Annotated in this window: 110 protein-coding genes and 1 tRNA gene (2 of these 111 only partly in view); 54 read left to right on the top strand and 57 right to left on the bottom strand. The window is 67.3% G+C overall.

Translation table 11 applies throughout. The annotated features are described in order from the left end of the window. Window positions 1–83 carry the beginning of a HAMP domain-containing sensor histidine kinase gene (locus tag KW843_RS14625; RefSeq protein ID WP_218295887.1) on the bottom strand. Its footprint begins 1,378 nt before the window's first position, so only the first 83 of its 1,461 coding nucleotides appear in the window; its start codon is at window positions 81–83; its stop codon lies off the left edge, out of view. Next, window positions 80–739, bottom strand: coding sequence for a response regulator (locus tag KW843_RS14630; RefSeq protein ID WP_218295888.1), 660 nt, complete (start codon window positions 737–739; stop codon window positions 80–82). The genes KW843_RS14625 and KW843_RS14630 overlap by 4 nt, the downstream gene beginning before the upstream one ends. A 217-nt stretch (window positions 740–956) precedes the next feature. Between KW843_RS14630 and KW843_RS14635 the strand changes: the two genes are divergently transcribed. Beyond that, window positions 957–1,751, top strand: a complete 795-nt coding sequence (locus KW843_RS14635) for a MipA/OmpV family protein (protein WP_218295889.1) — start codon at window positions 957–959, stop codon at window positions 1,749–1,751. Window positions 1,752–1,760: 9 nt separating this feature from the next. Here KW843_RS14635 and KW843_RS14640 read toward each other — a convergent pair whose 3' ends face one another. Next, a complete protein-coding gene (locus KW843_RS14640; RefSeq protein WP_218295890.1) occupies window positions 1,761–2,414 on the bottom strand; it encodes a YitT family protein in 654 nt (217 codons plus the stop codon). Window positions 2,415–2,820: 406 nt separating this feature from the next. Here KW843_RS14640 and KW843_RS14645 point away from each other — a divergent pair, with 406 nt between their 5' ends. After that, on the top strand, window positions 2,821–4,488 hold the full coding sequence (locus KW843_RS14645; RefSeq protein ID WP_218295891.1) for a SulP family inorganic anion transporter: 1,668 nt from the start codon (window positions 2,821–2,823) through the stop codon (window positions 4,486–4,488). Window positions 4,489–4,500: 12 nt separating this feature from the next. Here the strand turns inward: KW843_RS14645 and KW843_RS14650 are convergent, their stop codons facing one another. Next, entirely contained in the window at window positions 4,501–5,013 is a 513-nt protein-coding gene (locus KW843_RS14650; protein WP_218295892.1) for an outer membrane protein assembly factor BamE, read from the bottom strand. A 43-nt stretch (window positions 5,014–5,056) separates the two neighbouring features. Here KW843_RS14650 and KW843_RS14655 point away from each other — a divergent pair, with 43 nt between their 5' ends. From KW843_RS14655 to bioF, 9 genes are all read left to right on the top strand, one after another. Next, complete coding sequence (locus tag KW843_RS14655) at window positions 5,057–5,263, top strand: DUF3460 family protein (protein ID WP_218295893.1); 207 nt, start codon at window positions 5,057–5,059, stop codon at window positions 5,261–5,263. A 77-nt stretch (window positions 5,264–5,340) separates the two neighbouring features. Next, window positions 5,341–6,207 (top strand): ScpA family protein, encoded by an 867-nt coding sequence (locus KW843_RS14660; RefSeq protein ID WP_218295894.1) that lies wholly within the window; start codon window positions 5,341–5,343, stop codon window positions 6,205–6,207. Window positions 6,208–6,343: 136 nt separating this feature from the next. Then, window positions 6,344–7,933, top strand: coding sequence for an L-aspartate oxidase (nadB, locus tag KW843_RS14665; protein ID WP_218295895.1), 1,590 nt, complete (start codon window positions 6,344–6,346; stop codon window positions 7,931–7,933). Continuing rightward, entirely contained in the window at window positions 7,930–8,565 is a 636-nt protein-coding gene (queE, locus tag KW843_RS14670; protein WP_218295896.1) for a 7-carboxy-7-deazaguanine synthase, read from the top strand. The genes nadB and queE overlap by 4 nt, the downstream gene beginning before the upstream one ends. 27 nt (window positions 8,566–8,592) lie before the next feature. Continuing rightward, window positions 8,593–8,967: a 6-carboxytetrahydropterin synthase gene (locus KW843_RS14675; protein WP_218295897.1), complete on the top strand. Its 375-nt coding sequence runs from the start codon at window positions 8,593–8,595 to the stop codon at window positions 8,965–8,967. 64 nt (window positions 8,968–9,031) lie between these two features. Further along, the gene (gene panD, locus KW843_RS14680) at window positions 9,032–9,412 is read left to right on the top strand and encodes an aspartate 1-decarboxylase (protein WP_218295898.1); all 381 of its coding nucleotides are present in this window, start codon (window positions 9,032–9,034) and stop codon (window positions 9,410–9,412) included. Between the two features lie 5 nt (window positions 9,413–9,417). Next, window positions 9,418–10,746 (top strand): adenosylmethionine--8-amino-7-oxononanoate transaminase, encoded by a 1,329-nt coding sequence (gene bioA / locus KW843_RS14685; protein WP_218296304.1) that lies wholly within the window; start codon window positions 9,418–9,420, stop codon window positions 10,744–10,746. Beyond that, window positions 10,743–11,414 carry a dethiobiotin synthase gene (gene bioD / locus KW843_RS14690; protein WP_218295899.1) on the top strand — a complete coding sequence of 224 codons (672 nt, stop codon included), beginning with the start codon at window positions 10,743–10,745 and terminating at the stop codon, window positions 11,412–11,414. The genes bioA and bioD overlap by 4 nt, the downstream gene beginning before the upstream one ends. Beyond that, window positions 11,411–12,697, top strand: coding sequence for an 8-amino-7-oxononanoate synthase (bioF, locus tag KW843_RS14695; RefSeq protein ID WP_255591027.1), 1,287 nt, complete (start codon window positions 11,411–11,413; stop codon window positions 12,695–12,697). Before bioD ends, bioF begins: the two co-directional genes overlap by 4 nt. A 59-nt stretch (window positions 12,698–12,756) precedes the next feature. Here bioF and KW843_RS14700 read toward each other — a convergent pair whose 3' ends face one another. Beyond that, window positions 12,757–13,497 (bottom strand): carbonic anhydrase, encoded by a 741-nt coding sequence (locus tag KW843_RS14700; RefSeq protein ID WP_255591028.1) that lies wholly within the window; start codon window positions 13,495–13,497, stop codon window positions 12,757–12,759. 449 nt (window positions 13,498–13,946) lie between these two features. Here KW843_RS14700 and KW843_RS14705 point away from each other — a divergent pair, with 449 nt between their 5' ends. Then, entirely contained in the window at window positions 13,947–14,306 is a 360-nt protein-coding gene (locus tag KW843_RS14705) for a 5-carboxymethyl-2-hydroxymuconate Delta-isomerase (protein WP_218295901.1), read from the top strand. 60 nt (window positions 14,307–14,366) lie between these two features. Here KW843_RS14705 and KW843_RS14710 read toward each other — a convergent pair whose 3' ends face one another. The 3 genes from KW843_RS14710 to nadC form a co-directional block, all read right to left on the bottom strand. Then, the gene (locus tag KW843_RS14710) at window positions 14,367–16,190 is read right to left on the bottom strand and encodes a chorismate-binding protein (RefSeq protein WP_218295902.1); all 1,824 of its coding nucleotides are present in this window, start codon (window positions 16,188–16,190) and stop codon (window positions 14,367–14,369) included. Window positions 16,191–16,267: 77 nt separating this feature from the next. Next, window positions 16,268–17,404, bottom strand: coding sequence for a quinolinate synthase NadA (gene nadA, locus KW843_RS14715; protein ID WP_218295903.1), 1,137 nt, complete (start codon window positions 17,402–17,404; stop codon window positions 16,268–16,270). Continuing rightward, a complete protein-coding gene (nadC, locus tag KW843_RS14720) occupies window positions 17,401–18,270 on the bottom strand; it encodes a carboxylating nicotinate-nucleotide diphosphorylase (protein WP_255594762.1) in 870 nt (289 codons plus the stop codon). The genes nadA and nadC overlap by 4 nt, the downstream gene beginning before the upstream one ends. Before the next feature lie 131 nt (window positions 18,271–18,401). On the opposite strand from nadC, the gene panB reads away from it, so the two are divergent. Next, window positions 18,402–19,283: a 3-methyl-2-oxobutanoate hydroxymethyltransferase gene (gene panB, locus KW843_RS14725; protein WP_218295904.1), complete on the top strand. Its 882-nt coding sequence runs from the start codon at window positions 18,402–18,404 to the stop codon at window positions 19,281–19,283. Between the two features lie 38 nt (window positions 19,284–19,321). Continuing rightward, entirely contained in the window at window positions 19,322–20,167 is an 846-nt protein-coding gene (panC, locus tag KW843_RS14730; RefSeq protein WP_218295905.1) for a pantoate--beta-alanine ligase, read from the top strand. Window positions 20,168–20,233: 66 nt separating this feature from the next. On the opposite strand, the gene KW843_RS14735 is transcribed toward panC, so the two are convergent. From KW843_RS14735 to KW843_RS14760, 6 genes are all read right to left on the bottom strand, one after another. Beyond that, window positions 20,234–20,980, bottom strand: a complete 747-nt coding sequence (locus KW843_RS14735) for an alpha/beta fold hydrolase (protein ID WP_218295906.1) — start codon at window positions 20,978–20,980, stop codon at window positions 20,234–20,236. Window positions 20,981–21,071: 91 nt separating this feature from the next. After that, entirely contained in the window at window positions 21,072–22,187 is a 1,116-nt protein-coding gene (locus tag KW843_RS14740) for a putative zinc-binding metallopeptidase (RefSeq protein ID WP_218295907.1), read from the bottom strand. Between the two features lie 202 nt (window positions 22,188–22,389). Continuing rightward, window positions 22,390–22,707: a BON domain-containing protein gene (locus KW843_RS14745; protein ID WP_218295908.1), complete on the bottom strand. Its 318-nt coding sequence runs from the start codon at window positions 22,705–22,707 to the stop codon at window positions 22,390–22,392. Window positions 22,708–22,902: 195 nt separating this feature from the next. Beyond that, a complete protein-coding gene (locus KW843_RS14750; RefSeq protein WP_218295909.1) occupies window positions 22,903–23,298 on the bottom strand; it encodes a hypothetical protein in 396 nt (131 codons plus the stop codon). Window positions 23,299–23,353: 55 nt separating this feature from the next. Further along, window positions 23,354–23,518, bottom strand: coding sequence for a DUF1328 domain-containing protein (locus KW843_RS14755; RefSeq protein WP_010463174.1), 165 nt, complete (start codon window positions 23,516–23,518; stop codon window positions 23,354–23,356). Window positions 23,519–23,887: 369 nt separating this feature from the next. Continuing rightward, complete coding sequence (locus tag KW843_RS14760; protein WP_218295910.1) at window positions 23,888–25,291, bottom strand: CHASE3 domain-containing protein; 1,404 nt, start codon at window positions 25,289–25,291, stop codon at window positions 23,888–23,890. A gap of 128 nt (window positions 25,292–25,419) precedes the next feature. Between KW843_RS14760 and KW843_RS14765 the strand changes: the two genes are divergently transcribed. After that, window positions 25,420–26,052, top strand: coding sequence for a response regulator transcription factor (locus KW843_RS14765; protein WP_100409415.1), 633 nt, complete (start codon window positions 25,420–25,422; stop codon window positions 26,050–26,052). A gap of 103 nt (window positions 26,053–26,155) precedes the next feature. Here the strand turns inward: KW843_RS14765 and KW843_RS14770 are convergent, their stop codons facing one another. The 4 genes from KW843_RS14770 to gpmA all read right to left on the bottom strand — a co-directional run bounded on the left by KW843_RS14770 (window position 26,156) and on the right by gpmA (window position 29,864). Then, complete coding sequence (locus KW843_RS14770; RefSeq protein WP_218295911.1) at window positions 26,156–26,578, bottom strand: response regulator; 423 nt, start codon at window positions 26,576–26,578, stop codon at window positions 26,156–26,158. 114 nt (window positions 26,579–26,692) lie between these two features. Continuing rightward, window positions 26,693–27,442: a HesA/MoeB/ThiF family protein gene (locus KW843_RS14775; protein WP_218295912.1), complete on the bottom strand. Its 750-nt coding sequence runs from the start codon at window positions 27,440–27,442 to the stop codon at window positions 26,693–26,695. Window positions 27,443–27,561: 119 nt separating this feature from the next. Continuing rightward, window positions 27,562–28,998, bottom strand: a complete 1,437-nt coding sequence (locus KW843_RS14780) for a S41 family peptidase (RefSeq protein WP_218295913.1) — start codon at window positions 28,996–28,998, stop codon at window positions 27,562–27,564. A 122-nt stretch (window positions 28,999–29,120) separates the two neighbouring features. Next, window positions 29,121–29,864, bottom strand: coding sequence for a 2,3-diphosphoglycerate-dependent phosphoglycerate mutase (gpmA, locus tag KW843_RS14785; protein WP_218295914.1), 744 nt, complete (start codon window positions 29,862–29,864; stop codon window positions 29,121–29,123). An 87-nt stretch (window positions 29,865–29,951) separates the two neighbouring features. Between gpmA and KW843_RS14790 the strand changes: the two genes are divergently transcribed. The 4 genes from KW843_RS14790 (at window position 29,952) to KW843_RS14805 (ending at window position 32,494) form a co-directional block, all read left to right on the top strand. Further along, window positions 29,952–30,359, top strand: coding sequence for a rhodanese-like domain-containing protein (locus KW843_RS14790; RefSeq protein ID WP_218295915.1), 408 nt, complete (start codon window positions 29,952–29,954; stop codon window positions 30,357–30,359). A gap of 77 nt (window positions 30,360–30,436) precedes the next feature. Next, entirely contained in the window at window positions 30,437–30,697 is a 261-nt protein-coding gene (grxC, locus tag KW843_RS14795; protein WP_218295916.1) for a glutaredoxin 3, read from the top strand. A gap of 108 nt (window positions 30,698–30,805) precedes the next feature. Beyond that, on the top strand, window positions 30,806–31,264 hold the full coding sequence (gene secB / locus KW843_RS14800) for a protein-export chaperone SecB (protein ID WP_218295917.1): 459 nt from the start codon (window positions 30,806–30,808) through the stop codon (window positions 31,262–31,264). Between the two features lie 213 nt (window positions 31,265–31,477). Next, the gene (locus KW843_RS14805) at window positions 31,478–32,494 is read left to right on the top strand and encodes an NAD(P)H-dependent glycerol-3-phosphate dehydrogenase (protein ID WP_218295918.1); all 1,017 of its coding nucleotides are present in this window, start codon (window positions 31,478–31,480) and stop codon (window positions 32,492–32,494) included. Window positions 32,495–32,911: 417 nt separating this feature from the next. Here the strand turns inward: KW843_RS14805 and lysA are convergent, their stop codons facing one another. Beyond that, window positions 32,912–34,156 (bottom strand): diaminopimelate decarboxylase, encoded by a 1,245-nt coding sequence (gene lysA / locus KW843_RS14810; protein ID WP_218295919.1) that lies wholly within the window; start codon window positions 34,154–34,156, stop codon window positions 32,912–32,914. A 110-nt stretch (window positions 34,157–34,266) separates the two neighbouring features. On the opposite strand from lysA, the gene KW843_RS14815 reads away from it, so the two are divergent. Next, a complete protein-coding gene (locus tag KW843_RS14815) occupies window positions 34,267–35,217 on the top strand; it encodes a LysR family transcriptional regulator (protein ID WP_218295920.1) in 951 nt (316 codons plus the stop codon). 90 nt (window positions 35,218–35,307) lie between these two features. Here the strand turns inward: KW843_RS14815 and coaD are convergent, their stop codons facing one another. The 4 genes from coaD to KW843_RS14835 all read right to left on the bottom strand — a co-directional run bounded on the left by coaD (window position 35,308) and on the right by KW843_RS14835 (window position 39,505). Then, window positions 35,308–35,808 carry a pantetheine-phosphate adenylyltransferase gene (gene coaD / locus KW843_RS14820; RefSeq protein ID WP_218295921.1) on the bottom strand — a complete coding sequence of 167 codons (501 nt, stop codon included), beginning with the start codon at window positions 35,806–35,808 and terminating at the stop codon, window positions 35,308–35,310. Window positions 35,809–35,998: 190 nt separating this feature from the next. After that, on the bottom strand, window positions 35,999–36,694 hold the full coding sequence (rsmD, locus tag KW843_RS14825) for a 16S rRNA (guanine(966)-N(2))-methyltransferase RsmD (protein ID WP_218295922.1): 696 nt from the start codon (window positions 36,692–36,694) through the stop codon (window positions 35,999–36,001). Continuing rightward, complete coding sequence (locus KW843_RS14830; RefSeq protein ID WP_218295923.1) at window positions 36,691–38,037, bottom strand: pitrilysin family protein; 1,347 nt, start codon at window positions 38,035–38,037, stop codon at window positions 36,691–36,693. The genes rsmD and KW843_RS14830 overlap by 4 nt, the downstream gene beginning before the upstream one ends. Before the next feature lie 22 nt (window positions 38,038–38,059). Then, window positions 38,060–39,505, bottom strand: coding sequence for a pitrilysin family protein (locus KW843_RS14835; protein ID WP_218295924.1), 1,446 nt, complete (start codon window positions 39,503–39,505; stop codon window positions 38,060–38,062). A 27-nt stretch (window positions 39,506–39,532) separates the two neighbouring features. On the opposite strand from KW843_RS14835, the gene ftsY reads away from it, so the two are divergent. From ftsY to KW843_RS14850, 3 genes are all read left to right on the top strand, one after another. Beyond that, window positions 39,533–40,870 (top strand): signal recognition particle-docking protein FtsY, encoded by a 1,338-nt coding sequence (ftsY, locus tag KW843_RS14840; protein ID WP_218295925.1) that lies wholly within the window; start codon window positions 39,533–39,535, stop codon window positions 40,868–40,870. 108 nt (window positions 40,871–40,978) lie between these two features. Continuing rightward, window positions 40,979–43,648: an EAL domain-containing protein gene (locus KW843_RS14845; protein WP_218295926.1), complete on the top strand. Its 2,670-nt coding sequence runs from the start codon at window positions 40,979–40,981 to the stop codon at window positions 43,646–43,648. 117 nt (window positions 43,649–43,765) lie between these two features. Continuing rightward, window positions 43,766–44,824: a hypothetical protein gene (locus tag KW843_RS14850; RefSeq protein WP_218295927.1), complete on the top strand. Its 1,059-nt coding sequence runs from the start codon at window positions 43,766–43,768 to the stop codon at window positions 44,822–44,824. A gap of 78 nt (window positions 44,825–44,902) precedes the next feature. Here KW843_RS14850 and cutA read toward each other — a convergent pair whose 3' ends face one another. Beyond that, window positions 44,903–45,250, bottom strand: coding sequence for a divalent-cation tolerance protein CutA (gene cutA / locus KW843_RS14855; RefSeq protein ID WP_218295928.1), 348 nt, complete (start codon window positions 45,248–45,250; stop codon window positions 44,903–44,905). 271 nt (window positions 45,251–45,521) lie between these two features. Here cutA and KW843_RS14860 point away from each other — a divergent pair, with 271 nt between their 5' ends. Together KW843_RS14860 and KW843_RS14865 are read left to right on the top strand one after the other, a co-directional pair. After that, a complete protein-coding gene (locus KW843_RS14860; protein ID WP_218295929.1) occupies window positions 45,522–47,903 on the top strand; it encodes a glycosyltransferase in 2,382 nt (793 codons plus the stop codon). Window positions 47,904–47,979: 76 nt separating this feature from the next. After that, the gene (locus KW843_RS14865) at window positions 47,980–48,408 is read left to right on the top strand and encodes a hypothetical protein (RefSeq protein WP_218295930.1); all 429 of its coding nucleotides are present in this window, start codon (window positions 47,980–47,982) and stop codon (window positions 48,406–48,408) included. On the opposite strand, the gene KW843_RS14870 is transcribed toward KW843_RS14865, so the two are convergent. Together KW843_RS14870 and KW843_RS14875 are read right to left on the bottom strand one after the other, a co-directional pair. After that, window positions 48,391–49,266 (bottom strand): UbiA family prenyltransferase, encoded by an 876-nt coding sequence (locus KW843_RS14870; RefSeq protein ID WP_218295931.1) that lies wholly within the window; start codon window positions 49,264–49,266, stop codon window positions 48,391–48,393. The genes KW843_RS14865 and KW843_RS14870 overlap by 18 nt on opposite strands. 53 nt (window positions 49,267–49,319) lie before the next feature. Further along, window positions 49,320–52,394 (bottom strand): hypothetical protein, encoded by a 3,075-nt coding sequence (locus tag KW843_RS14875; RefSeq protein ID WP_218295932.1) that lies wholly within the window; start codon window positions 52,392–52,394, stop codon window positions 49,320–49,322. 408 nt (window positions 52,395–52,802) lie between these two features. On the opposite strand from KW843_RS14875, the gene KW843_RS14880 reads away from it, so the two are divergent. The 6 genes from KW843_RS14880 (at window position 52,803) to KW843_RS14905 (ending at window position 58,446) form a co-directional block, all read left to right on the top strand. Then, complete coding sequence (locus KW843_RS14880; protein ID WP_218295933.1) at window positions 52,803–53,825, top strand: glycosyltransferase; 1,023 nt, start codon at window positions 52,803–52,805, stop codon at window positions 53,823–53,825. Beyond that, the gene (locus KW843_RS14885; RefSeq protein WP_218295934.1) at window positions 53,825–54,430 is read left to right on the top strand and encodes a hypothetical protein; all 606 of its coding nucleotides are present in this window, start codon (window positions 53,825–53,827) and stop codon (window positions 54,428–54,430) included. The genes KW843_RS14880 and KW843_RS14885 overlap by 1 nt, the downstream gene beginning before the upstream one ends. A gap of 88 nt (window positions 54,431–54,518) precedes the next feature. Beyond that, window positions 54,519–55,211, top strand: a complete 693-nt coding sequence (locus KW843_RS14890) for a bifunctional 2-polyprenyl-6-hydroxyphenol methylase/3-demethylubiquinol 3-O-methyltransferase UbiG (protein WP_218295935.1) — start codon at window positions 54,519–54,521, stop codon at window positions 55,209–55,211. A 302-nt stretch (window positions 55,212–55,513) separates the two neighbouring features. Further along, window positions 55,514–56,455, top strand: a complete 942-nt coding sequence (gene rpoH / locus KW843_RS14895; RefSeq protein WP_218295936.1) for an RNA polymerase sigma factor RpoH — start codon at window positions 55,514–55,516, stop codon at window positions 56,453–56,455. Window positions 56,456–56,569: 114 nt separating this feature from the next. Continuing rightward, window positions 56,570–57,592, top strand: coding sequence for a tripartite tricarboxylate transporter substrate binding protein (locus tag KW843_RS14900; protein WP_218295937.1), 1,023 nt, complete (start codon window positions 56,570–56,572; stop codon window positions 57,590–57,592). Between the two features lie 125 nt (window positions 57,593–57,717). Further along, window positions 57,718–58,446, top strand: a complete 729-nt coding sequence (locus KW843_RS14905) for a Crp/Fnr family transcriptional regulator (RefSeq protein WP_218295938.1) — start codon at window positions 57,718–57,720, stop codon at window positions 58,444–58,446. Between the two features lie 18 nt (window positions 58,447–58,464). Here the strand turns inward: KW843_RS14905 and KW843_RS14910 are convergent, their stop codons facing one another. From KW843_RS14910 to KW843_RS14935, 6 genes are all read right to left on the bottom strand, one after another. Further along, window positions 58,465–60,183: a bifunctional diguanylate cyclase/phosphodiesterase gene (locus tag KW843_RS14910; RefSeq protein WP_255591030.1), complete on the bottom strand. Its 1,719-nt coding sequence runs from the start codon at window positions 60,181–60,183 to the stop codon at window positions 58,465–58,467. Window positions 60,184–60,565: 382 nt separating this feature from the next. Continuing rightward, entirely contained in the window at window positions 60,566–61,183 is a 618-nt protein-coding gene (locus KW843_RS14915) for an SCO family protein (RefSeq protein WP_218295940.1), read from the bottom strand. A gap of 8 nt (window positions 61,184–61,191) precedes the next feature. Then, entirely contained in the window at window positions 61,192–62,094 is a 903-nt protein-coding gene (cyoE, locus tag KW843_RS14920; RefSeq protein WP_218295941.1) for a heme o synthase, read from the bottom strand. Continuing rightward, window positions 62,091–63,269 carry a heme A synthase gene (locus KW843_RS14925; RefSeq protein ID WP_218295942.1) on the bottom strand — a complete coding sequence of 393 codons (1,179 nt, stop codon included), beginning with the start codon at window positions 63,267–63,269 and terminating at the stop codon, window positions 62,091–62,093. The genes cyoE and KW843_RS14925 overlap by 4 nt, the downstream gene beginning before the upstream one ends. After that, complete coding sequence (locus KW843_RS14930; protein ID WP_218295943.1) at window positions 63,269–64,012, bottom strand: hypothetical protein; 744 nt, start codon at window positions 64,010–64,012, stop codon at window positions 63,269–63,271. The genes KW843_RS14925 and KW843_RS14930 overlap by 1 nt, the downstream gene beginning before the upstream one ends. Further along, window positions 63,954–64,727, bottom strand: a complete 774-nt coding sequence (locus tag KW843_RS14935; RefSeq protein WP_218295944.1) for an SURF1 family protein — start codon at window positions 64,725–64,727, stop codon at window positions 63,954–63,956. Before KW843_RS14935 ends, KW843_RS14930 begins: the two co-directional genes overlap by 59 nt. Before the next feature lie 15 nt (window positions 64,728–64,742). On the opposite strand from KW843_RS14935, the gene KW843_RS14940 reads away from it, so the two are divergent. Further along, window positions 64,743–64,964: a twin transmembrane helix small protein gene (locus KW843_RS14940; RefSeq protein ID WP_218295945.1), complete on the top strand. Its 222-nt coding sequence runs from the start codon at window positions 64,743–64,745 to the stop codon at window positions 64,962–64,964. Between the two features lie 115 nt (window positions 64,965–65,079). Here KW843_RS14940 and KW843_RS14945 read toward each other — a convergent pair whose 3' ends face one another. The 8 genes from KW843_RS14945 to KW843_RS14980 form a co-directional block, all read right to left on the bottom strand. Further along, complete coding sequence (locus KW843_RS14945) at window positions 65,080–65,961, bottom strand: cytochrome c oxidase subunit 3 (RefSeq protein ID WP_218295946.1); 882 nt, start codon at window positions 65,959–65,961, stop codon at window positions 65,080–65,082. Window positions 65,962–66,029: 68 nt separating this feature from the next. Beyond that, window positions 66,030–66,254, bottom strand: a complete 225-nt coding sequence (locus KW843_RS14950) for a DUF2970 domain-containing protein (RefSeq protein WP_218295947.1) — start codon at window positions 66,252–66,254, stop codon at window positions 66,030–66,032. Beyond that, window positions 66,251–66,886 carry a cytochrome c oxidase assembly protein gene (locus KW843_RS14955; RefSeq protein ID WP_218295948.1) on the bottom strand — a complete coding sequence of 212 codons (636 nt, stop codon included), beginning with the start codon at window positions 66,884–66,886 and terminating at the stop codon, window positions 66,251–66,253. Before KW843_RS14955 ends, KW843_RS14950 begins: the two co-directional genes overlap by 4 nt. Window positions 66,887–66,899: 13 nt before the next feature. Beyond that, window positions 66,900–67,010, bottom strand: coding sequence for a cytochrome oxidase small assembly protein (locus KW843_RS14960; RefSeq protein ID WP_218296306.1), 111 nt, complete (start codon window positions 67,008–67,010; stop codon window positions 66,900–66,902). A gap of 11 nt (window positions 67,011–67,021) precedes the next feature. Continuing rightward, entirely contained in the window at window positions 67,022–68,656 is a 1,635-nt protein-coding gene (gene ctaD, locus KW843_RS14965) for a cytochrome c oxidase subunit I (protein ID WP_218295949.1), read from the bottom strand. A 30-nt stretch (window positions 68,657–68,686) separates the two neighbouring features. Next, window positions 68,687–69,856 (bottom strand): cytochrome c oxidase subunit II, encoded by a 1,170-nt coding sequence (coxB, locus tag KW843_RS14970; RefSeq protein WP_218295950.1) that lies wholly within the window; start codon window positions 69,854–69,856, stop codon window positions 68,687–68,689. Between the two features lie 59 nt (window positions 69,857–69,915). Beyond that, window positions 69,916–70,392 (bottom strand): DUF2244 domain-containing protein, encoded by a 477-nt coding sequence (locus KW843_RS14975; protein WP_218295951.1) that lies wholly within the window; start codon window positions 70,390–70,392, stop codon window positions 69,916–69,918. Between the two features lie 153 nt (window positions 70,393–70,545). Further along, complete coding sequence (locus KW843_RS14980; protein WP_218295952.1) at window positions 70,546–71,448, bottom strand: class I SAM-dependent methyltransferase; 903 nt, start codon at window positions 71,446–71,448, stop codon at window positions 70,546–70,548. Between the two features lie 26 nt (window positions 71,449–71,474). Between KW843_RS14980 and KW843_RS14985 the strand changes: the two genes are divergently transcribed. Together KW843_RS14985 and KW843_RS14990 are read left to right on the top strand one after the other, a co-directional pair. Next, window positions 71,475–72,197, top strand: coding sequence for a ComF family protein (locus KW843_RS14985; RefSeq protein WP_218295953.1), 723 nt, complete (start codon window positions 71,475–71,477; stop codon window positions 72,195–72,197). A 62-nt stretch (window positions 72,198–72,259) separates the two neighbouring features. Beyond that, window positions 72,260–72,787 carry a tRNA (cytidine(34)-2'-O)-methyltransferase gene (locus tag KW843_RS14990; protein ID WP_218295954.1) on the top strand — a complete coding sequence of 176 codons (528 nt, stop codon included), beginning with the start codon at window positions 72,260–72,262 and terminating at the stop codon, window positions 72,785–72,787. Window positions 72,788–72,871: 84 nt separating this feature from the next. On the opposite strand, the gene KW843_RS14995 is transcribed toward KW843_RS14990, so the two are convergent. From KW843_RS14995 to KW843_RS15010, 4 genes are all read right to left on the bottom strand, one after another. Further along, the gene (locus KW843_RS14995) at window positions 72,872–73,813 is read right to left on the bottom strand and encodes a LysR family transcriptional regulator (protein WP_218295955.1); all 942 of its coding nucleotides are present in this window, start codon (window positions 73,811–73,813) and stop codon (window positions 72,872–72,874) included. A gap of 32 nt (window positions 73,814–73,845) precedes the next feature. Further along, window positions 73,846–74,310 carry a MaoC family dehydratase gene (locus KW843_RS15000; RefSeq protein ID WP_094291360.1) on the bottom strand — a complete coding sequence of 155 codons (465 nt, stop codon included), beginning with the start codon at window positions 74,308–74,310 and terminating at the stop codon, window positions 73,846–73,848. A gap of 177 nt (window positions 74,311–74,487) precedes the next feature. Further along, the gene (locus tag KW843_RS15005; RefSeq protein WP_218295956.1) at window positions 74,488–75,108 is read right to left on the bottom strand and encodes a ParA family protein; all 621 of its coding nucleotides are present in this window, start codon (window positions 75,106–75,108) and stop codon (window positions 74,488–74,490) included. A 119-nt stretch (window positions 75,109–75,227) separates the two neighbouring features. Then, complete coding sequence (locus tag KW843_RS15010) at window positions 75,228–75,866, bottom strand: LysE family translocator (RefSeq protein WP_218295957.1); 639 nt, start codon at window positions 75,864–75,866, stop codon at window positions 75,228–75,230. A gap of 248 nt (window positions 75,867–76,114) precedes the next feature. On the opposite strand from KW843_RS15010, the gene kefC reads away from it, so the two are divergent. From kefC to KW843_RS15050, 8 genes are all read left to right on the top strand, one after another. Next, on the top strand, window positions 76,115–78,022 hold the full coding sequence (kefC, locus tag KW843_RS15015) for a glutathione-regulated potassium-efflux system protein KefC (protein WP_218295958.1): 1,908 nt from the start codon (window positions 76,115–76,117) through the stop codon (window positions 78,020–78,022). 292 nt (window positions 78,023–78,314) lie between these two features. Further along, window positions 78,315–80,507 carry a TonB-dependent siderophore receptor gene (locus tag KW843_RS15020; RefSeq protein WP_255594763.1) on the top strand — a complete coding sequence of 731 codons (2,193 nt, stop codon included), beginning with the start codon at window positions 78,315–78,317 and terminating at the stop codon, window positions 80,505–80,507. A gap of 34 nt (window positions 80,508–80,541) precedes the next feature. After that, the gene (locus tag KW843_RS15025; protein WP_218295959.1) at window positions 80,542–81,699 is read left to right on the top strand and encodes a PepSY domain-containing protein; all 1,158 of its coding nucleotides are present in this window, start codon (window positions 80,542–80,544) and stop codon (window positions 81,697–81,699) included. A 47-nt stretch (window positions 81,700–81,746) separates the two neighbouring features. Continuing rightward, window positions 81,747–82,601 carry a hypothetical protein gene (locus tag KW843_RS15030; RefSeq protein ID WP_218295960.1) on the top strand — a complete coding sequence of 285 codons (855 nt, stop codon included), beginning with the start codon at window positions 81,747–81,749 and terminating at the stop codon, window positions 82,599–82,601. Next, complete coding sequence (locus tag KW843_RS15035) at window positions 82,598–82,969, top strand: hypothetical protein (RefSeq protein ID WP_218295961.1); 372 nt, start codon at window positions 82,598–82,600, stop codon at window positions 82,967–82,969. The genes KW843_RS15030 and KW843_RS15035 overlap by 4 nt, the downstream gene beginning before the upstream one ends. 172 nt (window positions 82,970–83,141) lie before the next feature. After that, window positions 83,142–83,786, top strand: coding sequence for a trimeric intracellular cation channel family protein (locus KW843_RS15040; protein WP_218295962.1), 645 nt, complete (start codon window positions 83,142–83,144; stop codon window positions 83,784–83,786). A gap of 118 nt (window positions 83,787–83,904) precedes the next feature. Continuing rightward, window positions 83,905–84,594: a transglutaminase family protein gene (locus tag KW843_RS15045; RefSeq protein WP_218295963.1), complete on the top strand. Its 690-nt coding sequence runs from the start codon at window positions 83,905–83,907 to the stop codon at window positions 84,592–84,594. Further along, window positions 84,591–85,046 carry a PaaI family thioesterase gene (locus tag KW843_RS15050; RefSeq protein WP_218295964.1) on the top strand — a complete coding sequence of 152 codons (456 nt, stop codon included), beginning with the start codon at window positions 84,591–84,593 and terminating at the stop codon, window positions 85,044–85,046. The genes KW843_RS15045 and KW843_RS15050 overlap by 4 nt, the downstream gene beginning before the upstream one ends. A gap of 152 nt (window positions 85,047–85,198) precedes the next feature. Here the strand turns inward: KW843_RS15050 and KW843_RS15055 are convergent, their stop codons facing one another. Continuing rightward, on the bottom strand, window positions 85,199–86,110 hold the full coding sequence (locus KW843_RS15055; protein WP_218295965.1) for a LysR family transcriptional regulator: 912 nt from the start codon (window positions 86,108–86,110) through the stop codon (window positions 85,199–85,201). 127 nt (window positions 86,111–86,237) lie between these two features. On the opposite strand from KW843_RS15055, the gene KW843_RS15060 reads away from it, so the two are divergent. Then, window positions 86,238–86,840 (top strand): short chain dehydrogenase, encoded by a 603-nt coding sequence (locus tag KW843_RS15060; protein WP_218295966.1) that lies wholly within the window; start codon window positions 86,238–86,240, stop codon window positions 86,838–86,840. A gap of 114 nt (window positions 86,841–86,954) precedes the next feature. Here KW843_RS15060 and KW843_RS15065 read toward each other — a convergent pair whose 3' ends face one another. The 5 genes from KW843_RS15065 to KW843_RS15085 form a co-directional block, all read right to left on the bottom strand. Beyond that, on the bottom strand, window positions 86,955–87,968 hold the full coding sequence (locus tag KW843_RS15065) for a tripartite tricarboxylate transporter substrate binding protein (RefSeq protein ID WP_218295967.1): 1,014 nt from the start codon (window positions 87,966–87,968) through the stop codon (window positions 86,955–86,957). A 145-nt stretch (window positions 87,969–88,113) separates the two neighbouring features. Continuing rightward, window positions 88,114–88,845, bottom strand: a complete 732-nt coding sequence (locus KW843_RS15070; protein WP_218295968.1) for an SDR family oxidoreductase — start codon at window positions 88,843–88,845, stop codon at window positions 88,114–88,116. 14 nt (window positions 88,846–88,859) lie between these two features. Next, a complete protein-coding gene (pcaF, locus tag KW843_RS15075; RefSeq protein WP_218295969.1) occupies window positions 88,860–90,065 on the bottom strand; it encodes a 3-oxoadipyl-CoA thiolase in 1,206 nt (401 codons plus the stop codon). A 72-nt stretch (window positions 90,066–90,137) separates the two neighbouring features. Continuing rightward, a complete protein-coding gene (locus KW843_RS15080; RefSeq protein ID WP_218295970.1) occupies window positions 90,138–90,788 on the bottom strand; it encodes a 3-oxoacid CoA-transferase subunit B in 651 nt (216 codons plus the stop codon). A 29-nt stretch (window positions 90,789–90,817) separates the two neighbouring features. Continuing rightward, a complete protein-coding gene (locus KW843_RS15085; RefSeq protein WP_218295971.1) occupies window positions 90,818–91,519 on the bottom strand; it encodes a 3-oxoacid CoA-transferase subunit A in 702 nt (233 codons plus the stop codon). A 91-nt stretch (window positions 91,520–91,610) separates the two neighbouring features. On the opposite strand from KW843_RS15085, the gene KW843_RS15090 reads away from it, so the two are divergent. Next, a complete protein-coding gene (locus KW843_RS15090; protein WP_218295972.1) occupies window positions 91,611–92,420 on the top strand; it encodes an IclR family transcriptional regulator C-terminal domain-containing protein in 810 nt (269 codons plus the stop codon). Window positions 92,421–92,522: 102 nt separating this feature from the next. Here the strand turns inward: KW843_RS15090 and KW843_RS15095 are convergent, their stop codons facing one another. Continuing rightward, window positions 92,523–92,744: a hypothetical protein gene (locus KW843_RS15095; protein ID WP_029413244.1), complete on the bottom strand. Its 222-nt coding sequence runs from the start codon at window positions 92,742–92,744 to the stop codon at window positions 92,523–92,525. A 219-nt stretch (window positions 92,745–92,963) separates the two neighbouring features. On the opposite strand from KW843_RS15095, the gene KW843_RS15100 reads away from it, so the two are divergent. Then, window positions 92,964–93,398, top strand: a complete 435-nt coding sequence (locus KW843_RS15100) for a DUF1841 family protein (protein ID WP_218295973.1) — start codon at window positions 92,964–92,966, stop codon at window positions 93,396–93,398. Window positions 93,399–93,523: 125 nt separating this feature from the next. Here KW843_RS15100 and KW843_RS15105 read toward each other — a convergent pair whose 3' ends face one another. The 3 genes from KW843_RS15105 to KW843_RS15115 form a co-directional block, all read right to left on the bottom strand. Next, window positions 93,524–96,292: an Ig-like domain repeat protein gene (locus tag KW843_RS15105; protein ID WP_218295974.1), complete on the bottom strand. Its 2,769-nt coding sequence runs from the start codon at window positions 96,290–96,292 to the stop codon at window positions 93,524–93,526. 27 nt (window positions 96,293–96,319) lie between these two features. Beyond that, window positions 96,320–97,045: a helix-turn-helix transcriptional regulator gene (locus KW843_RS15110; protein WP_218295975.1), complete on the bottom strand. Its 726-nt coding sequence runs from the start codon at window positions 97,043–97,045 to the stop codon at window positions 96,320–96,322. 144 nt (window positions 97,046–97,189) lie between these two features. Then, window positions 97,190–97,852, bottom strand: a complete 663-nt coding sequence (locus tag KW843_RS15115) for a cytochrome c (protein WP_218295976.1) — start codon at window positions 97,850–97,852, stop codon at window positions 97,190–97,192. A gap of 106 nt (window positions 97,853–97,958) precedes the next feature. Here KW843_RS15115 and KW843_RS15120 point away from each other — a divergent pair, with 106 nt between their 5' ends. The 8 genes from KW843_RS15120 (at window position 97,959) to KW843_RS15155 (ending at window position 108,207) form a co-directional block, all read left to right on the top strand. Beyond that, complete coding sequence (locus KW843_RS15120) at window positions 97,959–98,813, top strand: MoxR family ATPase (protein ID WP_218295977.1); 855 nt, start codon at window positions 97,959–97,961, stop codon at window positions 98,811–98,813. A 10-nt stretch (window positions 98,814–98,823) separates the two neighbouring features. Then, window positions 98,824–99,060 carry a hypothetical protein gene (locus tag KW843_RS15125; protein ID WP_218295978.1) on the top strand — a complete coding sequence of 79 codons (237 nt, stop codon included), beginning with the start codon at window positions 98,824–98,826 and terminating at the stop codon, window positions 99,058–99,060. Between the two features lie 16 nt (window positions 99,061–99,076). After that, window positions 99,077–99,679 (top strand): GNAT family N-acetyltransferase, encoded by a 603-nt coding sequence (locus tag KW843_RS15130; protein WP_218295979.1) that lies wholly within the window; start codon window positions 99,077–99,079, stop codon window positions 99,677–99,679. 18 nt (window positions 99,680–99,697) lie between these two features. Continuing rightward, entirely contained in the window at window positions 99,698–100,885 is a 1,188-nt protein-coding gene (locus KW843_RS15135) for a VWA domain-containing protein (protein ID WP_218295980.1), read from the top strand. Window positions 100,886–101,070: 185 nt separating this feature from the next. Continuing rightward, the gene (locus tag KW843_RS15140; protein WP_218295981.1) at window positions 101,071–102,945 is read left to right on the top strand and encodes an autotransporter assembly complex family protein; all 1,875 of its coding nucleotides are present in this window, start codon (window positions 101,071–101,073) and stop codon (window positions 102,943–102,945) included. Window positions 102,946–102,956: 11 nt separating this feature from the next. Continuing rightward, window positions 102,957–107,285, top strand: a complete 4,329-nt coding sequence (locus KW843_RS15145) for a translocation/assembly module TamB domain-containing protein (protein WP_255594764.1) — start codon at window positions 102,957–102,959, stop codon at window positions 107,283–107,285. 50 nt (window positions 107,286–107,335) lie between these two features. Then, window positions 107,336–107,410, top strand: a tRNA-Arg gene (locus KW843_RS15150). A gap of 389 nt (window positions 107,411–107,799) precedes the next feature. After that, window positions 107,800–108,207 carry a hypothetical protein gene (locus tag KW843_RS15155; RefSeq protein WP_218295983.1) on the top strand — a complete coding sequence of 136 codons (408 nt, stop codon included), beginning with the start codon at window positions 107,800–107,802 and terminating at the stop codon, window positions 108,205–108,207. A gap of 202 nt (window positions 108,208–108,409) precedes the next feature. Here KW843_RS15155 and KW843_RS15160 read toward each other — a convergent pair whose 3' ends face one another. The 3 genes from KW843_RS15160 to KW843_RS15170 form a co-directional block, all read right to left on the bottom strand. Continuing rightward, window positions 108,410–108,898 (bottom strand): hypothetical protein, encoded by a 489-nt coding sequence (locus tag KW843_RS15160; protein WP_218295984.1) that lies wholly within the window; start codon window positions 108,896–108,898, stop codon window positions 108,410–108,412. Between the two features lie 164 nt (window positions 108,899–109,062). Then, the gene (locus KW843_RS15165) at window positions 109,063–109,578 is read right to left on the bottom strand and encodes a hypothetical protein (protein WP_218295985.1); all 516 of its coding nucleotides are present in this window, start codon (window positions 109,576–109,578) and stop codon (window positions 109,063–109,065) included. Between the two features lie 180 nt (window positions 109,579–109,758). Continuing rightward, the gene (locus tag KW843_RS15170; protein ID WP_255594765.1) at window positions 109,759–110,658 is read right to left on the bottom strand and encodes a serine hydrolase; all 900 of its coding nucleotides are present in this window, start codon (window positions 110,656–110,658) and stop codon (window positions 109,759–109,761) included. Window positions 110,659–111,037: 379 nt separating this feature from the next. On the opposite strand from KW843_RS15170, the gene KW843_RS15175 reads away from it, so the two are divergent. After that, window positions 111,038–111,836: the 5' portion of a serine protease gene (locus KW843_RS15175; protein WP_218295987.1), read on the top strand. The gene runs 149 nt beyond the window's last position; only the first 799 of its 948 coding nucleotides appear in the window; its start codon is at window positions 111,038–111,040; its stop codon lies off the right edge, out of view.

Consider the following 111,836-nt stretch of genomic DNA (forward strand, 5'->3'; position numbering starts at 1 on the left):
GGCGCGAGCCACAGCAGGATCTGCCCGCGCAGGGACCGGGGGCGGTACCAGCGGGCCGCGTGCTCGCGCACCGGCCCCGTCATGGCGCCGCCACCCGCCAGCCCAGGCCGCGCACGTTGCGGATGGCGTCGGGCCCGAGCTTGCGGCGCATGCCGTGGATGAGCACGTCCACCGCGTTGCTACTGACCTCCTCGCCCCAGCCGTAGATGCGGTTTTCCAGCTGCTCGCGCGACAGGATGGCGCCGGGGCGCTCCAGCAGCGCATGCAGCAGCGCGAATTCGCGGGCGGTGAGGGCCTCGCGGGCGCCGCCCTGCAGCACCTCGCGCGTGGCCAGGTCCAGCTGCAGGGCACCATTGCCCACCAGCGACTGGGCCACGCCGCTGCGCCGGCGTACCACGGCGCGCATGCGGGCCAGCAGCTCGGCCACCTCGAAAGGTTTGAGCAGGTAATCGTCGGCACCGATGTCCAGGCCGTGCACGCGGTCCTCGACACCGTCGCGCGCGGTGAGCACCACCACCGGCGTGAGGTCGCCGCGCACACGGGCGCGGCGCAGCACCTCGGTGCCGTCGAGCCCCGGCAGGCCCAGGTCCAGCAGCACGCAGCTGTAGTCGCCATCGGCGAGGGCGCTGTGGGCCAGTTCGCCGTTGCGCACCCAGTCCACGGACCAGCCCGCCCCCTTGAGCGCATGCGACAGGCTGCGCCCGATCATGTCGTCGTCTTCCACCAGCAGTGCGCGCAACAGGGTTCTCCTTGGGGCCTTCAGGGCGGTGCACAGCGTAGCGCGGAATTCTTAACCCGCCATGAGCGCGGCGCCCACCCAGGGCGGCGCAGGGCTAACCCGGCGCTAAGAAAGCATTCCTACAGTGGACCGGCCCCCTGCCTGCGGCGTGCGGCCCGCAGGCACGCCCGGCCTGGCCCGCCCCTTTTCTTTTTTCTTCTTTCTGGAACCCGAACCCATGACGCACTGCCTTCGCCTGCCCTCCCCCACCCACCACACCCTGCCGGGCCGCACGGCGGTCATCGCGGCCACCCTGGCGGCGCTGGCGCCCGCCGCCGCCTGGGCGCAGCAGGACGCCCCCACCTCCACCTGGGGCGCGGGCCTGGCCGTCAGCGCCGACCGCAAGCCCTACCGCGACTTCGACGACAAGGCGCAGCCGCTGCCCCTGCTCACCTACGAAAACCGCTGGGTCCACATTGCCGGCCCGGGCGTGGATGTCAAGCTGCCGCCGGCCGGCCCCGTGGGCCTGCGGCTGCGGTCGCGCTTCGGTTTCGAGGGCTACGAGGCCAAGGACTCGCCCTTTCTGACCGGCATGCAGGAGCGCAAGGGCAGCCTCTGGCTGGGCGCGGCCGCCAGCTGGGACACGGGGCCGGTGCAGCTTTCGGCCGAGCTGCTGGCCGATGCCTCCGGCCACAGCAAGGGGCGCCAGTTCACGCTGAAGGCCGAGCGCCGCTTCCAGCTCGGTGCGTGGGACATCACCCCCCGCGTGTCGGTGCAGCGGCAGGACCGCAAGTATGTGGACTACTACTACGGCGTGGAAGGCGCGGAGGCCCGCGCAGGCCGCCCGGCCTATGAAGGCAGCTCCGCCGTGAACCTGCAGGCCGGCCTGCGCGTGGGCTACGCGCTGGCGCCGCGGCAGTGGATGTTCGTGGACGTGAGCAGCACGCGGCTGGCCAGCGCGATCAAGAACAGCCCGCTGGTCAACAGATCGAGCCAGCCGGCGGTGACGGCGGGCTGGCTTTACCGGTTCTGAGCGCCGCCTTCAATGCCCCACATACCGCCCCGGCCGGTGGCTGATCCACAGGAACCCGCTCATCACCAGCACGGCCAGCACCGAATACGCCACGCGGTCCACCGGCACCACGAAGAGCGCCAGCAGCACCACGGTGCCGTCGATCATCATCTGCACCTTGCCCGCGCGCATGCCGTAGCGGGCCTGCAGGTACAGCGACACCACGGTGGCCCCGCCCAGGCTGGAGCGATGGCGCGCCAGGAACAGGCAGCCCGTGCCCAGCAGCAGCCCGCCCAGCAAGGATGCGAACAGCGGGTTCAGGTAGTCCACGTGCATCACATGGGGGAACAGCTCGGTCAGCAGCGACAGCAGGGCGACGCAGACAAAGGTCTTGACCGTGAACTCGCGCCCCATGCGCGTCCAGGCGAACCAGTAGAACGGCAGGTTGACCGCGAAGAACAGCTTGCCGAACGAGATGCCCGTGACGTAGTGCAGCAGAAACGCCGCGCCCGCCGTGCCGCCCACCAGCAGCCCCGCCTGGTTGAACAGCATGAGCGCCATGGCCACGAACAGCGTGCCGGCGAACAGGGCCTGTACATCCTCGAACGCACCATGGCGCAGGGTGGATGCGTCGGCATGGGCATCGCCAGCGGCGCTGGAGTCATTGGCGGGGGTGTCGGTCATGGAGGGGATCACGCTGGCGTCACATCAATCCGCACGGAGCGGGGGCCGGGATGGCCGTGCAAGAACAGCAAGCAATATGCCAGGGAGCGCGGGCTCCACGCCCGATGTCCATCCCTGAGCGGGCAGAATTCGAAGAATTTCCGGCTGCTACCGCTGGTTGGCATTCAATAGTTTGCTATCAATTTTAAAGTTCCATCCACAGCCCGCCCCCCCCGCGTGGCCCCTGGCAACGGGCACATTCGGCACGCAATGTGCTTGGCGACCGCACCGGCTTCGCCCCATTGCGCTGCGCACCCGGCTCACTACACTGAAGTCTGCCCCGCGTTGATGGCGGTGGTGGCTGCATCCCGGCGGTGCCGGGGCCCTGGGCCGCCGCAGAGCCGCCGAAAAGAAAGTGCCCGCCACCATGCAGTTTTCACTCGCCTTCCACCCCCGCCTGCTCGATGCGCTGCGCGGCTACGACAAGGGCCGCTGGCTGGCCGACGTGGGTGCGGGGGTGACGGTGGGCATCGTGGCGCTGCCGCTGGCCATGGCGTTCGCGATCGCCAGCGGCCTCAAGCCCGAGGCGGGGCTGTGGACGGCGATCATCGCGGGCTTCCTGATCTCCGCCCTGGGGGGCACCAACGTGCAGATCGGCGGACCGGCGGGCGCATTCATCGTCATCGTCTACGGCATCGTCGAGCGCTACGGCGTGGCCAACCTGCTCATCTCCACCGCCTGCGCGGGCGTGCTGCTGGTGCTGCTGGGGCTCTTCAGGCTGGGCACGCTGGTGCGTTTCGTGCCGGTGAGCATCGTGATCGGCTTCACCAACGGCATTGCGGTGCTGATCGCGCTGTCGCAGGTGAAGGACTGGCTGGGGCTGTCCATCGACCGCATGCCGGGCAATTTCTTCTCGCAGATCGATGCGCTGGCGCGGCACGCGGACAGCCTCAACCCCCATGCCTTCGGGCTGGGCGCGGCCTGCGTGGCCGGGTTGTTCGTCTGGCCCAGGCTGATGATGAAGGGCTCGCCCGTGATGCAGGTGCTGGAGCGCCACACCGTGCGCAGCTTCGCGCGCGTGCCCGCGCCCGTCGTGGCGCTGGTCACGCTGAGCCTGCTGGCCTGGGCGATGGAGTTTCCGGTGGAGACCATCGGCTCGCGGTTTGGAGGCATTCCGCAGGCGCTGCCGGTGTTCGCGCTGCCCGATTTTTCGTGGGACACGGTGCGCCTGCTGGTCACGCCCACGCTCACCATCGCGCTGCTGGGCGCCATCGAATCGCTGCTGTGCGCCCGCGTGGCCGACCAGCTGGCCACCGACCCGCACCACAAGAAACACGACCCCAACCAGGAGCTGGTGGCCCAGGGGCTGGCCAATCTGGTGGTGCCGTTCTTCGGCGGCATGCCCGCCACCGGCACCATTGCGCGCACCGTCACCAACATCCGCGCGGGCGCCACCTCGCCCGTGGCGGGCATGGTGCATGCGCTCACGCTGCTGGTGATCGTGCTGGTGGCCGCCCCGCTGGCGCTGCACATTCCGCTGGCGGTGCTGGCGGGCATCCTGTTGTACGTGGCCTGGAACATGGGTGAGTGGCACGAGTTCGTGCGCCTCAAGCACTTCAGCAACCACTACCGGCTGCTGATGCTGGGCACGTTCTTCCTCACCGTGGTGTTCGACCTCACGGTGGCGGTGGAGGTGGGCCTCTTCATGGCCTGCGCGCTGTTCGTGCGGCGCATGAGCGGGCTCTTTCGCGTGGTGCGCCAGCCGGAGGCCGAAGGCAGTTTTCCCCAGGGGCGGGCCACGGCCACCTGGCGCCTGCATGGCGCGCTGTTCTTCGGCGCCGCCGCCAAGATCGACCCCATCCTCCAGGCCGTGGAGACCGGCCCGCCCGGCATGGACGTGGTGCTGGACGCCAGCGAGCTGGTGGCGCTGGACACCACGGGGCTGGACGCGCTGGCGCAGATCCTCAAGGCCGTGGCCGCGCGCGGCGGGCGGCTGCGCCTGGTGCACCTGCACGAGCAGCCGCGCTCGCTGATCGAGCGCTCGGGCTTTGCCGCCCGGCTGGCGGCGCAGGGGCTGGAGGACCTGCCGGTGTGACCCGCCGCGCGGCTACTTGCCGCCCTTGAACTCCGGCGCCTCCAGGTCGGCCCCCGTCTGGGTGCGCAGCACGAACTGGTCGGGCCCATGGACCACGGTGAACACCTTGGCCTGGTTGGGTGCCTCCAGGTAGCGCCAGTCGGCATGGGTTTCCCGCTTCAGTTCGTAGGGCGTGACCTTGGCGGGCTTGCCCAGCAGGCGGCGCACCTCGTCCATGCGCATGCCGGGCACCACGCGCGCGAAGTTCTCGGGGGTGAGCACCTGGCGCAGCGCCGTCATGCGGCCGTCGGCGCCGATGGTGATCATGTAGTTGACCTGGCCGGCGGGCTGGCGGTTGTATTCGAACGTGCGCGCGCCGCCGGGCTCGTCCCACACGTTCTCGGGGACGCCGAAGCGGTCGCGCACGTCGGCCTCGGTGGAGACGCCCTCCTTGAGTTCGCTGATGCGTTGCGGGTCGCAGGCGGCAAGCGCCAGCAACGAAAAAGTGGCGGCCGCCAGGGCGGCGGCGCGATATATCAAGGGCATGAGTCGGTCCCGGTAAAATCCACGGCAAAGAGGTTAACAGTCCATGTCCATTTTCCGCCGCCCCGATTACCAATCCGATGCCACCCAGTTCATCAACCAGCTCAAGGCCAGCAAGCCCGAGCTGGAAAGCCAGCAGCTGGCCGGCCGCGCGCTGCTGTGGGACAAGCAGGTGGACCGCAAGATCTGGGGGGAGTACCGCGAAGCCCAGGTCGAGCAAAAGCCCTACGTCTACCAGACGAACGCCGACTGAGCCGACCCGGGCATCAAATTGGCCCCCAGCGCTTGATCAATAAGCGCTGATAGCTATATTTTCAATAGCAAATATCCATGACCACCGCGCGCGTGCCCGAGGCGTCCGATGATCCGGCGGGCACGGCCGCGCTGAACGCGGGCGGCATGCCCGACGTGGTCGATCAGGTCGCGCTGGCGCGCCTGTATGGCGAGCCGCTGTTCGCCCTGCCCACGGACCTGTACATCCCGCCCGATGCGCTCGAAGTCTTCCTTGAAGCCTTCGAAGGCCCGCTCGATCTGCTGCTGTACCTGATCCGCAAGCAGAACTTCAACATCCTCGACATCCCCATGGTGGGGGTCACCAAGCAGTACCTGGCGTATGTGGACGAGATCCGCAGCCGCAACCTGGAGCTGGCGGCCGAGTATTTGCTGATGGCGGCGATGCTGATCGAAATCAAGTCGCGCATGCTGCTGCCGCCCAAGAAGCAGGCCGAGGGCGAGGAGCCCGAAGACCCGCGCGCCGAGCTGGTGCGCCGCCTGCTCGAATACGAACAGATGAAGATGGCCGCCGCCCGCCTGGGGCAGTTGCCGCAGTACGGGCGCGACTTCCTCAAGGCGCAGGTCTACATCGAACAAAGCCTGCAGCCGCGCTTTCCCGATGTGCACGTGGTGGAGTTGCAGGACGCCTGGCGCGACATCCTGAAACGCGCCAAGCTCGTGCAGCACCACAGGATCACGCGCGAAGAGCTGAGCGTGCGCGAATACATGAGCATGGTGCTCAAGACGCTGCAGGGCCGCCGCTTCGTGGAGTTTGAAGAACTCTTCGAGCCCGAAAAAGGCAGCACCGTGCTGGTCGTGACCTTCATCGCGCTGCTGGAGCTGGCCAAGGAGACGCTGATCGAGATCACGCAGGCCGAGGCCTTCGCACCCATCTACGTGCGCCTCGCCTATGTACCGGCATGACACCCCCTGAGCGGCTGCGCCGCTTCCCCCTCTCTCGCTGCGCGGGAGGGGGACGCCACCGGTGGCCTGGCAAAGCCGGCTCCACGGTGGCCCCGGCCGGGAGCCGCGCCCACTTCAACGGCAACTGACACCTTCCATGGCATCCCACGACTTCGACGTTCTCATCGTAGGCAGCGGCCTCGCAGGCCTCTCGGCCGCGCTGCACCTGGCCCCCACGCACCGCGTGGCCGTGATCACCAAGCGCACGCTGCAGGATGGATCGAGCGGCTGGGCCCAGGGTGGCATTGCCGCCGTGCTGGCCGATGACGACAGTTTTGCCGCCCACATCGAAGACACGCTGGTGGCCGGCGCAGGCCTGTGCGACCTGGCCACCACGCGCTTCGTGGTGGAAAACGCACCCGCATCGATCGCCTGGCTGCGCCAGCTGGGCGTTCCCTTCACGCTCGAAGGCGACCAGCTGCACCTCACGCGCGAAGGCGGCCACAGCGCGCGCCGCATTGCCCATGTGACCGACGCCACCGGCGCGGCCGTGCAGCGCACGCTGATCGACGTGGTGCGCGCCACGCCCGGCATCACGCTGTTCGAGCAGCACACGCTGGTGGACCTGATCACCACGCGCAAGCTGGGCCTGCCCGGCCACCGGTGCCTCGGCCTGCATGCGCTGGACAGCGACACCGATGAGGTGGTGACCTTCCGTGCGCCGCAGACCATCCTGGCCACGGGCGGCGCGGGCAAGGTGTACCTGTACACCACCAACCCCGACACCGCCACGGGCGACGGCATCGCCGCCGCGTGGCGCGCGGGCTGCCGCGTGGCGAACATGGAGTTCATCCAGTTCCACCCCACGGGGCTGTACCACCCGCACGAAAAGTCCTTCCTCATCAGCGAGGCGGTGCGCGGCGAAGGCGGCAGGCTGCTGCTACCCCCCTCGGCGGGCGGCACGCGCTTCATGCTGGACCATGACCCGCGCGCCGAACTGGCCCCGCGCGACGTGGTGGCCCTCGCCATCGACTTCGAGATGAAGAAACACGGCCTCGATTGCGTGCACCTGGACATCTCGCACCAGAGCCCCGCGTTCTTGCAGGAACACTTTCCGAACATCCTGGCCCACTGCGCCGCGCTGGGCATCGACATCACCAAAGAGCCCATCCCCGTGGTGCCCACGGCCCACTTCACTTGCGGCGGAGTGCTGACCGACCTGGCCGGCCGCACCGACCTGCCCGGCCTGTACGCCGTGGGCGAGGTGGCCTGCACCGGCCTGCACGGCGCCAACCGGCTGGCCAGCAACTCGCTGCTCGAATGCATGGTGTTCGCACGCGCTGCCGCCCAGGCCATTGCCACGGCCCCCACCGCCGATCTGCCCGCCGTGCCCGCCTGGGACGACAGCCGCGTGACCGACGCCGACGAGTCCGTCGTCATCTCGCACAACTGGGACGAACTGCGCCGCTTCATGTGGGACTACGTGGGCATCGTGCGCACCAACAAGCGCCTGGAGCGCGCCGCGCACCGCATCGCCATGCTGCAGGGCGAGATCCAGGAGTTCTACGCGCACTTCCACATCACGCGCGACCTGCTGGAGCTGCGCAACCTGGTGCAGGTGGCCGACCTGATCGTGAAAAGCGCCCAGCTGCGCCGCGAAAGCCGGGGCCTGCATTTCAGCCGCGACTACCCGGAAGTCGCCGCGCCCGCAGCGCCCACCATCCTCGTCCCTCCGGTGCTCCGATGACCTACAGCGTCAAGGAAATTTTCTACACCCTGCAAGGTGAAGGCGGCCAGGCAGGCACGCCTGCCGTGTTCTGCCGCTTTGCGGGCTGCAACCTCTGGACGGGCCGCGAGCAGGACCGCGCGCAGGCCATCTGCCAGTTCTGCGACACCGACTTCGTGGGCACCGACGGCACTTTGGGCGGCAAGTTCGACACCGCCACGCTGCTGGCCGACACCATCGCCGCGCAGTGGCCTGCCGGCGCAGGCCACCGGCTGGTGGTGCTGACCGGTGGCGAGCCCCTGCTGCAGGTGGACGCTGAACTCATCGACGCACTGCACGCCCAGCAGTTCCGCATCGCCGTGGAGAGCAACGGCACCGTGAAAGCGCCCGAGGGCATCGACTGGCTGTGCATCAGCCCCAAGGCCGGTGCACCGTGGGTCCAGCGCAGCGGACAGGAGCTGAAACTCGTGTGGCCCCAGCCCGGGTTCGACCTGCGGGCGCTGGAGCAGGACACCCAATTCACCCACCGCTTCCTGCAGCCCATGGACGGCCTGCTGCAGCGCCAGAACACCGCCGCCTGCATCGACGCCTGCCTGGCGCACCCCGCATGGCGCCTGAGCCTGCAGACCCACAAGCTCACCGGCATCCGGTGATGCGGCATTTTTGTTGTTGATTTCCGTATGTTGTTCACCATTTCCCAGCGCTTCTTCTTCGACGCCGCCCACACCCTGCGCCGCGAGATCGAGGCCGAAGGCAGCCGCCGCGTGCACGGCCACACCTACCACGCCGAGGTCTCGCTCAGCGGCCCGCGCGACCCCGCCACTGGCATGGTGCTGGACCTGGGCCTGCTGCGCCGGGGCCTGGAGGTGGTGCGCGGGCAACTCGACCACCACATGCTGGATGACGTGCCGGGCCTGGGCACGCCCACGCTCGAGAACCTGTGCGTCTTCATCGCCCAGGCGCTGCCCGCCGAATTGCAGCCGCGCGTGAGCCGCGTGCGCGTGTGGCGCGACGCGCTGGGCGACAGCTGCTTGCTCGACCTGCCCGCGCGCTGACACACCACCTGCCCCGCCGGCAGACCCCGCCCGCGCCGCCACCGACTTCACCCAAGGAAGCCCGATGTTCCGTACCTTGCTCAAATCCAAGATCCACCGCGTCGCCGTGACCCAGTGCGAGCTGCACTACGAAGGCTCCTGCGCCATCGACGAAAACCTGCTGGAAGCAGCCAACATCGCCGAGAACGAGCAGATCCACGTCTGGAACATCAACAACGGCGAGCGTTTCATCACCTACGCCATCAAGGGCCAGCGCGGCAGCGGCATGATCTCGGTGAACGGCTCGGCCGCGCGCCGCGCCGCCGTGGGCGACCTCATCATCATCGCGGCCTTCGCCCAGGTGCATGAGGACCAGGTGCCCACGCACCAGCCGCAACTGGTGTTCGTGGACGAACACAACCGCCAGACCGGACTGCGCCACGCCGTGCCCACACAGGCCCTGTGATGAACATGCAGCCCCTGCACGCCGGCCTGGTGGCCCGCAGCCTCGCCAGCGTCTGGCACCCCTGCACGCAGATGAAGCGGCACGAGGCCCAGCCGCCCGTGGCCATCGCGCGCGCACAGGGGCCTTGGCTCTACGACACGCAAGGCCGGCGCTACCTCGACGGCATCAGCTCCTGGTGGGTCAACCTCTTTGGCCACAGCCACCCGCACATCAAGGCAGCCCTCGCCGACCAGCTGGAGCGGCTCGACCACGTGATGCTCGCCGGCTTCACGCATGCGCCGGTGGTGGAGCTGTCGGAAAGCCTCTCCGCGCTCACGGGCCTGGGCCATGCGTTCTACGGCAGCGACGGCGCGGCGGCCACCGAGATCGCCCTGAAGATGAGCGCGCACTACTGGCGCAACACGGGTCGCCCCGCCAAGAGCCGCTTTGTGGGTCTGGCCGGTGGCTACCACGGCGAGACCGTGGGCGCGCTGGCCGTGACCGACATCGCGATCTTCCGCGAGGCCTACGCGCCGCTGGTGCGCCTGGCCGCCACCGTGCCCAGCCCCGATGCGCGCGGCGCGGCGCCCGGCGAAAGCGCCGAGGACGTGGCGCGTCGCAGTGCCCAGGCGCTCGATGCCTGGCTGGCCGAGCACCACGCGAGCACCGCCGCGCTCATCGTCGAACCGCTGGTGCAGTGCGCCGCCGGCATGGCCATGCACAGCCCCGAGTACCTGCGCCTGGCGCGCGCGCTGTGCGACCGCTACGAGGTGCACCTGGTGGTGGACGAGATCGCCGTGGGCTTTGGCCGCACGGGCACGATGTTCGCCCACCAGCAGGCGGGCATCCGGCCGGACTTCATCTGCCTGTCCAAGGGCCTCACGGGCGGCACGCTGCCGCTGTCGGCCGTGCTCACCACCGACGCGGTGTATGCCGCGTTCTACGACGACGATGTGGCGCGCGGCTTTCTGCACTCGCATTCGTACACCGGCAACCCGCTGGCCTGCCGCGCGGCGCTGGCCACGCTGGAGCTGTTCGGCCAGCTCGACACCCTCAACGCCAACGCGGCCCTGGCCCTGCGCATCGACGCGGCCTGCATGCCGCTCACCCGCCATCCGAGCGTGCGCCACGCGCGGCGCCTGGGAATGATCTGGGCCTGGGACATCGACACCACGCTGCCCGACTTCGCACGCCGCTACCACCAGCACGCCATGGCGCGGGGGCTGGTGCTGCGCCCCATCGGCCACACGCTGTACGCGATGCCACCCTATGTGCTCGACGAAGAGGCCGTGCAGCGCCTCGCCGAGGGCGCGCTGGGCGCACTGAACGCCACCCTGCAGGAGGAGACCCCATGATTGGATGTTTTGTCACCGGCACCGACACGGGCGTCGGCAAGACGCTGGTGTCCACCGGCCTGCTGCACGCCCTGGCGCCACACCACCGCCGCGTGGTCGGCATGAAGCCGGTGGCCGCGGGCGTGGTGCCCTGGGGCGAGGACTGGGCCAGCGAGGACGCGATCGCGCTGCGTTCGGCCTCCACGCTGGCCGTGGCGCCCGAGCTGGACAACCCCGTGCTGCTGCTCGATCCGCTCTCGCCCCACATCGCCGCCGCGCGCGCCGGGGTGCGGATCGACATCGCGGCCATCGTGCGCAGCTACCAGGCCCTGGCGGCCCAGGCCGATGCGGTGGTGGTCGAAGGCGCGGGCGGCTTCCACGTGCCGCTGTCGGACACCGAGACCGGCGCCGACCTGGCCCAGGCCCTGGCCCTGCCCGTGGTGCTGGTGGTGGGCCTGCGGCTGGGCTGCCTGAACCACGCGCTGCTCACGGCCGAGGCGATCCGCGCGCGCGGCCTCGCGCTGGCCGGCTGGGTGGCCAACCGCGTGGACCCTGGCATGGACGCGGCCGAAGAGAACATCGCCTACCTGCGGGACCGCCTGGGCGCGCCGCTGCTGGCCGAGGTGCCCTACCAGGAACTGCCCGACGCGCGCGGCCTGGTGTTCGAGCTTCCCGGGGAGTGGCTATGACCGCGCCGACCTCCTGCGCGTCCTGGCTGGACGAGATCCCAGGGCAAATCGCCGACCTCGAGCGCGCCCACCTGCTGCGCCGCCGCCGCGTGGTGCAGCCCGCAGGGGGTGCCCACCTGCTGGTGGACGGGCAATCCATGCTGGCCTTCTGCAGCAACGACTACCTGGGCCTGGCCGGCCACCCCGCGCTGGCCGAGGCCGCGCGCGAGGCCACGCACACCTTTGGCGTGGGCTCGGGCGGCTCGCCCCTGGTCAGCGGGCACAGCGCCGCCAACGCGGCGCTGGAGCAGGAACTGGCCGCCTTCGTGCAATTGCCCCGGGCGCTGTACTTCTACGCGGGCTATGCCACCAATACCGGCATCATCCCCGCCCTGGTGGGCGCGGGCGACGCACTGTTTTCCGATGCGCTCAACCATGCCTGCCTGATCGATGGCGCGCGGCTGTCACGCGCCACCATCCACCGCTACCCGCATGCCGACCTGGCGGCACTGCAAGCCGCGCTGGCCGCCAGCCCCGCGCGGCGCAAGCTGGTGGTCAGCGATGCCGTCTTCAGCATGGATGGCGACCTGATCGACATCCCGGCGCTGCTGGCGCTGTGCGAGCGCTACGACGCCCTGCTGCTGCTGGACGACGCCCATGGCTTTGGCGTGCTCGGGCCGCAGGGGCGCGGCAGCCTGGCGCACGCGGGGCTGGCGGGTGCCGCCGCGTCGCGCCGCGTGCTCTACATGGCCACGCTGGGCAAGGCGGCGGGCGTCGCCGGCGCCTTCGTGGCGGGCGACGCGGCACTCATCGAATGGCTGCTGCAGAAGACGCGCACCTACATCTTCGCCACCGCCGCGCCGCCCCTGCTGGCGAGCGCCTTGCGCAAGAGCCTGGAGCTGATGGCGGCCGCCGACGACCTGCGGGAGGGGCTGCGCCAGCGCATTGCGCAACTGCGCGAAGGCCTGGCCACGCTGCCCCCAGGACTGGGCTGGCAACTGCTGCCATCCCACACGGCGGTGCAGGCACTCGTGATCGGCAGCAACGAAGCCGCCCTGGCCGCGATGGAAAGCCTGCGCCGCGAGGGCCTGTGGGTGCCCGCCATCCGCCCGCCCACCGTGCCCGCGGGCACGGCCCGGCTGCGCATTGCGCTGTCGGCCGCCCACACGGCCCACGATGTGGACCGGTTGCTGGCCGCCCTGGCCGCGCATGCGGCCCACGCGGTCCCGGCGGCCCGCCACGTGGCCGCCCGGCAGCCGCCAGCCACTGGCACCAGCGGCGCGCGCGCGGCCGTCAGCGGCTGAGGGCAGGCGCCGCCGGTGCTCCCCGCGCCCCCCTGGAGCGCCGTCCCCCGGAGTGGCCGTCAGGCGCTTTCCTTGACCACGCGCCCGTTGAGCGGCTGCAACGGCCGCGCGTTGGCGTTGTACAGCTGGCGAAACGCCTTGATCTGCTGGGCGCCGAGCTTCACGGGCTCCTTGAGCACCATCCACTGCACGCCTTCGGAACACGGCGGCGTGGTCAGCGAGCCGTCAAAGCTGTAGTAGCCTTTCCTGGCGGGCAACAGGGCGCTGGCGTCCAGGGTGAGCCCCTGCACCGTCACCTGCTCGCCGGTGCGCGGCAGGTGCGCAAAGATGGGAGCCCACGCGGCATTGGGCTTGCCGGGCTGTATCAGCGCGGCCACCACGCCCAGCCCGCCGTCCTCGCCCTTGTGCACGAAGTGCGCCACCATGGCCGCGCGCTTGCCGCCAATGGCTTCCTCGCTGGGGGTGTGGAAGTGGAACTGCAGCAGCTCCATGGCCCTGCCGTTGACCACGAGCCTGCTGCCGGCGGGCATGTTGACCTGCACCGTGTGGCCGTTGTTGACCAGCGTGGGCGCCCCGGGCGTGTATTGGAACTCGAGCGCCGGCAGCGCCTCCTTCACGGTCTTGCGGATGTCCACGGGGCTTTGCGCCGCACCCCGCGCGCAGGCTTCAAAGCCCGCCTCCAGCGCGCCCCAGTGCGTGGCGCCGTGCTTGCCCTTGTACTCCCAGTGCGGTGGCGATTGCGCGCCAGCCCCGGTGGCGGCGCACAGCGCCAGGACGGCGAGAGCGGTGTGTCGGATCATTTTTTGGTATGTCATGGTTTTACTGAACACGGTTGAGGAAAAGCCGCTGCCCACCTGCACGTCCGCCGCATGCGCCACGGTTCGCCACGGATTGCAGCACCCTGGCAATGTTCCTGGCGGCACGGCAGGAACCTGCGAACCGGCACACGGCGCGGGCCCCGCACAGTGAGCGCGGGGCCGCCCGGATTCTGAGCAGGCGGGCCGCTCCGCGGCAACACAAATCGCGCATGGCCCTGGTGCCGTGTCAACAAGGAGCGGCCGCCCCGCATTCGCCACCGGCCTTCAAGCGCACGCGAACGCCCGCGAGGGCTGGAACGTCGCCCCCGGGCCGGGGCCGGCCTGGGAACCTGACCGGCGCAAGCCCCCGCGCGCCCGGCGGTGAACCCGCGCCCTTAAACTGGCGCGGCGCGCACAGTGCGTGCCCCGCCCAGAACGGAATCACGAATCCCATGCCCCATCTCACCGTCGAATACTCCAGCAACCTGCCCCACTATCCCGAGGCGGACACCCTGGCTGCGCTCAACGCCACCCTGTGCGCCCACCCCGAGGTGCAGGACGAGGCCGATCTGAAGACCCGATTCATCGTGGCCGACAGCTTCGAGATCGGCACCGCACCGGCCCAGCGCGCGTTCGTGCACGCGCAGCTGCGCCTGCTCTCGGGCCGCACGCCCGAGGCCAAGAAAGAACTCTCCGGGCGCATCGCCGCCGTGCTGCGCGAACGCACACCCCGCCCCCAGGGCGTGATGGTGCAGCTGAGCGTGGAAGTGGTGGACATGGACCGGGGCTCCTACGCCAAAGAGCGGCTTTGAACCGGCGCTGAATCCTCTGCCAGCCCGGCCCCCACCACCCACGCGGGGCGCCGGCGCCGATCAGCCTTCGAGCGTGGCCGGCAGCCAGCCCCGCAGGCTGTTGAGGAAGGCCCAGGCCTGCACCCGGGGCACGTCAGACACGCGCAGCACGGCCTCCACCACGCGCCCCTCGCGCAATGCCACGGCGCGGCCCACGCCGGGCAGCAGGCCGCAGGACAGGGGCGGCGTCACCCACCGCCCATCGATGAGCGCGGCGATGTTGCCGAAGGTGCTTTCGGTGATCTCGCCCGCCGCGTTCCACAGCACCGTGTCGAACACGCCGGGCGTGGTGGGCGCCAACGCCGCATAGTGCGCGCGGCGCGTGGTCTTGTGGCGCACGAATTCGCCGTGCGCCTCCGCCAGCGGGCGCGTGGCCAGCTGCAGGCGCACGGGTGCGGCCGTGGGCTGCAGCGCAAAGGCCTCGGCCCGGGGCGTGCCGGTGGCGTCCAGCAGCAGGCGCGCCCGCCAGGCCCCCGCAGCGTGTGCGGCGGCCAGCGCCCGCAGGCATTGCGACACGGCTTTCGCATCCCAGGGCACGCCAAAGTGCGCAGCGGTCTTCTCCAGGCGCGCCAGGTGGTCGGCCAGGTGCCGGAAGGCGCCGGCCTCCAGCGCCAGGGTTTCAAGCAGGTCAAAGGGCTGGCTGGCGCGCTCGGCAAAGGCCCGCTTGTGCTGCCACTCGCTCCACTCGGCATCGGCCAGCGCGCCCGAGGTGATGCCGCTGCCAATGCCGCAGGTGGCGTGGACGGCCGGGCCTTCCTCGCCGTCGCCGCCGCTCCCGCTGCGCAGCACCACGGTGCGGATGGGCACGTTGAACGTGGCGGCCACCGCGTGCCGGCCCTGCGCGTCGGGCGGGCCGGCCGGGCGCACCACGCCCACCGCGCCGCAGTACACGCCGCGCGGCGCGGGCTCCAGCGCGCGGATCATCCGCATGGCGCGCACCTTGGGTGCGCCGGTGACCGAGCCGCACGGGAACAGCGCCGCAAACACATCGGCCAGCGTGGTGCCGGGCCGCGTGCGGGCCGTCACGTCCGAGGTCATCTGCCACACCGTGGGCAGGGCCTGGGTGGCGAACAGCGCGGGCACGCGCACGCTGTGCGGCAGCGCAATGCGCGACACGTCGTTGCGCAGCAGGTCCACGATCATCACGTTCTCGGCCCGCTCCTTGGGCGCCGTGCGCAGGTGCTCGGCCTGGGCCGCGTCCTCTTCGGGGGTGGCTCCGCGCGGGGCCGTGCCCTTCATGGGCCGGGCCAGGAGGGCTCCACCATCGGGGGCATCCCGCCAGTCGAAGAACAGCTCGGGCGACACCGACAGCACCTGCTCGGGCCCCGCGTCGATGTGCGCCGCATATCCGCCGGGCTGGGCGCGCAACAGCGCGGCAAACAGTGCCTGCGCCGACCCCTGAAGCGTGCCATGAAGGGGCGCGGTGTAGTTGACCTGGTACAGCTCGCCCGCCGCGATCGCCTGCTGGATCCGCGCCAGCGCGGCATCGAACGAGGCGCGGTCAGGGCTGCCGGTCCATGCCACCTGAGCAGGAGGCTGCGCCGCGGGGCCCTGCGCGCCTTCGGGCCAGGGCAGCGGCGCGTCGTGCACGGCAAACCAGGCCAGCGGTCCGTCGGCCGCGTGGGTCTGCAAGGCCGCATCGAACGCGGCGGCCGCCTCGTAGCGCACATGGCCCACGCACCAGCGGCCCTGCCGCGCAGCGGCGTGCACGGCGTCGAGCACGCCGCGCACCTGGGGCAGCGCGTGGGCCACGAGCACCTCGCGGGGTGTGCCGAAGGCGTGGCGCAGGCGCGGGGCGCGTGCATCCAGCGGCTGGGTGAAGTCGATGCGGGAAGTGATGGTCAAAACAGGCGCTAGCGCAGGTATTTCATGCGCTGACAGCTATCAAAATCAAAGCAGATCAGGCCCTGGGGGTGGTACTGTCAGGCAGCGCCCAGGTGCGGCACCAGGGCGCTGGCCGGCTGCCCGTTCCTGAGCGCGGCGGTGAAGGCCAGCATGCGGTCAATCGGCTGGCGCGCGCGCGGAATCAGGGCGGGGTCCACATGGACCGCGTTGGCACCGGTCTCCAGCACCCGCGCCACGTCGGCCAGGCCGTTCATCGCCATCCAGGGGCAGTGCGCGCAGCTCTTGCAGGTGGCGCTGTTGCCGGCGGTGGGCGCCTCAATGAACACCTTGCCGGGGTTGAGCGTGCGCAGCTTGTGCATCATGCCGTTGTCGGTGGCCACGATGAATTCGGTGGCATCCATGTCGCGCGCAGCCTTGAGGATGGCGCTGGTGGAGCCCACCGCATCGGCCAGGGCGATCACGTCCGCGGGGCTCTCCGGGTGGACCAGCACCTTGGCGCGGGGGTGCTCCTTCTTGAGCGCCTCCAGCTCGAAGGCCTTGAACTCGTCGTGCACGATGCAGGCGCCGTTCCAGAACACCATGTCTGCACCGGTCTCGCGCTGGATATAGGCGCCCAGGTGGCGATCGGGCGCCCACAGGATCTTCTGGCCCGCGGCCTTGAGGGCCCCCACGATGTCGAGCGCGCAGCTCGAAGTCACCAGCCAGTCGGCGCGCGCCTTCACGGCCGCGCTGGTGTTGGCGTAGACCACCACGGTGCGGTCGGGATGGGCATCGCAGAACGCACTGAATGCGTCGATGGGGCAGCCCAGGTCGAGCGAACAGGTCGCATCGAGGTCCGGCATGAGCACCGTCTTTTCGGGGCTCAGAATCTTGGCCGTCTCGCCCATGAAGCGCACGCCACTCACCACCAGCGTCTGCGCGGCGTGGTCGCGGCCAAAGCGCGCCATCTCCAGCGAGTCGCTCACCAGGCCACCGGTTTCCTCCGCCAGGTCCTGCAGGTCGGGGTGCACGTAGTAGTGCGACACCATGACCGCGTTCTTCTCCTTGAGCAGGCGGCGGATCCTCTCCTTGAGCGCGGCGCGCTCAGGTGCAGTGGGCTCGGGCGGCACGCGGGCCCAGGCGTGTTTCGTGGAGCAGACGGAGCCCTCCTGGGTACCGAGCGGCTGCTCGTATTCCACATCGATGCGGTTCAGCACGGCGGTGGTGGTGGTCATGACAGCTCCTGCAGGCGCATCGAAAAATCGGTGGCCTTCACGTCCTTGGTCAGCGTGCCGATGGAGATGCGGTCCACGCCGGTCTCTGCCAGCGCGCGCAGGCCATCGAGCGTGACGCCGCCGGAGATTTCCAGAATCGCGCGTCCGGCATTGATGCGCACGGCCTCGCGCAGCGTGGGCAGGGGCATGTTGTCGAGCAGCACCATCCTGGCGCCGGCTTCCAGCGCCTCGGCCAGCTGCGCCAGCGTTTCCACTTCGATCTCGATGAACGTGGCTTGCGCGGCCACAGCCTGCGCGGCTTTCAGCACGGCGGTCACGCCACCGGCGGCGGCGATGTGGTTTTCCTTGATGAGCACCGCGTCGTGCAGGCCGATGCGGTGGTTGGTGCCACCGCCCACGCGCACGGCGTACTTCTGTGCCAGGCGCAGGCCGGGGAGGGTCTTGCGCGTGTCCACGATCTGGGCGCGCGTGCCGGCCACCACGTCCACATAGGTGCGGGTCTTGGTGGCCACGGCCGACAGCAGCTGCAGAAAGTTGAGCGCCGTGCGCTCGGCGCTGAGCAGCGCGCGGGCATTGCCCGTGAGTTCCAGCACCACCTGGTCGGGCGCGCAGCGCTGGCCCTCGGCCACATGCCAGATGATCCCCATGGTGGGGTCGAGCGCGCGCAAGGCGGCTTCGGCCCAGGGCGCGCCGCAGATCACGGCGGACTCGCGCGCCAGGATGCGCGCGCGGGCGCGGCGGGCGGGGTCGATCAGGCCGGCGGTCAGGTCACCTGCGCCCACGTCTTCCGCCAGGGCGCGGGCCACATCGGCCTGAGCCAGGGCCGCCACATCATGGTCCATGGACTGTTGATTCGAAATCGTCATGGGGCGGGAGCATACCGGGAACCCAAAGGCCACTGCGCCAGCGCAGGCCGTTTCCCACCGCGCCGGCAACCAATAAGTACACCCATTATTGGTCGCATAGACTCGCGGCAATTTTTGTCCATGCATGCCCCATGACTGCCACCAGCACCGTTTCCGCCACGCCCTACGGTACCCTGCCGCCCGCATCGCCCCTGCCCCAGCGCCGCCCCGTGAGCCTGCCGCGCCTGGCGCAGATGCGCGCGGCGGGCGAGAAGATCACGATGCTGACCGCCTATGACGCCACCTTCGCGGCCGTGGCCGATGCGGCGGGGGTGGAATGCATCCTGGTGGGCGATTCGCTGGGCATGGTGTGCCAGGGGCTGCCCAGCACGGTAGGCGTGGGCCTGGACACCATGGCCTACCACACGGCCAGCGTGGCACGCGGCCTGCACCGCGTGCAGGGCACGGCGTGGCTTGTGGCCGACCTGCCTTATGGCACCTATGCCGAAAGCCGCGAGCAGGCCCTGCGCAGTGCCTGCGTGCTGATGCAGGCGGGGGCGCACATGGTCAAGCTCGAAGGCGGGGGCTGGACCGCGCCCACGGTGGAGTTCCTGGTGCAGCGCGGCGTGCCGGTGTGCGCCCACCTGGGCCTCACGCCGCAGACCGTGCATGCCCTGGGCGGCTACCGCGTTCAGGGCAAGACCGACGACGACGCCCGCACGCTGCGCCAAGAAGCACACGAACTGCAGGACGCAGGCGCCGCCATGCTGGTGCTGGAGATGGTGCCCGCCGCGCTGGCCGCGGCCCTCACGGCCGAGCTGCCGCGCTGCCACACCATCGGCATCGGCGCGGGCAACGGCACGGCCGGCCAGGTGCTGGTGTTGCACGACATGCTGGGCATGAACCTCGGAAAAATGCCGAAGTTCGTGCACAACTTCATGTCGGACGCGGGCAGCGTGCGCGGCGCCATGGAGGCGTATGTGCAGGCCGTCAAGCAGGGGCGTTTCCCGGACAACGCGGTACACGCCTGGTAAGCGCCCCCCGGATTTTTCAACAGACGCACTCCCGCCCCATGCTGATCGCCCACTCCATCGCCGACCTGCGCCAGGCCCTCGCCGCCCGCCGCCACCCCGCCTTCGTGCCCACCATGGGCAACCTGCACGACGGGCACATCGCCCTGGTGCGCCAGGCCCGGCCCCTGGGCGACGTGACCGTGGCCAGCATCTTCGTGAACCGCCTGCAGTTCCTGCCGCACGAGGACTTCGACAGCTACCCCCGCACCTGGGAGGCCGACTGCGCGCAGCTGCGGGCCGCCGGCTGCGACGTGCTGTTCGCCCCGCGCGAGGCCGACCTGTACCCCGAGCCCCAGACCTTCAAGGTGCACCCCGATCCCGCATTGGCCGACATGCTCGAAGGCCAGTTCCGCCCCGGCTTCTTCGTGGGCGTGGGCACGGTGGTGATGAAGCTGTTCGCCTGCGTGCTGGGCCAGAGCGGCGGCACGGCGGTGTTTGGCAAGAAGGACTACCAGCAGCTCATGGTGATCCGCCAGATGGTGCGGCAGTTCGCATTGCCCATCGACATCGTGGCGGGCGAGACCTGCCGCGCGGCGGATGGGCTGGCGCTGAGTTCGCGCAACGGCTACCTCGGCCGCGAGGAACGCCAGGAGGCCGTGGCCCTGCCACAGGCGCTCCGGCAGCTGGCGGGGCAATGGACTGCCCGGCCGCCAGCCGCAGGCGCGGCGCTGGAGCAACAGGCCGTCGATGCCCTGCGCGCACGCGGCTGGCAGCCCGACTACCTCACCGTGCGCCGCCGCGCCGACCTGCAGCCGCCCACGGCACAGGACGGGCCGGGCATGCTTGTCGCCCTGGGGGCGGCGCGCCTGGGCGGCACGCGGCTCATCGACAACCTGGAGTTCTGATTAGCTCCTGAATTCATAGCACTTAGCGCTTTCCCATCAAGCGCCAGAGGCCAATTTCATGAGAAATCAATTCCCCCAGCCACCCCGCGCGATCCATTCCAGCAGCAGGCGGTTGACGGCCTCGGGCTGCTCCATGGTGAGCATGTGGCCGCATTCGGCCAGCACGGCATGGTGGGCGCCAGGGATGAGCGCCGCGATCTCCTCGGAGCATTCGGGCGGTGTGAGCTGGTCGGCGGCGCCACACGCCACCAGCGTGGGGCAGGCCACGCGCGGCAGGTGCAGCCGGGCATCGGGCCGGTGGATGACCGCGCGGTTCTGGCGCACCAGCTGCTGCGCGCCGGCGCGCAGCACGAAGTCGAGGTAGGCCTGCACCAGCGCGGGCCGTGCCGCATTGGCCGGGTGAAAGGCAAACGCCACGTTGGGCTCGATCACCTCGCGCAAGCGGCCCTGGGCGAACAGTTCCATCGCGGCTTCGCGCAGCGCGCGCATGTCGGGCGTCTCCGGCCGGGCCGTGGTGCCCAGCAGCGCCAGGCCGGCCACGCGCCCGGGCGCCTGGCGCGCGGCCTCCATGGCGATCATCCCGCCCATCGAGGCGCCGCACAGCAGCAAGGCCCCGGGATGCTCGGCCAGCACCAGCGCGGCCATGTCTTCAATGCGCTGCGCGCCAGGCCGCGCGTGGGCCGTGGCCACCACGGGGCGCAGCGCGGCCGGCAGGGCCGGCAGCTGGGCCTGCCACATGGTGGCATCACCGGCCAGGCCGGGTATCAGAACGAGCTGGGGAGGGTCGACGGCATGCAAGGGGGTGTTGTTCATGGCCCCGGAGTGTCGCAAGAAACACGCGGGCGTGCAGGCCGCGGCGCTGGCGGGAGGCCGCGCGGACGCCAGGACCGGCTGCGCGGCGGGCTTACAGCGCCTCGGACGGCACCGCCTGCACGCCGCCCTGGGGGGCCTGCGCCTGCACCAGATCGTGCACGAAACGCAGCTTGACCATGGCGCCGGAGGACAGCGCGAACGGGTAGGCATCGTGCTGGCCCAGGCTGCGGTTCAGGCTGTTGAGCATGAGGGTCAGCGGCACCCACTGGCGCACCATGTCCTGGAACGCGGGGCGCGGCGTGGCAAAGGGGTCGGTGACATGGTGGCGGATGGCGGCATGCGGGTCGGGCACCGTCACGCCCGCCTGGTAGCTGGCCGCCGTCTCCAGCAGGTCGATCATGTGCAGGTAGTGGGCCCAGGTTTCGGCCCAGTCCTCCCACGGGTGGGCCGCGGCATAGGCGCTCACATGGCGCGCGGCCCAGTCGCCCAGCTCGTTGCCCCGGGCGTAGTGCGCGTCCAGCGCGGCGGCGTAGTCCTGCCTCTCGTCGCCAAATACATTGCGGAAGGCGTCGATGCGGCCGCCATCGCGCACCAGCTGGTCCCAGTAGAAATGGCCGGATTCATGCCGCAGGTGGCCAATCAGCGTGCGGTAGGGCTCGCCCAGCGCGATGCGGCGGCGGGCACGCTCGTCGTCGTCCGCCTCGGCCACGTTGAGCGTGATGGTGCCGCCCAGATGGCCGGTGAGGATCGCGGGGCCGCCGGGCAGGTCGGCCAGGAATTCGAAGACCGGTCCGTACCGGCCGGGGACGGGTTCCAGCCCCAGGCGCGCCAGCGTGTAGAACAGCTGGCGCTTGGCCGCCTCGATCTGCTTCCAGCGCCCCAGGTTGGCGGCTTCCGAGAGGTCGGGAAGGATACGCGTCTGGCGGCACGAGGCGCACAGGTCGGCATAGTCGTTGGCGGGCACCGCGAAGTTGCACGCCTGGTACTCCGTGTGGTTGTGGCACATGCGGTACAGCCGCCCGCTGTAGTTCGCGGTGCCGCGCTCGCCCATGCGGCGCCACAGGCCCGGGCCGTCCTGCGGCGCGGGCGCCAGGGCGGCCATGGCGAGCTGGTCTGGCAGGAATGCCAGCGTGCTGCCGCAGTGCAGGCATTGCACGCTGTCAAAAAACACCAGGTGACCGCAATGGTCGCAATTGAATACGCGCATGGTGCCGAGCTTATACCCAGTGGGGCGTCCGTGTGGGGGCATCGCCGCCAGGTTCGCCGCGCGCCGCAGGCAGCGCCGGGCCCGGGTGGGGATTCCCAATGAAAAAGAGCAGGTTCCAGGTCATTCCTGGAACCTGCTCCCTGGCCCCGGCCGGCAGGTGGCGCGAGCCGCCTGCCCCGGGTTCATGCCGTCCGTTCAACGATCAGGGACGCACGACAATGCTGTTGCGCACTTCGCGCACATGCTTGGTGTTGCGCGCGATGGCCTCGGCCTGGTTCTTCTCGGTCTGCGACTTGGCAAAGCCCGACAGCTGTACCGTGCCGTTCAGCGTTTCCACGCTGATGGAGGTGGCGGAGACGGATTTGTCCTCCGCCATCTTGGCCTTCACGGCGGTGGTGATACCGGCATCATCGACATAGGAGCCCATGGTCTGCTGGTTGCGGGCCACCGAACAGCCGGTGGCCGTGACGATGGTGATGCCGGCGACTGCGGCAAAAGCGAGGGCACGTGCGTATTTCATGGTGTTGTCCTTCTAGAAGAATGGTTTGGGAACGCGGGTGCTGGAAAATTGCAATCTGCCGGTCTGTTGCACCCTCCGCGACCGGCGGACTGTACGGTTCGATTTCTGGTGCCTGATGGATGATGCTGGCGGGGCGGCCGCCATGGGGACAAAGTGTCACCCTTCAACGGCCGACCTGCAAGCCGGGCTGACAGGTCAGTATGCGGCGTGCCGGCGGCGCGACATCCACAGCACCAGCGTGGCCAGCGCGGCGCCCGAGGCAGCGGCGATCACCAGCGACTTGCCGGGCTGCTCGGCCACGTACTTGTTGGTGGCCTCCGCGGCCTGCTGCATCTGACGGCGGGCCCGCGCGCTCGTTTCGGCGCAATAGTCGATGCTGCGTGCCGCGAGTTCCTGGGCGCGGGCCGCGAGATCGTCAATGACCGGGTCGGCCTGGCTGCGCAGGTTGCGCACGCCCTCTTCGGCTTTTTCCAGGGAGTTGTTGGCGGCATTGCGCGTGGACTGTACGGCGTCTTGCGCACTCTGCAGCACATCGTCGGCGATATGGCGGGCGCTGCTGGCAACTTTGTCGGTGGCGGTCTGGATACTCATTGGGGAACTCCTTGGATGGTGTATGCGGGAATGGCTGGTTTCACGGCAACGGGCATCAGCCCTTCTTGAGCAGCCCCAGGACAAAGGTCACGACAGCCATGATCACGAAGACAAAGAACAGAATCTTGGCGATGCCCACGGCCCCGGCAGCAATGCCGCCAAAGCCGAAAAGGGCTGCAATCAACGCGATCACCAGAAAAACAACTGCGTAATGCAACATTTCCTTCTCCTTTTGTAGGGGCCGGTGTGTGCCGGCGGGTCAGGGCACAAGAAATTCAGCGCCTGGGGTCCACTGTAGGAAGCCTGCCGCTTCAAAGATGCCGGTCCCTGGCGCGCGGGCCTGTCGGCGGTGCAGCGCGCCCGCTGTAGGACGAAGCCCTGCCGCCCGCGCACGGGTGACATGCAGCGCGCATCCCCCGCCTGGGCACGCCCGGGCAGCGGATGCAAAAAAACGAAAAGGGCTAGAGGCCCCAAGAGGCGGGGCACGTCGGCGGTGCCGCGTGCGCGAGGCCAATCGGATGGAAGAAGGGCTGGAAGAAGGCCTGGCGAGGGCACCGCGCCCCCGCGGATGCACCGCGCTGCGGGTGCGTCACACGTCCAGTGCGGGGGGCTTGGGCGCGTCCGCGGAGCGGTGCTGCAGCGGCAGCACCGCGGAGACCAGGGTGCCGCTGCCCGCGCGCGAGGTGATCGACAGCCGGCCGCCCGCGGACTCCACGCGGTGGCGCATGCCGGACAGGCCATGCGACGTGGGGCGCACCGTCGCCGGGTCGAAGCCGACCCCGTCGTCACGCACCTGCACCGCCACATGGGTGGGATAGCCATGCACCGACACCAGGATCTTGCTGGCCTTCGCGTACTTTCCGATGTTGGTCAGGGCCTCCTGGACCATGCGATACACCGTGAGCTGCGAGGCATCGGGCAACTGCACCGCCTCCAGGCTGGTCTCCACCTCGATGCCGGCGCGCTCGGCATATTCGCGCGTGAGGATTTCAATGGCCGCGGTCAGCCCGAGGTTGGAGAGCGATGAAGGCCGCAGGTCCTCGATGATGCGCCGCTTGAGCGCGATGCCGCTGTTGAGCGTTTCGGTCAGGTGCTTGAGCCGCTCCGCCACCTCGGGCACGGTGGCATCGATCTTGGACTTGAGCCGCGCGACGTCCAGCTTGGCCGCCGTGAGCAGCGCGCCGAGTTCATCGTGCAGCTCGCGCGCGAGGTGCCCGCGCTCCTCTTCGCGCACCTGCTGCAGGTGGTTGGCCAGTTCGGAAAGCGTTGCGGTGCGGTCCCTCACGAGTCCCTCCAGGCGATCCCGCTCGCGCTCGAGCAGGGCCTGCTCGCGCAGGTTGACCACCTGCAGCGCCTGCGCCTGGCGCAGGTACATGTAGAACGCGAGCAGCCCGATGACGGTGACCGTGGCGATGCCGATGCGCGACAGCATGAGCGATTGCTCGATCTGCTCCTGGCCCTGCTTGACATGCCGGTCGCTGCGCGCGATCAGCTCCAGCGCATGCTTGCGGATCGCCTCCATGTGCTCCTTGCCCACGTCGGTGTGCAGGATGAATTTCCAGGCGTCCTCATTGCCCTGCCGGCGCAGGCGCAGGCTCAGCTCCATCTCCGCCAGCTTGCGGGAGATCTGCCGCGACAGCAGTGCGAACTCCTGCATGTCGTCGGGGGCATCCATGAACAGTTCGCGCAACCCGTCCAAATTGGTCTGCACGCTGGCCACGGCCTTGTCGTAGGGCTCCAGGTAGGTCTCGTTGCCGGTGAGCAGGTAGCCGCGCTGGCCTGTCTCCGCGTCCAGCATGCTCTGCAGCAGGGTATTGACGGCCTTGCGCGTGTTCTGGCCGTGCGTCATCTGCTCGACCGCATCCTGCGAACGCATGTGCCCCGTTTCATTGATCCCCACCAGCACCATGGCCGCCAGCAGCGCCATCGGCAGGCTCAACGCCATCTTGCGAACCTTGGGAAGCCAGATGCGGGTGTTTTCTTTGAGGCTCATACGCGGTATTCTGGATAATGTCTGAGGACCCGGCCGCCGCCACACCCCATCAGGGTGTGGCATGCCGAAGAACCTGTGCAACCAACAAACATCAGGCGCGGCACCACCGCCCTGCGAAAGAAAGATCGATGATCAAGATTGGCATTGTGGATGACCACGCGATTGTTCGTTCCGGGCTGCGGCAATTTCTGTCGGAGCACGTGGATCTGCGGGTGGAGGGCGAGGCCGCCAACGGCCGCGAAGCCATCGACCTCGTGCGCAACAAGGAAATCGACGTGCTGCTGATGGACCTGTCGATGCCCGGCCAAAGCGGGCTGGATGCGCTGGCCATGCTGCGCGCCAAGGCGCCGGACATGGGCATCCTGATCCTGAGCGGCTATCCCGAAGAGCACTACGCGATCAACCTGATCCGCCAGGGCGCGAGCGGCTACCTGAACAAGGAATGCGAGCCCTCGGAAATCGTGGAAGCGATCCGCACCATCGCGCTGGGCCGGCGCTACCTCACGCCCGCCGTGGCCGAACTGCTGGCCCAGCAGCTCAACCGCAAGGACGACGCCCCGCCGCACGAGCAGCTGTCGGAGCGCGAGTTCCAGGTGTTCCTCAAGCTTGCCAAGGGCGAGACGGCGGGCGACATCGCCAAGGCCTTGTCGTTGAGCGTCAAGACGGTGAGCACCTACCGGACGCGTCTGATGGAAAAGATGAGCCTGTCCTCCAACAGCGATCTGACCTACTACGCGCTCAAGAACCGCCTGATTGACTGACATGGAACAGTGGCCTCAGTCCGGGGTCATGATTCGGGTCCGGCGGGGCATGGAGGTTCAGGTGTGAAGCCTGGACCCGGCGTGCAGCCCCGCCGCGGCGGGTTCACGCAGCTTGGCCAGATGCCGGCATGGGGGGGTTGGAGTCCAGGGGCACGGGGCCGCTGTGCTGGATGCAGTAGTCCACCAGCGCGTCGATTTCATTGGATTTGTCGAACACCGCGTCCACGCCCAGCTGCGCACAGCGCATGCGCACGTCGGGTGTCGCATAGTTGCTGAGCACCACCATCTTCTGGCCAGGCTTGCGGTCGCGGCAGGCCGCCAGCACCCCCAGGCCGCTGCCCTGGCGCAGGAACAGGTCCACGATGGCCAGGTCCCACTGCCCGCTGTTCGCGGCCAGCCAGCTCTTGCCTTCGTCTTCCGTCTCCGCCACTCCCACCGCCTCTACGGACGCCAACTCTTCGAGAGTACCAATCAGGTTCTCACGGATGGTCGCGTTGTCTTCAACGATATAGGTGCGGAGTTTCACGGAAGGGGTCCAGTTTCGCGACCGGTGCACAGTTGCGCTGATCGAGCCTCGAATTTAGATGCTGTGATGCCGTGATTCTGCCAGCCGCCACACGCGGCGGTTGTAGGAGGAATCCTACCGCGCAACACACACGGGGCAGCCGGGTGCGCGCCCTACATGCATGGTGCTCCACTCCATGGACCGGCCGTCCAGCATGAGCAGGCGGCCAGCCAGCGAAGTGCCGATGCCGGCCAGCAGCTTGAGCGCCTCCGCCGCCTGCATCGCCCCGACCACCCCCACCAGCGGAGCGAACACGCCCATGGTCGAACAGGCCACCTCCTCGAATTCGGCCTCCGGGGGGAAGATGCAGGCATAGCAGGGGGATTGCGCGGCACGTGGATCGACCACCGTGATCTGCCCGTCGAACCGGATCACCGCCCCCGCGACCAGCGGCTTGGCATGGGCGACGCACGCCGCGTTGATGGCGTGGCGCGTGGCGTAGTTGTCGCTGCAATCGAGCACCACGGTGGCTTCGCGCACGAGCGCATCGAGCACGCCGGCATCGGCCCGCGCCTGAAGCGCCGTGACCCGCACCCCGGGATTGATGGCAGCCATGGCGGCGGCCGCGGAGGCCACCTTGGGCTGCCCGACCCGCGCCGTGGTGTGGGCGATCTGCCGCTGCAGGTTGGTGAGGTCGACCACATCGTCGTCCACCAGCGTGATGTGCCCGACGCCAGCGGAGGCAAGGTACAGCGCGGCGGGCGAACCCAGGCCGCCCGCGCCGATGATGACGGCATGCGCCGCCAGCACCCGCTCCTGCCCTTCGATGCCCATCTCATCGAGCAGGATGTGGCGCGAGTAGCGCAGGAGCTGGTCGTCGGTCATGAAGGAATCCCAAGCAGAAAAGTGAACACAGCCAAGGGCAAAGTCAAAGGCACAAAAGGAAAAGCCGGATTCCGCTGGAATCCGGCTTGGAGCCGATCAGACCACGAGCGAAAGAAAGCTCAATTCTCTTTCTTTTCTTCCTTGCGTTCCGTCAAGGTCTTGCTGACCAGCACGGAGCGGCCCTTGAGCTGGTTCAGCGCCTGCACCAGCTGGAAGTCCTTGTCCGAACCGAATTCGGGCGCCTTGCGGTCGGAAGCGGGCTTCTTGGCCTCGTCCTCCATGCGCTTGCGCGCATCCTCGCGGGCCTTTTCACGGGCCTCGTCCTTCTTTTCCTCGCCCTGGCCGCTGCCCAGGTGCTTGTCGAGGTCGGCCTCGCGCATGCGCAGGGCCGCAAAGATGTTGCCCTCCTCGGACTCGTCGATCATCACGTCGGGCACGATGCCCTTGGCCTGGATCGATTTGCCGCTCGGCGTGTAGTAGCGTGCCGTGGTCAGCTTGATGCCGGTATCAGGCCCCAGGGGACGCACCGTCTGCACCGACCCCTTGCCGAACGTCTGGCTGCCCATGATGGTGGCGCGCTTGTGGTCCTGCAGCGCGCCGGCCACGATCTCGCTGGCGGATGCCGAGCCTTCGTTCACCAGCACCACCAGGGGCACGGACTTGAGGGCCGGGGGAAGGCGGCGCAGCGGGTCGCCGCCGCCACGGCGCTGGTAGTAGTCCGGCGATGCCTTGTAGGTCGCCTTGCTGTCTGCCAGCTGGCCGTTGGTCGTGACCACCGTGACGTTCTCCGGCAAAAACGCGGCCGAGACGGCTACGGCCGCGTCCAGCAGGCCACCGGGATCGTTGCGCAGGTCCAGCACCAGGCCCTTGAGGTTGGGGTCCTGCTTGTAGACCTCCTCCACCTTGCGCACGAAGTCATCGACCGTGCGCTCCTGGAACTGCGACAGGCGGATCCAGGCGTATCCGGGCTCCACCACCTTGCCCTTGACGGACTGGGTCTTGATCTCTTCGCGCGTGATCGTCACCGGGAACGAGCGGTTCTCGTCCTTGCGGAAGATGGTGAGCGTGACCTTGGTGTTGGGCTCGCCGCGCATGCGCTTGACGGCGTCGTTGAGCGACAGCCCCTTGACCGCCGTTTCGTCGATCTTGGTGATCAGGTCGTTGGTCTTGAGGCCGGCGCGAAACGCCGGGGACCCCTCGATGGGCGAGACGACCTTGATGAGCCCGTCTTCCTGGGTGATCTCGATGCCCACGCCCACGAAGCGGCCCGACGTGCCCTCGCGGAATTCCTTGAAGGACTTCTTGTCGAAATACTGGGAGTGCGGATCCAGGCTGGCGACCATGCCCGAAATGGCGTCGGTGATGAGCTTCTTGTCGTCCACCGGCTCGACATAGTCGGTCTTCACCAGGCCGAACACCGCCGACAGCTGCTGGATTTCCTCCAGGGGCAGTGGCGTCATGGCGCCGCGCGCCACCGTCTGCAGGGACACCGTGGTGAGCGCTCCGGCCACCACCCCCACCGACACCCATCCTGCAATTTTAAGTTTGTGGCCCATACAACACCTTTTACCGCTTCGAATCAATATACACCTTGGAAGGGCCGAACCCGCCGCGGTTCCGCACGGGCACTCACTTTGGCAAGAGAAGATGGCGGGTTTTCCCCGTCTTTACGCGAGCTTTACGCCTTGCCCTGCGATGCCACGGCGGCCGCGGCCCTGGCGGCCGCTTCCGCGTCACCCAGATAGTAGTGGCGGATGGGTTTCAGGTCGGCGTCGAGTTCATATACCAGTGGAATCCCGTTGGGAATGTTCAGGCCGACGATGTCGGACTCGGAGATGCCGTCGAGGTACTTGACGAGCGCCCGGATGGAGTTGCCGTGCGCGGCCAGCACCACGCGCTTGCCCGAGCGGATGGCCGGCGCCATCGCGTCGTTCCAGAAGGGCAGCACGCGCGCCACGGTGTCCTTGAGGCATTCGGTCAGTGGCACGCTGCCCTCGGCCAGCGCGGCGTAGCGGCGGTCGCCACGCTCGCTGCGGGGGTCGGTGGCTTCCAGTGCGGGCGGCGGCGTGTCGTAGCTGCGGCGCCAGACCAGCACCTGCTCGTCGCCATACTGCTTGGCCATGTCGGCCTTGTTCAGGCCCTGCAGGGCGCCGTAGTGGCGCTCGTTCAGGCGCCAGTCCTTGACGACCGGCAGCCAGGTGCAGTCCATCTCGTCCAGCGTGTACCAGAGGGTGTGGATGGCACGCTTGAGCACGCTGGTGAAGGCCAGATCGAACTCGTAGCCCTCGGCCTTGAGCAGCTTGCCAGCGGACATGGCCTGGGAAACTCCCGTGGGCGTGAGGTCGACATCGGTCCAGCCGGTAAAGCGGTTTTCAAGGTTCCAGGTGGATTCGCCGTGGCGGATCAGGACGAGTTTGTACATGGTTTCCCCAGGAAAGGCGGGTCAAAGAAATGCGGGCCAAAACCCAGCATTCTAGAATTACGCCGTTCGCCAACCCAAGGAATCTTCGTGAAATTCATTATCGACAACTGGTATCTGATCTTTGTTGCACTGGCTTCGGGCGGCATGTTGCTGTGGCCGGTGCTCAAGAACGCCAGTGGTGGCTCGCTGACGCCCGCCCGGGCCGTGCAGCTCATCAACAGGGAAAAAGCCATCGTCATCGACGTGTGCGAAACCGAGGAATTCGCCGCCGGCCATGTGAACGGCGCCAGGAACGTGCCCCTGGGCCAGCTCGAAGAGCGCCTGCCCACGGTGGTCAAGAACAAGGCGCTGCCCGTGGTGCTGGTCTGCGCGAGCGGCGCCCGCGCCAACCGCGCGGTGGCCATTGCCAAGAAGCTGGGCTACGAGAACGCCCAGTCGCTCGCTGGTGGCCTGAAGGCCTGGCGCGAAGCCAGCCTGCCTGTGGAAAAAGCCTGATCCGCCCCCAGTTATTGGGTCCGCGATAGTCTTGCCACTGATTTTTAGCCCCACAGGAAGAAAGAGGAAGGTCCGCCATGCAACCCGTGAAGATGTACACCACCGCCGTCTGCCCCTACTGCATCCGGGCCAAGCAGATCCTCAAGTCCAAGGGCGTGGAGCAGATCGAGGAAATCCGCATCGACACCGACCCCGCCGCGCGCGTCCACATGATGGAGATCACCGGCCGCCGCACGGTGCCGCAGATCTACATCGGTGAAACCCATGTGGGCGGCCACGATGATCTGGTGGCGCTGGACAGCCGCGGCGAGCTCATGCCCTTGCTGGGCGCCGCCTGACCCCCACCGCGGGCGCTGCATAATGCAGCCCCATGTGCCCGCTGCGGGAGCTTTTCCCGGGCGGGTTTTGTTTTGCTAGAAATTCCGTTAGAGCAAAGAGACTTCACCATGGCCGACCAAGAAAATCCCGTGTTCCAGATCCAGCGCGTCTACCTCAAGGACATGTCGCTCGAGCAGCCCAATTCCCCCGGCATCCTGCTGGAGCAAGAGCAGCCGAACGTCGACATCCAGCTGGGCGTGGAAGCCACGCCCGTGGCCGAAGGCATCTTCGAAGTGGCCGTGACCGCCACCGTGCAGACCAAGATCAAGGACAAGACCGTGTTCCTGGTCGAAGCCAAGCAGGCCGGCATCTTCGAGATCCGCAACGTGCCGGAAGACCAGATGGGCCCGATCATGGGCATCGCCTGCCCGCAGATCGTGTACCCCTACCTGCGCGGCAACGTGGCCGACCTGATCAACCGCGCCGGCTTCCCGCCCGTGCACCTGGCCGAAATCAACTTCCAGGCCATGTACGAGCAGCAGCAAGCCCAGGCCGCCGGCCAGGCTTCGCCCATCATCACGCAATAAGAAGAGCCCCCTGAGGCGCTTCGCGCCTTCCCCCTTTCTCGTCGCGCTGCGCGCTCGGGAGGGGGACGCGGCCAACGGCCTGGCAAAGCCAGTTCCGCGGCTACCCCGCCTGGGCCGCGCCGCTGGCAGGGGCCGCGGGCGAGGCGTAGCGCGGAGATCATCGAATCAAAGACTTTTTGGCCTCCAGCGCCTGATGAATAAGCGCAAGCAGCTATGAAAATCATAGTATTGGGTGCCGGTGCCTGGGGTTCCGCGCTCGCCATGAGCGCGGCCCAGCACCCTGGCGGCCATGCGGTCACGCTCTGGGCGCGCGACGCGGGCCAGGCAGACGCCATGCGCGTGGCGCGCCAGAACGCGCGCTATCTGCCGGGCATCGACTTTCCCCCTTCTCTCTCCATCGCCGACGGCCACTTTGGCGCATTGCTGCCGGATGCCGACCTCGTCATCGTGGCCACGCCCATGGCGGCGCTGCGCGGCATGCTGCAGGCGCTGCGGGGATGCACGGCGCCCGTGGCCTGGCTGTGCAAGGGCTTCGAGGCAATGCCTCCCGGTGCCGGTTCGGCATCCTTTGGGCTGCTGGCACATGAAGTACAAGCGCAAGTAGCTCCTGATTTAATAGCAGGTGTATTCAGCGGTCCGAGCTTTGCGCAGGAAGTGGCGCTGGGCCAGCCCACCGCGCTGGTGGCGGCCAGCCCGCATGCGCGGGTGCGGGACGCGCTGGTCGGCGCGTTCCACAGCCCCAGCGTGCGGGTGTACGCCAACGAGGACATCGTGGGCGTGGAAGTGGGTGGCGCCGTGAAGAACGTGCTGGCCATCGCCACGGGCCTGTGCGACGGCCTGGCGCTCGGGCTCAACGCCCGTGCCGCCCTCATCACGCGCGGCCTGGCCGAAATGACCCGGCTGGGGCTGGCGCTCGGCGCGCGGCCGGACACGTTCATGGGCCTGTCGGGCCTGGGCGACCTGGTCCTGACCGCCACCGGCGACCTGTCGCGCAACCGCCGCGTGGGCATGCTGCTGGCGCAGGGCCGCACCCTGGCGCAGGCGGTGGAGTCGCTGGGCCACGTGGCGGAAGGCGTCTACAGCGCCCGCACCGTGGCGCAGCGGGCCGCCATGCTGGGGGTGGACATGCCCATCACCCGCGCCGCGGTGGCGCTGCTGGACGGCCAGATCCAGCCCGCGGACGCCGTGGCGGCGCTGATGGGCCGGGGGCCCGCGGCGGAACTGGTGTAGTCGAACGGCGCGCGGCAGGCGCCTGCCCGGCGAGGGCCGGCCGTACCGCCCCCAGCGCCGCACACCCTTGTCGCAAAACAAAAGCCGCGTGCGCCCTGGGGCGCACGCGGCTTTTTACATGGATTGCGCAGAGGTCAGAACACGCCAAACAGCATGAGCAACAGAACAACCGACAGCGGGACGCCGAGCAGCCACAAGATGATAGGCATGGTGATCTCCTTGAAGGGATGAAGAAATGTGGATGGCTCTACCTTAGGGCCCCGCCTCCCCCCGCCCTGTGCGCCAGCGCTGCGCGTGGCCGTAGTCCCGTGCCTACCAGGTGTCGGCGCGGGCCGCGCCGCAAAGGCGCCGCCGTCTTTCATTCCCTTCCTTCGCACCGCCGTCCCGGCCGCTGCGCGCGGCGGCCGCGCCAGCCTTCTACAGTCCCAGCTCCAGCGCCAGCAGCTCGTCCACCGTCTGGCGGCGGCGGATCAGGCGCGCCTGGCCGCCGTCCACCAGCACCTCCGCGATCAGCGGGCGCGTGTTGTAGTTGGAGGACATCGAGGCGCCATACGCGCCCGTGTCGTGGATCACCAGCAGGTCGCCGACCTGCGCGGCCGGCAGGTCGCGCGGCAGCACCACGCCGCCATCGCCCTGCGTGAACACGTCGCCCGATTCGCACAGCGGCCCGGCCACGACGGTGGGCTGGGCGGCGGCGGTGGTGCCATCGCGGCGCAGCAGCTCCATCGCGTGGAAGCTGCCGTACATCGAGGGGCGCATCAACTCATTGAACCCCGTATCGACCAGCACGAAGCGGTTGTTGCCCGCGTTCTTGGCGGCCCGCACCTCGCCCAGCAGCACGCCGGATTCGGCCACCAGGTAGCGGCCCGGTTCGATCTCCAGGCCCAGCTTGTGGCCCACCACCGCCTCGGCCTGCTGGCGCGCGGCGTCCCACAGGCCGTGGTAGTGCTGCGTGTCGACCACCGGGTCCCCGCTGCGGTAGGGAATGGACAGGCCGCCGCCGGCCGAGATGGCATGCAGGTCGTGCCCGGCCGCGTGGGTGGTGCGCACCAGGCCCACCATGGCGCCGCAGACTTCCGCCAGGTGGCTGTAGTCCACGCCCGAGCCGATGTGCATGTGCAGGCCCACGAGCTGGAGGCCGTGCTGCACGATGGCGGCCAGCGCCGCGGGCAGGTCGGTGTGCCAGATGCCGTGCTTGCTGTGCTCGCCGCCGGTGTTGGTCTTGTTGCTGTGGCCGTGGCCGAAGCCGGGGTTGATGCGCAGCCACACGGCGTGGCCGGGCGAGCGCGCGCCCAGCTGGTGCAGCATGTCGATGGAACCCGCGTTGACCGGCACGCCGTGCTCCACCACGCAGTCGAGCGTGGCGGCGTCGAACAGGTCGGCGGTGAAGACGATCTCCGACGGCTCTCCGCCGGCCACATAGCCCGCCGCCAGCGCGCGCAAGATCTCGCCGCGCGAGACGGCGTCCACCTTCACGCCCTGCTCGCGCATGAGCTTCAGGATGTGGATGTTGGAACAGGCCTTCTGCGCGAAACGGACGGTCTCGAAATTGGACACCTGCGCGATGCGCTGGCGGATGGTGGCCGCGTCGTACACCCACAGCGGGGTGCCGAACTGGTCGGCCAGGGCCCAGAGCTGGGCGGGAGAGAAAGGGTTGGACATGCGGATTCCCAAGGCAGGATGCGGTGTGAAGGCTGGATGATGCTCCCTTCCCGCCATTTGGTCGAATGCCTTGATTTACAGCATCCATTCATTCTGGATATGCTCTACCCATGACCGATGCCGCCATCTCCCCCCTGGCCCGCCGCATCACCCACCGGCACATCGAAGTGTTCCGCGCCGTGATGGCCGCGGGCAGCGCGACCGGCGCGGCCAGCCTGCTGCACAGTTCGCAGCCCACCGTGAGCCGCGAACTCGCGCGCCTGGAATCGCTGCTGGGCTATGCGCTGTTCGAGCGCGTGCAAGGGCGGCTGCGAGCCAACGCGCGCGCTCTCGCGCTGTGGGACGAGGTGCAGCGCTCCTGGCAGGGCCTGGAGCGCGTGGTGGACCGCGCCGTGGCGCTGGGCCGCCCCGATGCCGTGCAGCTGTCGGTGCTGTGCCTGCCCGCGCTGGCGCACGCCCTGCTGCCGGGCGCGGCGGCGCGGCTGCTGCAGGCACACCCGCACGCGCGCCTGTCGGTCACGCCGCAGGAGTCCCCGCTGCTGGAGGAATGGATGAGCGCCCAGCGCTTTGACCTGGGCCTGTGCGAGCAGGCCGCCGCCCCGCCGGGCACGCGCGCCGAGGTGCTGCTGACCCTGGATGAAGTGGCCGTGGTGCCGGCGGACCACCCCCTGGCGCGCCGGCCCGTGCTGCATCTGGAGGATTTTGCGGACCAGCCCTTCGTGAGCCTGTCGGCCGACGACCCCTACCGCCGCCTCATCGACGCGCGTTTTGCGCAAGCCGCCGTGCCGCGCACCCTGCGCATGGAAACCCACAGCGCCGCCGCCGTGTGCGCGATGGTGGAACACGGCCTGGGACTGGCCATCGTCAACCCGCTGACCGCCCTGGCGGCGGCCGGCTCCGGCGGCCGGCTGGTGGTGCGGCGGCTGGCGTTTTCGATCCCGTTCAGCGTGGCGTGCGTGCTGCCGCTGTACCGCCCGCCCCTGCCCGAGGTGGCGCCCATGCTGGAGGCGCTCCAGGCCGAGGCGGTGGATGTGGCCCGCCAGCTCCGGGCGCTGCCATGAACGGGCGGCGCAGCCAGAACATAGTGCTATTCAATCAATAGCACTCAGCGCTTGTCCATCAAGCGCCAGGGCCCGATTGACCCAGAGCGATCACGGTGGCGTGAGGGTGCGCACCTTCTCGGCCAGCCGCTCCTGCACCGAGGGCGACACGAACTTGTGCACTTCGCCACCCAGCACGGCGATCTCGCGCACGAAGGTGCTGCTGATGAACTGGTACTTGTCGCTGGGGGTGAGGAACACGGTTTCCACCTGCGGCATCAGGCTGCGGTTCATGCCCGCGAGCTGGAACTCGTAGTCGAAGTCGGTCACGGCGCGCAGGCCGCGCACCATGGCCTTGCCGCCGCGCTCCACCACGAAGTCGCGCAGCAGGCCCGAGAAGGCCTCGACCTGCACCTGGGGGTAGCCCTTGACCGCCTCGCGGACCATGTCGATCCGCTCTTCCAGGGTGAACAGGGTCTTCTTGTGGTGGCCCGCCGCCACGGCCACGATCACGCGTTCGAACAACTGGGTGGCCCTGCGTACCACGTCTTCATGGCCCAGCGTGATGGGGTCGAAGGTTCCGGGGTATACGGCGAGCACGTTCTGGGCCATGGCTGGTTGTCTCCTGTCTGGCGGAAGGGTCGTTGGCCCCACCTGGCGGGCCGCGTGGGCGCATTATGCAGTGCACTGCAACATGGACGTTCGCGCCCCTGTCCCCGGCGGGCGTGGCAGTGCCCCGGCGGCGCGCGGGTGTGCGGCCTGGGCTCCGGCCTGAAAGGCCTGGCGGGGCCAGGCGGAGGCTTCAGGCGCCGCGCCGCAGCAGGTGGGCGTGCACCGCACCCGCCTTGAGGTGGCGGTGCACAGCCAGTCCCCACGGGGCCAGCTCTTCATCGGCCCAGGCGCGCGGTGCCTCGAGGTACACGAACCCATCGGCGGCCACCGCCTTGGCGGCGGCCTGCAGGGCGGCGCCGAACAGGTCGCTGTCGAACGGCGGGTCCAGCAGCACCAGGTCGATGCTGGCGGGCGCGGCCTGCTTGAGGGCGGCGATGCCGTCGCCACGCTGCACGCGCACGGCGGTGGCCTGCAGGCGCTGCTGCAGGGTGTTCAGCTGGGCCACCAGGGCGGCGTCGCTTTCCACCAGCTGCACGGCGCTGGCACCGCGTGATGCGGCCTCCAGCCCCAGGGCGCCGGTGCCCGCGAAGGCGTCCAGGCAGCGCCAGCCCGCCAGGTCCTGGCCGAGCCAGTTGAACAGGGTCTCGCGCACGCGGTCGGGCGTGGGGCGCAGGCCGGGGCGCTGGGCCACGGGCAGTCGGGTGCGCTTCCACAGCCCGCCGATGATGCGGATTTCGCCCGCGCCCTTGGGCGCGGCGGCTGGGGCCGCCTTGTCCTTGGGCGCGCCCTTCTTGCCGGTGGCGGCCGCCGGGGGGGTGGCCGCAGCGGCCTGTGCCTTGCGGATCTCGGCGTTGATGGCGGTGGTTTTCAGGGTCGAGCGGCTCATGGCTTGCCCCCCACCACCACGGTCACCATGCGCTCGGGTTGCAGCTTCCGGGCCATGGCGGCGCGCACGTCGGCCACGGTCAGGGCCTCCACCTTCCTGGACCACTGGTCCAGGTAGTCCAGCGGCAGTTCGTTCCAGGCGATGTTGGCCACGTTGCCCAGGAGTTTCTTGTTGCTGTCGATGCGCAGCGCGAAGCCGCCGATGAGGTTGTCCTTGGCGGCGCGCAGTTCGGCCTCGGTGGGGCCTTCGGCCACGAAGCGCGCGATCACGTCGCGCGAGACCTTCACGGCCTGGGCCGCCTGGTCGGGGCGGGTCTGCAGGCCCACGGTGAAGGCACCCGCATGCATGCCGGCGGCGAAGTAGCTGTAGACGCTGTAGCTGAGGCCGCGCTTTTCACGCACCTCGCTGGTCAGGCGCGAGACAAAACCGCCGCCGCCCAGGATGTGGTTGCCCACCAGCAGCGCGAGGAAGTCCGGGTCGCGGCGCTGGAAGCCCGGCTGGCCGATGAGCACATGGGCCTGGGCCGAGGTGAAGGGGACGTTCTGCTCCACCGGCGCGGCCAGCGCGCTGATCTCGCCCACGGGCGGCAGCGGCGCGCAGCCCGACGCGGCGGGCAGGCGCGACAGCAGCGTGGCGACCAGCGCCTGGGCCTGCGCGCGCGACACGGCGCCCACGATGCTCACCTTGGCGCGGCAGGCAGCGATGTGCTGGGCATGGAACGCCTGCATGTCTGCCACGTTGATGCGCATCAGCGTGTCTTCGGTGGTGCGCACGCCATACGGGTGGCTGCCGTACACCGCCGAGGCGAATGCATACCCCGCCACGGTGGCGGGGCGTGTGTTGGCCTCCTTCAGGCTGGCGATCCAGCGGGCGCGGTCGCGCGGCCACACGTCGGCGGGCCAGCTGGGCTCGCCGATCTGGCGCGCGGCCAGGCGGGCGGCCTTGTCGAGCAGCGGCGGGTCGGTGAGCGATCGCAGCGAGTAGTGCAGCGCATCGTTCTCGGCGCCGGCCTCGAAGTTCGCGCCCAGGTCGGCCCAGGCCTCGCCCAGGCCGTTCTCGTCCAGCGCGGGCTCGTTGCCCAGGGCCTTCACGCCCTTGCTGGCCATGGCGGCCATGGCACTGGCCAGGCCCGCCTGCCCCGCCGGGTCGCGGCGGCTGCCGGCGTCAAAGTCGATCTGCACGTCCACCATGGGGATGACGGGGCTTTCGACCAGGTAGACCTTGGCGCCGCTGGGTTCCGTCCAGTGCTGGATGGGCAGCAACGCCCAGGCAGAGTTTGAATAAAAAACCACTCCAGCGCTTATCAACAAAGCGCGAGCAGCTATATTTTTGATAGTAATCATGTGCAAGGGGCCCAGGGCGGGTTCAACGGATCACGGCGCCGGGCGGCAGCGTGGGGCGGGCGCGGGGGGCATCCAGGGGCTGTGGCAGCAAGGTGGCCACGGTGAGCTGGTCGTCGCCAAAATACCTGGCGGCCACGGCCTGCACCTGGGCGGGCGTCACGGTGCGCAGCAGCTCCAGCAGGCGTTCATTGGCGTCGAGCGGAAAACCCTGCACCCAGTTGCCGCCCAGCTCCTGCGCCTGGCTCATCACCGAGTCGCGCTCGTACACGGTGGAGGCGATCCACTGCGTCTTGACGCGCGCGAGTTCGGCCTCGCTCACGCCACCCTGGGCCACGCGGGCCACCTCGGCGCGCAGGGCGTCTTCGACCTGCTGGGCCGTCTTGCCCGCGGCGGGCACGCCGCTGAGCATGAACAGGCTGGGGCCGCGCCCCGTGACCATGGCACTGCTGTTGGCGCTGTCGGCCACGCGGTTCTCGCCCTGGGTGAGCGCACGGTCGAGCCGCGCGCCGTCGTAGCCGCTGAACACCGCCGACAGCACCATCAGCGCGAGGGCGTCGCGGTCGGTGTCGGTGAGGTTTTCAACGCGGTCCAGGCTGGGGGTGCGAAAGGCCAGCGCCACATACGCCTGCTCGGCCGGCGCCTTGACGGCGATGCGGCGCAGGCCCTGCTGCGCGGGCTCGGCGCGCGGCTTGCGCTCGGGCAGCGCATGGGCGGGGATGCCGCCGTAGTATTTTTCGGCCAGGGCCCGCACCTGCACGGGGTCCACGTCGCCCGCCACCACCACCACGGCATTGGTGGGCGTGTACCACTGGCGGTAGAAGGCGCGCGCGTCGTTCGGCGTCATGGCATCGAGGTCGCTCATCCAGCCCACGATGGGGCGACGGTAGGGCGACGCGGTGAAGGTGGCGGCAAACAGCTGCTCGGCCAGCATGGCGCGGGGCTGGTCCTCGGTGCGCAGGCGGCGCTCTTCCTTCACCACCTCCAGCTCCTTCTTGAACTCTTCATCCGGCCAGTGGTTGTGGGCGAACCGGTCGGATTCGAGCTTCATCACGTCTTCGAGCCGGCTGGACGGGATCTGCTGGTAGTAGCCCGTGTAGTCGCGGCTGGTGAACGCGTTCTCCCGCCCGCCCAGGGCGGCCACGCGGCGCGAGAACTCGCCCGGCGGCAACGTCTTGGTGCCCTTGAACAGCATGTGCTCGAGCACGTGCGCCACGCCCGTGGTGCCGTCCACTTCGTCCATGGAGCCCACGCGCACCCAGACCATGTGCACCGCCGTGGGGGCGCGCCGGTCGGGCTGCACGATGAGCTGCATGCCGTTCCTCAGGGTGAACTGCTGCGCGCCAGAGGCCGTGGTGGACGGCGTGGAAGAAGGCGCATCGGAGGGTTGGGACACCGGGGTGGTTGCCGCGAAGGCAGCCCCGGACGAGAGGCAGGCCAGCAGGCCCAGTAGGGTGAAAGCACGTTTCATAGAATGGATGATTCTAAGAACCCACCAATGTTCAGTTTTTTCAAGAAAAAGCCCGCCGCTCCGCCATCGACGCCCGCACCGTCCGATGCGCCCTCCCCGGCCATGTCGTCCGGCGCTCCAGCACCTGCCGCTCCCCCCACTTCCATCCTGCCGGCCACGGCAGTTCCGGCGGTGCATCAGCCGCCGCCAGGGCCTTCGCCAGCCCCCGCGCAGGTGACCACGCCCGCGACAGCGCCCGCAGAAGCTCCCGCCGCGGCGCCGGCCGCTTTTGGCTGGCTGCGCAACCCGTTCGCCCCCAAGACGCCCGAGGCAGCCCCCACACCCGTGCCCGCGCCAGCACCGGCCACGGTTCCGCCGCTGGCCCCCGTGGCCGTGGCAGCGCCGGTGCAGGCCCCGCCGCCGGCGCCCGTGGCCGTGGCAGCCCCCCCCATCGCCGCACCGGCACCTGCGCCGGCCGCCCCCGTGGAACGCAAGGGCTGGCTCGACCGCCTCAAGGCCGGGCTGCGCAAGACGGGCAGCAGCATCACCACGGTGTTCACCGGCACGCAGATCGACGATGCGCTGTATGAAGAGCTGGAAGAGGCCCTGCTCATGGCCGATACCGGCGTGAAGGCCACCATGCACCTGCTGGCCGACCTCAAGCGCAGGGTGAAGGACAGCAAGACCACCGACCCCGCCGCCGTCAAGGGCCTGCTGGCCGACTCCCTCGCCGACCTGCTGCGCCCGCTCGAAAAAGCGCTGGTCATTGGCGAGCACACCCCCACCGTGATCATGGTGGCGGGCGTCAACGGCGCGGGCAAGACCACCTCCATCGGCAAGCTCACCAAACACCTGGCCGGCGAAGGTGCGGCCGTGCTGCTGGCGGCCGCCGATACCTTCCGCGCCGCCGCGCGCGAGCAACTGGGCGTCTGGGCCGACCGCAACACGGTCGAGATCGTGAGCCAGGAAGGCGGCGACCCGGCCGCCGTGAGCTTTGACGCGGTCACGGCCGGCAAGGCGCGCGGCAAGGACGTGGTGCTGGTGGACACCGCCGGGCGCCTGCCCACGCAGCTGCACCTGATGGAAGAGCTGAAAAAGATCCGCCGCGTGGTCACCAAGGCCGACGCCACGGCGCCGCACGAGGTGCTGCTGGTGATCGACGGCAACACCGGCCAGAACGCCCTGGCCCAGGTGCGTGCGTTCGACGATGCGCTGCAGCTCACGGGCCTCATCGTGACCAAGCTCGATGGCACGGCCAAGGGCGGCGTGCTGGCGGCCATCGCGCAGGAACGCCCCATTCCGGTGTATTTCATCGGCGTGGGCGAGAAGCTCGAAGACCTGGAGACCTTCAACGCGCGCGAATTCGCGCAGGCGCTGCTGACCTGAAAACCCGCCCGCAACCGCGATCCATGGCCCCCTCGGGGCCATTTTCACGTTTACGAACGGCAGCAATTCCCCCATGATGGGCTTTCCCCAGGAAAGGCGCGGACGCCCATGTTCATTGAGCTGGTCAAAGGTGTTGCCTTGCTGCTGGCGCTGTGCTTCCTGCATGGGTTCAACATCCGCGTCTGGCGCCGGCACCCGCGCACCGGGCAGGTTTTCTCCGGCATCCTCTTTGGCTCCATCTGCGTGGTGGGCATGCTCACCCCCGTGGTGCTGATGCCGGGCGTGATCTTCGATGCGCGCTCGGTCGTGCTCAGCATGGCGGGCCTGTTCGGGGGCCCGCTGGTGGCCTGCATCGCCGCCGCCATGGCCGCCACGGGCCGCCTCTGGCTGGGGGGCGCCGGCGCCGAGGTGGGCCTGCTGGTGATTGCGCTGTGCACCACGCTGGGCCTGGTCTACCGCGAAGGCCGCGCGCGCGGGCGCCTGGGGGTGGAGCCCGTTCCGCTGGCCCTGTTCGGGTTGCTGCTGCACACCGCAGTCGTCGCCCTGTTCCAGCTGCTTCCCGCCGAGGCCGTCCAGCGCATCAACCAGACCCTGGCCGTGCCTTTCCTGCTGACCTTCACGCCCGCCACGGTGGTGCTGGGCCTGCTGCTGCGCGATGTGGAAGAACGCCTGGCCACCGAGCGCGCGCTGCATGGCACGGCGGCGCGCCTGCGCGCCATCGCCCAGGCGATCCCCGACGTGCTGCTCGTGCTGGACGCCCGTGGGCGGTATGTGGAGGTGCTCTCGCCCGACGACGCACCCCTGGCGGCCAGCCCGCCTCAGCTGATTGGCAAGCGGCTGCATGACGTGCTGCCCGCGCCACAGGCCGACAGCTTCCTGGAGCTGATCCGCAATACCCTGCAGTCGGGCCAGACGCACAGCATGGAGTACGAGATGCAGACGCTCTCGGGCCCACGGCATTTCGAAGGGCGCGCCCAGCCCCTGGGCGTGCAGGTGGGCGGCCAGGCGGCCGTGGTCTTCCTGGCGCGCGACATCACCAAGCGCAAGCTCGCCGAGGGCGCGCTGCGCGAATCGGAACTGCGCTTTCGCTCGCTGCTGCGCAACATTCCGTCCATCTCCGTGCAGGGCTATCTGGAGGACGGCACCACCAGCTACTGGAACCGGGCTTCCGAGCAGCTCTACGGCTACACCGCCGAGGAAGCACTGGGCAGCAACCTGCTGGACCTCATCATCCCGCCGGCCATGGCCGACACCGTGCGCGGGCACATGCGCCACATGTTCGCCACGGGCGAGGTCATCCCGGCGGGCGAGCTGCAGCTGCGGCGCAAGGACGGCTCGCCCGTGGACGTGTTCTCCAGCCACGCCTACATCCAGGTGCCCGGGCATCCGCCCGAGATGTTCTGCATCGACATCGACATCTCGGGGCGCAAGGCCGCGGAGGACGAGGCCCGCTACCTGGCGTTCTACGACGCGCTCACGCAGCTGCCGAACCGGCGCCTGCTGGTGGACCGGCTGCAGCAGGTGCTGGCCAACGGCGCGCGCTCGGGCCTGACCACCGCCGTGCTGTTCGTGGACCTGGACAACTTCAAGACGCTCAACGACACCCGGGGGCATGAAGTGGGGGACCTGCTCCTCAAGGAAGTCGCCCTGCGCCTGCCCGGCTGCGTGCGGGAACAGGACACCGTGGCCCGCCTGGGTGGCGACGAATTCGTGGTGGTGCTGCAGAACCTCAGCAGCGACCCGCCGGAAGCCGCGGCGCAGGCGCGCACGCTGGGAGAACTCATCCTGGCCCAGCTGCGCCAGCCCTACCAGCTGGCGGGGCACGAACACCATTTCACGGCCAGCATCGGCGTCACGCTCCTGCGCGACCACCGCGACTCCGTGGACGAAGTCCTCAAGCAGGCGGACATGGCCATGTACCGCGCCAAGGACGCGGGCCGCAACACCCTGCGCTTTTTCGACCCCGACATGCAGCAGGCCGTCAACCGCCGTGCGCTGCTGGAGGCGGAGCTGCACACCGGCCTGCGGCAGTCGCAGTTCCTGCTGCTGTACCAGCCCCAGGTGGACGACCAGGGGCGGGTGACCGGCGCAGAGGCACTGGTGCGCTGGCGGCACCCGGTGCAGGGCATGGTCCCGCCGTCCGAGTTCATCCCCCTGGCGGAAGAATCCGGCCTGATCCTGCCCCTGGGCCACTGGGTGATGGAAACCGCCCTGCGCCAGCAGGCCCGGTGGCGCCAGCACCCGCAGTTTGCCCACCTGAACGTCGCCATCAACGTGAGCGCGCGCCAGTTCCTGCAGGACGATTTCGTGGCCCAGGTGCTTGCGCTGCTGCAGCGGACGGGGGCCGATCCGGCACGGATCAAGCTGGAACTGACCGAAAGCCTGCTGCTCGACAACGTGGACAACGTGATCGCGACGATGCGCGCGCTCAAGGCCCATGGGCTGGGCTTTTCGCTCGACGACTTTGGCACGGGCTACTCGTCCTTGAGCTACCTCAGGCGCCTGCCGCTGGACCAGATCAAGATCGACCAGGGCTTCGTGCGCGGCGTGCTGCTGGACCCGAGCGATGCGGCCATCGCCCGCTCGATCATCGCCCTGGCGGGCAGCCTGGGCCTGGACGTGATCGCCGAGGGGGTGGAAACGGCGGCGCACCACCAGTTCCTGCTCGCGCACGGCTGCAAGGCGTTTCAGGGCTACCTGTTTGGCAGGCCGCTGGCACTGGAAGACTTTGAACGGGCAGCGCTGGAGGCACTGGGCCCCGCAAAGGCCCCCGGCTGACCTCGCGCCAGACCGGCGCCGCGATGGCATTCAAGTTGCCGCACGCAAATGCCGATAACCAAAGGCCACGACAGTCGGCCCCGCGCCGCGCCTCCGTGGAAACCATGGAGGTGCCCCATGAAAATCGAGTCGTCCACCCTGCAGATGCAGGCCCGGCATGCCGCCACGCGCATGCACAGCCAGACAAGCCGCCTGGAAATGTGGGTGGGCGAGCGCCCTCCGGGCACGCCCGCCGCCCGCCAGGCCCCGCCGCCCCAGATCTCCAGCGCGGCCCGCCTGGCCCAGGCCGCCCACGCGGCCTCGGCCTCCGTCGAGCCGCGCCCCACGCGCGACCCCGACGAAGGCCTGACACCCCAGCTCGCGATGATCCGCGACCTCATCGAACGCATGACCGGCGTGCTGGTTCGCGTGTATGCCGGGCCCAAGGCCGCCGAGGCGCCCGCCGAGCCCGTGCCCGCTGCGCCCCCCGCCGGGGGCGGCACCACGGAGGCCCCCCGCCAGCGCGCGGGCTTTGGCGTGATCTACGAACAGCGCGAGGTGCTGGAGGAAACCGAACGCACCCAGTTCGCGGCGGCGGGCACCGTGCGCACCGCCGATGGCCGGGAGATCCAGTTCACGCTGCAGCTGGACATGCAGCGCAGCTACCGCGAGGAATCCTCCGTCAGCCTGCGGCTAGGCGATGCCGTGGCGGTGGACCCCCTGGTCATCAACTTCGACGGCACCGCCGCGCAGCTACAGGACCTGCGCTTCGCCTTCGACCTGGACGGCGACGGGCAGACCGAACAGGTGCCTCTGCTGGCCGGGAACCGGGGCTACCTGGCGCTGGACAACAACCAGAACGCACGCATCGACAACGGCCTGGAACTCTTCGGCCCGGGCACGGGGAACGGCTTTTCGGAGCTGGCCCGGCATGACAGCGACGGCAACGGCTGGATCGACGAGGCCGACCCCGTTTTCCAGCAACTGCGCGTGTGGACCCCGGATGCGGATGGCACGGGCCGCCTGCAAACCCTGCAGGAGCTGGGCGTGGGCGCGGTGCAGCTCAGCGCCCAGGCAACGCCCTTTGCCCTGCGCAGCGCCGACAACGGCAGCCTGGGCGCCGTGCGCTCCACCAGCGTCTACCTGCGAGACGACGGCAGCGCGGGCACGGTGCAGCAGATCGACCTGAGCGTGTAGCCAGCCCAGCCAGAGGGGCCAGGCAGGAACCCGCCCCTGCCGCCCGGGAGGCTGGAAAAACGGCGGATGCCCCCGCAGTCAGGCCAGCACCGTGGCATGGGCCACCTGCGCATCCACCCAGCCGGCATATTCTGCGGACCCCTGCAGCGCCTGGACCACCAGTTGCGGCAGCGCATAAGGATGTTGCGCCCGCAAAAGCGCCAACAGCGGGTGCAGCGCGCGCGCCACCGTCTTGCAGACCAGTCGGAGCTCACGGTCCTCCTGCGAGGCGCCCTGCCAGCGGAAGTAGGCCGTGATTGGCTCCACCTGCACACAGGCCGCCAGCCGCGCCTGCAAGACCAGTTGCGCCAGCCGCCGCGCTTCCGCTTCGGTGGCCACCGTGGTGGTGACAACGAGAATGTCGCAAAGGGCGGTCGGCTCGGTCATGCACGTCTCCCGAAGTTGGGCGCTGCAGTCTGCCATAGCGTCCTGGGAAGCGCCAGCCGGTGGTTCTCCACGCCCCTCCCTTGACGGCTCCGTGCGCCGTATCCATCTGCCAATGGAGAACTTCTAGCCGCTTTCAATGGCAGGCGCTGCGCGTCACCCTGCCCAGGCCATAGGGTGTGTTAGATTTTGTTCACTATTCATGCGTTAGCTGGGCCTGTCGCTCGTTGTTTGCGAGTCAAAGCAATTCAGCAGACAAATCCTCAAAGAAAAAATGACGGCTCAACGCGCACTTTTCACCATCTGCTCGAACAACTATGTGCCGATGGCCAAGGTCTTGCTGGAGAGCATCCAGCGGCACCATCCAGAAGCCGATGTATATCTGTGCCTGGCCGACGACGTGCAGCCGGAGATGGTGGACTATCCCGATGCATGCCAGGTGATTGCGGCCACAGACCTGAATATCGATGATTTCCGCGGATTCGCATTCCGCTACGACATCATGGAATTCAACACGGCCGTCAAGCCCTTCATGTTCCGCGCGCTGCGGGACCGGGGTCATGAGCACGTCGTTTATCTCGACCCAGACATCGAGGTATACGCGCCGCTGGACAAGGTGTTCGCGTTGCTGGAAGCCGGCGCCTCGTTTGTCCTGACGCCGCACATGACGAAGCCCGCCGAGCGGAGCGACTTTCCCGATGACGTCGGCATCATGCGCGCCGGTGTCTACAACCTTGGTTTCCTGGGAGTCGGTGCCGCGCAGGAAACAGAAGAGCTGCTGCGTTGGTGGTCGCGCCGGCTGCAATATGACTGCGTCAACGAGCCGGATTCCGGCCGATTTGTCGATCAGAAATTCATGGATCTGATCCCCGGCTTTGCAGCCAAGGCGCAGATTCTGCGGGATACCACATACAACGTGGCCTACTGGAATCTCCACCAGCGGACATTGACGGGCGAAGCGGGTGCGTGGCTGGTGGACGGCGAGCCTCTGTGTTTTTTCCACTTCAGCGGCATTGATCCACTCAACCCGCAACGGTTGTCGAAATACACCCAGGCATTTCGCGACGCAGACATCTCGCATCCGCTGGCAAACCTGATGCATCGCTATGCGTCCCGGGTGCTCGCCAATGGCCACGGAGACATTCCTGTCGGCGCATACGCTTATGGGCGATTTGCCTCTGGCACTCCCATTCCGAAATTTGTACGCCGCATGTTCCGTGACCGCCATGTGCGCTGGCTAGGCGGCGATCCATTCGCCACTTACGAGGACTACTTGCATTTGCCAAGTCCCGACGCATGCAGCGGGGCCTCGGGTCAGGCCACGCGCCTGCTGACAGAAATACACCGCAGCGAGCCGGGGCTTCGACATGCATTCGATCTCTCGACAGCACACGGTGTCGACAGATACCTGGACTGGTTCAGAACCCACGGGCGACCCTGGTTCGACGGCAGAGCCATCATGGCCCCCAGGCAGCCCATCGATGCACCGTCCACAACCGCTATGGACGCCCTCCCTTTGCAATGCACGAACGAAGGTCCCTCGGTCACGGTGGTGGGTTACCTGCGGCTGGCGTTGGGCGTTGGCGAAGCAGGTCGACAGATGTTGCGTGCGCTCGACCACGGCCAGATCCCGGTATGCGGCCTGCCGGTTCGCATCAGCGCGTTGTCCAGTGAACTGGAACAGTCTCTGGAAGGACTTTTTGTTGACCAATCGTCCTCCCCCATCGAGGTCTTCAACGTCAATGCGGACCAGTTGCCCCTCGTCGTCAAAACACTCGAATCCTCCTTGAATCCCGGGGCTTGGCGGGCGACGATGCCCTTTTGGGAACTGGAGAATTTTCCCGCCCCTTGGCTCAAGGCATTCGATCTTGTGGATGAGGTGTGGGCGCCCACGCAGTACATCCAGGCCATGCTGGAAGGCAGAATCGACAAGCCTGTGCGCTACATGCCGCTGATGCTCACTTTCGAAACCCCGAAAGCCGGTGAACGGATGCAGTTCGGATTGGACGATGGTGCTTTCATATTCTTCTTTTCCTTCGATTGCCTGTCATTTGTGGAGCGCAAGAATCCGATGGCGGTGGTCCGGGCGTTTCGCCGTGCGTTTCGCCAAGATGCGCCAGTTGCGAAAGTCCGGCTGGTCATCAAGGCTCTGAACGCGGACAAATTGCGTGGCCCGCAGGCCGCACTGTTGCAGGAGTTGCGCGGCGATCCGGATGTCCAGCTGATTGAAGACACCCTGAGTCGGAGCGCCACCTTGCAACTCATCGGCTGCTGCGATGCGGTCGTGTCGTTGCACCGCAGCGAAGGCCTGGGCTTGCTGATCGCAGAAGCGATGGAGCTGGGCAAGCCGGTCGTTGCCACCGACTATTCCGCCACCACCGAACTGGTATCCAACCAGACAGGCTGGCCTGTTGATTACACGCTGGTTGCAGTACCCGAAGGCCACTACCCATTTCACGCCGGCCAGATGTGGGCCGAACCGGACGAAACGCATGCGGCGTGGCAAATGCGCTCGGTGTATCTTCATGCGGACGAAGCCGCGCGCCGTGCGCGCAATGCCCGGGATTTGCTGCACAAGCAGCATGGGCCGGCCGCATGTGCGCAACGGCTGCGCAGCCGAATTGCCGAAGTACTCGCACTGCAGTGCACCAAATAGCGTGCGCTGAATGCAAACGCCGCCCCGCGTCGCAACGACACATCTCAGCCTATAGCAATTCGAAGCAGGACACGTGATGGATGAACTAGCAAAAAACACATGCGCCGAATCTGCATGCATGGCGAACGCCCCGCAGACCTCCGGGGTCGCGGCACGCTCCATTCCGTCCGGTAAAAATTCTGCCCACATGGAGCAGGCGCCTCTGCGCGCCTCAGCTTTGGAGCATCGCCGGATTGAACTAGACCTGATCGACACACGCGAGGAATGCAGACGGCTCGCGCGCGCTGGCGCCGAAATGCACGACGAGATTCTGGCACTCAATCGCGCCCTGCTGGCGGCAAGGCAACAGGTTCAGATCCTGCTGGTGAATCAGCGAGAGCTGGAGCAATTGCGCGCGACACGGCACTCCCTGCAAGCTCAAGTGGACGCGCTTGTGCGGTCTGGCTCCTGGCGCATTACCAAGCCGATACGCATGATCTACAGCCTGCTATCCAGCCACTCCTGACACCCTGCCGTGAACATAAGGCAGCGCAAAGGTTCCCAAGAGCACCAAGCCAATCACGGCAAAGTTGAACCGGTAGTGCCGCTGCAGATGCAGCAAAGGATCGGGTGCGAGCCGTGACTGAAACACCTGCCACGTCTTGAGACCATGCAACAGATAAGCCGCCAATGACAGACTCAGCAACAGTGGATGCTGCTCCATGGCGGCCCAGACTGCGACAAGCCCATAGGCAGCACTAAACAGCACGAAGGCCGCGATGGAGGTGGCATTTTTTCCGAACGCCACCGCGTTGGTCAAAATACCATTTGCTGCATCCGCGTCATGTCCGCGCACTTCATGCATCAGGTGGCCAGCCGCAAACACGACACCGAAATAGCACGCAAAAACAAGGCTCTGAGGGTTCAGTTCGCCAATCGCCAGATAGCCCAGCAAGAAATGCAGGATGCCACCGGCCAGATGCAGCAGCGAACTGGCAATGGGGATGCCTTTGAGGTGCCACCGGGGTGAAGAGTAGAACGTGCTGGTCAGCAGCATGCCGCCGGCGACCCACAACGAATGCAATCCAAGATACGCCGAGAATGCCAACCCCAGAACCGCCCACAGTTGCGCCATGCACCACATTGCCCGCCTGGATATGCCGAGCGACAAGAAGGTACGCGTACTTCGATTCGGATCCTGGAGGTCACCGTCAATACCCGCCCAGTCGTTGAGCACGATGATGTGCGCCACGAGGCAGGCGCTCGCACACACCAATGCCACCAGCGTGCACAGCGTATCGGTCCCGGAACGTTGGACACTGCGATCAAGCGCAAACACAAATCCCATCAAAGGCGTGCCTTGAAGCACTGCGACTTCGTCCATCCGCACGCACTGCAGCCATCGGAACCAGGCAGGTGTCCGCATCCCACACCCCATCAATGAGAGGAAGCAACGTTCTTGCGCGCCTGCTCGTTGGCGGCGAACAAACGAAGCCACAGCGCAAGCCCCAGCTCTGGAGACCAGTAGTAGCGGCTGACGGTCGCCGTGAGATCATTGTGGAAATACAGTACCGGTGATTGCCACACGCGCTCAAATCCCTTGGCCGCGATTGTCCGCAGGAGCTTGTCGTTGTCCTTGAGCCGGCTCCGACCCGGCCTCGCCTCCGTCAGGTGGATGCCTTCAATGACCTTCAACCAGAGCTGCTGATCCGGATCCTGCACGGCGAGTAATGACTCTGGCAACTTCAACGGGCAGCCCATGGCCTGCAGGGCAGGCAACCGCCACATCACCGCGGCAGGTGCGCGTTGGTAATAGACCCACAGTGACGGATCCTGGGAGTGCGACTGCAAGACTTCACACAGTTTCCGCGCCGCCGGGGAATCGACTTGGTACAACCACATCAGGACATGGATCTGAATACCTATGTCCGCAGGATTGGGGTTCTTGCCCGGATCGATGCACTCGTAGCGATCCTGGGCGGCCAGCCAAGTACGGTAAAGACCCTCTGGAGTCTTGAATGCCTCCAGCGTCGCACGGGCCTTTTCCTGCAACTTGCCGTCCAGCGCGGGGGCAAGGCGCCAGACCAGCGCCGTGTCGTCAGCATCGGGAGTGATTCTGCAGCCCAATACACCATGCGAAGGAAGATCGGGACGGCCGTGGTAACGCACCAGACCGGTCTCCTCGATCTGTTCGGAAAGAAAGCGTTTGGCCTTGTCCAGCGTGCCAGACAATTTCAGGCTGGAACTTACGGGGCCCAGAAGGTCGACGATCGCCGCAGTCGAAAATACGTTCAGCTCCGAATGGGGCTGCCGGAAATGCACCTCGCTGGTGTAGTCAGTCAGCCAATACCCCCCACTATCCTGTTGGTATTCGAGCGTCGAGGTGGCGAACTTTGCCATCTCGGAGATGGACATTTCATCGGACCACCGGGGAGGCGCTGCAGCGGGTTCAACCGAAAAGACTTTGGAGACGAGACGCTGGGGGGCTGACGCCGGGCTTTTGGACGGCAACACCACGGAGATTCTGTGTTCTCCTGCTGACAGGCCGCGCACCGCAATGCTCGCCCTCCATCCACTGGCAGCGGTGACGCCCAGGACCTTCTCAACGTCCGGGCGTCTGAAGAAAGAGCTGATATCCGCCTCTCGCCGGTCATCCAGCCAGAGCTCAAGATTTCCCGGGACCTTGTTCCCCGAGGATATCCAACCGACCACGTCGAGACCCCGGTTCGGGTGAACGCGAATCGCATCAATGGCCCCTCGCCACGGGACCTCCATCAAAGCCGCGGCGTGAGCAGCGGGAACCGGCAGTTCGAATGCCTGGAGGATCCAGGGCATTGCCTGGGGGTTCGAGCGGACCAGCGCACTGAATACAGGCCGACTGGAGGTCAAAAGCGCGGCCGGAAAAGATATCTTCCAGGTTCCGGTATTCCGGGCGCCCACATCTTCGTCTTGGCGGTACCCAAAATCGGACGTGCCACCGGACACTCGCACCCCGTCGATCAGCAGGTGCACATCGAAAGGCTGGCGGCTTCCGAAAAGAGCCCATCCTTCCACCGTGGCGAGTCCCTCGGGAGAAATGTTCAATCGGTCGATTGATCCGGACAACCCAGGAAACAGATCATTGAAAAACTTGGGGCGGGCCAACCACGGAGAATGTTCGGTCATCCACGCGGCACGTTCGGATATCGCCACCCGCTGGCTGGCATCCTGCGGAGGATGGGCACTGAGGTATTCCGAGTGGGCGCTGCCGGTGTATCCAAAGGCCCCGATTGCCGAACTGGCGACGGCAAACAGGCCGAGCGCCACAAACACTCTCCGCGCATTGACCCCCAAACCCTCGACGACAGGGGGCAACATCCAAAACAGGATCGGCAGCAGATCGGTCAGAAACCGGGGGCCCCAGCTGACACCGGAACTCCAGTTCACCGCGGCATAGAAAACAACTTGCAGCACAACCACTCCCGCCAGCAACAGCGACAGCAAACGCAAAGACGGTTGACGGGCCTGATGAAGGAAGCCAGGCAGAGCAAAAAGCAGGAACGGAGAGAATACGAACAACCCCTGCACCGGGCTGAACAAAAGTCCACCCACGCCCTTGAGGGTATTCAGCAGAGAGATGTCAAGTTTTTGCCCTTGCAGGGCCAAGCCATAGCCGCCGATCCAATTACCTACCACCCCCAAGTTGTAGGCCAACGTTGCCACCACGGGAACGACAGCACCCACGACAAAGAATTTGAAATTTCCCCGATCTTTGAGAAGCGCATGGATTGCAAAGCCTGCAGCAAGAATGGCATCGGGTTGCCTGTTGCAAGCCAACAGGGCACACAGCAGGCCCGTCACGGCTGCGCACGAACGCGTGCGTCGTGGCAAGACGGATAGCCACAGCAACCCGATCACCAGCAACTGGCCGATGCCATGCATCCACAATGCCTGGCTGCTGATGACCCACGTGGATGTACCCCATCCAAACAACAGTGCCAGCCAAGCGGCCGTCTTGGTGTCGGATTGCCGCCGAAGCAGCAAGAACATCAAGGCGACACTGATACTGGCGATGAGCGAGGCGGCAAGCTTTTCCATGATGCGGCCTACGCGCTCTACGCGCTGCACCGCCCAATCGGTGGCATTCAGGTACAGGACCGCAGGTAGATAAAGCGGCGCGGCCAGTACGGGCGTTACCGGAGGATACATCGAGACGAGGTGGCCATCAGCAGTCCTGAGCATCCACCAAGCCTCACCGATCTGGCCTGGCTTCTGTGGAGGACGAAGACCTTGGGCCACATGCAGCGCAACGGGATCAAGGGTTAAGGTGCCATGCTTCCAGATCGACAGCGGCAAGTACCGGGCTGCGTAAGTGTCTGCGGCTCCGATCGTTCGCAAGTTGATGTTGAATATCAGCAAGCCGGCGCAAAAAAGCAGCAACGCCACCACCCCATCTCTGCCCAAGCGCAACCAAAGACCAGGCTTGGGGGGCGTTCGCTCAAAAGTTGCCAAATGGCGCATATCTAGGTTCATCGTCTTGTCAGAAACGCATTGGCGTGCATGGCTTCGCCCCGAGGAGTGGCCCGCACTGACAGCATCAATCCGGCGGACACCAGGCAAGCCTCGTGAAAATCAGGGCACCACGACATGCCAACGGGACGTAGACGCTTGGGCAAGCGACTTCAGTGTAACAATCTGCAGCGTGCATAACGGGAAAATGGGCTGCTCCCATGCCGGTGGCTGAACGTTGCAATCATCATGATGAGCGCACTCGAACTGCTATTTTTCGACGATCGGTCCCCATGAAAAAAGAGCCGAGGAGATCCTAATTACCGGTGCAAAAATGGCTCTCGCTCGTACAAAACTGTATGGAAATGCCGCTCGTTTTTCTCCGTCGAGCCTGCTCGTATGTCTGAACTGTGTCCCAATCTCGTTGTCCTCATGCCCGTCTATGAAGACCGGGAAGCATGTTCGCTCCTGTTGCAGCACTTGGACGAGCATGTTCACATCCCGTATTCTGTAGTGATCGTGGACGACGGGTCCCGCCGCTATCCGTTTGAATTCGAGCGGGGGGTGCATTCCCACATGGATGGACATCTATTGCGTCTGCACGACAATTTCGGCCATCAAATAGCCATTTCGGTGGGTTTGCGGTTCATAGCAGAGCATATACACGATGATCAATTGGTGGTGATCATGGACTCTGACGGAGAAGATCTGCCCGAAGCCATCGAGAGGTTGATTGCAGGGCTAGAAGACGCGTCTGATGTCGCCGTCGCGTCAAGGGGCAGCCGCAACGAAGGAAGGCTCTTCCGACTTCTTTATGTGGGCTACAAAGTCCTTTTCCTCTGTTTGACAGGCAGGCGCATGAACTTCGGCAACTTCATGCTGCTGCGCGGATCCGCTGTCAAACGGCTCTGCACCATGCCCACGCTGGCGAGGCACATTGCCGCAACAGTGCTCGTGTCGGAGCTGCGGGTACAACACATCCGCGTGGATCGTGGACACAGATACGCGGGCCGCTCCAAGATGAATCTCCCGCGACTGGTGCAGCATGGCATTGCCTCTTTCTCGGTCTTTGCAATCGTGGCAAGGCGCCGACTCGCCGTGGCCACGGCTGTATTCGGGGGGCTGGCGATAGGATGCGGCCTAGCCTTCGGCACGTTCATCGTCGGACTGGATCAAGGAAACTTCTCGCTAGGGGTTGCAACGGCGACCGCAATCTTCATTGCAGCATGTGCGGCTGCCGCGTCGTTAAATATTGCCTCACATCTGGCAAAACACCACGGGCCTTTAAAGGCTCTCATCCAATTCGAAAAATCGTCCAAGATACCGGTCGAGACAATTGACGATATCCCCCCGGTGTTCCACCAACAGGAATACGGTCTCCCCCAATTGATGGCCGATCCAGGCTCAATTGCCAAAGGTACCCAGCCTTCTTTTCCGCAGCAACTCCCAGTCTGATGCGTCGATTCATCCTGTCAATGTCGGGGGTTTTACTGTATATAGTGATCGCAGTGATTACTTATTGGCTTTACATTCACTCGGTCAAAGTTGATGTCGTGCTATATGCCGCAATCTGGGCTTGTTGCTTGGCCCTTCTGGTTTATGCCGCAATTATATTGGCACTACCATTTTCCAGCCAATTCAGCTCACTCGAGAAGGCACAGAATATTTCAATCTGCGCACTGATAGGCTATGCAATGGCCTTGACATTCCCAACAGTCATTGATCGCTCACTGTCATTTTATATTCTTGAAAAACTCCAACAGCGTGGTGGTGGCATTCAACATCAACGCCTGGATTTGGTTTTTCGTGAAGAGTATTTTCGCGAGCACCGCCTGATGGATGTTCGGATTACCGAGCAAATGCAGTCTGGCACCGTTTTTATTGATCAAACAAATTGCCTACGGCTCACTTCACGCGGGGAACACCTGGCAAGCTTCAGTCGTTTTTTTCGCTCTAATTTTCTTCCCCCGCAAAGGCTTATTTCCGGAACCTACTCAAAGGACCTCATCGATCCTTTTGCGCACAAGACCGCAATACCCCGCTATCTTTGTGAGAAATGAATTGAGCAGACAAGCTTCAAATATGCACATGACCGAAAATTTTTACCAAATTAATCTGGTGACTTGTGGCATTTTACGGGAGTAAATTTTGAATATTGAAAAAGCGAAGCAACTGGTCGCTTCTGTGAAGCACTGGCATCATGCTTTTGAAATCTATCCAGGTCTTTTCACACCTGGAACCTATGATCCACGTTTTCTGCTCAATGACATTTCCTTCCCCCCAGATCTTCGAGGTCAGCGGGTACTTGACATCGGCCCTTCAGACGGATTTTTCTCTCTCGCAGCTCACAGACTGGGTGCTGAAGTTGTCGCCATTGACTATCGGAGCAAAGATGCCCATGGATTTGGAGTGATGGAAGAAATCTCGGGGCGAGATTTCCAATACCACCGTGCCAATGTCTATGACCTGAATGTCAAAGAGCTGGGGACATTTGATCACGTACTTTTTCTCGGTGTCCTGTACCATTTACCAGATATGGTGAAGGCACTTGGAATTGTTCGATCCCTTTGCCACGGGGTGATGTACCTCGAAAGCCATGCGGCAAATGATCTGCCCACGAACGAAGCCCAGGCTCGCTATTACCGCAGCAATACCCTTGCGGCAGATATCACCAATTTTTGGTCGCCCAATCCCGCATGCATACATGATATGGCGTTTGATAGCGCCTTTGATCTCGTCTCTCATAGAACATGGAGCGACCGTTACTTCGGCCGTTTCACGATCAATGAGGAACCGGTGCGCAAACGAAAGCTCCAACTGGGCTACGGGCTGCTCCAATAGTCTCGACCGCTCGCCGAAGTCATCCGCACATCCACCTCATGAAAGACCAAAAAGGTTGTTCACCTTCACCTGCTCCTCAGTACGGGCAGGCGCGGGTTTTGGCGGTCCTTGGCATTCCTGGACTGGGTTCATCGCAAGCCCAGGGGGATTGACGCCACCACTACTGTCGATGTGACAGAAATCGGCAACCACGACCGTCGAGAAAGGTGCCTCCCACCCCGAACAACCGGAGGGGAACTCCGGGCTTAGCACTCACTCATAGAGAGTGCTAACATCATGGCTTAGAGGAAAGGATTCCCGGAATGAACATTCAATCTGGAACCGCGACGACGACTTTGGCGCCCGCCAACCCCTGGGCGCTGGTGCCCCCGCTGGGCAATCTGGATGCCTACATTTCCGCTGTCAACCGCCTGCCGCTGCTCACCCACGAAGAAGAGCAGACGTACGCACGCCAGCTCAAGGACCACAACGACCTGGACGCCGCCGGACGGCTGGTGATGTCGCACCTGCGCCTCGTGGTGTCGATTGCGCGCCAGTACCTGGGCTACGGCCTGCCGCATGGCGACCTGATCCAGGAAGGCAACGTCGGCCTGATGAAGGCCGTGAAGCGTTTCGACCCCGACCAGGGCGTGCGCCTCGTGAGCTATGCCATGCACTGGATCAAGGCCGAGATCCACGAATACATCCTGAAGAACTGGCGCATGGTCAAGGTCGCGACGACCAAGGCCCAGCGCAAGCTGTTCTTCAACCTGCGCTCGATGAAGCAGGGTTTCAAGGCCGATGCTTCCGCCGCGGATGCCGCGACGCACCGGGACACGCTGTCCGAGCAGGAAATCGACACCGTGGCCGCGCAGCTCAACGTGAAGCGTGAAGAAGTCATCGAGATGGAAACCCGCATGTCCGGTGGTGACGTGCTGCTCGACCCTGCACCTTCGGACGATGGCGAACAGGCGTTTGGCCCCATTGCCTTCCTGGCCGATGCCTCGCATGAGCCCACCGCCATGATCGAATCACGCCAGCGCGATGCGCTCGCCACCGATGGCATCGCCACGGCGCTGGACAGCCTGGACGCGCGCAGCCGCCGCATCGTGGAAGAGCGCTGGCTCAAGGTCAACGACGACGGCACGGGCGGCATGACGCTGCATGAACTGGCCGCGGTCTATGGCGTGAGCGCCGAGCGCATCCGCCAGATCGAGGTGGCCGCCATGAAGAAGATGAAGAAGGCGCTGGCCGAGTACGCCTGAATGCCCGCGGGGGCGCGTTAATATCCCGCTTCTGCAGAAGTTGCCTCGAGGGGCCCCAGTTCTGGGGCCCCTTGTCGTTATGGCCCCGAACTTTTTTTGGAGGAGACCCACCCCATGTCACGCCCCGTTTCCCGCCGCGCATCGCTGCTGATCGCCCTGGCCGCCGCATCCCCCTGGGCACTCGCCCAGAACACCGCCAGGCCTTCGGCCCCCGCCGCGGCCGCGCAGGCCTGGCCGAACAAGCCGCTGAAGATCATCGTGGGCTTTCCGGCCGGCACCTCGCCCGACCTCACCGCGCGCGCTTTCTCGGAACCCCTGTCCAAGGCCCTGGGCCAGCCGGTGATCGTGGAAAACAAGGTGGGGGCAGGCGGCAACATCGGCGCCGACGCGGTGGCCAAGGCGCGTGATGACCACACCATCGGCCTGATGATCAACGGCAACATGACCATCGCCAAGATGATCAACCCTGCCGTGCCCTACGATCCGCTCAAGGACCTGGCGCCGCTCAGCCTCATCGGCACGTCGCCCCTGGTGCTGACCGCGCCCGTCACGCAGCCGGGCGTACCCGCCAACAGCGACGCGCGCGACTTCTTCGTGGCGGCGCGCAACGGCGGCGACAAATGGAGCTATGGCACACCAGGCGTGGGCACCGTGGGCCACATCGGCACCGAGCTGCTGAAGTCGCGCAGCAACATCAACCCCGTGCACGTCCCGTATCCGGGCTACCCGCAAGTCGCCAATGCCATGCTGGGCGGCCAGCTGCAGATGGCGCTGCTGCCCCCGGCGCTCGCCCAGGCCCAGGTGCGCGCCGGCAAGCTGCGCGCCATCGGCGTCACCTCGGCGGGCCGCAGCCCGCTGGCACCCGACATCCCGAGCCTGTCGGAAGCCGGTATCCGGGGCTTCAACCTGGAAATCTGGAATGCGTTTGCCGCGCCGGCCACGATGCCCAAGCCACTGCAGGCCAAGCTGGCCGCCGTGATCAGCGAGATCGCCCGCAGCGAAGACATGCGCAACAAGCTCTTTCAGCAGGGATGGCAGGTGGCAGGCACCTCGCCCGAGGGGCTGGCCAACCGCATCAAGGCCGACACCAGCCTGCTGGGCGGCGTGATTGCGATGCGCGGGATCAAGGCGGAGTAGAGTCCCACAGGCCATCGGCGGGCGGCATACATTTTGTTGCAGCGCGCCATGAACCCGGGTAAGGTCCATGGATCCTGCCCGGGTTTTTTGTTCCGGGCCCTGCCGCCCCGGAACCCCACGCCCGCATGCCCCATCGCCGTACCACCCCATCCCTGCCTTCCGGTGGCGGGTGCTGCCTCTGCGCAGGACAGCAGCAGTGCCTGCTGGGCCGGCAAGACGAAAAACGGCGCGCTGGCTGGAAGCCCCTTCTGGTGGAGCGTCCGGTGCGCAAGGGCGAGCTGCTGTTGCGGCAGGGGCAATCGGGGCAGAAGACGTTCAAGATCGTCAAGACCGGCATCGTCGTGGTGCTGTGCAGCGGCGAGGACGGCGTGGAGCGGCCGATCGGCCTGTTCGGCGCCGGGCAGCCCCTGGGCTCGACGGCGCTCGTGCAGGAACCGGCCGCCGTGTCCTGCCGGGCGCTGACCGCGGGGCGCATCTGCGAGGTGCCCGTGGAAGCGGTCCTCCAGCAGGGGCTGCTGGATTCCGAGTTGCTGCGGGGGCTTGCGCAAAGCTACGCCCACACGAACGCCCGCCTGGCCGACTGGGCACGCATCGCCCGCATCCGTGGGGTGACGGGGCAGCTGGCGGCCACCCTGCTCCAGCTGGCCAACCTGCAGCGCAGCTCCCTGGTGCGGCTGCCCAGCCACCAGGTGCTGGCCGATCTTCTCTCCACCACCCGGGAAACCATTGCGCGCACGCTGCGCCAGCTCGCGCTGCGCCATGGGCTGGTGCGCCGCGACCGCTGGCACTGTGAAATCCAGCGCGATGTCCTGATCGGGCTGGCGGGCGGCCCGGCGCAACAAGCCGGCACCTAGCCTCCGCGCGCGCAGCCCTTACAGAACGGCGGAATCCTCGCTCGCCCGTTGCGCCAGCAGAAGCTGCGCGACGTGGGCTGGCGCCACCGCCCGGGAGTACAGCCACCCCTGGTAGGCATCGCAGCCGTACTGCGCCAGCAGGCCCAGCTGTTCCGCAGTTTCGACCCCTTCGGCCACGACGTGCAAGCCCAGTGTCTTGGCCAGCACGATGATGGCCTGCACGAGGACCGCATCGCCGTTGCTGTGCAGCAGAGGGTGGATGAACTCGCGATCGATCTTGATCCGGGAGACCGGCAAGTGCTTCAGGTACGCCAGGGATGAATGGCCCGTGCCGAAGTCGTCCAGGGCGATGCACACGCCCAGCGCCTGCAGGCGGCACAGCACATCGCGGGCCTGCGCGGGGTCCGCCATGGCCTCGGATTCGGTCACCTCGATCTCCAGCAGGTCGGGCCGCGCGCCATGAAGGGCCAGGCTGCGTTCGATCTGCTCCACCAGGTCGGTCTGGCGCAGCTGCTGCGCGGACAGGTTGATCGCCACGCGCAGCGGCAGGCCCGCCCGGTCCCATTCGGCGATCTGCTGGCACGCCGTGCCGATCACCCACGCACCCACGGCAAGGATCAGGCCCGTCGCCTCCGCCACGGGAATGAAACGGGCCGGGGGAACCTCGCCCAGCTGGGGATCGGTCCACCGCAGCAACGCCTCCACCGCCTGGATGCGGCCGCTGCCCACCTCCACCTGCGGCTGGTAGTGCAGATGGAGCCCGCCGTAGGCCAGGGCCAGCTTGAGGCGCTCGTGCAGTTGCAGCTTCTCCGCCATGCGGGCGCCCAGCGGCGGCTCGTAGAACGCGTAGTTCGCGCGGCCGGACTCCTTGGCGTGGTACATCGCCATGTCGGCATAGCGCATGAGAGTGGGCGCATCCTGCGCGTCCCGCGGGTACACGGCAATTCCCAGGCTCGCGCCGAAATCGAGTTCAAAGCCATGCATCTGAAAGGGCTGGCACAGCGCCGCGAGGACCTGGGCGGCCACCTGTTCCACGTCGCGGACCTGCGCGATCTGCGGCAGCAGCACGGTGAATTCGTCCCCGCCCAGCCGTGCCAGCGTATCGTCGCCGCGCAGGACACTCTTGAGCCTGCGCGCCACTTCCACAAGCACCCGGTCCCCCGCGGCGTGTCCATAGCCGTCGTTGACGGCCTTGAAGTCGTCCAGGTCCAGCACCAGCAGCGCAAAGGAATGGCCGCCAAGCGCCGCTTCGGCAATGGCCTGCTCCAGCCGCTGGCCGAACTGCCAGCGGTTGACCAGGCCGGTCAGGGTGTCGTGCGTGGCCTGGAAGTGCATCTGGGCCTGCAGCCTGCGCACCTCCGAGATGTCGCGCACGAAGGCCACGGCCGTGCCGCCCTGCGCGTCGGTGTAGCCCAGGGCGATATCCACCGGCACGGACCGGCCGTCCTTGCGGGCGATCCACAGATCCCGCCCCATCCCCATGGGCCGGCGCGACGGCGACTGGAAGTAGCTGTCCAGATGGCGTCCATGCGCTTCCCGCAAGGCGGGCTGCAGCAGGAGGCTGACGGGGCTGCCGCACAGCTCATCGGCCGCATAGCCGGAGATGGACTCCATGGCCGCGTTGGCCATGACGATGCGGCCGCCGCGGTCCACCAGCAGGATGCCATCGGGGGCCGCGTTCGTGGCGGCCAGGATCAGCGCGCCCTCGTCGGCCGGTGAAAGGGGTGCCGCGGCCATCACCCCAGGTCCTTCTTCATCCTTCATCGCGTCGGGCCCGGCCAGGCCCGTCCCCGCCGCCCCGCCACAATGGCAGGCAGCTGCGCCGGGTGGCGTCTACGTACAAGCGCATCGATGCCAGATTCCTTTGAAAAATGGATGTCACCAGAGCACCTTGCCGCGCACGGGGGCAAGGCGCATCGCATGGAGCCATCCGCCAGCGGCGGCACAGGCCCTGGGGCCACTCTAGAGAATCACGCGGGCATTGGCATCCAGATGGCCCCGACCAGGGCCTGCAACTTGCCGCGAATGTGACGTATGTCGCGTTCCTGCCCCCCGGCGTGAGGCAAATCCACGACAAAAAGCCGGAGCAGGCGCCAGCAGCGCCCGGCGGCACATCCGGTCAGCCTGCTTCCGCCAGCAGCGCCTTCACGTCGGACGCCAGGGCCTGCGCTCCGCTGCCATAGCGGTTGTAGACGCGCAAGCGCCCTGCCGGGTCATAGACATAGCTGCCCGCCGAATGGTCCATGGTGTAGCTGGTGGGTGTCTTGCCGTCGACCTTCTTGTAGTAGATCTTGAAGTCCTTGGCGACGGCTGCCAGCTGCTCGGGCGAGCCGTACAGCGCCAGGAAGCTGGGGTCGAAGTTGGCCATGTAGGCCTTGAGCACCTCCGGCGTGTCGCGCTCGGGATCCACCGTCACGAAGATGCCCTGCAGGCGGTCGCCGTCCTTGCCCAGCATCTTCTTGACCTCGGCCAGCTCCTGCATGGAAGTGGGACACACGTCGGGACATTGCGTGAAGCCGAAGAAGACCACCACCACCTTGCCCGCGAAGTCCTTGATGTGGCGCGCCTGGCCGTTGTGGTCGGTCAAGGGGATGTCGCGGGCATAGTCCGCGCCGGTGATGTCCACGCCGCGAAACTCTGCCTTTTTCTCGGAACAGGCACTGAAAATGCCCGCAGCGCTTATGGACAAAGCGGCAAAAGCTATCGTTTTAAGAGCACTTCTTTTGAGCATGGGCATGGTCGGGTTCACAGCACGTAATGGTCCACCAGGAGGGCTGCAAACAGAGCGCTCAGGTGAATGAGGGAAAAGCGGAAGGTCTTGCGCGCCAGCGCGTCCGAGTAGTTGCGCCACAGCGCGAAGCCGTAGCCGCAAAAGCCTGCGCTCAGCACCACGGCGGCGGCCAGGTAGATCCACGAACTCATGCCGTAGACGAAGGGCATCAGGCAGCCCGCGAACAGGATCAGGGTGTACAGGAATACCTGCAGGCGGGTGAACTCGTTGCCATGCGTCACCGGCAGCATGGGCAGGCCGGACTTGCGGTAGTCCTCCACCCGGTACAGGGCCAGCGCCCAGAAGTGGGGAGGCGTCCACAGGAAGATGATGAGGAACAGGATGAGCGCTTCCGGTCCCACATCGTTCGTCATGGCCGCCCAGCCCAGCACGGGGGGCATGGCGCCGGACGCGCCGCCAATCACGATGTTTTGCGGCGTGAGGGGCTTGAGGATCACCGTGTAGACGACCGCATAGCCCACGAAGGTGGCGAACGTGAGCCACATCGTGAGCGGGTTCACCCAGAAATACAGCAGCGCGGACCCCGCCGCGCACAGCACGGCCGAGAACAGCAGCGTCTGCGCGTTGGACAGTTCTCCCTTGGCCGTGGGGCGCCAGGCGGTGCGCTTCATCTTGGCGTCGATGCCCTGCTCCACGATGCAGTTGAAAGCGGCTGCCGCGCCGGCCACCAGCCACACGCCCGCGCAGGCCAGGGCCATCAGCCCCAGCTGCGGTGCGGAAGGAAGCCCAGGCACGGCCAGCACCATGCCGATGAGTGCACAAAAGACGATGAGCTGGACCACACGGGGCTTGGTCAGCGCATAGAACTGCGACAGGCGCGAGGGCGGGGAAACAACGGCGGGGGCAGCAGCACTCATGCGGACACTCTCGATGCGCCCGATGGCGCGGAAAACTCTTGGGGCGCGGATGCCGCGCGGCTGGACACCAGGGCCCAGGTCAATACCACCACCAGCGCCGCGGCGCCGCCGGTGTGCAGCACGGCGGCCACCAGCGGCCAGTCCAGAACCACGTTGGACAGGCCCGTGGCCAGCTGCAGCAGCGCAAGCCCCGCCAGCCAGCGGCACTGGGCGGGCAACACGTGCGCCCGCCGAAGGCCCCACCACACGATGCCCAACGCTGCGAGCACTGCATAGGCCATCAACCGGTGCGCATAGTGGATGGCCGTGAGGCCCGCGAAGCTGATGTGGCTGCCATCCTGCAGCATGCCCAGCGCGCGCCAGACCTGGAAACCCTGGCCAAAGTCCATCTCGGGCCACCAGCTCCCCTGGCAGGTGGGAAAGGTGGTGCACGCCAGCACCGCGTAGTTGGTGCTGACCCATCCGCCCAGCACCACTTGCAGGGCCACGAGCACGCTGGTGGCGACCAGGCCCCAGCGCAGCCCCGTCGAGAGGCGCACGGGCGTGCGGCCCTGGGCGCGGTGGGTATGGCGAACCGCCTGCACGCACAGCAGCGCCAGCAGCACCAGCCCCCCGATGAGGTGCAGCGTGACGATGGCTGGAAACAGCTTCATCGTCACCGTCAAGGCGCCAAAGGCCCCCTGCAGGCAGACCCAGAACAGCGTGAAGGTGGGCCACCACGGGCTGACGGGAGGCCCCTCGCCCCCGTCGCGGCGGGCCTTGCGGTGCTGCACCCAGGCCGACACGGTGAGCACGATGATGAGCACGCCCACGCCGGTGGCCAGGTAGCGGTGGATCATCTCGACCCAGGCCTTGCCATGGGTCACGGGGCCGGTGGGCATGGCCTGCTGGGCGGCGGAGATCTCGGTGTGCGCGCCCACGGGGCTGGCGCTGCCGTAGCAGCCGGGCCAGTCAGGACAGCCCAGGCCCGAATCGGTCAGGCGCGTGAAGGCGCCGAACAGCACCAGGTCGAAGGTCAGGAACAGGGTGAGCACGGTCAGCGCCTGCAGGCGCCGCATGGGAGAGCTGCCACGGTTGCGCAGACCGACCCAGGCCAGGGGGCCGAGCGCTATCAGCACGCCCAGCAGCATGAGCCGGGCGATGGGCGCCAGATCGTAGAGCGGCTGGGCGTCCATCACGGCTTTCCGGGGCGTCCGGCTTCATCCCAGGAAGACGACGCGCGCAACAGGCGTTCAAGATCCCGCTTGGCCTTGGCCGCGCCGGCCGTGTCCATCGCCGCAGGAAACCGCATCATCCAGTTGCCCATCGGGTCCACGACATACAGGTGCTCGGCGGACCGATGGCCTTCGGCGGGGGCCAGCCAGGCGCCCAGCGCGGCGCCGTCCACCCGCAGCACCGTCGCCTTCTGCAGGGCGGGCGCGAGCTCGGCCGGCACGCTGGCGGCATCATTCACCAGCCAGACCCAGTCCACCCGGTCTTTTTCCTTGCCCAGGCTTTCACGCAGCTGGCGCTGCAGGTACAGGTGCTTCTGGCAGTCCGCGTCGCAGGCACCGCCCGCCACGCTGACCAGGAGCCACTGCCCCTTCAGAGACGCCAGCGAGACGGCATTGCCGTCCAGCGACGTGGCGTCGACCTGCGGCATGGTGCGCTGGGGGTCGATCAGTTCGCCGTAGTTGCGGCGGCCCTCGGGGCGAACCACGTAGTAGGTGAAATACGAGGCGATAACCGGGGCCGCGCAGATGAGCAGGACGCCGAACATCTTCCATCGCCCATGGCGGGCACGCTGGGCCGTGGCCACGGCGCCGTCCGCCGGGGGCAGCGTGTGCACGGTGAGGCCCAGAGGGTGGTCCCCATGGGCCTCAGGCGGCAGGCTGGCTGCGCGGGCGAATGAAGCGTCGGACGATTTGGAACCAGACATAGAGAAGTGCAATCAGGCCGCAGAGCCCGAACCATTGAAATGCGTAACCGTAATGCTTGTCGACGCCCGCGCCGACCACGGGCCAGTCGCGTTGCAGCCCCTCGCCTGCTTCGCCCGCCTGCAACACCGTGAGGTTGGCGAGCGCAAGACCGGTTTCGGTGCGGAACGCTGCCAGGTCGAGATTTTGCCGGATGCGGGAAGACCCCTGTGCGCTATCGGCCCCCTGGAAGTCATACAGGCGCGAAGGCGGGAGCGCCACGCGGCCCTGCACGCGCACCACCTGGTCCTGCACGGTCTGCACCCGCGGCAGCTGCGTGCGATCCTGGAAGTTGCGAGCGGCCCAGCCACGCTGCACCAGCACCACCGCGCCGCTGCCTTCGGCCAGCTGCAGCGGTGTCAGCACGAAAAACCCGGGGCGGCCGTGCATCTGGCGGTTGTCAAGGTACACGGTGTGCTCCGGCAGCCACCGGCCTTCCAGCACCACGGCACGGTGCACGAGCGCTGCCGCATCCGGCTGCGCCGCGGCCGCGAGCAGCGTTCTGGCGTCGACGGCGGGCATGCGGCCACGCTCCTCCAGCCTGGCTTGCAGGGCCTCCTTCTCCGCGGCGCGCGACAGCTGCCAGCGGCCGAGCGAGGCCGTGGCCAGCATGCCGGCCACCGCAGCAAGGGTGATCAGCCAGAAACGCAGGCCCAGGGGACGACGTGACACTGTCACAGGATAATGTTCTCCATGAAATACCTCGTAGTGGTGGCGTTCATCGCCATTCTGGCCAGCCTGGCCTCCGCCCTGTTCTTCATGATGCGCAATGGCCGCAACGACAAGGCCAAGGGCAGCCACATGGCCAAGGCACTCGCGGTGCGCGTGGGGCTCTCCATCGTGCTCTTCCTGTGCATCCTGGTGGCGTGGAAGCTGGGCTACATCCAGCCCACCGGCCTGCCGGCCTCCCGTTGACCGGGGCCATGAAGCGGCAGTGGCCCAAGCCCCCGCATACCCCCTTCTCATCCCGCCCTGGCCCTGCCAACAAAAAAAGCGCCGCGAGGCGCTTTTTTGTTGGCAGCGTGCCTGGTTACATCCAGTAGACCAGCACGTACAGGCCCAGCCACACCACGTCCACGAAGTGCCAGTACCACGCGGCGCCTTCGAAGCCGAAGTGCTTGTCCGCGGTGAAATGCCCCTTCTGCAGGCGCAGCGTGATCACCAGCAGCATCAGCATGCCCAGGAACACGTGAAAACCGTGGAAACCCGTGAGCATGAAGAACGTGGAGCCGAACACGCCGGAGCTGAGCTTGAGGTTCAGGTCGGTGTAGAGATGGAAGTACTCGTAGCCTTGCACCAGCAGGAACACGAAGCCCAGCAGCACCGTGGCCCACATGAAGCCGATGGTCTTGCCACGGTGGTTTTCGCGCAATGCATGGTGGGCAATGGTCAGCGTCACGCCCGACGTCAGCAGCAGCGCCGTGTTGATGGTGGGCAGCCAGAAGGGGCCCACGGTCTGGAAGGGTTCGACGATGCCGGCCGGCGAGGCGGCGGCACCGGCGGCAAGGCTGGGCCAGACCGCCTTGAAATCGGGCCACAGCAGCGCGTTGTCCAGGCTGCCCAGAGCGGGCACCGAGTGCGAACGCGCCCACCACAGTGCCGTGAAGAACGCGCCGAAGAACATCACTTCCGAGAAGATGAACCAGCTCATGCTCCAGCGGTACGACAGGTCGATCTTGTGGCCGTACAGGCCGCCTTCGCTCTCGCGCACCGCATCGCCGAACCACTGGTACAGCGTGAACAGCCACCACACCAGGCCCAGTGCCAGGGAATACTTGCCCCAGTCGTGGCCATTGATCCACTGGCCCGCGCCCAGAATGACGAAGAACAGACCGGTTGCCGCCATCACCGGATGACGCGACTCTGCGGGTACATAGTAGTACGGGGTTCCGCCGTGGGTTGATGCACTCATTTCAGCTCCTGACTCTCAAAATCTTTGTTTTCGGCTTTGTTGTTGCGGATACGGTTCCAGCAACCCATTCACACGACCCAGTTCACCAACACGATCAGGCCGATCACCAGCAGAAAGACGGCCACCAGCCCCACCACGATGATATGCAGCGGGTTGAGCTTTTCGACATCCTGCTGGTACTCGCTGCCCTTGCGCAGACCTATCAGCGACCAGGCCACCGCCCGCACCGTGCGCAGCAGCGATCCCTTGCGCTCGTGGGGCTTCACCACCGGCTGCTCCACTGGCGTATTCATGAACCCGCTCCCGCCGCTGGAGAGACCAGGGGCGCGGACAGGCCCACGGCGGCAGTGGACTGCGGTGCTGCCGGCGTCTTGCCACCCACCTCGAAGAACGTGTAGGACAGCGTGATGGTCGTCACGTCCTTGGAAATACGCGGATCAATCACAAATGCCACGGGCCATTCCTTTTTTTCTCCAGGCTCCAGCGTGTACTGGTTGAAGCAAAAGCACTCCAGCTTGTTGAAGTGCGCCGCGGCCTGGCGCGGTGCATAGCTCGGTATGGCTTGCGCAGCCATGCGGCGGTTCTGCACGTTCTGGAACTCGTACATCACGGTCGTCAGCTCGCCCGGGTGCACCTGCACCGAACGCTGGGCGGGCTTGAAATCCCACGGGCCGCGCGCGTTGGCGTCGAACTCCACCGTGATCGTGCGGGTCTTGTCCACCTGCGTGTTGCCCGGTACCTTGACATCCTTGCCGGCCACGCCGTTGCCGGGCACCTGCCGCTCGGACAGCGACAGGATGTTGATGCCCGTCATCTCGCAGATGTGCTTGTAGATGGGGATCAGCACATAGCCGAAAGCGAACATGCCGGCCGCGATCACGACCAGCTTGCCGACCATCTTGGCGTTTTCGCGGTGCAGGCTCATGGCAGGTGCGGGCTCAGCGGGACAGCAGAACGACCTTGACCATGAACCCGACGAAGAACACCACCGCGACGGACGCCAGGATCAGCGCCATCCGCAGGTTGCTCTTTTTCTGTTCGGGTGTCATGGGCATGGTGTTCAGCCGATCACGCGGGTGGCCGTGGCGTCCAGCTTGGGGGGATTCTCGAACGTATGGAAAGGTGCTGGCGACGGGACTTCCCATTCCAGGCCTTCGGCGCCGTCCCAGGGCTTGGCCGCAGCCTTCTCGCCCTTGCCGCGCATGGCGGGGATGATCACCGCCACGAAGAAGTACACCTGCGCGAGACCGAAGCCCAGCGCGCCCACCGAAGCGATGGCGTTGAAGTCGGCGAACTGCATCGGGTAGTCGGCATAACGGCGTGGCATGCCGGCCAGGCCCAGGAAGTGCATCGGGAAGAAGGTGATGTTGAAGAAGATCAGCGAGGACCAGAAGTGGATCTGGCCGCGCGTTTCGGAATACATCACGCCGGTCCACTTGGGCAGCCAGTAGTACACGCCCGCGAACATCGAGAACAGCGAGCCGGCCACCAGCACGTAGTGGAAGTGGGCCACCACGTAGTAGGTGTCCTGCAGCTGGATGTCGATGGGCGCCATGGCCAGGATCAGGCCGGTGAAGCCACCCATGGTGAACACGAAGATGAAGCCCACGGCGAACAGCATGGGGGTCTCGAACGTCATGGAGCCGCGCCACATGGTGGCGATCCAGTTGAAGATCTTCACGGCCGTGGGCACGGAGATCAGCATGGTGGCGTACATGAAGAACAGCTGGCCCGTCACGGGCATGCCGGTCGTGAACATGTGGTGTGCCCACACGATGAACGACAGGATGGCGATGGAGGAGGTCGCGTACACCATGGAGGCGTAGCCGAAGAGCTTCTTGCGTGCGAACGCGGGCACGATCTGGCTGATGATGCCGAAGGCCGGCAAGATCATGATGTACACCTCGGGGTGGCCGAAGAACCAGAAGATGTGCTGGTACATCACCGGGTCACCGCCGCCGGCGGGGTTGAAGAAGCTGGTGCCGAAGTGGCGGTCCGTCAGCGTCATGGTGATGGCGCCAGCCAGCACGGGCATCACGGCGATCAGCAGGTAGGCGGTGATCAGCCAAGTCCAGGCGAACATGGGCATCTTCATCAGCGTCATGCCGGGCGCGCGCATGTTCAGGATGGTCACGATGATGTTGATCGAGCCCATGATGGACGAGGCACCCAGGATGTGCATCGCGAAGATGCCGGCGTCCATGGAGGGGCCCATCTGCAGCGTCAGCGGCGCGTACAGCGTCCAGCCGGCGGCGGGTGCGCCACCGGGCATGAAGAACGAGCTCACCAGCATGATGGCCGCGGGGATCATCAGCCAGAAGCTGAAGTTGTTCATGCGCGCGAAGGCCATGTCGGATGCGCCGATCTGCAGCGGGATCATCCAGTTCGCGAAGCCCACGAAGGCCGGCATGATGGCGCCGAACACCATGATGAGGCCGTGCATGGTGGTGAGCTGGTTGAACAGCTCGGGGTTCACCAGCTGCAGGCCGGGCTGGAACAGCTCGGCGCGGATCAGCAGTGCCAGGACGCCGCCGACCATCAGCATGGCGAAGGCGAACAGCAGGTACAGGGTGCCGATGTCCTTGTGGTTGGTGGCGAACACCCAGCGGCGCCAGCCGGTGGGGCCGTGGTGGTGGTCGTGGCCGTCGTGTGCGTGATCGCCCGCGTGCCCGTGATTGTCGAGAACTGCGCTCATTTTGGATTCCTCAATACGATAGGGCGATGATTACTTGCCACGCTGGGCCACGATTTCAGCAGGCTGCACCAGCTGGCCGGTCTTGTTGGACCAGGAGTTCTTCGTGTAGCTCACCACTGCGGCGATGTCGGTATCGCTCAGCTGAGCCCATGCAGGCATCGCGCCATTGGCCGCGCCCTTGAGCACGACCTGGATCTGCTTGGCATGGTCCGCATCCAGCACGATGGCCGAGCCGTCCAGCGGCTTGATGGGACCGGCGCCCTTGCCGTTGGCCTGGTGGCAGGCCGCGCAGTTGGCCGCATACACCTTCTCGCCGCGCTTCATGATGTCGTCCAGGGTCCACACCTTGGTGGGGTCGTCCAGCTTGGCCGCGGCCTTCTTCTTTTGCTCGCCCACCCAGGCGGTGTAGTCCTCGGCGGACACGACCTTCACGTGGATGGGCATGTAGGCGTGTTCCTTGCCGCACAGTTCGGCGCACTGGCCATAGTAGTCACCGATCTTCTCGGCGCGGAACCAGGTGTCGCGCACGAAGCCGGGGATCGCGTCCTGCTTGATGCCGAAGGCGGGCACCATGAAGGCATGGATCACGTCGTTGGCGGTGGTGATGATGCGGACCTTCTTGCCCACGGGCACCACCATCGGATTGTCCACCTTCAGCAGGTAGTTGGCAGGGGCATCCTTGACGTTGCCGCTGTCGGACATCACGCGGTGGCTGCTGTCCAGCGTGGAGATGAAGGCCAGGCCCTCGCCTTCGCCGGTGATGTAGTCGTAGCCCCACTTCCACTGGTAGCCCGTGGTCTTGATGGTGAGGTCGGCATTGGTCGTGTCCTTCTGGGCCACCAGCACCTTCGTGGCGGGCAGGGCCATCAGGATCACGATGATGAACGGAACAATGGTCCACACCACTTCCACCGTCACGGACTCATGGAAATTGGCCGATTTGGCGCCCTTGGAACGGCGGTGCTTCCAGATCGAGTAGAACATCACGGAGAACACTGCAACAAAGATCACCGTGCAGATGATCAGCATCATCCAGTGCAGAAAATGCTGCTCTTCTGCGATCTTGGTGACGGGCGGCGCCAGGTTCAGCTGGTTGACTGCGGGGCCGCCAGGCAGGTCCTGAACGGCATGGGCTGCGGAACCCACCCATGCACCGGCAATCAGCAGCAGAGAAGCCAGCTTGTTGGAAATGCTCTTCATAGTTCTCACTTACTTCTAAGCCTCAATTTAACCAATCCCTTTCGCGCGCCTGCGTGGGGTCAGGCGGCGCGCAAGGCCATGCGGATCTCCGATGCCAGGACCGGCCGAAGCTCGGGGCGCACGTAGCGCCCCACTTCGACCGAACGGCCCTGCGCAGACAGCATGATCAGCGAACGGTCTCCGGTCTTGGGTTCTACGCGAACCCGGCTCCGGTCAAACTCGGCACGCTCCAGCTTGCCTGCTGTCTCCAGTTCCACCACGAGGCGCGAGCCCTGCAGTGAAATCCTCTCGCCATCCGCCGCATGGCGACCGTACATGGCGAATGCAATTCCTACAGCCACGATTTCGAGCCATGCGAAGGGCATGACCAGACGGGCACCGAGCATCCAGAAGAAAGCCGCGATACCCAGCGACACCAGGCACAGCGACAGGTACGTCCAACCCAGTTGCGCCGGCGTGACCGAGCAATTGCGAACGAGACGCCAGTCGATGCGCTGACCCGACACCGTGGCAAAACGAAAAACCAAGCCCGTCACCAGAAGTGCTCACAAGACTGCCGGCTGAAAGGTGCCTGCCATGCGTTGCCGCGACAGGCGCAGCCTGCAAGGTTGCGCGGGAAGATGCCCGAAATCTCAATAACCCGGAATTGTAGCGTGCCTTGTTCCATGTCATTGACACGGAGTTACAGACTAGCTCTCCTTGCCGCCCTGTCGCAGCATGGTGCGCATGTCCTGCAGCGACACGGCGCTGCTGGGGCTCACGCGCACGCGCGGCGCGGGCTTGAACGCATGCCCGTAGATGATCTCGAAGGTCAGCGCCAGTTGCCCTGCGTTGCCAGGGTCCGCCAGCCGGTGCGCCAGCGCTTCGTACAGCCGCTCGCGCCAGCGCCGCCCGCGCAGCGCGCCAAAACGCGCGGGGTGCAGGTTGCAGCCCAGTTCCTGCAACTCCCGCACCAGCCGCTGCGGGGTGGCGAAGGTCAGCGTGATGCGCTCCATGTCCATCACAGGCTCGGCAAAGCCCGCGTGCACCAGCATGTCCCCCCAGTCGTGCATGTCCGTGAACGCATGCCCGGCAGGAGGCCAGCCCAGCTCGGCGTACACCGCATGCAGCTCGCGCAGCGTGTCGGGGCCCAGGCACGAGAACATCAGGTAGCCATCCACGGCCAGGGCACGGTGCCATTGCGCGATCAGCGCCTGCGGGTCCGCTGCCGTGTGCAGCGCCATGTTGGCCCAGAGCATCTGCACGCTCGCATCCGCCGGCGCACCCAGCTGCGGGTTGCCGGCGCCCCAGCGGGCGGGACTCCACCAGGGCCTGGCCAGGGCCTGCCGCGCCACCTCCTGGCAATGCGCGGCCGTCTCGTAGATCTGGCAGCGTGCCTTGGGAAAGCGTGCGCTCACCAGCGTATGTGCGTGCAGCCCTCCGCGCACCGCATCCCAATGGCACCACGATTCGGGAGCCTGGCGGATCCACTGCAGGCGGTCCTCCATGCGGCGCGCCACCTCCTCATGGAGCCAGGGGGACAACGCAGGGGCCGCCGCATGCCAGCGGGCCGCAGCAACGGGATCAATGGTGGGGGGACGCTCGGAGGGCATGGCAGGACGGGCGAGTATATTGATTCATGCTTTTCACGGGCTTGCTAGGGATTTCGCGCCCTCTTCGCACCTGGGCGGACAAGGTGCCCAGCCAGTGCGCCGTCTGCCATGCATGGCCGTCGCAGCGGATCTGCAATGCCTGCGCGGCGCGCTTTGCCCAGCCCGCCACACGCTGCCAGCGCTGCGCCCTGCGGGTCCCCCCGGGGGTCGCCGTCTGCGGCGCCTGCGTGCACAGCCCGCCCAGCTTCGATGCCTGCGTGGCCGCCGTGGACTACGCCTACCCATGGGCCGACGCGCTCGCGCACTTCAAGTTCCGGGGTGACCCCGGGTGGGCCAGGGCCCTGGCCACGCTGATGCGCAGCACGCCCTGGATGGAACCGGCCCTGGACGCGGCGGACCGCGTGCTGCCGATACCGCTGTCGGCCGAGCGCCTGCGCGAGCGGGGATTCAACCAGTCCGCGCTCCTTGCAAGGCATCTGGCAGGCCCCAGGAGCGACACCCGGACCCTGCTGCGCCTGCACGCCAGCGAGGCACAGAGCGGACTGCCGCGGGCGCAGCGCCTGCGCAACCTGCGGGGTGCGTTTGCCATCGAGCCCGCGCATGCGGCGGCCCTGCGGGGCCAGCGCGTGGTGCTGGTCGACGATGTGATGACCACGGGCGCCACGATGCAGGCCGCCACGCTGGCACTGCGCGAGGCGGGCGTGGCGCATGTCACCTGCGCAGTCCTCGCGCGCACGGGGCTGGACTAGCGGGATACTTTTGATTACGAGCGGTTGCTCAACTCACACGCCGGGCGATGACAATAGCCAGCATGTTCCATATCGTCCTCGTCGAACCCGAGATCCCGCCCAACACCGGGAATGTGATTCGCCTGGCGGCCAACACCGGGTGCACCCTGCACCTGGTCGAGCCCCTGGGGTTCACGATGGAGGACAGGCAGATGCGGCGTGCGGGGCTCGACTACCACGAGTACGCCCAGGTGCAGATCCACCCCGGCTGGACCGCCTTCCTGCGCGATGCCCAGCCCGACCCCTCCCGCATGTTCGCCATGACGACCCACGGCTCCCAGCCGGTGCACTCCACCTGTTTCCTGCCGGGCGACTGGCTGGTGTTTGGCGCCGAGACGCGGGGGCTTCCACCCGAGCTGCGCGACAGCTTCCCACCCGCGCAGCGCCTGCGGCTGCCGATGGTGGCGGGCCAGCGCAGCCTGAACCTGTCCAACGCCGTGGCGGTGACGGTGTTCGAGGCCTGGCGCCAGAACAGTTTTGCGATGCCCGATGGCGAGATCACCGTCGAGCCAGAAGGCACCATCATCAGCGGATTCGCCCAGCTGGGCTGACGCAGGCCGTTCATCGCCGCCTGCGGCCGGCCGGGGGAACATGACCCGGCCACCAGAGCGGAAACCGCCGCCCCAGCCAGCCCGCTAGCCTGCCTGCCCGCGCTGTTCGGCCATGGCCAGGGGCACCTGCTCGCTCAGGAAGTCCAGGAACACCTTGGTGCGCGCGGGCAGCATGCGGCCCGAGGGCAGCGCGGCATAGATGGTGTAGCGCGAAAAGATCCACGCGGGCAGGATGTGCACCAGCTCTCCGCGGGCCAGGTGTTCTTCGGCCAGCAGGCGCGACGTGACCGCCACCCCCGCGCCGTCCACCGCCGCGCGCAGCAGCAGCTCGGTGCTGACGGACTGCAGCACCGCCGGCATGTCGATTTCCTGGGCCGGCAGATTGCCGGAGAGGGATTGCAGGCGCAGCTTGCGGCCAGGCCCCGTCTGGGAACGGGCGGCCATGCCCGAGTCGCGCAGGTAGTCGTGCTGCAGCAGGTCCTGCGGCTCGCGCGGAATACCCTTGCGCTCCAGGTAGTCGGGCGACGCCACCACGATGGCCTCGCCCTTCAGCAGCGGGCGCGCCACGATGTTGGCGTCGAAGTCCTCTCCCGCCACCATGATGGTCACATCGTATTCGTCCACCCGCGCCGAGGCATAGGCGTCCAGGTCGATGTCGAGCAGCAGCTTGGGGAACTCCGCATGCCACAGCGCCACCATGGGCGCCAGGAAGTTGGTGGCCAGCACCGGGGCCGCGACGATGCGGATGGTGCCGCGCAGGTCGCGCGTGTTCGCGGCGGCGGCCGCCTCGGCGTCATCGATCTCGTGCAGGATGGTGCGCACACGCTGCAGGTAGGCATCGCCCGCATCGGTGAGGGCCAGCTTGCGGGTGGTGCGCTGCAGCAGGCGCGTGCCCAGGTGCTGCTCCAGTTCGGCCACCATGCGGGTGACCACGGGGGGCGACATGTCCATGGCCCGGGCGGCGGCGGCAAAGCCGCCCTCCTCCACCACGCGCTCGAACACCTTCATGGCTTGCAGGCGGTCCATGGGTCAGACCTCCTGCCCGCGAGCGGCCAGGCTCAGGCGGGTGCCCCGAAATTTCTCGCAAGCGATTCGGCCACGCACACGGGTTTGTCGCTGCCCTCGCGTTCCACGGTCACCAGCCACGTCATCTGCATGCCATCGGGCGCCACCGGCTCGGCCGCCTGCAGCGTGAGGCGCGCGCGCAGGCGGCTTCCCACCGGCACCGGCGCGGTGAAGCGCACCTTGTTGAGCCCGTAGTTCACGCCCATGCGCGCCCCCTCGATGGTCAGGCCCGCCTCGAAGAACTGCGGAATCAGCGACAGCGTGAGAAACCCGTGGGCAATGGGCGCGCCAAACGGCCCCGCTTTCGCACGCTCGGGGTCCACGTGGATCCACTGGTGGTCGCCCGTGGCCTGGGCGAACAGGTTGACCTGTTCCTGCGTGATGGTGATCCAGTCGGTCACGGCGACCTCCTGGCCCACGCAGGCGCTGACTTCGGAGTAGGAGCGAAAGATTTTCATCACCCCAATGTAGCGCCGCAGCCGTGCGCGCCTTGTCTGGCACGGGACACCGTGCGCCCATCTGGCACACAACGCCAGCAACTGGCACTCCCCAGGCCAGTGCCACCGTGGATCTGGCTTTGCCAGTCCAGGGGTGGCGTCCCTCTCGGGGGACGGCGCGCAGCGCCTCAGGGGGGTTCATGTGTCTAGCCACGTACAGATTCCTTGCCATTGCTCCAGGTCGCGCGCCACACGGCCCGGCGCCACGTCGAACAGCGTGAGGCCATGCGCCGCCAGGTGGATGTAGTTCTGCGTGTCGCGCAGGTAGCCCAGCACCGGAAACCCCAGGTTGTCCACGAAGTGGTGCAGCTGCTCGGCGGCCTTGGTGCGCGCGTCCACGCGCATGCCCACGATGCCCACGGGCACGCCCGCCGCGTGGCGGTGCTCGGCCAGCTGGTCCAGGAAGCTGCGCGTGGCGAAGATGTCGAACACGCTGGGCTGCAGCGGCACGATGATCTTGTCGGCCAGCTTGAGCACGTCGTTCAGGCGCCAGCCGTGCAGGCCGGCGGGCGTATCAAGCACCGCATGCGTGGTGCCCTTGGGCGGGCGGCTGATCACGTCCGAGCTGAGGCCGTCCCAGGCGCCGATGGGGCGCGCGGCCGGCGGGCGCAGGCCCAGCCAGAGCCTGGCGGACTCCTGCCGGTCGGTGTCGCCCAGGATCACGGGATGCCCCTGGCTCGCAAAGTAGCCCGCGATGTTGGTGGACAGCGTGGACTTGCCCACGCCGCCCTTCGGGTTGGCGACAACAACTACTGGCATGACAACCTCCTTGGAATCCGCGCATCCATGAAAATACAAGCCAAATCAGCCCCTGACGCTTGATGGACAAGCGCCAGCAGCTATCAAAATCAAAGCATCAGCAACACGCTGGGGCCACCTCAGGCGTGCTGGCCGCCACGCTTGACGAAGAACAGCCCCGCGCCCACCGCCATCAGCAGGCCGCCAAACACGCGGTTCTGCGCGCGCACCGCACGCGCGCTGCGCATCAGGCGGCGCAGGGCGCTGGCCCCGAAAGCGTAGCCGTGCATCACCACCACGTCCACCGTCACCGTGGTGGCGGCCATCACCAGGAGCTGCGTCCACAGCGGGCGCGTGTCGGTCATGAACTGGGGCAACACGGCCACCATGAAGATGATGCCCTTGGGGTTGGTGGCATTGGTCAGGAAACCCGTCAGGCAGCGTTTTTTCCAGGTGCCTGCAGACGCGGCCTCATCGCCTTGCACGGGCGATACATCGCCGGAACGCCACTGGTTGAAGCCCACATAGATCAGGTAGCACGCGCCCAGCACCTTGACGACGCTGAAGGCCACCTCGGACGCCAGCAGCAGCGACCCCACGCCCGCCCCGGCGATCAGCAGGATCAGCAGCAGGCCCAACTGCAGGCCGAAGATGGTGGCGCCCGTCTTGCGCACGCCGAACGACAGGCCATGGCTCATCGACAGCACGGCCCCCGAGCCCGGCGACACCGCGATCAGGCACGACGCCGCGAAAAAAGCCAGCCAAGTCTGCAAGTCCATGAAACACCGCGCCTGTAATCCGAGAAGGGCACGCATCTTAACAACGCGCCCGCGCCGCCGCCATGGCATGCACGAAGAGCGCCTCCAGCGCTTGTCCCACCACCGCCAGATGCTATTAAAATTGAAGCACCGCAACAACATGCCTCGCCAGCCTCTCCACATCGCCGCGACGGTGCCAGAATCCTGACACGCCCACGCCCGCATCCCCGCGACGCCCCTTCCCCACGCCATCGCCCGCATCCCCCTCTATGGAACACGCCCCCACCTGGCTCACCTACGGCTTCCTGTACCTCACCGCGGCGGTGCTGGCCGTGCCCATTGCCAAGGCGCTGGGCCTCGGGGCCATCATCGGCTACCTCGCGGCGGGCATCGCCATCGGGCCGTGGGGCCTGGGGCTGGTGAGCAATGTGCAGGACATCCTGCATTTCGCCGAATTCGGCGTGGTGCTGATGCTGTTCCTCGTGGGGCTGGAGCTGCAACCGAGCCGCCTGTGGGCGCTGCGCCGCCCCATCTTCGGCACCGGCACCGCGCAGGTGCTGGGCTGCGCGGCCGTGCTGTTCGCGCTGGGCGCCCTCGCCGGCCTGCCGTGGCGCGTGAGCCTGGTGGGCGCTTTAGGCCTGGCGCTGTCCTCCACGGCGATCGCGCTGCAGTCGCTGGCCGAGCGCAACCTCATGCGCACCCAGAGCGGGCAGGCGGGCTTTTCGATTTTGCTGTTCCAGGACGTGGCGGCCATCCCCATCCTGGCCCTGCTGCCGGTGCTGGGCGCCGCTGCGGGCGACGGCGCGGGCCACACGCCGGGCGAAATGGCGCTCGAGGTGCTCAAGATCGTGGGCGTGATCGCCGCCATCATCCTGGGCGGGCGCCTGCTGCTGCGCCCCGTGCTGCGCTGGATCGCCAAGAGCAACACGCCCGAGATCTTCACTGCCGCCGCGCTGCTGCTGGTGGTGGGCATCGCCTACCTGATGGTGATGGTGGGCCTGTCGATGGCGCTGGGCGCCTTCCTGGCCGGCGTGCTGCTGGCCGACAGCGAGTACCGGCGCGAGCTGGAGGCCGACATCGAGCCCTTCAAGGGCCTGCTGCTCGGCCTGTTCTTCATCGCCGTGGGCATGAGCATCGACTTCGGCGTGATCCTGCGCTCGCCGGGCCTCATGGCCGCCATCCTGGTCGGCTTCCTCGCGGCCAAGGCCATCGTGATCTACACGCTGGCCAAGCTGGTCAACATCCCGTACCAGGAGCGCCCGGTGTTCACGCTGCTGCTGGCCCAGGGCGGCGAATTCGCTTTCGTGGTGTTCCAGGCCGCCGCCGGTGCCAGCGTGTTCCCGGCCGAGACGGCCTCGCTGCTCATCGGCGCGGTGGCGCTGTCGATGCTGATCAGCCCGCTGCTGCTGGTGCTGCTGGACCGCGTGCTGCTGCGCCGCTACGCCCAGCTCAAGTCCGAGCCCCGGGCCGAGGAAATCTCCGAGCCCCAGGAGGCGCCCATCATCATCGCGGGCTTCGGCCGCTACGGGCAGATCGTCTCGCGCGTGCTGCTGGCCCAGGGCCTGCGCACCACCGTGCTGGACCACAGCGTGGAGATGCTGGAAGTGGCGCGCACCTTCGGCTACCGCGTGTTCTATGGCGACGCCACGCGGCTCGACCTGCTGCGCATCGCGGGCGCCGACCACGCCCGCATCCTGGTCATCGCCGTGGACGATGCCGAGCAGTCCCTCAAGATCGCCAAGCTTGCCCGCGAACACTTCCCCCAGCTGCAGGTGGTGGCCCGCGCGCGCGACGTCACGCACTGGAACAAGCTGCGCGACCTGGGTGTGACGCTGGTGCAGCGCGAACTGTTCGAGTCCAGCCTGCAAAGCGCGCACACGGTGCTGGAACTGATGGGCCTGGCGCCCGCCGAGGCCACGGCCATCACCCGGCGCTTTCGCACCCACAACATCGCCCTGGCCGACCGCATGTACCCGCACTACAAGGACCGCGCCAAGTTCATCGCGGTGGCGCGCGAGGGGCGCAACCAGTTCGCCGAGCAGATGGCCAAGGAGCGGCAGGAGAGCGCGGCGCTGGGGGCGGCGGGGGGCGCGTACCCCGGGTATGGCGAGCCCGGGAGCCCGCAGAGCGCCGACGGGGCGGCCAGCGCCCAGGACGTGGACAAAAGCAGGCCTTGACGCTGATCCATCAAGCGCCAAATGCTATCTATTCAATAGCAAATAACCGACGATTGCCGCGCGGGAGGGAGCACAGTCATGCGCGCCCGCAAGCGGTCGGTCTTTGCGGCGATGCGTGGCCGTCCGGCGGAACCGCGCAACGCGCACTGCGGCGCCGCTTGCATGGCCACCTCTCAAACGATAACTATTCGCATTAGAATACCCCCTCCTGCCAGCCAGCGTCCCGAAAAGCCACGCGAGCCAGCGCCTTCAGCGTTTGTCCGCCCTCGGCTTTCTCTCCATCGGGACTCCCATGTCTTTTCAGCCCTCGCGCGCGGCCCGTTTCTCGCCGCGCTCTTCGCTCGCCCCCTCTTCCTCCCCGTACCCCTGGGCCCGCAAGGCCGGGGTGTTTGCCCTGACCCCGCTGGCCCTGTGCCTCGCCCAGGCCGCCGTGGCACAGCAGGACGCCGATGCACCGGCGGCCGCCGCCCAGGTGGCCGCGCCGCAGCTCCAGGAAGTGCGCATCAATGCCAGCACCGAGAAGGACATGGGCTTTGCGCCCGTCGAGGCCCAGACCGCCGGCAAGGCGCCCATGCGCCGGCTGGAGACCCCGCAGTCCGTGAGCGTGGTCACGCGCGAGCAGATGGAGTCGCGCCAGATCACCAACGTGCAGCAGGCGCTGCAGACCGTGGCGGGCGTGAGCCCCGTCAACTTCGGGCGCCGGGGTTTTGACGACATCAACATCCGGGGCTTTCGCTCCACCGAATCCATCCTGGTCGACGGCCTGGTGCAAAGCCCCGGCATGTGGGCCAAGCTGCAGCCCTACGGCTACGAGCGCTTCGAGGTGCTCAAGGGCTCGGCCTCGGTGCTCTACGGCCAGGTGCAGCCCGGCGGCATCGTCAACGCGGTGAGCAAGCGGCCCAAGAAAGACGCGATCAACGAAGTGGGCGTGGAGGTGGGCAGCTTCGGCCAGCGCACGCTGCAGGCCGACGTGAACAAGCCGCTGTCCGAATCGGGCAAGACGGCGCTGCGCATCAATGCCCAGGTGTCCAACGCCGACGACCCCACGCAGTTCGTCTACCGCAAGGACCGGTGGTTCGCCCCGTCGCTGTCCATCGACCTGGGCGCGCAGACCGACCTGGTGCTGTTCGCCACCTACAGCCGCAGCGAGTGGATGCGCCAGCAGGGCATCACACCCTACGGCACGCTGCTGCCCAACCGCAACGGCACCCTGTCGCGCACGCTGTTCACGGGCGATCCTGCCTTTGGCGTGTACGACGTGGAGAGCACCACGCTGGGCTATGCGCTGGAGCACAAGGTGTCCGACGCGATGACGTTCCGCCAGAACGTGCGCTACGAGACCGAGAAGGGCACGGGCAACTTCGTCTCCAACCAGGCGCTGCAGGCCAACCAGCGGCTGCAGAACCGCCAGGCGTCGCGCCAGTACATGGACTATGACCTGCTGGCCACCGACACCTCGATGCTCACGCGCTTCGAGGCGCTGGGCGCCAAGCACCAGCTCGTCACGGGCCTGGACGTGCGCAGCGGCCACAGCCTGCTGGCCAGCCGCACCTGCCGCATCGGCGCGCTGGACTTGTTCGCGCCCGTCTACGGCATGCAGGCCACCTGCCCCACGGCGCTGACCAGCGACGCGCCCGCCAAGCTCACCGTGGCCGGTTTGTATGCGCAGGACCAGATCAAGTTCGGCCAGGACTGGACGGCCCTGGTGGGCCTGCGCCGCGACTGGTCCACCAACGACACGAACAACCGCGTGGCCAACACGCAGACACGCCAGAAGGACAGCGCCACCACGCTGTCCGCCGGCCTGGTGTATGAGTTCAAGCCCGGCTGGGCCGCGTACGGCAGCTACGGCGAGTCCTTCTTGCCGACCTCGGGGCTGGCCTTCAACGGCACGCCCTTCGTGCCCGAGACCGGCAAGCAGTGGGAAGCCGGTGTGAAATACGAGGCGCCGGGCGGCCAGATCACCGGAGCACTGGCGGTCTTCGACCTGGTGCGCGAGAACGTCACCACGGCCGACCCGGTGAACACCGGCTTCAGCGTGCAGACCGGCCAGCAGCGCGCGCGCGGCCTGGAGGTGGAGCTGGGCGCGGACATGAAGAACGGCTGGAAGCTGACCAGCGCCTACACCTACACGCAGACCAAGGTCACGCGCGACAACAACGCCGCCATCGTGGGCCTGCCGCTGAACCTCACGCCGCGCCACACGCTCACGGCCTGGGCCACCTACAAGCTGCCGCAGGTCCAGCGCGTGACGCTGGGCCTGGGCGGGCGGTATGTGAGCGAGCAGATCGGCTCGTATCCCTTCACGCTGCCGTCGTATGTGGTGGCCGATGCGTCCATCAGCTACGCGGGCGACAACTACCGCGTGACGGCGGGGGTGAAGAACGTATTCAACAAGGCGTACTACGACGGCGCGATCAACGCCAACGTGGTCTCGCCGGCGTTGCCGCGCAGCTTCAACCTGGGCGTGACGTACTTCTTCTGACGCAGCGCCATCGCCCCGCCACCGCGAGCCGACCATGACCAGCCAGCGCACCCTGAACCGCCTTTTCGTCCTGCACTCCTGGGCGGGCATCGTCACGGGGCTGCTGATGTTCATCGTGTGCTTCTCGGGCGCGGTGGTGGTGTTCAAGAACGAGATCGACCTGTGGGCCAACCCGTCGCTGGCGCAGCTGCCGCGCTCTGCAACACCGGCCTCGCTGGATGCGGTGCTGACGCAGCTGCACACCCGCTACCCCGGCGCCACGGTGGAGACCATCGCGCTGCCCGACGCGGTCAACCCGAGCTACTTCGCCTTCGTGCGCGAGCGCGGCGCGCCGGCCAGCACGCGCACCAAGGTGGCCCTGCGCTCGGACACGGGCACGGTGGTGGGCCCGGTGGACAGCCAGCTCGGCCAGTACCTGCGCATGCTGCACGTGTTCCTGTTCTTCGGGCCGCGCTGGATCGTGGGCTTTCTGGGCGCCGCGATGCTGGTGCTCATCGTCACGGGCATCGTCATCCACCGCAAGATCCTGGCCGAGCTGTTCACCCAGCGCTGGGGCCGCAGCTTTCGCGTGGTGATGTCCGACCTGCACAAGTCCGCGGGCATCTGGGGCCTGGGCTTTCACATCCTGATCGCCACCACGGGGGCCTGGATGGGCCTGGCGCCGCTGTTCGAGCAGGGCTACAAATACGTGACCACCAGCAGCACCGAAGTCGCAGCCACCGCCAAGCCCGCGCGCAAGGCCGCTGGCGATGCCGCCGAGCCCGTGCGCATGCAGTCGCTGGATGCCCTGTACGCCACCGCGCAGCAGGCCGTGCCGGGGCTGGAGGCGCGCTACGTGTCGATGCGCCGCTGGGGCACCGACACCGCCGAGGCCAGCTTCACCGGCAACCTGGGCGGCCACCTGGCCAGCACCGCGCGGGTGGACATCCACGCCGCCACCGGCGTGCCCAGGAAGGTGCACGACCCGCGCACGGCGGGATTCTGGTCGCTGGTCAATGGCCTCATGGAGCCGCTGCACTTTGGCGACTTCGGCGGGTTGGCGCTCAAGTGGCTGTATTTCTTGCTGGGCATGACGCCCGCGTTCCTGTCGATCTCGGGCACCTTGATCTGGCTCGATGCGCGCCAGCAGCGCCGGCGCGAGGCCGAGGCCGCGCAGGGCGCATCGGCCAGCGGGATCGCGGCGGCGGGTTGAACCCCGCCTCGTTTCCCCCTTCTTTTCTGGTTTCTCCCGCCCGCACCATGCAACGCTTCTTCCTGGCCCTGCACGCCACCACGCCCGCCGCGCTCACCATGGCGGTGTTCGTGCACCTGTGGGGGCCGGCGGGCCTGCCGTCGCTGGCGCAGCGCCCGGTGTGGGCGGTGTGGGTACTCGTCGGGGCGTGGCTGCTGATGTCGGTGGCCGCCGCCTGGGCCCTGCGCGCGCTCGCGCTGTGGCGGGTGGCGCTGTGCGGTGCGGGCGCGATGCTGGCCGTGGCCGGCACCGTGGGGCTGGTGCTGGGCAGCGCGCAGGCCCTGGGCATGGGCGCCAGCCTGGTGGCCGTGGGCCTGGCGTGTGCGGGCGTCGCCGCCTTCATCGGGCCGCAGCGGGTGCAGGCGCACCGGCGCAAACCCGCGCGCCACACCGCCGTGGCCACCTCGGGCACGGCGGCGCACCCCATCGCCCCCCGCCCGCGCTGGCATCCGCGCGGATGGCCCCGATGCGGTGTGCCTGCGCACCTGCCCTTCTGGCTGAGCGGCCTGCTGGCGCTGGAATCGTTCCGCCTGGCCCACATCGTGGCCACCGAACCCGCGCGGTCCTCGGGCATGCTGGGCCTGCTGCTCGCATTCTTCGTGGCCCTGCCCGCCGCCACGCTGCGCCACTGGGCGCCCCGCGCCACCGCGCTGCTGTGGGCGCTGGCCGCGCTGGCCTATGGCGGCCTGGCGGCCAAGGCCGGGCTCGCGCAGTGGGCGGTGGTGTCGGTGCTGTGCGCCCTGGCTGCGGGCGCGCCGCTGCTGCTGCGCGTGCGGCGGGCGCTGCGCTGGCGGCGGGCGGGCCATGGGGCACGCCACGCGCCCGCCCCGGCCCCAGACCACCGCCCTCCGGAGGCCGCATGAACGAACTCACCGGTGTGTGTGCCGCGCTGGCCTCGCTGACGGCGCTGACCGCCTGGGCGCGCGCGGTCCCCACCCGCGCCTGGGGCGACGGCGCGGCCGCCGCGCCGACATCGCTGCGCAGCTGGGCCGTGGCCCTGGGCACGCTGGCGCTGCAGGCCCTGGCGGCCACGGCGGCGGCCGGGCTGGCCGCGGGGCTGGCGCTGGTGGTGGCGGCATGGATGGTGCTGGGCTGGCTGCTGGTGCTGGCGATGAACCAGTGGCCCGCCGCAAGCCTGCGCTGGAGCCGCCGCCTGGGCGCGCTGGGCGCCACGGGCTGTGGGCTGGCGCTGGCCTGGCAACTGCTTCGGGCGTGGGGCGCGGCGCCCTGAAGCCCCGGCGCGCGGCACCCTGGGGCGCCGGTGCATTGTTTTTTCAGATAAAAACAGGCTCCATCGCTTTGTCAACAAGCGCCAATAGCTATACATTCAATAGCAAAAGGCGATACAGGCAGGCGCCACACGCCGCCGCCAGCGCCTGCAGCGCCACGGCACAATCGCGCCCATGGATCAGCTGCTCGACGCCCCCTGGGTGCACACCCTGCGCTTCTTCCTGGAAGTGGCCGCCACCATCGCGTTTGCCCTCTCGGGCGTGATCGCCGCCGCGCGCAAGCGGCTCGACGCCGTGGGCGTGTGTGTGGTGGCGTTCGTCGCGGCCTTCGGCGGGGGCACGCTGCGCGACCTGCTGCTGGACCAGCGGCCCTTCTTCTGGATACGCCACACCGGTTTTGTCTGGGGCATCCTGGCCCTGTGCGTGGGCGCGATGCTGTTCATGCGCCAGCGCCACTTTCGGCCCACCGAGCGCGCCATGCTGCTGCCCGACGCGATTGGCCTGGGCCTGTTCGCGGCGGTGGGCGTGGACATCGCCACCGCCATCGGCATGCCGCCGATCATTGCCGTGATGATGGGCGTGACCACGGGCGTGTTTGGCGGCGTGCTGCGCGATGTGCTGTGCAACGAGGTGCCCCAGGCCTTCAGCGACCACCGCCCCTATGCGCTGTGCGCCTTCGCGGGCGGCTGGGCCGACGTGGCGCTGCGCCAGGTGCAGGCGCCGGACTGGGCTCCGCTCGTGGCCTGCGTGCTGCTCACGGCCGGGCTGCGCGGGCTGGCGCTGTGGCGCAACTGGCAGTTGCCCGCCTGGCGGGTGTGACAAGAAACCAGGGGCCGCCATCCCGGCCGCCGATCCGGCACACTGTGCCGCGTGGCACCACCGTGACAGCCCTGCACCGGCGCGGCCTGCACACTGGGCCGCGAGGAGTATCGAGACCATGACCCCGGACCACCCCACCCCCGCCGCCCTGCGCGCCACCGCACTCATCGACAGCGACGCCCCCGCCATCCAGGCCTTCGCGGCCGCGCATGCGCGCGGCGCCACCGACCGCGGGCGCGCCGTCGCCCTGTACCTGGCCGTGCGCGACGGCTTTCGCTACGACCCGTACCGCATCGACCTGTCGCCGCACGGCATGGCGGCCAGCACCGTGCTGGCCCAGGGCCATGGCTGGTGCGTGCCCAAGGCCGCGCTGCTCACCGCCGCGTGCCGCGCGGCGGGCATTCCCGCGCGCATGGGTTTTGCCGATGTGCGCAACCACCTCAGCACCGAGCGCATGCGCGAGACCATGAAGACCGACCTCTTCATCTGGCACGGCTACACCGACATCTGGCTCGACGGCCAGTGGCGCAAGGCGACGCCCGCCTTCAACATCGAGCTGTGCGACCGCTTTGGCCTGCTGCCGCTGGAGTTCGATGGCGAGAACGATTCGATCTACCACCCGTTCGACAAGACCGGCCAGCGCCACATGGAATACGTGCTGCAGCGCGGCGCTTTCGACGACATGCCGCTGGCGCGGATCGTGGCCGACTTCCAGGCCGTGTACGGCGGCTGGCTCGGTGGCGGCACCACGAGCGCGCTGCACGGCGCGAGCTTTGCGAGCGACGTGGAGCAGGAGGCGGCGCGATGACGCAGGCCCCGCTGGCGGCACCGGGCACCGCGCCCCAGGTCCCTGATGGCTTCGCGGCCCTGCCCTCGGGCGGCCCGTTCATCGAGCACAACGGCCCGCTGTACCTGCGGCACGAAGGTGCGGTGGTGAAATTCGGCTTTCGCGTGGAGCACCGCCATGTGAACCCCATGAACAACCTGCACGGCGGCATGATGGCCAGCTTCTGCGACATGCTGCTGCCGTTGTCGGTGCACCGCAAGAGCACCGAGGTGGCCGGCCGTTTCCTGCCCACCATCAGCCTGCAGATCGACTACCTGGCCCCCGCGCCGCTGGGCGCCTGGGTGGAGGGCGAGGCCGAGCCGCTGCGCGTCACCCGCTCGCTGGTGTTCGCGCAGGGCCTGGTGACGGCCGATGGCGTGCCCTGCGCGCGGGTGAGCGGGGTGTTCAAGATAGGCCCCACGGGCCCTGCCTAGCCCGCCCGGCGGCCAGGGCCGCCGTGGTGGCCGCTGTCACGGCCTGCAGGTGCGCAGGCCCTCGGCCCCGGCGGCGCGCGGCGAACACGGGCGCCTCGCCATGGCCGCATCGCCAGACCACGCCGGGTAGCCGCCCATGGCATGGGGAAGGGCTACGCCCGCGGCGCGGCAGCATCGCCCGCGATGCCCATCACTCCCACCACATGCTCCACGAACCGCGCGAGCTTGGGCAGCTGCCGCCGGTCCGGCGCATAGACCAGATGCACGGCGCGGGCCGCGGGCAGGCAGTGCTGCATCACCGGCACCAGGGCGCCACTGGCCAGGTCGTCGGCCAGCAGCACCTCGGGCTGCATGATCAGGCCCAGGCCGCGCAGCGCGGCCTGGCGCAGGCCGTCGCCCTGGTTGCACACAAAACGCGCGTTCTCGGGCCAGAAGAACTCCGCGTCGCCATCGCGCAGCGTCCATTCCACACGGCGCTGCCATACCGAATGGCTCAGGCACTGGTGGCGGGCCAGGTCGTCCGCGCGCCCGGGCGTGCCATGGCGCTGCAGGTAGGCCGGCGCGGCCGCGATCACCATGCGGTAGGGGCGCAGCGGGCGCGCCACCAGGCCCTCATCCACCACCTGGCCGATGCGCACGGCCACGTCGAAGCCCTCGCCCGCGAGGTCCACCACGCTGTCGGTGAGCTGCAGGTCCACGCGCACCTGGTCATGGCGCTGCAGGAAGTCGGCCACCAGCGGCGCGATGACGTGGTTGCCCAGCGTGAACGGCGCGCTCACGCGCAGCAGGCCCTGCGGCACGGCGCGGCTGCGCTCCACGGCGGACTCAGCCCAGCGCACCTGCTCCAGCACGCGCTTGCTGTCTTCGTAGAACGCGGCGCCCACCTCGGTCAGGCTGTTCTGGCGCGTGCTGCGCTGGAACAGGCGTGCGCCCAGGTGGGTTTCGAGCTGCTGGATGTGCTTGCCCACCATCACGGCCGACACCTGCAGCTGGCGCGCGGCGGCGGCGAAGCTGCCGGCTTCGACCACGGCCACCATGACTTCCATGTTGCGCAGTTTGTCCATGGGCTGATTCCTAATCAATGGTTAGCACAAGAAGAACTTCAATGTACTTTATGCATTGATTGATTCGCAAAAGAATCGGTGCCTGTCTGTTCCTCCACCCGTTCTTTTTCAAGCAAAGGAAAACACCATGTCCAAGATTCTTCTCATCGGCGCGAGCGGCACCATCGGCCAGGCCGTGCTGGCCAACCTGGGCGCGCGCCACGAGGTGATCACCGTGGGCCGCAGCAGCGGCACGCACCGCGCAGACTTTTCCCAGCCGGGCTCGGTCGCCAGGCTGTTCGAGGCGGTGGGCCAGGTCGATGCCATCATCAGCACCGCCGGCAACCTGCACTTCGGCCCGCTGGCCGACATGACGCCCGAGCAGTTCAACCTGGGGCTGCAGGACAAGCTGCTGGGCCAGGTGCAATTGGCTTTGATCGGCCAGAAGTACCTGACCGATGGCGGCTCCATCACGCTGACCGCGGGCATCCTGTCCATCGAGCCCATCCGCAATGGCGCCAGCGCCACGGCGGTGAACGCGGCCATCGAAGGCTTCGTGGCCGCCGCCGCCATCGAGCTGCCGCGCGGCCTGCGCATCAACGCCGTGAGCCCCACCATCCTCACGGAATCGGTGGGCGTGTACGGGCCGTTCTTCCCCGGGTTCGACACGGTGTCTGCCGAGCGCGCCGCGCGCGGCTACCAGCGCAGCGTGGAAGGCGCGCAGACGGGGCGGGTGTACCGCGTGCAATGATCACGGCCACCTGCACCCTACCCGTCTGGGCATGAAAAGAAAATAGCTGCTGCCGCTTGTCCAGCAAGCGGCAGCAGCTATCAATTTAGTAGCATCAATGATCGAAGGCGCAGATCAGTCCAGACTCGCGCCGGATTCCTTGACGACCTTGCCCCACTTCACGGACTCGGCCTGGATGAAGGCGGCAAACTGCTCGGGCGTTTCGCTGTACGTCTCGGCGCCCTGCTCGTTGATCTTCTTCTTCACCTCGGCCTGGTTCAGCACCTTGGCCAGCGCGGTGTTGAGCCGGGCCAGCACCGGTGCGGGCGTGCCGGCGGGCGCGAACATGCCGAACCAGGACGTGGCCTCGTAGCCGGGCACGCCGGCTTCGGCGATGGTGGGCACATTGGGCAGCTCGGGCGAGCGCTTGGCCGTGGTCACGGCAAGCGGCACCAGCTTGCCGCTGCGCACATGCTGGATGGCCGAGGGCATGTTGTCGAACATGATGCCGATCTGGTTGCCCAGCAGGTCGGTGACGGCCGGTGCGCTGCCCTTGTAGGGCACGTGCACCATGTCCACCTTGGCCAGGCTCTTGAACAGCTCGCCCGACAGGTGGATGGAGCTGCCATTGCCCGAGGAACCGAAGTTCACCTTGCCCGGGTTGGCCTTGGCGTAGGCGATCAGCTCCTTCACGCTCTTGTAGGGCTGTGCGGGGTTGGCCACCAGCAGGTTGGGCACATTGGCCACGCGCGTGAGCGGCGCGAAGTCCTTGATGGGGTCGAACGGCATCTTCTTGTACAGGCTGGCATTGATGGCGTGCGTGCCCACGGTGCCCATGAAGAGCGTGTAGCCATCGGCCGGCGACTTGGCCGCCAGCGCGCCACCGATGTTGCCGCCCGCGCCGGCGCGGTTGTCCACGATGACCGACTGGCCGAGTTCCGTGGTCAGCGCCTGGCCGATGATGCGGGCCAGGATATCGGTGGTGCCGCCCGCGGCGAAGGGCACGACGATGGTGACGGGCTTGGTGGGATAGGCCTGGGCCATGGCTGCGCTGCTGCCCAGCAGGCCACCAGCGGCGATGGCGGCGATGCCCGCGCAGGCAGCGGCCGACAGCGCGAAGCGGCGGGTGGTGTGGATGGAACGGGTCATGGTTTGTCTCCTTCAGGAAGGTGGATGAAATGGGTGTCACGAGCGCGGCATCCGCCGCGCCATGGCCTCAACCGGGCGCCAAGGCCCCGGGCGAGAACAGGGGGTGCGCCCCTTTCAGGGCTGCAGTGAAAATGCGTTCAGGTGGCTAGACAGGTGCCACGCCGAGCGTGGTACCACCGCACACGTACAACACCTGCCCGGTCACGAAACCGTTGTCGGGCGAGAGGAAGAACAGCGCCGCACGCGCCACGTCGTCGGGCGTGCCCATGCGGCCCACCGCAATACTGTTCAGGATGCGCTCGGTCTGCGGCGCGCCCTCGGGGTTGCTCTGGCGGAACAGTTCGGTGGCGATCGGCCCCGGGCCGATGGCGTTGACGGTGATGCCGTCGCGCCCCAGTTCCATGGCCAGCGTGCGCGTCATGCCGATCATCCCGGCCTTGGTGGCCGAGTAGACGACGCGGTCGCCCTTGCCCAGCGCGGCGCGCGACGACATGTTGACGATGCGGCCCTGGCCGCAGGCCCGCAGCGTGGACAGAAAGGCCTGCACCAGCAGCATGGGCGCGCGCAGGTGCAGGCCCACCACGTCGTCCAGCTGCGCGGTGGTGGCGGTGTCGATGGTGCCGGGGCGCGTCGCGCCCGCGTTGTTCACCAGGGCGGTCACGTTGTGCCTGGCGGCGATCTCTGCCGCGCGCTCGCGGGTCGATGCCTCGTCGGTCAGGTCGCCCTGGTACGAGGTGAGCAGCGGGTGGCTCCACGTGGGCAGCGCGTAGTCCAGGTTGACCACGGCGCGGCCCTGGGCGAGCACGGCTTCGGCAATGGCGCGGCCGATGCCGTTGCTGGCACCGGTGACGACGGTGACGGGGGTGGAGGAAGTCACTGCAGAGGCCACGGTCACACGCGCTCCAGAATGATGGCGATGCCCTGGCCCACGCCGATGCACATGGTGCACAGCGCGTACTGGCCCGCATGCTCGTGCAGGCGGTTCACGGCGGTGGTGACCAGCCGCGCGCCGCTGGCACCCAGCGGGTGGCCCAGCGCAATCGCGCCGCCCCAGGCGTTCACCCGCGCGTCGTCGTCCTTGAGGCCCAGGGCGCGCAGCACGGCCAGGCCCTGCGCGGCAAAGGCTTCGTTGAGTTCGATCACGTCCATGTGGTCGATGGTCAGGCCCGTCTGCGCCAGCACCTTCTGCGTGGCGGGCGTGGGGCCAAAGCCCATGATGCGCGGCGCCACACCGGCCACGGCCATGCCCACCACGCGGGCGCGGGGCTTGAGGCCGTACTTGGCGGCATGGGCTTCATCGGCCAGCAGCAGCGCGCAGGCGCCGTCGTTCACGCCCGACGCGTTGCCCGCCGTCACCGTGCCATCGGGCCGCACCACGCCCTTGAGCCTGGCCAGCGCTTCCAGGCTGGTCTCGCGGGGGTGTTCGTCCTGGCTGACGACGATGGCGTCGCCCTTCTTTTGCGGGATGTGCACGGGCACGATCTCGCGCGCCAGGTGGCCGTCCTTGATCGCGGCCACGGCGTTGAGCTGGCTGCGCAGCGCCATGCGGTCCTGCGCCTCGCGCTCGATGCCGAAGTCGGTGGCCACGTTCTCGGCGGTTTCGGGCATGGAGTCCACGCCGTACTTTTCCTTCATCAGCTTGTTGACGAAGCGCCAGCCGATGGTGGTGTCGTACACCGCGTTGTTGCGGCTGAAGGCGCTTTCTGCCTTGGGCATGACGAAGGGCGCGCGGCTCATGCTCTCCACGCCGCCCGCGATCATCAGGCCCGCCTCGCCCGCCTTGATGGCGCGCGCGGCGGTGCCCACGGCGTCCAGCCCCGAGCCGCACAGGCGGTTGATGGTGGCGCCGGGCACGTCGATGGGCAGGCCCGCCAGCAGGCTGCTCATGTGGGCCACGTTGCGGTTGTCCTCGCCGGCCTGGTTGGCGCAGCCGTAGAGCACGTCGGTCACCGCGGCCCAGTCCACGCCGGGGTTGCGGTCCATCAGCGCCTTGATGGGGATGGCGCCCAGGTCGTCGGTGCGCACGCTGCTCAATGCGCCGCCGTAGCGGCCGAAGGGGGTGCGGATGGCGTCGCAGATGAAGGCTTGGGTGGTCATGTTTTTTGTCTCCTCGGATCTCGGTGGATCGGCTCGTTGAAAAGGGAAGGGATTCGGGGCGCCCGCGGGTGCTCAGGTCGCCGGACGGATGGGCTGGCCCACCAGGCTTTCGAGTTCGGCGTGGGAAAGGCCCGGCACGGTGTCGATGAGCTGCAGCCCCGTGGGCGTGCAGGCCAGTGTGCACAGATCGGTGTAGATGCGCTTCACGCACGCGACACCGGTGAGCGGGTAGCCGCAGCGCTCGACGATCTTGCTCGCGCCCTGCTTGGTCAGCAGGTCCATCATCACCCAGGTCTGCTTGGCGCCGATGGCCAGGTCCATCGCGCCGCCCACGGCCGGGATGGCGCCGGGCTCGCCGGTGCTCCAGTTGGCCAGGTCGCCCGTGGCGCTGACCTGGAAGGCGCCCAGCACGCAGATATCGAGGTGCCCGCCGCGCATCATCGCGAAGCTGTCGGCGTGGTGGAAGTACGCGCCACCGGGCAGCAGCGTCACCGGCTGCTTGCCGGCGTTGATGAGGTCGTAGTCCTCCAGGCCTGCGGCGGGTGCCGGGCCCATGCCCAGGATGCCGTTCTCGCTTTGCAGGATGACCTCGCGGCCCGCGGGAATGTGGTTGGCCACCAGGGTGGGCTGGCCGATGCCCAGGTTGACGTAGGCGCCGTCGTGGATGTCTTGCGCCACCCGTTTCGCCAGTTCTTCTTTACTACGCTTTTGATAGCTGCTCACGCTTTATCCTTGTGCGGTAGAGGCCGATTTCATGCCGATTTCTTGAAACCACCCGCCTGCGTGGCCGTGCGGTCGATCTTGACCACATGGCTCACGTAGATGCCGGGGGTGACGATGGCCTCGGGGTCCAGCGCGCCCAGCTCCACCACCTCGTGCACGGTGGCGATGGTGGTCTTGGCGGCGGTGGCCATCACCGGCCCGAAGTTGCGGGCCGACATGCGGTAGGTAAGGTTCCCCCAGCGGTCGCCCTGCTCGGCCTTGATCAGCGCCACGTCGCCGTGGATGGGGAATTCGAGCACGTAGTGCCTGCCGTTGATCTCGCGCGTTTCCTTGCCGGCGGCCAGCTCGGTGCCGTAAGCCGTGGGGCAGAAGAAGGCGCCGATGCCCGCCCCCGCCGCCCGCAGGCGCTCGGCCAGGTTGCCCTGGGGCACGAGCTCGAGCTCCAGCTTGCCGCTGCGGTACAAGTCGTCGAACACATAGCTGTCGACCTGGCGCGGAAAGCTGCAGATGATCTTGCGCACCTGCCCCGCCTTGAGCAGCGCGGCCAGGCCCTGGTCGGCATTGCCGGCGTTGTTGTTCACCACCGTCAGGTCCCGGGCGCCCTGGGCGATGAGCCCGTCGATGAGCTCACCCGGAATGCCCGCCGTGCCAAATCCGCCTATCAACACCGTGGCACCATCCTTCACCCCTTGCAGGGCCTGGGCCACCGAGTCCGCCAGTTTGTTGATCATCGAAACGCTTTCGTGATTTGCTTGATCTTCGGTTTCAATTTGTTCGCTTATAGAACAAATGTTCGCATAAAGAATTATAGTAGGCGCACGTATGAATATCCAAACCCCTGACGCCAAAGACCCCAAGCCCAGCGACAGCTATGTGCAGTCGTTCGCGCGCGGGCTGGAGGTGATCCGCTCGTTCAGCGCGGCCACGCCGCAGCAGACGCTGAGCGAAGTGGCGGCCCGTGCGGGCCTCACGCGCGCGGGTGCGCGCCGCATCCTGCTCACGCTGCAGACGCTGGGCTATGTGGAGACGGACGGCAAGCTCTTTCGGCTGAGCCCGCGCATCCTGGACCTGGGATTTGCGTACCTTTCATCGCTGCCGATCTGGAACCTGGCCGAGCCGGTGATGGAGGACCTGGTGGAAGAAGTGCGCGAGTCGTCCTCGGCCGCCGTGCTCGACGGCCTCGACATCGTCTACGTGCTGCGCGTGCCCACGCACAAGATCATGCGCACGAACCTGGGCGTGGGCTCGCGCCTGCCCGCGCCCTGGACCTCGATGGGCCGCGTGCTGCTGGCCGGGCTGCCCGATGAGGAGCTGGAGGCCCGCCTGGCGCAGCATCCGCTGGAGCGCTTCACCGCGCACACCACCACCGAGCTGCCCGCGCTGCTGTCGCGCATCCGCGAGGCACGCCAGCAGGGCTGGTGCCTGGTGAACCAGGAGCTGGAGGAAGGATTGATCTCGATCGCCGCGCCACTGGCCGACCGCACGGGGCGGACGGTGGCGGCGCTCAACATCAGCGGGCAGGCCAACCGCACCAGCGCGGCCATGATGCAGGAGAGCCTGCTGCCCGCGCTGCTGCGCGCCGCGAAGACCATCTCGCGCATGATGGGTGCGCCGCGCGGCCGGGGCGAGTGAAGCCCGGGGCCCGGCGGCCGCCGGGCGGCTTCACGCCGGTGCCAGCCTGGCACCGGCACGGGCATTGCGCGCACAGGGCGCCCACGCTGGGGTGGTGAAGGCTCAGTTCTTGCGAAAGCCCAGCACCAGCACCACGCCGCCCAGCACCATCGCCCCCAGGCTCATCCACTGGGGAATGTTGACGGACTCTTTTTCCTTGACCGTCAGTTCCAGCGGGCCCAGCTTGGCCTGCGTGGTGTCCTTGGTGAAGCTGAAGCCCCCCGTCAGAAAACCTGCCAAGCCCAGCACCAACAAAAGCACACCAACGATTCGCATTGCATTCATGACAGATCTCCCAACACCGGGTATTCAGGGACTGCGGCAGAGCGGGCCCGGCTCCCTGTCCCTGCGCATCGCCAATGTAGGGCAGCTCCCGCCGCGCCCGCGTAGGACACCGCCGCTGCCGCGCGTCGCGCACCCGCCCCGGCGCGCCAGCCGCACTCCGGCGCCGCGTGCAACCCTGCACGCCCTGTGCGCCAGGGCTGCGTGCTACGCTCACGCCCCATGTTCAGCCCCTCCCAAGCCGACGTGCGCCGCTTTCTCTGCGGGGTGCACGCCAAGACCCAGGCCGGCGCGCCCATGGAAGCCATCGAGACGCTGGCCAGCCTGTGGATCGCCGAGCACCCCGAGTACCACACCGACCTGTCCGACGCCGATGCCGCCGTGGCGCGCAACTACGACGAGACGCCGGGCCAGACCAACCCCTTCCTGCACCTGTCCATGCACCTGTCGATCAGCGAGCAGTGCAGCATCGACCAGCCGCGCGGCATCCGCCAGGCGGTGGAGCTGCTGACCGCGCGGCTCGACTCGCTGCACGATGCGCACCACGCCGCCATGGACTGCCTGGGCGAGATGCTGTGGGAAAGCCAGCGCGCCGGCCGCCCGCCGGACGGCGAGGCCTACATCGCCTGCGTGCAGCGGCGGGCCACGCGGGACTGAGACGGATTGGCCTCCAACCGCATGGCGTCGTTGGTTCGCCTCGCCATGCTGCAGCCCTGTCCTGGGCTTCCCGCCTGGTTGCCCGGCTGCATGCAAATTCGCATGCGGCGCTGAACCCTCCCCGCTCAGCGCCCGGGCTTGCGCGCCTTGTGCGCCAGCGCGGTGCCGGCCAGCAGCAGCACCAGCAGGCCGAGCCCTTCCCGCGAGAACAGGGGCACCGGCACCGGGGTGGGCGATGCGCTCACGACCAGGGTCCCCGCCGCGCTGCTTGCCAGGAAATTGCCGTCGCCGGAGTAGCTTGCGGTCAGCGCCTTCGTGCCAGAGCCCTTCGGCCGCAGTGAGCAGCCTGGCGCCGCCGCGGCCGCCGCGTAGCTGCAGCTCAGGCCGTCGGTGGTGTTCGTGATCGTGATCGTTCCCGTCGGCGTGCCGCCCCCCGGCGCGGCCACCGCCAGCGCCGCCCACACCGTCACCGAACCGCCCAGACCGACCGGTCCCACCGCCTCCAGGGCGATACCCGTCGAAGCTGGCAGGACCTCGATGGCCACCGGATTGGACACCGAAGGCAGCGTGAAGCTGGCGATGTCGCCTGCATAGGCCGCCTGGACATCGTGCCGTCCAACGGGCAACTGGCGCGCGAGTGCCGCCCTGGCGGAGGTATCGAGCCCCGCATCGCCAAGGTCCGTCGCCGCGCCATCGGAAAAGTGCACGCTGCCGGCCGGCGGCCCCGCTCCCCCCGTCACTTCGGCCAGGAGCGTGATCGCCTGGCCGTAGACGAACGTGGCTCCGGCCAGCGGCTGAGCCAGGCGCACGCTCGACTGCTGTTGCACCGTCGTCTGCATCGATGCCCGGACCGAGGCATCGCCCTGGCTCGTCACGGTCAGCGTCCGCGGCCCGGCCGAGGCAAATCCGATGGGCCAGCCCACGCTGCCATCGCTCTGCGCGATCACGCCAGGCAGGACGTCGCCCGCCACCGAGCTCGTGATCCTCCATTTCGTCGTGTTGTCGATATGGGCGTTGACGACGGCATCGTCCACCGCCAATACGAATCCTGCGGCAGGATCGGCCGGGGCCGTCGCAGGCAGCGAAACCGCCGTTTGTCCCGCGGGCAGCAGCACGGTGGACGGCCCTTGCAATGCGGGCACCGGAAGCGGCAGGTTGTGAAACTGCAGATCAAAGCGCGCGTTGTGCCCCGGCATCGTGATGTGCACGAGGTAGCTTCCGACGACACGATTGGCCGTGGGCACGACGGGGGTCCAGTTGTCGGAGCCCATCGTCTCGAAGGTATTCCTCCCGGAAGGGAAGGTCGCGCTCGCGCCCGTGCCGGGCGCCGCAACGTTGACGGGCACAGAAAGAAAGCCGATGGCATGGGTGTCGCTCCACACCGTTTGCGGCCGCACTCCAAACGGAGAGGAGGGCTGGCCGATGCGCATGCTGAACGACTGCGAGGCCGGCATGTAGGCGGTCTCCCAGCCCCAGGGGCCCGCGTCGTCGGGATCGAAGAGTCTCACGCCCTGAAAAATAGCCAGCGGACCCTGGAGCGCCTCGGGCGTCTTGTACACCAGTGTTGCCCGCGGCGCGCGCGCAGTGGTGCTGTTCGGCACACCATCGACGGTGGCGAGAGCGCCGGCGTCCGGCTCGAGTGCGGCCGCATAGCCTGGCAGCGCGGAATCCGTCGTGCCGGGGTTCGCATTCTGTTCGTCCGCCAGCAGCTCCCCGTAGTTGCGGCTGAAATCGAACACGCTGACCGCGCCCGGGCCCGCCACAGGCGCCGTCGCCGCCCGGGCGCCGTCCCACGCGGGCTGGGTGTTCCAGGAAACGGTGCCCGCGTCGAAGTCCTCGGCCGGGGAGAGCCGCAGCGTGCCCGGTTGCGAAACGCTGCTGGCATAGGTCACGAGGCTGGCCTGCAGCGGCGTGGAGGAATACTGCATGATGCTGCGGACCACAAAAGGAAGCTCCGGCGTCTTGAGCAGCGCGACGCCGCGGCTTCCGGCCGTGCCGCTCAGCCGCAGATCGGCACTGCCCGCATCCGCCGCACCGGGAGCGCTCTCCTGGATCTGGGACGACGATGCGGCATTCGATGACACCCCCGTCAAATCCGACAGCGTGATCAACAACTGGACGGAATGCGGCACCAGCGTCTTGCCCGGGCTCGACTCCTTCGCCGCGACATCGAAGTCGGCATGGGACGCATCGGCACCTGGGACGCTGACGATCTTGATGCCGTTGTTGGCACGGCTGCCGTCCACCCACGACTTGACGATGTCGGTGGCGTCGAAGCTCCGAAAGCCCGGTTGGCGAATGGCCACCGGCTTGCGCACGCTGCTTCCGGCCTGGTAGTCCGGGTCGACGCCAGGCGTCGGCGGGCCCTCCACGCATGCAGGCGCCACGCTTTCCTGCGGCCAACAGCCATTGCCTTCGAGGGGAACCAACGCAACGCTGCCGGCCACCCGGACGTTCTGGACATAGACGACGATCCTGGCCCTGGCGATCTTGTCCGCGGTCAGCGCATAGGCGGACGGCCCCACCTGGAGCGGCTGACCGGAGCCCGCCCGCGACACCAGGACCATGTTGCCGTTGGGAAGCGTATCGAGCGAGAAGCGGACGACCGCCTGCTGATGTTCATTGATCCGCAGGCCATCGGGATTGCTCGGTGCGTAATCCGATCCCTGCAGACTCGCGTCCGCGACCAGCGGCGCCTCGATCCATTGCGTCTGCACGACGATGGCACAGCCCCCCAGGACCAGCGTTGCGCACACGGCGGCGAACAGGCACAACGCGCCCTTCAGGTGCCAGACACTCCTGCCCATCTCATCCCCTGTCTTCGGTTTTGGCGGCGGATCACGGCCCGCCGCAGCATCGCGATGGATCGTAGGGGAGGGGAGCTCGCCGGTCATGTGCCGACGGCACACGACCGCGCGCGCCTATTCGTCAGCCAGCCAACCGGCGAGCTGGTGCCGGCTGCCGACGCCTGTCTTGACGTAGATGTCCTCGAGATGGCGCTTGACGGTACCCGGGCGGATGCCGAGCCTTGCCGCGACTTCGGCGTTGGTCGCGCCATGGGCCACCGCCACGAGCACTTCGCGTTGGCGCTCGCTCAAGGCGCGATCGTGCAGCCGGTGCGCGATGTGGCGGCGCCTGCTGCGGGCCTGCAGGCGGCCCAGCGTCTGGCGGATGTGGCCTTCCAGCAGCGCGAGCGACGTGCGCTCGGGGTCGCCGAAGCCGCGCGTTGCGCGCGTGACATTGAGCGTGAGCATGCGCCCTTCGCCAAGGTCGATGTCCAGGCCCAGCCCATCCTTCTGGCCGACGCGGCCATAGGCCTCCGCGTTCAGCGCACACCGGCTCCACGCCGTCGGCGAGAGTTGGTCGGAAATGCTCATCGGCACGCGGCGCTTGCCGTAGCCGGGATTGTCGCCAAGGTGCTGATGGACGGCCTCGTTGATTTCGCGCGACACGGCGCGCTCCGGCGCATACAGGGTGCGCAGCGTCGGCGTGCAGTTGCGCCAGTCGACAACGAAGATGTCTCCGCCCACCACGCTGCGCAGCGCCTGGAGCAGGTTGTTCGACAGGTCGTTCGAGTCCCGTGTCGAATGCACCAGCAGCGTCGCGTGGCTCAGCCGGTGCAGAGAATGCGAGTCGAGATAGCCCATCGTGTCTCCGCCTGGATCGATGCAACCGTTCAAAAATACCAGCGTCCCGTGCCGAAGCTGACCCTCAGCCGCCCGTCATGCCCCGCCACCAACAAAAACGCCCCTCGCAGGAGGGGCGTCTTCTTGGTGGCACACCGCAGCGGCTCAGCGGAAACGCGATTGCGGCACCACGTGCAGGTCGCCGTCGATGCCGCTGATGTAGCCCGACAGCGCCTTCAGCTCCGCATTGGTGAACTGCTTGGCCACGCCGCCCATGATGGCGTTGCTGCGGCCCACGTTGGGGTTCTTCTCGGCCTTGTAGGACTTGAGGGCCACGAAGAGGTAGTCCGCGTGCTGGCCCGCGATCTTGGGGTACGAGGGGTCGATGGGCTTGGCGAAGTTGTCGCCGTGACACGAAACGCAGGCGCCCTTCTTCAGAAGCTCGGCCACCTGCACGCTGGGTTCGCGACCAGGCTTGGCGGGCAGTTCGGCCCCCGTCTTGCCATGCTGCTCATAGTAGGCGGCCACGTCGGCGATGTCCTTTTCGCTCAGCGAATCCGCGATGCCGCGCATGGTGGGGTGCTTACGCTCGCCCTTCTGGTAGGCCACAAGCGCCGAGGCAATGTACTTGGCGCTCTGGCCCGAGATCATGGGCACCTTGTGCACTTCGGGAAAGCTGGCCTGGTAGCCCGGAATGCCGTGGCAGCCAATGCACATGGCAATCTTCTGCTTGCCGGCTTCCACGTCGCCTTTGGCTTCCTGGGCATGGGACAGGGCGGTCACGGAAGCGACAGCCAGGGCAAATAGCGTGGTCAGCGTTTTGTTCATTTTGCGCGCACAATCTCGTGGAAGTTCAGCTCTGGGCTCTGATCAACCGCCGATTATAGCCAGCGCCTGTCAAGCCCATTCATCAACGATCCGGTGATTCGCCCCCATGAAATTCCAAGGCTCCCAGAACTACGTCGCCACCCAAGACCTGATGCTCGCCGTGAATGCGGCCATCACCCTGCAACGCCCGCTGCTCATCAAGGGGGAGCCGGGCACCGGCAAGACGATGCTGGCCGAGGAAGTGGCCCAGGCGCTCGACATGCCGCTGCTGCAATGGCACATCAAGTCCACCACGAAGGCGCAGCAGGGCCTGTATGAGTATGACGCGGTCAGTCGCCTGCGGGACAGCCAGCTGGGCGATGGCGACAGCGCCGAGCGCGTCAAGGACATCCGCAACTACATCATCCAGGGCGTGCTGTGGCAGGCCTTCACGGCCGACCGCCCCGTGGCGCTGCTGATCGACGAGATCGACAAGGCCGACATCGAATTCCCGAACGACCTGCTGCGCGAGATCGACCGCATGGAGTTCTACTGCTACGAGACGCGCGAGCTCATCAAGGCCAAGCACCGCCCGCTGGTGTTCATCACCTCCAACAACGAGAAGGAGCTGCCCGACGCGTTCCTGCGCCGCTGCTTCTTCCACTTCATCAAGTTCCCCGAAGCCGACACGATGCGCCAGATCGTCAACGTGCACTTCCCCACGCTCAAGAGCGAGCTGCTGGGCGTGGCGATGAAGACGTTCTACGACGTGCGCAACCTGCCCGGCCTGAAGAAGAAGCCCTCGACCAGCGAACTGCTCGACTGGCTCAAGCTGCTGGTGGCCGAAGACATTCCGCTGACCGCGCTGCAAAGCGCCGACAACAAGGTGGCCGTGCCGCCACTGGTGGGCGCGCTGCTCAAGAACGAGCAGGACGTGAGCCTTTTCGAAAAGCTGGTGTTCATGAACCAGAGGAACCGGTAGTCCCCCCGCCATGGCCGCGCCCACCACCCCCTCCGTCATGGACGGCATCGCCGACGCCATCGGCTTTGTCGGCGGCGCCCTCGCCGGTTTCTGGCTGGGCCAGTGGCTGGGCCTGGACATCTTCGCGCCGGGCTACGGCAACAAGGCGCTGGGGGGCATCGCCCTCGTGGGCCTGGGCGGCGGCCTGGGCCTGCATGCGGCACGGCGCTGGCAGACGCACCGGCGCAACAAGCCTTCCAAGGACTGATGAAGGGCAACGACACATGGCCTTTGTAGAACCCGTCACCCTGCGCGACCGCGGCATCCGCCTGGAACCCCTGGCGCTGTCCCACGAACACGGCCTGGCCGCCGCCGCCGCCGATGGCGAACTGTGGAAGCTGCGCGTCACCTCGGTGCCCGAGCCCCAGGACACGCGTGCCTACATCGAGACGGCGCTCAGGATGCGCGAGGACGGCAACCGCTTCGCGTTCGCCGTGGTGGAGGATGCCAGCGGCAAGGTCCTGGGCTCCACGAGCTACCACGACATCCTGCCCGCGGTGAAGCGCGTGGAGATCGGCTACACCTGGTACCGACAGAGCGTTCAGCGCACCCACGTCAACACCACGTGCAAGCTGATGATGATGGGCCACGCCTTCGACACGCTGGGCAGCCATGTGGTGGGCTGGCGCACGGACAACTACAACTTCGCCTCGCAAAAAGCCATCGAGCGCCTGGGCGCCAGGAAGGACGGCGTGATCCGCGGCCACGCCCTGCGCCGCGACGGCACCGTCCGCGACACGGTGATGTACAGCATGCGCTCGGGCGAATGGCCCGAAGCCAAGGCGCAGCTGCTATACCTTTTAGAGCGCCACACGCTTTCCCAGTAACCGCTGGAGGCCAGAACCATGCTCATCGACTTCTTCTACACCCTGCGCTCGGCCAAGCTGCCGGTATCGGTCAAGGAATACCTCACCCTGCTCGAAGCCCTGCAGGCTGGCGTGGTGGGCCCCAAGTCCGACGATGCCTGGAGCCTGGACGACTTCTACAACCTCTCGCGCCTCACGCTCGTGAAGGACGAGAAGCACTACGACAAGTTCGACCGGGCCTTCGGCGCCTACTTCAAGGGCGTGGAGATGGTGGCCGACTTCACCAAGGAGATCCCGGCCGACTGGCTGCGCAAGATCCTGGAGAACGAGCTCACGCCTGAACAGAAAGCAGCCATCGAGAAGATGGGCTGGGACGAACTCATGGAGACGCTCAAGAAGCGGCTCGAAGAGCAGAAGGAACGCCACGAGGGCGGCAGCAAGTGGATCGGCACGGGCGGCACCAGCCCGTTTGGCCACGGCGGCTACAACCCGCAGGGCGTGCGCATTGGCGGCGCGGGCAAGAACAAGAGCGCCGTGAAGGTGTGGGAGCAGCGCGCCTACAAGGACTACGACGACCAGCAGGAGCTGGGCACGCGCAACATCAAGGTGGCCCTGCGCCGCCTGCGCAAGTTCGCGCGCGAGGGGCACGAGCTGGAGCTGGACCTGCCCGACACCATCCGCAGCACGGCCGCCAACGCGGGCTACCTCGACATCAAGATGGTGCCCGAGCGCCACAACAACGTGAAGGTGCTGCTGCTGATGGACGTGGGCGGCACCATGGACGAGCACATCCAGCGCGTGGAGGAACTCTTTTCCGCCGTGAAGACGGAGTTCAAGCACCTGGAGTTCTACTACTTCCACAACTGCGTGTACGACTTCATGTGGAAGAACAACCGCCGCCGCTTCGCGGAGAAGTTTCCCACCTGGGACATCATCCGCAAGTACAACAAGGACTACAAGCTGATCTTCGTGGGCGACGCGACCATGAGCCCCTACGAGATCCTGCAGCCCGGCGGCAGCGTGGAATACAACAACGAGGAGGCGGGGGCGGAGTGGATCCAGCGCCTCACGCACGCCTTCCCCAAGCACGCGTGGATCAACCCCGAGCCCCAGGGCGTGTGGCAATACCGGCAAAGCATCAGCATCATCCAGCAGCTCGTCGGCAACCGCATGCACCCGCTGTCGCTCAAGGGGCTCGAAGAGACGATGCGGCTGCTGTCCAAGTAGGCAGGGGCGCCCGCGGCGCGCACCGGTCCATCGCGCGTAACTGTCTGACACAGGCGGTCTTATTTTCGGTGCATAGTGGCGGGGCAAGGCCTGCGGGCCACGTTCCACTCCAATACCGTCCTGTCGTGCATTTCAGCATCCCGCGCCCTACCGCCACATCTCCAACGCCGGCCCCGTGGCCGGCGTTGCTGCTTTTCGGAGCGCTGGCCCTGCAGGGCTGCAGCCTGCTGCCCCGCGCGGAGGAACGCGACGCCCCGGCGCCCGCGCCGGTCATCGCCGCATCGGATGCGCCGTCGTTCAACGTGCAGGTCAAGGCCCCGGACAGCGTGCGCGAGACGCTGGAGCGCCACCTGGAGCTGCAGCGCTTTCGCAATCTGCCCGACCTGCACGCCAACGAGCTGCAGCGCCTGCTGGGCGCGGCCGACGCCAATGCGCGCGAACTGCTGGGCACCATGGGCTACTTCGCCCCGACCATCACGGTGGAGCTGACCGACACCCCCGACAGCAAGACCGCGCCGCGCACCGTGACGGTGACCGTGGAGCCGGGGCCCCAGACCCGCATCGCCAGCGCGGACATCGACTTCGCGGGCGCCGCCAGCCCCGCCATCGCCGGCACGCAGGCGCAGGAAAACGACGCTGCCGACACGAAAGCCAGCCTGCGCCAGCAGCAGCGCGTGCAGCGCGACTGGTCCCTCTCGCCCGGCCAGCCATTCACCCAATCGGCCTGGGATTCGGCGAAGACCGACGGCCTGCGCCAGCTTCAGGCCCGCCGCCACCCCACCGCGCGCATTGCCAGCAGCCGCGCGCAGGTGGATGCCGACAAGCACGAAGCCAGGCTGAGCGTGACCTACGACCCCGGGCCGGTCTACCGCTTCGGCCCACTGCGGGTCGATGGCAGCCAGCGCTACGACCCTGACGGCGCCCAGCGCCTGGCGCGGCTGCCCACGGGCGCGGTCTACGACGAGGCCGAACTGCTGGACGCCCAGCTGCGCCTGGCCAGCAGCGGCTACTACGACGCGGTGTTCCTCACGCTCGACACCGAGGGCACCGACCCCCAGGCCGCGCCCATCGTTGCCCAGGTGCGCGAAGCCCCGCTGCAAAAGCTCGTGTTCGGGCCCGGCTTCTCCACCGACAGCGGCGCACGCCTGTCCCTGGAGCACATCCACAACCAGTTGCCCGGCTTGGGATGGCGCGCCGTGAGCAAGCTGTCGCTGGACCGGGAGACCAAGCTCGCGGGCACCGAATGGACCGACCTGCCAGACAACCGGGGCTGGCGCTGGTTCGCGGGCGGCCAGCTGCAGCGTGAATCGACGGGCGACTACGAAGTCAACAGCGGGCGCCTGCGCTCGGGGCGCAGCAAGAGCACGAAGCACATCGACCGCAACTACTTCCTGCAGTACGACTACGCCAACAGCCAGGGCCTGAACGCCCCGCCATCGGGCACGGCCGTCAGCGTGAACTACGGGTGGACAGGCCGCTACTTCAACAACCCCACGGCCCCCACGCGGGGCCACGGGATTGCCGTGGAACTGGGACTGGGCACCACGCTGCGGCCCGAGCGCGACCCGTTCGTGCGCACGCTGGTGCGGTGGCAATCGTTCCTCCCGGCGGGGCGCGTGCAGGACGCGGCGGGCGTGGCCCGCAGCGCCCGTGTGGCGCTGCGGGCGGAAGCCGGCGCCGTGGTGGCGCGCGATGGCGCGCAGATTCCCGTCACCCAGCTTTTCCTGACCGGTGGCGACACCACCGTGCGCGGCTACGGGTACCGCAGCATCGGTGCGCGCACGGACAACGGCCAGCTCTATGGAGGCCGCTACCTGGCCGTGGGCAGCGTCGAATGGCAGCGGCCCATCGTCTACGGCGGCGCCATGACCGACTGGGAAAGCACCCTGTTCGTGGACGCGGGCGCCGTGGCGGACCGCATGGGGGACCTGGACCCACGCGTGGGCGTGGGTGCCGGCGTGCGCTGGCGCAGCCCCGTGGGCCCCTTGCAGGCCGATCTGGCCTACGGCGTGAAAACCAAGGAACTGCGGCTGCACCTGCGGCTGGGTTTCAGCTTCTGATGGCCAGGCGGATGCACCCCGACACCCCCAAGCCCCACGCCCGCTCCTCGGACTTCAGCGCCGGGGCGTCGTCTTCCGGGCCGCGCCCGCCAGCCCGGCGCGCGCGCCGCGCCGCGCGGGCCGCGGGCTGGCTTCTGGTGGCCCTGGTGGCGTTGACGATCGCCGCCGTGGCGGCGGTGTGGTGGTGGACGGGCAGCGGCACCTCGCTGGCCACGGCGCTCGCGCGGGCGGCCCGCTACCTGCCGGCCGGCCAGCAGTTGGAAAGCCGCGAGGTCACCGGATCGCTGCGCCAGGGCGGGCGCATCGGCTGGCTGCGCTGGAGCAGCCCGGACCTGGCCGTCGAGGTCACCGACATCCGCCTGGGCTGGCAGCTGGCTCCCCTGCTGCAGCGGCGGCTGGAACTGGGCGAAGTGCATGCCGCGCGCGTGCAGATCACGCCGCAGGGCAGCCCGCCCGATGCCGAACCCGCCACACCCCTCACGCAGCTTGTGCTGCCGCTGCACATCGGCGTGCCGTTTCGTGTCGACCAGTTGCAATGGGCCGGATCGCCCGCCGTGCAAGCGCTGGGCCTGGCGGGCGACTACCGGTTTGACGGCCGCGAGCACCGCCTGAACATCGACAGCGTGGAGCTGGCCCAGGGCCGCTACAGCGCGCGGGCCACCCTGGGCGCACAGGCCCCCATGGCACTGGATGCCAGCGTGGATGGCACCGTGCACACCGCCGTGCCTGGCGGCGAACCCGCCATGCAGGTGCAGGCGCACGCCACGCTGCAGGGCACATTGGCCACCGTTTCGGCGCGCTTGCAATTGCAAGCGCGTGTAAGCCCCTCCCCCGGCACCTCCACGCCCACGCCAGCCCCGGGCACGCGGGGACCCCGGGCTCCAGCGTCGCCCACCAAGGCGCCCGCCCCCGCCCCAGCGCAACCCATGCAGGCCGATGTGCAGGCCACGCTCGCGCCCTGGGCGACCCAGCCCCTGCAGGCGGCCAGCGCCACGCTGCACGCCATCGACCTCGCGGCGCTCTGGCCCCAGGCGCCGGCGACCCAGTTGCACGGCACCGTGCAGGCGGGGCCAGGACCGGCAGGCGGCGGCACCCACTGGTCGGTGCAAGCGCAGCTGCGCAACGAGCTCCCAGGCCCCTGGGACCAGGCCCGCCTGCCCTTGACGGCCCTGCGGGCCGACGCCCGCTATGACGGCACCCGCTGGACCGTGCCTGCCGCCACGGCCTCGGCCGGCGATGGCACGGTGACGCTGCAGGGCCACTACACCCCGGCCACCCACGCGATGGAAGGCGAGGCCCAGGTGCGCAACCTGCGCCCCGATGCACTGCACACCGCCTTCGCGGCCGCCCCTTTGGCAGGCCGCCTCAGCGCGCAGACGGCGCAGGGCGACACCGTGCGCTTCACGGCGGACATCCGCGCCGTCGCGGCGGGCGGCCGGGCTTCCGCCCTGCGCATCAACACCTTCACCGCGCAAGGCCACTGGCAGCCCGCCCCGCCCCCGCAGGCCGGCACTGGCGGCACGTTGCGGCTCGAACGCCTGCTACTCGACGCCCTGCAGGCGCGCGCCGAGGCCACCGACCTGCGCATCGCGCTCGGCGGGCCGCCTTCCGTGCAGGGCCAGATGGTGCTGACAGTGCCCGGCGCCACCGCCCGTGCCCAGGGCCATGCCGCGCCGCTCGCCGGTGGCGGCGACCTGCAGGTGCAGTGGAGCGACATCGACACCACCCAGCGCTGGCTGGCCAGCCTGCCGCTGGCGGGCGGCACGCTGCAAGGCGCCATGCAGGGCATCTCCGCCAAGGGCGCGGGGCAGCTCACCGCCCGTTGGAAAGGTGGCTGGCAGACGCTGGTGCGCCAGCTGCAGGCGGCCGGCGGCGGCAGTGCGCCGCCAGCGGGCAAGGACACCTTCGAGCTGCAGGCCACCCTTGGCACCGCGCACATGGAACTGTCGCTGCCGCCCGCGCCAGGTACCGGCCGGGGCGCCACCGCGGTACAGCTGCACGCCGTGAAGGCCGAGCTTTCCGGCACCCTCGCACAAGCCGCGCTGTCGCTGCAAGGAGAGGCCCGCATGGATGCGCCCCAGGGCGCACAGGCCCACCGCCTTGCGCTGCAGACCCGCCTGACCGGCGGGCTGGCCGCCCCCGCGCAGTGGCAGGTACAGGTCGGCGAGATGCGCCTGCAGGCGCAGGACACACAGCACCCCGGGCCATGGACCCTGCAGCTGTCCGAACCACTGCACATCACCGCGCGAACCCCGGGCACCGCCCCGTTGTCGGTGGAAACCTCCGCAGGCCAGGCCCGCCTGAACGGCCCGCTGCCGGGCACCGTGGTCCTGCGCTGGCAGCCCGTGCGCCTGGCCTCCGGGCCCGCGCTGCGGGTGCAGACCCAGGGCACGCTGCAAGGCCTGCCCATGGCCTGGGTCGACGCGCTGGGCGCGGGAGACACCCCTGCTGCCGCGGGCCGCACGGCCCAGCCCCTGCTGGCCCGCATGGGCCTGGCCAGCAGCATCGTGCTGGACGGCCAGTGGAACGTGGACACCACCACGGCCAACCCGCGCGCCAGCGCCAGCCTGCGCCGGGCCAGCGGCGACCTGCGCATCCTGGCCGGAGACCCCACCGCCGTGACGGCCGTGCAGAGCAGCGGCCAGGGCAAGGGCGCGGGCGCCGCCACCGCGATCGCCACCGAGGCCTCGGCAGCACCGGCGGGAGCGGGCACGGCAGCGGGTGTGCGCGAGGCCGAGGCCACCCTCGATCTGGACGGCGAAGCCCTGCGGGCGCGTGTGCGGTGGATGAGCGAGCGCGCCGGAGAGATCGACGCCAGCGTGAACACCCGCCTGTCACTCGCGGGGCCCGCGGCCGCCTCGCCCCCCGCACCCGCTCGGCCGGGCGCGGCAGACGCACCACAGCGCACCGGCACCGCAAGCCTTGCCTGGGCACCGGATGCGCCACTGGCTGGCACGCTGCGCGCGCGCCTGCCCGACGTGGGCGTGTGGTCGGCCCTGGCCCCGCCCGGCTGGCGCGTGCGCGGCACGCTGGACGCGAGCGCCACCCTGTCGGGCACCCGCAACGCGCCGCGCTGGTCGGGAACCCTGGGCGCGGACGACCTGGCGGTGCGGTCCGCCGTGGACGGCGTGGACCTGCAGGGCGGCCGCCTGCGTGCCACGCTGCAAGGCAACCAGCTCGACATCACCGAGTTCCGCCTGCAGGGCGGGCGCGGCAGCGGCGCGCGCATCGCGGGCTTCAGCGGCAACCGCACGGCCGCGCCGCAGGACGGCGGCACCCTCACCGGCACCGGCCGCATCACCTGGGGCGATGCCGCCAACGGCCTCTCGGGCATTGCCATGGGTTTTCAGGCGGAGGCCAAGGCCCTGCAGGTGCTCGTGCGCGCAGACCGGCAGATCAGCGTGTCGGGCCAGCTGCAGGCCCAGCTGCAGCAGGGCCAGATCAGCCTGCGCGGCAAGCTCACCACCGACCGGGCCACCATCATCCTGCCCGACGAAAACGCCCCCAGCCTGGGCTCGGACGTCGTCGTGCGCTCGGCCGCCAAGGACCGCGAGGACCAGGCCAGGGCGCAGGCCGCCGCGAAGGCCAGCCAGGTGGCGGCGCAGGCAGAAACCGCCAAGCCACCCGACATCGCGATCACCCTCAACCTGGGCCGCGACTTCGCGCTGAGCGGCCATGGCATCACCACCCGGCTGACGGGCGAGGTGGACATCCGCAGCAGCGCCGTGCCCGGCGCCCCACCCCGCGTGACGGGCGAGGTGCGCACCGAGGAAGGCCGCTACCGGGCCTGGGGACAGATGCTGGACGTGGAGACCGGGCTCATCCGCTTCAACGGCCCGTACAACAACCCGTCGCTGGACATCCTCGCGCTGCGCCCCAACATCAGCGTGCGCGCGGGCGTGCAGGTCACGGGCAGCGCCCAGGCCCCCCGCGTGCGCCTGTATTCCGACCCCGAACTGCCCGACGCGGAAAAACTCTCGTGGGTGGTGCTGGGCCGCAACGCAGCCGCGGGCGGCGCCGAGGCCGCCGTGCTGCAGCAGGCCGCGCTGGCGCTGCTGGGGAGGGGCGGCAACAACAACACGGCGGCCAACATGGCCAGCCGGGTCGGCCTGGACGAGATCGGCTTCAAGGGCCCCGGTTCCGGCGAAGACGCCAGCGCCGCCGCCCTCACCTTCGGCAAGCGCCTGTCCAAGGACCTGTACGTGACCTACGAACGCAGCCTGTCGGGCACGCTGGGCACGCTGTACATCTTCTACGACCTCTCGCGCCGCCTCACGCTGCGCGGGCAGACCGGCGAGAAGAGCGCGGTGGACATCATCTACACGGTGAAGTACGACTGAGGCCCCACCTCCGGGAAGGCACGCGCAGCCCCACTACAATGCGCGGCTGCCTCCTCGTAGTTCAATGGATAGAACGAGTGCCTCCTAAGCGCTAGATACAGGTTCGATTCCTGTCGAGGGGACCAGTGACCAGTCCGCAAGAGTCCAAACTCTTCCGGACTTTTTTATTTCTCCTTTGAAATCAGCATCTTAGCTGTCCGCACCCGTCCAGACCCGTCCACCCCCATCCGCGCGATTTGGGGGCACATTTGGGGGCACAATTTTCAAAAGTGGGGGCACATTTCTTTTATGCCCCCACCCGGGGGCCATATGCCCCCATGGCCAAGGGCGGCCCCAGGGCGGTTTTCCGCGCGCCAGCGGGCCAAAACAGGCCCCTGAAACCCACCGAACCCACCACGCTGCGGCCAGATGTGCCCCCAGTTCGGCACGGATATGCCCCCAGCCGCGCCGAAAGACCAAGGCGGTCAAGGAGGCGCTGTTCGCGAAGAACGATGCGCTGGCCATCGCCGAGGAATTGCGCGATGCGCTGGCCGATTCGGAGCGCACGGCGCTGCCCATTCAGGCCGCCGCATCCCGCGCAGCGGAGCGCTATGCGAATACCTACGATGCCGCCTATGCGCGGCTGGAGGCCTGCAAGGCCCTGGCGGAGTGCGAGGAAGCTCTCACGCGGGCCATGGCGCTGATGGTGCATGTACCCGACCCCTTGGGCATTGACCGTCGTTCGGACGATGCGCGGGCCTACCGCATGAAGTTCATCTGGCAGCGTCTGTCGGCCGTGGCGCTGGAGCGGCCAGAGGCACAGCAGCAGCCCGAGGTGGAGGCGCTGGGCGTGCTGGAGCTGGGGGCGTTCGCGGGACGCGCGTACCTCACGCCGGTGCAGGCGCTTCAGTTGCAGCGGGCGGAGGCGGAGGCGACGGCCTGAGCATCACGATGAAGCGAGCCGGGCGCGTGCCCTGGCGCTGAAAAACGAAAGGCCCCGGCAGTGATGCTGGGGCCTTTTTTTCATTGTCGTCATTCGGCCAGAAGCTGCTTGTGGCCGTAGATGAAAGCAGACGCTCGACGTTTGACATGAGAGGCGAGCCCCGGCTTTCCGGAGATCGTCCTCTCGATGGAAGTGTTGGGCGTCATTTCGAGAGGCCCACAGAAACGGCGGCTAGCACTCCAACAGCGAGGACTGGCGTAAGCATGTAGACCATGGCCAGAAGACGCTCTGCTCCCTTTGTGATGAAGTAAGCGCTGAATACGAACAATGGGTACAACGTCCAAATCGTAGTTTCTCCTGGGCTGTCACGTAGGCCGGAAAGATTCCAGAGCATGGCGACGTAGATCGTGCCCATAAAGACTACATCTCCTCCCGTCTTTAGTGTTGAAGAGTTTCGAAGAAGTAGCGCTCGGGTCAGGGCCGCAAAGAAGAGGCCGTATAGAACCGCGTTGTCTAAAAAGGTTGTTGACAGAGGATGGCCGACTAGGTTTTGGGCCACTTCCGTGAGAGGGCGCAGGACATGCGCTCTATAGAACGTAAGAGCATCAAGCAAGAATCCTTTCCACTTGATGACTGACTCGGAAAGGGATGCAAGTGAAGTAGATGAAATAAAGAGCACTAGAACGAGCACGACGCGCACTCTCCATGGTGCGCGACTCCAATAGCTAGTGACTTCATCAACGTCTGATTTGAGCCCCATATTCCTTCAAGGCGGTAGTTGCTGCGAGTGACTCCCAACGTTTGACACGAGAGGGATGACTCGGCTTGCCGGGGCATTTCCTCTCGATGGAAGGGCTAGGCTGCAGCGGGGTTTTTGCGACGCGCATAGGAGACTATGGCCAAGATGAACGATGCGACCAGCGACGAGCCAACTCCCAGAGCGAAGCCAATCCAACGCTCCGTGCTTTGCGCCGCTTGGTTCCTTGCCTCCTGGGCGGAAAAGAGCGCATCGATAGTTTTACGGTCGGACTCTACTAACGGCTTTAACTGCTCGTGCTCATCTTTTAGCGATCTAAGAGCACGCTCAGACGCAGCCAGGCTGCTTCGTTCGTCTTCGACGAACTCAAGTAGGGCCTTAAGGTTCGACTTGGTCTCTTCAAGCTTCTGCGCTTGCACTGAATAGTTCAAATTCTGTAGTCGCTTCGCCTCCCGCTGCTCAGCAGCGCGATGCTCCACAAAGAAAACAATGGCCCCCGCTGTCACCGAAACAAAAAGGGTAATGGCGACGGTTATGCGAGGTGATTGCGCATAAAGCTTATGCCACACGCGAACAAGAAACTCGGCCGCTGCGTCTATGGAAAGGAATGACATTGAACCTCGTGATATGTCTGTTTCTCTGCAACCTAGATTGTCGTAGGCAGGCACCGGGATTTCCAACAGCAGCGTGCAGCAAGTCAATGGTGGCTTCCGGGCGGCGCTTCTCAACGGCGGCTCGGGCCCAACGCTGTCATATTCGCTTTTTGAAAGCAGACGCTAAGAGGACACGCATCGTCAATCACCAGACTTCAGGGACGCCGACAACCGCTTGACGACCTCCTCCTCTGCAAGGCCTTCGTCGGAACCTGCGTGAAAGACAGCACAAGTCGCCGTGTTAGAACCGTTGGCTCTGCGATAGACGGCCACCACGCTGCCCGGCCCAGCACCGGTGTGCCCACACAATGTCGGCCCCTTATGCAACACGCCTTGCATCAGCCCGAGGCCGTATGCCGGCGACTTCCATGGGCGCCCAGGAAGAGGTCCGCCAAGGGCGCGTGCAGCTTGCATCTCCTGCACCAGCAAATCAGGCAAAAGGTGTCCAGCCATCAGGCGGTCTAGAAAGAGGGCAGCGTCGGAGAGAGAACCAACAAGCAAGCCGTGATAAACCCATCTCGGGTCATAAGTCGAAATGGCCCCCATGCACACGCCTTCCAAGTCAGCTGGCGTTTTTGCGCTACGAACTCTCAGCAGGCCCAAGGGCGCCAACGCTTGTTGCATAAGCGCTTCCTCAAGTGCGAGACCTGTCGCACGCTCGATAAATCTCGCTACGTACAAGTAGCCGACGTTCGAATACTGCCACCCCACTCCAGGGGCATAACGCAACCTCGTGGCATCGAGGCGTTGCAACATTTCATCCGCCTGCCAGGGCGCATCGCCGCGAGCAACGGCAGCGTGGTACTCGACAAGTTCACCGTAGTCAGCCAGCCCGGCTTCATGCCTCAGCAGCTGACGCAACGTGAACGGACCTTCAAGGACTACGTCATCGAGTCGAACAATCCCATCACGCACCAGTGACAGAGACGCTGCCGCTAGAACTGTCTTCGTAAAGCTCCACCAAGGAACCACCACATCTTGTTCTCCGTGCCGCACTAGTGAACCGTTTGATACGAGAGAGAAATATGTCAAGGGGCGCATTGGACTGAAAAATTGGGTTGACGCATTGAAGGTCCGCTCCTGGCCGGATTTTGACGCGCAGCCAGCATAAGTCCCGTAACGTAACTCGGCACTCGAATTCGCGCAAAGTGGTCAGACAAAAGCCGTCAAATCCGGGCACTCGAAGCCGCTCGAAAATTGGCCGCAAAGCCGCACCACACCTCGCAAAGTCCATAGTCGGCGGGGTCAGCACAATCGGTCTATTTAGCGGGCAGGTGAGGCGGGGTCTCCACTGCGCGCCACCCCTTGCGCACCGAGGCGCATCCCTTGCTCGCTGGAAACCTCTGTAATCACAGCGCGCCCCGACTTAGGGTGAAGGTAAACCGCTATAAGGACGTCACCAAGTCCACACAACAAACGTATGGCACTGGAAAATGCGCTGATGAAGAAAGACTACGCCTCCACCGTTGCGCTTCACGAGCCCGAGCAGGAGCTTGCGCCGGGCGAGCAGTTCACCTTTACAGCGAAGCGCTTGCTCTTCGAAGGGGCAAACAGCGACTACATCCGTGTTGGTGCGCAAAACGGCACCTTGCTCGCACTGAGCTTTCGCGACCGCAACGGGCACCACACTTACGGCTCGGGCGTGATGGTGGGGCCTGGCCTTGCACTGTGCGCCGCACACGTGCTCCACGAACACGACTTCTATGACAAGCTCCAAACCGATGAGGCGACACTTGTCGTGCAAGCGCCACTGTCTGACGGTGGCATGCTGCTTTGGACAGTGCTGCGTATGGCGCTCGTCCCCGACAGCGACCTCGCAGTCTTGTCGATGACTCTGAGTTCGCCCTACCCCGCAGACCGATGCTTTATGACCGCCTCGCTCACCACGCGAATGCCCACGATTGGCGACGTTCTTACGGTGACGGGTCTCTCAGCTGCAGGCGACGGTACCGAAACAATAGCGGACGTCACATGCATCGACGTAGCTCCGCAATGTCAATTCGGACGCGTCATCGACCGCTATCTCAACGGGCGGGACCGCCGCCTTCCAGGACCTTGCCTCGCGGTCGAATGTGCGGTTCCCGGCGGCACGAGTGGCGGACCAGTATTTGATAGCCGGGGCTACCTCGTGGGCCTGTTGTCTGCCTCCTATGACGGAGCTGAAATTTCATTTGTCTCGCACATTTGGCCGGCGCTCGTTCGCGCGCAAGCGTTTCCCG

The sequence above is a fragment of the Acidovorax sp. sif1233 genome (assembly GCF_019218755.1).
In the GTDB taxonomy this organism is placed as follows: Bacteria; Pseudomonadota; Gammaproteobacteria; order Burkholderiales; family Burkholderiaceae_C; genus Acidovorax.

Excerpts from the sequence above, each read along its gene's own strand:
- KW843_RS14635 (WP_218295889.1), top strand. The coding sequence starts at position 957 with ATGACGCACTGCCTTCGCCTGCCCTCCCCCACCCACCACACCCTGCCG.
- KW843_RS14640 (WP_218295890.1), bottom strand. The coding sequence starts at position 2,414 with ATGACCGACACCCCCGCCAATGACTCCAGCGCCGCTGGCGATGCCCAT.
- KW843_RS14645 (WP_218295891.1), top strand. The coding sequence starts at position 2,821 with ATGCAGTTTTCACTCGCCTTCCACCCCCGCCTGCTCGATGCGCTGCGC.
- KW843_RS14650 (WP_218295892.1), bottom strand. The coding sequence starts at position 5,013 with ATGCCCTTGATATATCGCGCCGCCGCCCTGGCGGCCGCCACTTTTTCG.
- KW843_RS14655 (WP_218295893.1), top strand. The coding sequence starts at position 5,057 with ATGTCCATTTTCCGCCGCCCCGATTACCAATCCGATGCCACCCAGTTC.
- KW843_RS14660 (WP_218295894.1), top strand. The coding sequence starts at position 5,341 with ATGACCACCGCGCGCGTGCCCGAGGCGTCCGATGATCCGGCGGGCACG.
- nadB (WP_218295895.1), top strand. The coding sequence starts at position 6,344 with ATGGCATCCCACGACTTCGACGTTCTCATCGTAGGCAGCGGCCTCGCA.
- queE (WP_218295896.1), top strand. The coding sequence starts at position 7,930 with ATGACCTACAGCGTCAAGGAAATTTTCTACACCCTGCAAGGTGAAGGC.
- KW843_RS14675 (WP_218295897.1), top strand. The coding sequence starts at position 8,593 with ATGTTGTTCACCATTTCCCAGCGCTTCTTCTTCGACGCCGCCCACACC.
- panD (WP_218295898.1), top strand. The coding sequence starts at position 9,032 with ATGTTCCGTACCTTGCTCAAATCCAAGATCCACCGCGTCGCCGTGACC.
- bioA (WP_218296304.1), top strand. The coding sequence starts at position 9,418 with ATGCAGCCCCTGCACGCCGGCCTGGTGGCCCGCAGCCTCGCCAGCGTC.
- bioD (WP_218295899.1), top strand. The coding sequence starts at position 10,743 with ATGATTGGATGTTTTGTCACCGGCACCGACACGGGCGTCGGCAAGACG.
- bioF (WP_255591027.1), top strand. The coding sequence starts at position 11,411 with ATGACCGCGCCGACCTCCTGCGCGTCCTGGCTGGACGAGATCCCAGGG.
- KW843_RS14700 (WP_255591028.1), bottom strand. The coding sequence starts at position 13,497 with ATGATCCGACACACCGCTCTCGCCGTCCTGGCGCTGTGCGCCGCCACC.
- KW843_RS14705 (WP_218295901.1), top strand. The coding sequence starts at position 13,947 with ATGCCCCATCTCACCGTCGAATACTCCAGCAACCTGCCCCACTATCCC.
- nadA (WP_218295903.1), bottom strand. The coding sequence starts at position 17,404 with ATGACCACCACCACCGCCGTGCTGAACCGCATCGATGTGGAATACGAG.
- nadC (WP_255594762.1), bottom strand. The coding sequence starts at position 18,270 with ATGACGATTTCGAATCAACAGTCCATGGACCATGATGTGGCGGCCCTG.
- panB (WP_218295904.1), top strand. The coding sequence starts at position 18,402 with ATGACTGCCACCAGCACCGTTTCCGCCACGCCCTACGGTACCCTGCCG.
- panC (WP_218295905.1), top strand. The coding sequence starts at position 19,322 with ATGCTGATCGCCCACTCCATCGCCGACCTGCGCCAGGCCCTCGCCGCC.
- KW843_RS14735 (WP_218295906.1), bottom strand. The coding sequence starts at position 20,980 with ATGAACAACACCCCCTTGCATGCCGTCGACCCTCCCCAGCTCGTTCTG.
- KW843_RS14740 (WP_218295907.1), bottom strand. The coding sequence starts at position 22,187 with ATGCGCGTATTCAATTGCGACCATTGCGGTCACCTGGTGTTTTTTGAC.
- KW843_RS14745 (WP_218295908.1), bottom strand. The coding sequence starts at position 22,707 with ATGAAATACGCACGTGCCCTCGCTTTTGCCGCAGTCGCCGGCATCACC.
- KW843_RS14750 (WP_218295909.1), bottom strand. The coding sequence starts at position 23,298 with ATGAGTATCCAGACCGCCACCGACAAAGTTGCCAGCAGCGCCCGCCAT.
- KW843_RS14755 (WP_010463174.1), bottom strand. The coding sequence starts at position 23,518 with ATGTTGCATTACGCAGTTGTTTTTCTGGTGATCGCGTTGATTGCAGCC.
- KW843_RS14760 (WP_218295910.1), bottom strand. The coding sequence starts at position 25,291 with ATGAGCCTCAAAGAAAACACCCGCATCTGGCTTCCCAAGGTTCGCAAG.
- KW843_RS14765 (WP_100409415.1), top strand. The coding sequence starts at position 25,420 with ATGATCAAGATTGGCATTGTGGATGACCACGCGATTGTTCGTTCCGGG.
- KW843_RS14775 (WP_218295912.1), bottom strand. The coding sequence starts at position 27,442 with ATGACCGACGACCAGCTCCTGCGCTACTCGCGCCACATCCTGCTCGAT.
- KW843_RS14780 (WP_218295913.1), bottom strand. The coding sequence starts at position 28,998 with ATGGGCCACAAACTTAAAATTGCAGGATGGGTGTCGGTGGGGGTGGTG.
- gpmA (WP_218295914.1), bottom strand. The coding sequence starts at position 29,864 with ATGTACAAACTCGTCCTGATCCGCCACGGCGAATCCACCTGGAACCTT.
- grxC (WP_218295916.1), top strand. The coding sequence starts at position 30,437 with ATGCAACCCGTGAAGATGTACACCACCGCCGTCTGCCCCTACTGCATC.
- secB (WP_218295917.1), top strand. The coding sequence starts at position 30,806 with ATGGCCGACCAAGAAAATCCCGTGTTCCAGATCCAGCGCGTCTACCTC.
- KW843_RS14805 (WP_218295918.1), top strand. The coding sequence starts at position 31,478 with ATGAAAATCATAGTATTGGGTGCCGGTGCCTGGGGTTCCGCGCTCGCC.
- lysA (WP_218295919.1), bottom strand. The coding sequence starts at position 34,156 with ATGTCCAACCCTTTCTCTCCCGCCCAGCTCTGGGCCCTGGCCGACCAG.
- KW843_RS14815 (WP_218295920.1), top strand. The coding sequence starts at position 34,267 with ATGACCGATGCCGCCATCTCCCCCCTGGCCCGCCGCATCACCCACCGG.
- coaD (WP_218295921.1), bottom strand. The coding sequence starts at position 35,808 with ATGGCCCAGAACGTGCTCGCCGTATACCCCGGAACCTTCGACCCCATC.
- rsmD (WP_218295922.1), bottom strand. The coding sequence starts at position 36,694 with ATGAGCCGCTCGACCCTGAAAACCACCGCCATCAACGCCGAGATCCGC.
- KW843_RS14830 (WP_218295923.1), bottom strand. The coding sequence starts at position 38,037 with ATGATTACTATCAAAAATATAGCTGCTCGCGCTTTGTTGATAAGCGCT.
- KW843_RS14835 (WP_218295924.1), bottom strand. The coding sequence starts at position 39,505 with ATGAAACGTGCTTTCACCCTACTGGGCCTGCTGGCCTGCCTCTCGTCC.
- ftsY (WP_218295925.1), top strand. The coding sequence starts at position 39,533 with ATGTTCAGTTTTTTCAAGAAAAAGCCCGCCGCTCCGCCATCGACGCCC.
- KW843_RS14845 (WP_218295926.1), top strand. The coding sequence starts at position 40,979 with ATGTTCATTGAGCTGGTCAAAGGTGTTGCCTTGCTGCTGGCGCTGTGC.
- KW843_RS14850 (WP_218295927.1), top strand. The coding sequence starts at position 43,766 with ATGAAAATCGAGTCGTCCACCCTGCAGATGCAGGCCCGGCATGCCGCC.
- cutA (WP_218295928.1), bottom strand. The coding sequence starts at position 45,250 with ATGACCGAGCCGACCGCCCTTTGCGACATTCTCGTTGTCACCACCACG.
- KW843_RS14860 (WP_218295929.1), top strand. The coding sequence starts at position 45,522 with ATGACGGCTCAACGCGCACTTTTCACCATCTGCTCGAACAACTATGTG.
- KW843_RS14865 (WP_218295930.1), top strand. The coding sequence starts at position 47,980 with ATGGATGAACTAGCAAAAAACACATGCGCCGAATCTGCATGCATGGCG.
- KW843_RS14870 (WP_218295931.1), bottom strand. The coding sequence starts at position 49,266 with ATGGACGAAGTCGCAGTGCTTCAAGGCACGCCTTTGATGGGATTTGTG.
- KW843_RS14875 (WP_218295932.1), bottom strand. The coding sequence starts at position 52,394 with ATGAACCTAGATATGCGCCATTTGGCAACTTTTGAGCGAACGCCCCCC.
- KW843_RS14880 (WP_218295933.1), top strand. The coding sequence starts at position 52,803 with ATGCCCGTCTATGAAGACCGGGAAGCATGTTCGCTCCTGTTGCAGCAC.
- KW843_RS14885 (WP_218295934.1), top strand. The coding sequence starts at position 53,825 with ATGCGTCGATTCATCCTGTCAATGTCGGGGGTTTTACTGTATATAGTG.
- rpoH (WP_218295936.1), top strand. The coding sequence starts at position 55,514 with ATGAACATTCAATCTGGAACCGCGACGACGACTTTGGCGCCCGCCAAC.
- KW843_RS14900 (WP_218295937.1), top strand. The coding sequence starts at position 56,570 with ATGTCACGCCCCGTTTCCCGCCGCGCATCGCTGCTGATCGCCCTGGCC.
- KW843_RS14905 (WP_218295938.1), top strand. The coding sequence starts at position 57,718 with ATGCCCCATCGCCGTACCACCCCATCCCTGCCTTCCGGTGGCGGGTGC.
- KW843_RS14910 (WP_255591030.1), bottom strand. The coding sequence starts at position 60,183 with ATGGCCGCGGCACCCCTTTCACCGGCCGACGAGGGCGCGCTGATCCTG.
- KW843_RS14915 (WP_218295940.1), bottom strand. The coding sequence starts at position 61,183 with ATGCCCATGCTCAAAAGAAGTGCTCTTAAAACGATAGCTTTTGCCGCT.
- cyoE (WP_218295941.1), bottom strand. The coding sequence starts at position 62,094 with ATGAGTGCTGCTGCCCCCGCCGTTGTTTCCCCGCCCTCGCGCCTGTCG.
- KW843_RS14925 (WP_218295942.1), bottom strand. The coding sequence starts at position 63,269 with ATGGACGCCCAGCCGCTCTACGATCTGGCGCCCATCGCCCGGCTCATG.
- KW843_RS14930 (WP_218295943.1), bottom strand. The coding sequence starts at position 64,012 with ATGTCTGGTTCCAAATCGTCCGACGCTTCATTCGCCCGCGCAGCCAGC.
- KW843_RS14940 (WP_218295945.1), top strand. The coding sequence starts at position 64,743 with ATGAAATACCTCGTAGTGGTGGCGTTCATCGCCATTCTGGCCAGCCTG.
- KW843_RS14945 (WP_218295946.1), bottom strand. The coding sequence starts at position 65,961 with ATGAGTGCATCAACCCACGGCGGAACCCCGTACTACTATGTACCCGCA.
- KW843_RS14950 (WP_218295947.1), bottom strand. The coding sequence starts at position 66,254 with ATGAATACGCCAGTGGAGCAGCCGGTGGTGAAGCCCCACGAGCGCAAG.
- KW843_RS14955 (WP_218295948.1), bottom strand. The coding sequence starts at position 66,886 with ATGAGCCTGCACCGCGAAAACGCCAAGATGGTCGGCAAGCTGGTCGTG.
- KW843_RS14960 (WP_218296306.1), bottom strand. The coding sequence starts at position 67,010 with ATGACACCCGAACAGAAAAAGAGCAACCTGCGGATGGCGCTGATCCTG.
- ctaD (WP_218295949.1), bottom strand. The coding sequence starts at position 68,656 with ATGAGCGCAGTTCTCGACAATCACGGGCACGCGGGCGATCACGCACAC.
- coxB (WP_218295950.1), bottom strand. The coding sequence starts at position 69,856 with ATGAAGAGCATTTCCAACAAGCTGGCTTCTCTGCTGCTGATTGCCGGT.
- KW843_RS14980 (WP_218295952.1), bottom strand. The coding sequence starts at position 71,448 with ATGCCCTCCGAGCGTCCCCCCACCATTGATCCCGTTGCTGCGGCCCGC.
- KW843_RS14985 (WP_218295953.1), top strand. The coding sequence starts at position 71,475 with ATGCTTTTCACGGGCTTGCTAGGGATTTCGCGCCCTCTTCGCACCTGG.
- KW843_RS14990 (WP_218295954.1), top strand. The coding sequence starts at position 72,260 with ATGTTCCATATCGTCCTCGTCGAACCCGAGATCCCGCCCAACACCGGG.
- KW843_RS14995 (WP_218295955.1), bottom strand. The coding sequence starts at position 73,813 with ATGGACCGCCTGCAAGCCATGAAGGTGTTCGAGCGCGTGGTGGAGGAG.
- KW843_RS15000 (WP_094291360.1), bottom strand. The coding sequence starts at position 74,310 with ATGAAAATCTTTCGCTCCTACTCCGAAGTCAGCGCCTGCGTGGGCCAG.
- KW843_RS15005 (WP_218295956.1), bottom strand. The coding sequence starts at position 75,108 with ATGCCAGTAGTTGTTGTCGCCAACCCGAAGGGCGGCGTGGGCAAGTCC.
- KW843_RS15010 (WP_218295957.1), bottom strand. The coding sequence starts at position 75,866 with ATGGACTTGCAGACTTGGCTGGCTTTTTTCGCGGCGTCGTGCCTGATC.
- kefC (WP_218295958.1), top strand. The coding sequence starts at position 76,115 with ATGGAACACGCCCCCACCTGGCTCACCTACGGCTTCCTGTACCTCACC.
- KW843_RS15020 (WP_255594763.1), top strand. The coding sequence starts at position 78,315 with ATGTCTTTTCAGCCCTCGCGCGCGGCCCGTTTCTCGCCGCGCTCTTCG.
- KW843_RS15025 (WP_218295959.1), top strand. The coding sequence starts at position 80,542 with ATGACCAGCCAGCGCACCCTGAACCGCCTTTTCGTCCTGCACTCCTGG.
- KW843_RS15030 (WP_218295960.1), top strand. The coding sequence starts at position 81,747 with ATGCAACGCTTCTTCCTGGCCCTGCACGCCACCACGCCCGCCGCGCTC.
- KW843_RS15035 (WP_218295961.1), top strand. The coding sequence starts at position 82,598 with ATGAACGAACTCACCGGTGTGTGTGCCGCGCTGGCCTCGCTGACGGCG.
- KW843_RS15040 (WP_218295962.1), top strand. The coding sequence starts at position 83,142 with ATGGATCAGCTGCTCGACGCCCCCTGGGTGCACACCCTGCGCTTCTTC.
- KW843_RS15045 (WP_218295963.1), top strand. The coding sequence starts at position 83,905 with ATGACCCCGGACCACCCCACCCCCGCCGCCCTGCGCGCCACCGCACTC.
- KW843_RS15050 (WP_218295964.1), top strand. The coding sequence starts at position 84,591 with ATGACGCAGGCCCCGCTGGCGGCACCGGGCACCGCGCCCCAGGTCCCT.
- KW843_RS15055 (WP_218295965.1), bottom strand. The coding sequence starts at position 86,110 with ATGGACAAACTGCGCAACATGGAAGTCATGGTGGCCGTGGTCGAAGCC.
- KW843_RS15060 (WP_218295966.1), top strand. The coding sequence starts at position 86,238 with ATGTCCAAGATTCTTCTCATCGGCGCGAGCGGCACCATCGGCCAGGCC.
- KW843_RS15065 (WP_218295967.1), bottom strand. The coding sequence starts at position 87,968 with ATGACCCGTTCCATCCACACCACCCGCCGCTTCGCGCTGTCGGCCGCT.
- pcaF (WP_218295969.1), bottom strand. The coding sequence starts at position 90,065 with ATGACCACCCAAGCCTTCATCTGCGACGCCATCCGCACCCCCTTCGGC.
- KW843_RS15085 (WP_218295971.1), bottom strand. The coding sequence starts at position 91,519 with ATGATCAACAAACTGGCGGACTCGGTGGCCCAGGCCCTGCAAGGGGTG.
- KW843_RS15090 (WP_218295972.1), top strand. The coding sequence starts at position 91,611 with ATGAATATCCAAACCCCTGACGCCAAAGACCCCAAGCCCAGCGACAGC.
- KW843_RS15095 (WP_029413244.1), bottom strand. The coding sequence starts at position 92,744 with ATGAATGCAATGCGAATCGTTGGTGTGCTTTTGTTGGTGCTGGGCTTG.
- KW843_RS15100 (WP_218295973.1), top strand. The coding sequence starts at position 92,964 with ATGTTCAGCCCCTCCCAAGCCGACGTGCGCCGCTTTCTCTGCGGGGTG.
- KW843_RS15105 (WP_218295974.1), bottom strand. The coding sequence starts at position 96,292 with ATGACCGGCGAGCTCCCCTCCCCTACGATCCATCGCGATGCTGCGGCG.
- KW843_RS15110 (WP_218295975.1), bottom strand. The coding sequence starts at position 97,045 with ATGGGCTATCTCGACTCGCATTCTCTGCACCGGCTGAGCCACGCGACG.
- KW843_RS15115 (WP_218295976.1), bottom strand. The coding sequence starts at position 97,852 with ATGAACAAAACGCTGACCACGCTATTTGCCCTGGCTGTCGCTTCCGTG.
- KW843_RS15120 (WP_218295977.1), top strand. The coding sequence starts at position 97,959 with ATGAAATTCCAAGGCTCCCAGAACTACGTCGCCACCCAAGACCTGATG.
- KW843_RS15125 (WP_218295978.1), top strand. The coding sequence starts at position 98,824 with ATGGCCGCGCCCACCACCCCCTCCGTCATGGACGGCATCGCCGACGCC.
- KW843_RS15130 (WP_218295979.1), top strand. The coding sequence starts at position 99,077 with ATGGCCTTTGTAGAACCCGTCACCCTGCGCGACCGCGGCATCCGCCTG.
- KW843_RS15135 (WP_218295980.1), top strand. The coding sequence starts at position 99,698 with ATGCTCATCGACTTCTTCTACACCCTGCGCTCGGCCAAGCTGCCGGTA.
- KW843_RS15145 (WP_255594764.1), top strand. The coding sequence starts at position 102,957 with ATGCACCCCGACACCCCCAAGCCCCACGCCCGCTCCTCGGACTTCAGC.
- KW843_RS15165 (WP_218295985.1), bottom strand. The coding sequence starts at position 109,578 with ATGTCATTCCTTTCCATAGACGCAGCGGCCGAGTTTCTTGTTCGCGTG.
- KW843_RS15170 (WP_255594765.1), bottom strand. The coding sequence starts at position 110,658 with ATGCGCCCCTTGACATATTTCTCTCTCGTATCAAACGGTTCACTAGTG.